Below are 111,775 nucleotides of genomic sequence, written 5' to 3' on the forward strand. Positions count from 1 at the left end.
GCTCCCGTCCTGGCGCGGTGCGCGGCCCGGCTCGCGTTTGCGCGGCCGTCGCGTAGGCGACGAAGGAGCAAGCGGCGGTCGCGCAAACGCGAGCCACAAGGGGGCCGCGAACACCCAGCGCCGCAGGCGCTGGAAAAACCAACACAGCCCGGCTCGCGTTTGCGCGGCCGTCGCGTAGGCGACGAAGGAGCAAGCGGCGGTCGCGCAAACGCGAGCCACAAAGGGGCCGCGAACACCCAGTGCCGCAGGCGCTGGAAAAACCAACACAGCCGCAGGCGCTGCCATAAATCACAGACTGAGCGTGGCCCGCAGGCGGGCGTCGAGGGATTCCGTCTCCTCCGGGGAGAGCATGCCGAGATGTTCGGTGAGCCAGGGGCGATAGGCGCGGTGCAGTTTCAGGGTGTCGGCCCAGCCGTGCTCGGTGAGAGTGGCCAGCACATGCCCGGGGTCGGCGTCGCGCAACGGGACGACCTGCAGCCAGCGATAGCGCGAGGTGATCACCGCCGAGTCGGAGACCAGCACGACCGTCATGCGCCGCGGGAAAGGGGTGCCGTCACTGAGCGTCGGGGCGTAGCGCCAGATCTCGCCGCGTCTCATGCGGCGCCGGCGGCATCGTCTTCGGCGGCCTGGGTGAGCGTCACGTCCTCGTAGGCCGCGGCCAGTTCGGCCTCATCGTCGATGGCCAGTGCGGTCAGGCTGTCGTGCACGAGCGTGGAGCGCAACGCGGCGTTGATCACCGCCGACAGGCTGCGGTTCTGGCGATCGGCGACCTCTCTGGCCCACTCGGCCACCTGTGGATCCAGCGTGACGGTCACGCGCGTCGCCTTGCTCATACCGAAATGCATACCAGAGCGATGCAACGCCGGGAACACGGCCGCGGCAAAGCTCGCGCCGGTTCGAAGTCGCGCGGGGCTTTCCTGCGCTTCGGCCACTACAGTCGATCCGTGGCCAGCAAATCCACCGGGTCGGCGATCGAGCTCGAGGTCGGCGACCATACGATCCGCGTCTCCAATCCCGACCGCGTCTACTTTCCGGAGAGCGGCGCCACCAAGCTGGATCTGGTGCAGTACTACCTGAGCGTCGGGGACGGCATCGTCAACGCGCTGCGCGACCGGCCCTGCATGCTGCACCGGTTTCCGAAAGGACTCGCGGGCGACAAGGTGCATCAGAAGCGGCTTCCCGCCGGCGCGCCGGACTGGATTCCGACTGTGCGGGTGTACTTCCCGCGCTATGGGAGGCATGCCGACGAGCTGTGCGTCGAGAAGCTCGCCGACGTCCTGTGGGCGGTGCAGATGTCCACGGTCGAGTTCCATCCGTGGAATTCGCGCGCCGCCGACACCGAGCGTCCGGACGAGTGGCGCATCGACCTCGACCCGATGCCGGATTGCCCGTGGTCACGAGTGCAACGGGTCGCCGGGGTTGTGCACGAGGTTCTCGACGAGATCGGGGCCGCCGGGTGGCCGAAGACCTCTGGCGGCAAGGGCATGCACGTGTACGTGCGGATCGCGCCGGATCAGGGATTCCAGGACGTGCGCCGCGCGGCGCTCGCGTTCGCCAGGGAAGTCGAGCGGCGGGCGCCCGACGACGTGACCACCACCTGGTGGCGGCGCGACCGCGATCCGAAGATGCTGTTCGTCGACTACAACCAGAACGCCCGCGATCACACCATCGCCGCCGCCTACTCGGTGCGCGGCGTCCCCGCCGCCACGGTCTCCACACCGGTACGCTGGGACGAAATTCCCGACATCGATCCGCGCGACTTCACCATGGCCTCCGTTCCCGCTCGCTTCGCCGAACTCGGCGATCTGCACGCGGGCATGGATGACGCGGTGTTCCACCTGGATCCTCTCCTGGAGTGGGCCGAGCGGGACAAGGTGGACGTGGAGCTCGACGAGGAGCAGAGCGAGGCCTAGCGCCGCGCCGAAGGCACACCCTGCGACCGGTCGGCGCACGCCGGGCGGTGTTACGGTCGCAACGTCTCGCTCGCGACCACGTTCCTACTGCTCCGAAGGAGGTCCGTCCATGAACCGAGCGGCAGTGACGATCGCGATCGGCCCCGCCGACCCACCTCCCACGCTGCTGGAGAAGGCCGTCGTGGGGGCGGGGGCCACCCTCTCCGATCTCGGCGAGGCGCGCGGGCTGATCTGGGCGGGCGACGCCTGCGAGTTCCCGGACGAATTACCCGCCGGTGTGGAGTGGGTGCAGCTTCCGGCCGCGGGCGTCGAGGACTGGTTCGCCGCGGGCGTCATCGCCAGGCATCCCGGTGTGCGATTCACCTCCGCCGCAGGCGCTTTCGCGGCGAGCGTGGCCGAGCACGCGCTCATGCTGCTGCTCGCGGGTGTCCGGTATCTGCCCGAGCATCTGCGCGCGTCGGACTGGCGGCAGCAGGACTTCTTTCCGCACGTCGGCACGCTGCGCGGCAAGACGGTGACGATCGTGGGCGCGGGCGGCATCGGCCGCGCGCTGATCCCGATGCTGGTTCCGCTCGGCGCGCACATCATCGCGGTGAACCGCAGCGGGCGTCCGGTCACCGGCCCCGGCATTCCCTCTTCGGTCGAGACGATTTCCGCCGACCATCTGGGCCGGGTCTGGCCGCACACCGATCACGTGGTGATCGCCGCCCCTGCCACGCCCGCCACCAGGCATCTCGTCGGCGCGGACGAACTCGCGCGGCTCAAGCCGTCCTCGTGGATCGTCAACGTCGCGCGCGGCAGCCTCGTCGACACCGACGCGCTGGTGGCCGCGCTGGCCTCCGGCGCGATCGGCGGCGCGGGCCTCGACGTCACCGACCCGGAGCCGCTCCCGGCCGGTCATCCCCTCTGGTCGCTGCCGAATGCCATTGTCACTCCTCATGATTCGAACCCGCCGCAGCTGCGGTTGGCGGCCTTCGCCGACCATGTCGAAGCGAACGTCTCGCGGTTCCTCGAAGGCCGCCAGCTGTTGGCGCCGATCGACCCCGCGCGCGGGTACTGAGAGTGTTCGCGCACAAAAGAATTCGAGCCAAGAGTGCCTCGGCATTCGGCGGTGATGGACGCGCCGGGCATGATCCGCGCGACCCCTTCCGCTGCCAGGCGCAGCGTGCCCGCCACGGCGGAAAGCGCTCAGGGGTGCCGGTCGCGCGTTGTCCGGTGACGAGTCGGGTGGCTCGCCCGCTCGGCATCAGCCGGACAGCGCCCGGCCGAGAATCTCCTCGATGACCTCGCTCTCGGCGTTCGCGTAGTGCTGCACGAACTTCCAGTCCCGCCGCGCGAGAGCTCTTTTCGTACGCTCGTAATACTGCCGGTCTTCGTCGTGCGTACGCAGCCGGTCGCGGAAGGCGAGGATCCGCTCGATCTCCGGTGCGCCCGAATCTGGTGCGAACACATGCAGATTCACGCTTCGTCGCGCACCGCTCTCCACCCGGCGGACAAGACAGCGATGCTGATACCAGTCCGGTTGCCGGACGCGCAGCGCGTACCCGGCAGCTTCGAGAGCCGGTAGATATGCGGCTTCGTCGTCGGCGTCGGGAACCAGCACCAGGATGTCGATCAGCGGCTTGGCCGCGAGACCGGGAACCGACGTGGAACCTGTGTGCTCGATCCGCAGCGCCACTTCGCCGAGTGCCGCGCGTATCACGGCTTCTTCCTCGGCATACCAGTCCGGCCACGCGGGGTTGCAATCCTCCAGAACCACCTTGACCGCATAGGGCTCCACCTCGCCGACCGTCGCCGCCGCGATCTCGTCGTCGCCCAACGTAGCCACACGTCACGGTAGCCGGGCCGGATTACCTTCCTCAAATGTGCCATTGACAACTGGCACATTCATGGCTGATTCTTAGCGCATGACAAGGTCAACGAGGACCTCGGTCCCCGGCGTTCCCACCAAGCCCTCGACCCGCGCCACCATGGCCGCGGCGGCCACCAGGCTGACGCTTCGGCCGGTGAACTGCGCGGTGCCGATGAACGCGCCGGGCGTCTGGTTCGCACGCAAGCTCATCGCCACACTGATGGCCGTCGGCGGTCCCGTGCCGCCCGGTACGTCCGTCACCCAGGTCCGGTCGGGCGCGGTGCGGGGCGAATGGGTGCGGGCGGCGGGCGTGCCGTTCGGGACACGAGCCGTCTACTACATCCACGGCAGCGGGTATGTGATCTGCTCGGCGCGCACGCATCGCGCTCTCGCGGCCCGGCTGTCGGCGAAGACCGGGCTTCCGGTCTTCCTCACCGACTATCGCCTCGCGCCCGAACACCGGTTCCCCGCCGCCGCCGACGACGTCGAGGCGGGTTACCGCTGGCTGCTCGGCCGGGGCATCGCCGCGGACGATCTGGTCATCGCCTGCGACTCCGCTGGCGGCCATCTCGCATTGGACCTACTCGTCGAGAACGGACGACACCGCCGCCCGCAGCCCGCGGCCGTCGCGATGTTCTCCCCGCTGCTGGATCTGACCCTCGGCTTGGCGGCCGAGCGGGAACGCGTCCGGACCGATCCGTTGATCTCGGCCGCCGCCGCGAGCAGGCTGCCCGCGGCCTACACCAACGGCCACCCGGCCGACGCCGCGCGCCTGCGGCTGACCATCCCGCGGGGTCTCGCGCTGCCGCCGATCCTGGTGCAGGTCGGCGGCACCGAGATGCTCGCCGCCGACGCACGGGCGCTGTGCGAGATGGTCCGGCGCGCGGGCGGCCGCTGCGAACTCGAGATCTGGCCTGGGCAACTACACGTCTTCCAGGCCCTTCCCCTGGTGGTGCCCGAGGCCGACCGAGCCCTCGCACGTGCCGCCGACTTCCTGCGCGCGGCGCTGGTCGCTACCTCCGGTACGGAAAAGGTGAGCTGAGATGTTCGGATTGGACAAGCTGGTGGCCCTGGGCCGGGCCCGGCGCACGCACGGTGCGCGAGCCGTGGTCACCGGCGCGGGCAGCGGCATCGGCCGCGCGTTCGCGCTGGAGATCGCCGCCCGCGGCGGCCGGGTGATCTGCGCCGACATCGATGAGGCGCGCGCCGACGAAACGGTCGCCCTGATCGAACGCGCCCACCCGGGTGCCGCGCACGCCTTCCGCTGCGACGTGGCGCAACGCGAGGACGTGGAGTTGCTCGCCCGCTTCGCCGAAACGCTTTTCGAGCGCCCGGCCGACCTGGTGATCAACAACGCCGGCGTCGGGATCGGCGGAAAACCCGTGGGGCACATCGGCTTCGACGACTGGCAGTGGGCACTGGGCATCAACCTGTGGGGAGTGGTGCACGGCTGCGAGGTCTTCGCCCCGCGCCTGCGGGCCGCCGGACGCGGCGGCATCATCAACGTCGCCTCGGCCGCCGGATTCGCCGCCGCGCCCTCCATGGCCGCCTACAACGTGTCCAAGGCCGGTGTGCTGTCGCTGTCGGAGACCATGGCCGCCGAATTGAGCGGCACCGGTGTCGCGGTGACGGTGCTGTGCCCGACGTTCGTCCGCACGAACGTCGCGCGGGACGGCCGGATCACCAAGGAATCGGCGCAACTGGCCGACTTCCTCATGCGCTGGACCGGCTTCTCCCCCGAGCGCGTCGCGCGCACCGCCCTGGACGCGCACGACCGCGGCCAGCTCTATGTGCTCCCCCAACTGGACGCGCACGCCGTATGGCTGCTCAAGCGGTGCTTCCCCGCGCAGTACACCTACGTCCTCGGGCTCCTGGAGCGGCTGCTGCCCCAGGACCATTCGACCACCACCGACCGCACGCCGGTCACCGACAAGACAGGAGTCTGACATGGCTGCCATCGCGATGGACTTCGACGACATGCTCCGCAAGATCAAGGACCGCCAGTGGGCGCTGGCCGACATCGATTGGGACGCGCCGGGCCGCGAGACCATCACGCCCGAACTGCACGCCAAGCTCAAGCCGTTCATGGCCGATCTGATGTGGATCGAGAACGTCGGCGCGCGCGGCTTCGCGGCGATGGCCAAGAAAGCGCCCACCGAGACGCTGCGCGAGATCTACCGCTACTTCCACGCCGAGGAGCAGAAGCACGCCAACGCGGAGCTCGCGCTGATGCGCCGGTGGGGCATGCTCGACGGCGACGAGATCCCGCAGCCGAACGTGAACGTCAAGCTGGTGATCGACTTCCTGGACAAGTACTCCGACGACATGTCGCTGTCGTTCCTCGGCACCGTGATCCCGATGCTGGAGGTCGCGCTGGACGGCGCGCTGATCAAGTTCATCATGGACGAGATCGAGGACCCGGTCTGCCAGGAGGCGTTCAAGAAGATCAATTCCGACGAATCCCGGCACCTGGCCGTCGATTTCGCCGTGATGGATCTGCTCGGGCACGCGGAGATGCGCAAGCTGTTCATCGACCTGGTCGGCGGCTGGGCCAAGCCCTCGCTGATCATCGGCGTGCTGAGCTACGTGCCGCTGCTGAACAAGATGCGCGACAACATCGTCGCGATGGGCGTGGACGAGGAGAAGCTCTACGGCGCGCTCAAGCGGTACGCGAACGTCGGCGAGCGCAGCGAATTCGCGCGCAGGCTGCCGATGTACCAGATCGTGAAGACGCACGGCGGCTGGGTGATCGACCGCGGTCACCCCTACCACCTGGTGGCCGACGCGCTGGTGAAGATCACCGGGTTGCTGCCGAGGGCACTGCTGCGCAACAACCCGACCTGGTCGAAGGAACTGACCTACGAGCCCGCGGCATGACAGGGAACCCGATGAGCACGCACACCCTCGACGTCGCCGTGATCGGCGGCGGCTTCGCCGGAATCGGCACGGCCATCCGGCTGAAGCAGAGCGGCATCCACGATTTCGCGATCTTCGAGCGCGGCGCCGCGATCGGCGGCACGTGGCGCGACAACACCTATCCCGGTGCGGCGTGCGACATTCCGTCGCGGTTGTACTCCTACAGTTTCGCGCCGAACCCGGATTGGTCGCGCACCTACTCCGGGAGCAACGAGATCCTGGGCTACATCGAGGCGATGGCCACGGAATTCCGGCTCGGTCCGCACCTCCGCTTCGGGCACAACGTCACCGGCATCGTGTTCGACGAGCAGGCCGGAGTCTGGCAGATCACGATCGAGGGCCACGCCGAGCCGATCCTCGCCCGCACCGTGGTGCTGGCGTCCGGGCCGCTGGCCAACGCGAGTCTGCCGGATATCCGCGGCATCGAGACGTACCAGGGTCACAAGATCCACAGCGCCCGCTGGGATCACGACTACGACTTCACCGGCAAGCGAGTCGCGGTCGTCGGCACCGGAGCCAGCGCGGTCCAGATCATCCCGGAGCTGGTCGGCAAGGCCGCCTCGGTCAAGGTGTTCCAGCGCACGCCCGGCTGGGTGCTGCCGCGGGTCGACCGGCAGACCAACGGCCTGACCAAGGAGCTCTACCGCCGCGTGCCGGCCGCCGAACAGCTGGCCCGGCGCGCCTGGTTCTACGGACACGAGTCGGTGGCGCTGGGCGTGGTGTGGAATACGCCGCTGACCAGGGTGGTCGAGCTGGTCGGCAAGGCACAGCTGCGCAGGCAGGTCAAGGACCCCTGGCTGCGCCGCCAGCTCACCCCGGACTTCCGGGCGGGCTGCAAACGCCTGCTGATGACCGACGACTACTACCCCGCCCTCCAGCGGGACAACTGCAAGCTGATCACCTGGCCGATCGCCCGGATCTCCGAGCACGGCATCCGCACCGCCGAAGGCATCGAGCACCAGGCGGATTGCATCGTCTTCGCGACGGGGTTCGACGTCTCCAAGACCGGGACGCCCATTCCGGTGGCCGGGCGCGACGGCCGGATTCTCGCCGACGAATGGGCGCGTGGCGCCTACGCCTTCAAGAGCGTCGCCGTCTCCGGGTATCCCAACCTGTATTTCACCTTCGGACCCAATTCCGGGCCGGGGCACAACTCGGCGCTGGTGTACATGGAAGCCCAGATCGACTACCTCGTCGGCGCGATCGGCGTCATCCTGGACCGGGACCTGCGCATGCTCGACGTGCGGCAGGATCGGCAGGACCTCTACAACGCCGCCATCCAGCGCAAGCTCTCCGCCACCACCTGGAACTCGGGATGCCGCAGCTGGTATCTGACCGAGGACGGCTTCAACGCGACGATGTATCCGGGCTTCGCCACGCAGTACGTCCACCAGCTGCGCGCGGTCGATCTCGACGACTACCTCGTGGTCGAGCAGACCGCCGACCAGCGGCGACAACGAGTGGCACCGGTTTCGTAGGTGCCGGGAGACCGGCGGCGCGGACGATAGACTCGGTCCGCAGGGAGTTCAGCGGCGCGCCGCCGGTCCATCGGCGCCTGGTCAGCGAGGGAGGTGAGGTCGACGCCGGAGTACCGGATCGATGACCTCGCGCGCGCCGCGGGCACCACCACCCGCAACGTGCGCGCTTACCAGGAACGCGGACTGCTGCCGCCGCCGGTCGGCAAGGACGGCAGGGCCAGCATCTACGACGACGCGCACCTCGAACGGCTCCGCCTGATCGACGCGCTGCTGCAGCGCGGTTTCACCACCGCGCACATCGCCGACTTCATCACCAGCTGGGAGACCGGCAAGGACCTCACCGAAGTGCTCGGCCTACAGCACGCCGTGACGGCGTCCTGGGCCAAGGACGAGACCTTCGAGGTGCCCCGCGAGCTGATCGGCACCATCCTCGGCGCCGACGCCGACGAACTGGTCGACCGGCTGCGCGAGATGAAGCTGGTCCGGCTGGAGGGCGACACGGTGGTGTTCACCGAGACCCAGCTGCTCACCTCGTTCGCCGAGTTGCACGAGTACGGCCTGGAACTGCGCACACTCATCGAGATCTACGCCAAGGTGGCCGACCGCATCGATGACATCACGCACATCATGATCACCGCGGCCAAGCAGCACATCATCGATGAGCACGGGCCCGGCTGGATGCCCGACACCAGCGGCGAAATCGCGGACACCACAACGATGCTCAACAAGATGCGCGAACTGGCGGTGGCCTCGGTGCACGCCACGCTCGCCCGCTCACTCGACGTCACGCTGCGCCGCGAACTGGGCGATTATCTCGCCACGGCGGCCGAGCGAGAGAAACAGCGCAGCGAATCCGGCCGCGACGTACCCTCCTAGACAAGCGCAGAGTGCCGACCTTCGACGGATGGAGTCGCAGTGGCGTCCGACCGACCGAGAATCCCTCCGCTGCCGCTGGTACGGGCCGTCGAGTCGGTGCGCGGCGCGTTGGCTCTGGCGTTTCGCAAGCTGGTGCCCGGGCACGTCGCACTGATGGAACTGATCGCCGCCGGGTGGATCACGCAGGCCATCCACGCCGCCGCGGTGCTCGGCGTGGCCGACGAACTCGCGGCAGGACCGCGCTCGGGTGCGGAACTCGCGGCAGCGGTGGGCGCCGACGAGGGCGCCCTGCGCCGATTGCTGCGACTGCTGATCAGTCACGGCATCTTCACCCAGCGGCGCGACGGGCGCTACGCGCTGACGCCGATGGCACGAGCCCTGCGCCGCGATGCCGACGTGTCGTTGCGCGACGCGGTGCTGTTCTTCGGTTCGCCCGGGCACCGCAATCACTGGTCGCATCTGGTCGACGCGGTGCGCACCGGGGAGCCGGTCGGCGAGAAACTCGACGGGATGCCGTTCTTCGACTACGTCCAGCACGATCGCGAACTCGGCGAACTGTTCGACCGCGCGATGACCAGCATCGGCACCTTGGCGATGGAACCGCTGTTCGCGGCCTACGATTTCGGCCGCTTCGAGACCCTGGTCGACGTAGGCGGGGGCGAAGGGACGCTGCTCACCGAGATCCTGCGCCGCGCGCCCCGATCACGCGGGATTCTGTTCGACCTGCCGGAGGTGGTGGCCGACGCGCCCGCTCGGCTCGCCGAGCTCGGTCTCGCCGATCGCTGCGCGGTGCGCGGCGGATCGTTCTTCGACAGCGTCCCCGAGGGGGGCGATGCCTACCTCCTCAAGCACATTCTGCACGACTGGGCCGACGCGGACGCCGGGCGCATTCTGCGCACGCTACGTGCGGCCATGGCCCCCGACGCCCGGTTGCTGATCGTCGAACTGGTCGTCCCCGAACACACCGCGCCGCATCCGAGCAAGTACATCGACCTGGAGATGCTGGTCAACGCGGGCGGCCGGGAACGCACCGAGGCCGAGTACCGCGAGTTCCTCGCCCGGCACGGATTCACGCTGACCAGGCGCGTGCCGACGGCCTCACCGGACAACGTGCTGGAGGCGCGGCCGAGCTGACCGCCGCGATCCCGGAACGCCGGCAGCCGAAACGTCTTCGCTGATCGTCGGCTACGGCGTCGCGGCGGGGACGAGGAACGCGAGGGTGGCGATTCCCACGGCGCCGTCGGCCACGCAGGTGACGCGCATCGGCTTGCCGACCGGCGTCTGCTGCGATTCGAAGCCGCTGTAGTAGCCGAACACCGGCCCGGACCGCCCCGACGGCTGGAAGAAGCCGAGACATTCGGCCTCCAGCACCGAGGCTCCCTCGCCGCTGTGGCACAGCGCGGCCGCGTCGGTGACGCCTCGGTCGACATAGCAACCGGCCGGTTCCGCTCCGGCGGGCCCGGCTCCGGCCCAGCCGAGGCCGCCCGCGAGGAACAGCAGAACGGTTCCCGCGCCCACTCGCCGTATCGTGGTGTGCACCGCAATCCCTCCTCGGCAGATCTCAGCCATACCCGGTTGTTGCCGTGCGGGGTAGTCGCTTCGCCCACGCGTCGCGAAACCTTTCTGATATTCCAGCAGAACCGGAGCGGACGGTCGAGCACGACACCGCCTCGAAATCGCGGTTTTTCAGGACGGATTCCGGAAGGCCGTGGCGTCCCCATGCGGTACATCTCTTGTCCCGGCGTCGGGACCGCTAGGCTACGAGCAGCATTGGCGGGTTCGGTGAGGATGTGATTCGGCCGTGGAATGGACCTTCACTCCGGACGAGTTCGCCTATATCTGGCGCGAGACCGACCTGGATCGCCACCCCTACCCGCTGCGCATCCTGGAGACGCCCCGCACCGAGGACGAGGCCGAGAAGTTGCGCATCGCCCTCGCCGAGCGGCTGCCGCTGCGCTCCGACCCCGACCTATCGGCCTGCCTGCGCATTCTGGCCGAACCGCACACCAGGATCGTGGCGATCGGCGGCTCCCATCAACCGGGCAGTGAACTACGGTTGCTCGCCGCCGCCATCTACGATCGCGCCGTGCTCGCGGTGCAGGAACCCGGCGCAGGCCCGGATTTCGGTGGCCGCGTGCGCATTTCGATCGGACACAGCACCAAACTTGGCCGACGGATCGCGGGCCTGCTGCCGAGGACGCCCGCGGGCCGCGAACCCGCTCGGGTCGCGTCCGGTGACGCGGTACGCGACCAGGAGACCGTGCGCGCGCGGCAACAAGCGGCGCCCCGAATCCGCAAGCTGCTGCTCGAACCGCATACCGCCGAGGGCCACATCAGAATCGAACCGCGACTGGATCGTCCCACTCCGCCCCCACCGATCCACTACACCTGGATCGATGTACGCGACGACGGAAGATACCTGATCAAAGCGGGCGACGAAGTGCGGATCGCCCCCGCTTCCGCTGAGCAGATCGCCCTCCAATTGCAAAAGCGCATACCGGTATAGCTCGTTTCGCGGCCGTGGCCGCCGACTAATGCTGACCCGGCACCGGGCTTCCGGTTAGTCTGAGGCGGACCGACCGATCTCAGGGGTGAGCGATGACGATCGAGACAAGCCGAGCCGAGATCGCCCGATTCAAGGAGGCCGCGCAGAGCGGGACCGTCCAGTTCGATCCGGCGGCGGCTCGGCAGTGCGCTGAAATGTACGAGCGGCAGGCCGATCGGCTGCTCCACCTACAGCAGCGCCTCCAATCCGCCGCGGATCTAGGTGGTTTCGGCGGATTCGTCTCCGCACAGCAATTGCAGGCCGGTTTCAGCCACAAGGCGCGGGACGCGGCCGCGCTGCTCGACCACTACATCGAAGCGGCCTACCGCATGAAGGAAGCGTTCTTGATCAGCGGAGGACTGTTCGAAGAGGCCGACGCCGCGAGCGCCGCCGCCCTGCGCGCGGTCCAGACGAGGTTGCCCCGATGAGCGGTTCCGATCCCACCTACATCAGCTCGATGGAGCATTTCGAATCCCTTCGGCACGAGGAGATCTACGCGAAGGCGCAGCAGATCGACGCCGCGCAGGTACTGCGCGCCTCGACGATCTGGGTCGAGGCGGCAGGGGCGCTCACCACGTCGTTCCCACTCACTCGCGGCAGTGTGGACCGCGTGATGGACACCGCCGGATGGAAAGGCGCCGCCGCCGACGCCGCGCAGGCATGCGCGCGCAGTTTCGCGGCCTCGGCCGACGAGCTGGCCGCGGTGCTCGGTCAAGTGGGCGCCCGGCTCGGCGGGGTCGCCGCGGCCGCCGAGGCGGTGAAACTCGCGGTGGTGCCGCCGGGCGCTTCCGGGCCGGTCGGCGCGATCGCGCGACTGCTGGAAGCGGCGCATGTGATCAACGCGCAGATGGCACAGGAGGCGCTGCGCCAGGAAGCCGTGCTCGCGATGAACATGGTCTACAAGCCCGCCTACTCCGCCGCGGGAACCGCCGTGCCCGCGCTGCCCGAACCACCCGCTGTCACGGCGCCGGCCGCACCACAGGCGCTCTCCCCCGGCACGCCGAGGTACTCGACACCCGAGCCGGTGCTGCCGGACGACGAATCAGCACCGGGCACAACGCAACCCGCACCTGATACCACGCAACCCACACCCGACGCTCCGGAATCGTCCGCGCCGTCCCACCCGCCGTCATCGCCGACACAACCGGCGCCGGACGCACAGCAGACTCCCTCGGCGCCACCCACCCAGCAGACGCCACCACCGCAGCAGTCCCCCTCCACCGAGACCCCGGCACCGCAGCAAGCTCCGTCCACCCAGACGCCGACGCCACAACCCACGCCGTCGCCGTCCCCCGAGCCCGCGCCGCAGACACAGCAGGCGCCCTCGACCACACCTCCACCGCCGAGTCCTGCTCCCGCACCGGACATTCCGGAGCCCGCACAACCGCCCAGCTCGTCGGCACCCCCACCGCCCGCACCGCAAACCCCGGAACCCGTGCAACCGCCGAACTCGTCGGCGCCCCCACCGGCTACCGAACCACCCGCACCGGTCCCCGAACCGGCACAACCGCCGAGCTCGTCAGCACCTCCACCGCCACCACCCGCACCGCAAACCCCGGAACCGGCGCAACCACCGAGCTCGTCGGCGCCGCCACCGCCCGCACCGCAAACCCCGGAGCCCGTGCAACCACCGAGTTCATCGGCTCCCCCACCGCCCGCACCGAGCCCACCACCGCCCCCGCAATCCCCGGCTCCGGGGCCCGGGGTTCCACTGCCCGATCCGGGTGGCCAACCCGGCGTCACCGGCCCGGTGGAAGGCAACCAGCAGCAGATACCGACGACCAACCAACCGGGCGTCGTCCCGTCCTGAGGCCGGTCCGCCGCCTCGGTCACCACACCGAGGCGGCGGGGAGTTCCCGGCAGCATCGCGCCGGGCGCTCAGCGCATCTCGGATGCGGATGGTGTCACCCACGCCGTCTGTACAGCTCCCGGCCGTCACCGCACACCCTGATGTCGACCGGTTGCGAGCCCAGAACCGCTTCGTGTCGACGCGACGGCCACCGGCGGACAGCGTTCGGCCGATCCGCGATCGACCCGCCCGTGCTCGCGAAATACTCACCTGGGGTGCACCAGCAGAAGATGAGTTTCTCAGGTTGGGCCCCGGGGCGTCAGGTCGGGGACGAAAGAGCGCATGGCTTTTCCCGACCTGCCCGCAGCCAGTGCCAAATCAGACCTTGACCAGGTCGTCGGCGTGAATCACGGGGCGTTGCATCGTGTCGGGGAGTTCGGCGGTGGAGCGGCCGAGCATGCCCGCCAGTTCGGTGCTGTCGTATTCGACGACGCCACGGGCGACGACGCGGCTGTCGGGGGCCACCAGGTCCACCACGTCACCGCCGTAGAAGCGGCCCCGCACGCCGACGATCCCGGCCGCGAGCAGCGATCGGCGCCGGTGTGCCACCGCTTGGACGGCGCCGTCGTCGATGAGCAGGGCGCCGCGGCTGTCGGCGGCGTGCCGGACCCAGAATTTGCGGGCGGACAGGCGCACCGGGCGGGCGGCGAACGCGGTGCCGACGGTGCCGGTGGTCAGAGCGGTGGCGGCCGACGAGGCGGCGGCCAGCAGCACCGGCACGCCCGCGTCCGCGGCCAGACGCGCCGCCGACAACTTCGACGCCATGCCGCCGGTGCCGAGCGCGCCGCCGCTGCCCGCGATGACGCCGTCCAGGTCGGCACTGCTGCGCACCTCGGGGATCAGCGTGGCCGCGCCCTTGCGCGGGTCGCCGTCGTAGAGGCCCGCCACGTCCGACAGCAGTACCAGCGCGTCGGCGCCGACCAGGTGGGCGACCAGCGCGGCGAGCCGGTCGTTGTCGCCGAAGCGGATCTCTTCCGTTGCCACGGTGTCGTTCTCGTTCACCACGGCCACCGCGCCGAGCGAGCGCAGGCGGTCGAGGGTGCGCTGGGCGTTGCGGTGATGCTCGCGGCGGGCGAAGTCGTCGGCGCTCAAAAGCACCTGCCCGACCGTGCGGTGGTACCGGGCGAACGACGTGCCCCAGGCGTGCGCGAGCGCCAGCTGCCCGACGCTCGCCGCGGCCTGCTTGGTCGCCAGATCACGCGGACGGCTGGTCAAGCCGAGTGGCGCGATGCCCGCGCCGATCGCACCCGAGGACACCACCACCACATCGGATCCGGCGCGCATCCGCGCCTCCACCGCGTCGGCGAGCAGATCCAGCCGCGCGGTGTCCAAGCCGCCTTTCAGACTGGTCAGCGCCGACGAACCGATCTTCACCACGACCCGGCGCGCCGCCGCGATCGCCCGCCGCGCCTCGCTCAGTTCCGACGAATCCGTCTCGGCAGTCATGGATTTCATCTGCATCGCCACCGAACTCCCTGCGCCACAATCGAATCCACGTCAGCCGGGACCGTTGCCCCGACCATACCCGGACCGCCCGCGATCGAGCCCGCCGAACGCGGCACCCGCCGCGAGCGCACGACCCGACCGTCGTCCACGTCTACTCCTCGTCTTCCCGCACCAAACCGCGGCGCACCCGGGACGCGTGCTTGCGCTCGGCCGCGCTGACCCGGTCGGTCTGCTCCAGCCGGATGTCGGTGCCGCGCCCGGTGGGCACCATGTCGATGCCCGCCGAGATCTGGGGTTCCCACTCGAATGTCACGTCGCCGATGGTCACCGGCGCTCCCGGCTCCGCGCCCAGCCGCACCAGCTCGTCTTCCACGCCGAGGCGGGCCAAACGGTCGGCCAGGTAGCCGACGGCCTCGTCGTTGTCGAACTGGGTCTGTCGCACCCAGCGCTCCGGCCGGGTGCCGCGCACGATGAAGCCACCCGGCTCCTCCGGGTCGGCGAGCACGCTGAACCCCGTGTCGTCCACCGCGATCGGGCGGATGACCGGGCGCTTGGGCGCGGCCTGCGGATGCTCCTCGCGGTACCGGCGCACCAGGTCGGCGAGGGCGAAGGTCAGGGGGCGCAGGCCCGCCCGGCTCACCGCGGAGATCTCGAACACCGGCCAGCCGCGCTCGGTGAACTCCGCGGTCACCATCTCGGCCAGTTCGGCCGCGTCGGGCACGTCGATCTTGTTCAAGATCACCACACGCGGCCGGCCCGCCAGGTCGCCGAGTTCGGCGTCCGCGCTCAGCGCGGGCTTGTAAGCGGCGAGTTCGGCCTCGAGCGCGTCGACGTCGGACACCGGGTCGCGGCCCGGCTCCAGCGTGGCGCAGTCCACCACGTGGGCGAGCACCGCGCAGCGCTCGAGGTGCCGCAGGAAGTCCAGGCCCAGACCGCGCCCCTCGCTGGCCCCGGGGATCAATCCGGGCACATCGGCGACGGTGAAGGTGGTGTCACCGCTGGCGACGACGCCGAGGTTGGGCACCAGTGTGGTGAACGGATAGTCGGCGATCTTCGGCTTGGCTGCCGACAGCACCGAAACCAGCGAGGACTTGCCTGCCGAAGGGAACCCCACGAGACCGACGTCGGCGACCGACTTCAGCTCCAGAACCAGGTCGAGTTCCTCACCGTCCTCGCCGAGCAGCGCGAAACCCGGCGCCTTGCGGGCCTTCGAAGCCAGCGCGGCATTGCCGAGCCCGCCGCGACCGCCGCGCGCGACGATGAAGCGGTTACCCGAACCGACCAGGTCGACGAGCACCTTGCCGTCGTCGTCGAGTACGACGGTGCCGTCGGGCACCTTGAGCACCAGATCGGCGCCCTGCTTGCCGTCGCGGTTGCCGCCCTCACCCGGCTTGCCGTTTCCCGCCTTCGCGTGCGGGTGGAAATGGAAGTCCAGCAGGGTGTGCACGTTGGCGTCGACCTCGAGGATGACGTCGCCGCCGTTGCCGCCGTTGCCGCCGTCCGGCCCGCCGAGCGGCTTGAACTTCTCACGGTGCACCGAGGCGCAACCGTGGCCGCCTTTACCCGCACGCACATGCAGTACGACACGGTCGATGAACTTGGACATACGCCGAATCATCCTCCTTCGGGACTGGTCGTACCGGGACTGCTCGTTCGAGAACACGAAAAACGGGCCAGGGTTTCGAGACCCTGACCCGCTCGCTGTGTATCCGGAAGTGGTTCGGCGGTCAGGCCTGAACCGGCTCCGGGGCCACGATGTTGACGGTCTTGCGTCCACGCTTGGTGCCGAACTCGACCGCGCCCGCCGACAGGGCGAACAGGGTGTCGTCACCGCCACGACCGACGTTCACGCCGGGGTGGAAGTGGGTGCCGCGCTGACGCACGAGGATCTCGCCCGCCTTGACGGTCTGGCCGCCGAAGCGCTTGACGCCGAGTCGCTGGGCGTTGGAATCACGCCCGTTGCGGGAGCTGGACGCACCCTTCTTGTGTGCCATAGCTGGTTCTCCTCGGGATGTCTTACTTGATGCCGGTGACCTTGAGGACCGTCAGCGGCTGACGGTGACCCTGGCGCTTGTGGTAGCCGGTCTTGTTCTTGAACTTGTGGATGCGGATCTTCGGGCCCTTGGTCTGCTCGACCACCTCGGCGGCCACGGAGATGTCGGCCAGCTTCGCGGCGTCGGTGGTCAGCTCGGCGCCGTCGACGACGAGGACCGGATTCAGCGCCACGGCGGTGCCCGGCGCGCCCTCGATCTTCTCGACCTTCACCAGGTCACCGACCGCGACCTTGTACTGCTTTCCGCCGGTCTTGACGATCGCGTACGTTGCCATCGGTCGGCTGCCCTTCTTCCTGTAGTGCTCGGCACTCGTTCACGCGGCGACACCTCCGGTTTGATGCCACCGGAAACCGCCACACGACTGGTCTGGTAATCGCCACCGCCTCGGCATCTGGTGGCTCTCGGTACTGAACTGTCGAGAACCGGGCCACGGAGACAAAACATGTTGTCACCGGGCAGCGACTGTCCAAGATTACAGGACGGCCACCGCCACGACCAAACCGGCGCTCACCCCCGCTGCCGGGCGATGCCACCGGTTCGCTGCCGAGACGCACGTGGCCCCCGCCGGAGATGCCGGCGAGGGCCACGGAACGTGCGCGACGACTCAGTGCGACGCGTCCGGCGCGCCCGCCGGGCGGCCGACCGCCCGCCTGCGCGGCCGTCCGCGCTGCGGCAATTCGACCGGTTCCGGCTGGGAGTAGTCGATCGCGGGCGCGGGCGCCTGCTCCCCGGTGGGCAGCACGAACACCGCTCCCGAACTGTCCGCGGCGGGCGCCGCGGCCGAACGGGCAACCTTCCGGCGACGAGACGGACGGCCCGCTCCCGGCTCGGCGACACCGTTGGCGGCGGCACCGTTCTCCGATGCCGGGACGGACTCGGCAGCCGGAACCGGCTCGACGACGGGCTCGGCCTCGGGAGCGGGCACCGGCTTCTCGACGGCGGCGGGCTCCTGCGCAGGGACCGGCTCGACCAGCTCGACTTCCTCGATGACCTCGACCACTTCGGCGGGCTCGGTCTCCGGCTCCTCGGCGGGCACCGCCACGGCGGCCTCGACGGTCTCGGCGACCACACGCTCGTCGGCGGGCTGCTCGGCGCTCGCGGCCCGCGACTCGGCGGTGGTCTGCTCGGCCTGCTCCGGCTCCTCGCCGGTCTCCTCCGAGTGGTGCGCGGCCATCGCGAGCGCGACCGGATGCGCCCGTTTGACGGCCGCATCTTCCTCGGGCTCGATCGCGGGTCCGGACCCGTTGGCGGGCTGTGCCGGTGCCTGCGCGCTCTTGTCCCGGCCACGACGCCTGCGCGAACCGCTCTCCTTGGTGCGCCCGGCGGCCTCTTCGCCGGAACCGGGCTCCACCGGGTAGGTGTGCACGAGGATGCCGCGTCCGTGGCAGTGCTCGCAGGTGGTGGAGAACGCCTCGACCAGGCCGGTGCCCAGCTTCTTGCGGGTCATCTGCACCAGGCCGAGCGAGGTGACCTCGGAGACCTGGTGGCGGGTGCGGTCCCGGCCCAGCGCCTCGGTGAGGCGGCGCAGCACCAGGTCGCGGTTGGACTCGAGCACCATGTCGATGAAGTCGACGACGATCATGCCGCCGATGTCGCGCAGCCGCATCTGGCGCACGATCTCCTCGGCCGCCTCCAGGTTGTTCCTGGTGACGGTCTCCTCCAGGTTGCTGCCGCCGGAACCGGTGAACTTGCCGGTGTTCACGTCGATCACCGTCATGGCCTCGGTGCGGTCGATCACCAGGGTGCCGCCCGAGGGCAGCCACACCTTGCGATCCAGCGCCTTGGCCAGCTGTTCATCGATCCGGTAGGTCTCGAACACGTCGACGCCGTTGTTCTCGTGCCGGTTGACCCGGGCGAGCAGGTCCGGCGCGACGGTGCCGATGTACTTCTCCACCGTGCTCCAGGCCCGGTCGCCCTCGATGACCAGCTTGGAGAAGTCCTCGTTGAACAGGTCGCGGATGACCTTGACCAGCAGGTCCGGCTCTTCGTAGAGCGTCTTGGGCGCGTTGTTGTCCTTGCCCGTCTGCTGCTGGATCGTGCGCCAGGTGGCCTGCAGCCGCTCCACGTCGCGGGCCAGCTCGGTCTCGCTGACGCCTTCGGAGGCGGTGCGGATGATCACACCGGCATCGGAGGGCACGATGTCGCGCAGGATCTCCTTCAAGCGCTTGCGCTCGGTGTCGGGCAGCTTGCGGCTGATCCCGGTGGAGGTGCCGCCGGGCACGTACACCAGGAAGCGCCCGGCCAGGCTGATCTGCGTGGTCAGACGAGCGCCCTTGTGGCCGACCGGGTCCTTGCTCACCTGGACCAGCACCTGGTCGCCCGGCTTGAGCGCCTGCTCGATCTTGCGCTCCTTGCCGCCGAGCCCGGCGGCCTCCCAGTTGACCTCACCGGCGTAGAGCACGCCGTTGCGGCCGCGGCCGATGTCGACGAACGCGGCCTCCATGCTGGGCAGGACGTTCTGCACCCTGCCGAGGTAGACGTTGCCGACCATGGACGCCGACCCTGTGCTCGTCACGAAGTGCTCGACCAGGACGTTGTCCTCGAGCACGGCCACCTGCGTCGCGGTGGGGTGGTCGGGGAAGGACTTCTCGCGCACGACCATCACGCGATCGACGGCTTCGCGCCGGGCCAGGAACTCCGACTCGGTCAGGATCGGCGGACGGCGGCGGCCCGCTTCGCGTCCGTCGCGACGGCGCTGCCGCTTGGCCTCCAACCGGGTGGAGCCGGTGATGCCCTGGACCTCGTCGGCCGCGGCGGCGCGGCTCCGGGTCTTGTTGCGCGGTTCGCGCTCGTGCACGACCGTGTTCGGCGGATCGTCGTCGGCCGATTCGCTATCGCCCGACTCACCGGCCACCTTGCGGCGACGGCGGCGACGGCGACGACGGGTGGAGCCTTCCGGCGCACCGTCCTCGTCCTCCCCCTCGCCCTCGGCGGTCTCGGCGGTCTCGGCGGACTCCGCCGCCTCGGCGGACTCGGTGGTCTCGGGAGCCGATTCGTCCTCGTTCTCGGACTCGTCGCCATCGCCATCGCCATCGCCGTCGGACTGCTGCTCCCCACGGCCGCGTCCGCGTCCGCGGCGACCACGGCGCCTGCGGCGGGGCTGTCCTTCGTCATCCTGCTGGTCGGCCGACTCGCGCTCGTCCTCGACGGGCTCGGTCTCGTCCTCGGCGGGCTCGGGCGCCCGCTCCTCGGTACGCCGAGTGTCGCGCTCGGCGCGACGCTGCTTACGCGCCTGCTCGGCCGCCGCGGCGTCCGGCGACAGGAACAGCGGCGCCTGCACTGCGGCGGCGGCCTCGAACACCGCCGGGGCCACCGGCTCGGGCTCCGGTCGCTCCGAGTGCGTGAACAGTTGCGTGTGCTGGGTAGCCGACGTGCCGGTCGGCGCGGGCGTGGCGCCCGGCACGTCCGGCGCGGAGAAGAGGACCCCGGCCCCGGTGAAGGGCGTGTCGGCGGGCGCTTCCCGCCCGGATCCAGCCGGTCCGCCGGCGACCGGGGCGTTCGCCGCATCCGCTGTGGCGTCTTCGGGAGGCTCGGCGGTCTGCGCCGGCGCAGAGGCGTCTACCTGGCCCGCGGCGGGCTGCGCGGCCGCGGCGTCCGCCTCGACCGTCACCAAGGCGTCGCGCACCGACTCCGCGACGGCCCGGTCGACGTTCGACTGGGCGCTGCGCGCGTCCGCCCCCATTTCGGTCAGCTTGGCCAGGATGCGCTTGCTCGTTACCCCCAGCAGCTTGGCGAGTGCATGAACTCGGATTCGCTCCGGCAATTGTTCGGCATCCTGTGATGTTGTTTCCAGCGGCTCTTGATCGGCCACGAAGTCTCCTCGGGCCCCCGGGCGCGTCCCTCCCGGCGGGAGTGACGCGGCCGACGCGGGGGCGCTGTCCGTTCGACCCGCACCCGGTGGGCGCGAGTTCAAGTGGTCTCGCCCCGCGTGCCCGGTTATCTCTCGGTTTTTCGTCGTTCGGGCTAACTGGTCACGCGGCGCCTGGCTGTATGGCTGAACTCCGCGGTACGAGCGCTCATCCAGCGTGCCTGCGCGGACAGCCGACCCTGTAACCAGGCCTTTTGTCCATGGCAGCGATGATCGGCATCGAACCGTGGTGTCATCCGGCTGCGCTCGTCACGTCTCGTTCGCGCACCTGCACGAACAGTCGGCATCGAAAGCAGCCGATGCCAGTATCCCACACCGCGCGCCGGGCGTTCGCCATCGGCGCTCGAACCGGTCCGGCCCGCGGCGCGAACACGCCGGTCGCGGCGGCGCGGGCACGGCGCTCGGGACTCGGTCAGGCGGGCCGGTCGGGGAACCAGAGGGCGATCTCGCGCTTGGCCGATTCGGGTGAATCCGAGCCGTGCACCAGGTTCTCCTGGGTCTCCAGAGCGAAGTCTCCGCGAATGCTGCCGGGCACGGCCTTCTCCACCGGGTCGGTGCCGCCCGCGATCTGGCGGAAGGCGGCGATGGCGCGGGGGCCTTCCAGGATGGCCGCGACGACCGGGCCCGAGGTGATGAACTCGATCAGAGACCCGAAGAACGGCTTCTCGGCGTGCTCGGCGTAGTGGCCCTCGGCCAGTTCCGCGGATACATGCTTCAGTTCGAGGGCGGCGATCTTCAGGCCCTTGCGCTCGATACGTGCCAGCACCTCGCCGACAAGGCCACGGGCCACACCGTCCGGCTTGATGAGTACCAACGTCTGTTCAGTCACGGCGCACAGCCTATCCGGCACACTTCCGGGCACCGCACCAGCGGTCGGACCGACCGGCGTACCGGCGGCGCACGGCCGCGCCCGCGTGCCCTGGGGCTACGACCGCTGGATGCGCTGGCTGGGCAGCAGGCCCTTCTCCATCCGGCCGCGCACGTCGGCGCGCAGCACCAGCAGGAAGCCCCAGACCACGGCGAACACCACGCCGATGACGCCGATGGACACGTGGATGAACGCGCCGAGCAGGACGAGCACCTGGAGCGCGAGGTTGAACGGCAGCGCCCAGGAGCGCCGCTGCACCCCCGCCCCGAGGAACATCACCACCGCGAGCACCACGAGGTAGGTGCCGGACAGCCAGGTCACCCCGCCGCCGACGTCGGCGACCACCGGCAGCGCCAGCAGCACCACGATCGCCTCGAGCACCAACGTTCCCGCCATCACCCCGCGGAAACCCTTCCACGGGTCGGTCGCGGGCGCGGGTACCGCTTGCTCGCCTGGCTCGGCCGGTTCGCTCATGCTGTGCCCTCCTCGGCATCCGCCGGGCTCTCATGGTGTCCGGCGTTCGTGCGGCGGTTTCCGACGAGCGCGGACCCGCCGTGGTCACCCAGGCCACCGGCGCTCACGCCGGGTCCTTCCCGAACAGCGCGCGGGCCGCTCCGGCCGTGACCACCGATCCCGTCACCACCACTCCCGCGCCGGAGACCATCTCGCCCGCCTCGCCCACCTCTTCGGCGATCGCGATGGCGGTCTCCAGCGCGTCGGGCAGGGTGGCGGCGGAGACCACGCGCTCGTCGCCGAACCGCTGCACCGCGAGGTCGGCGAGGGTCTCCACGTCCAGCGCGCGAGGCGAACCGTTGCTGGTGACGACGATCTCGTCGAACACCGGCTCCAGGGCGGCGAGGATGCCCTCGGCGTCCTTGTCGCCGAGCACCGCGACCACACCGACCAGCTTGCGGAAGTCGAACTCCTCGGTCAGCGTCGCGGCCAGCGCTCGCGCGCCCGCCGGATTGTGCGCGGCGTCGATGAAGATGGTGGGCGCGTTGCGCATCCGCTCCAGCCGCCCGGGGCTGGTGACGCTCGCGAAACCGGCGCGCACGGCGTCGATGTCCAGTTTGCGCTGCGCGCCCGCGCCGAAGAACGCCTCCACCGCCGCGAGCGCGAGCACCGCGTTGCGCGCTTGGTGCTCGCCGTGCAGGGGCAGGAAGATCTCGTCGTACACCCCGCCCAGGCCCTGCAATTCGAGTTGCTGGCCGCCCACCGCGATCTGCCGGGCGAGCACGCGGAACTCGGCGCCTTCGCGCGCGACCGCCGCGTCCACCGCCACGGCGCGGCGCAGCAGCACCTCCATCGCCTCGGGGTCCTGCTCCGCGATCACCGCGACGTTGTCGCGCGGTACCAGGCTCTCGGGTGCCCGCTTGATGATCCCGGCCTTCTCCCCCGCGATCGAGGTCAGATCCGGGCCGAGGTAGTCGGTGTGGTCCAAGCCGATCGGTGTGATCACCGCGACCTGCCCGTCGACGACGTTCGTGGCGTCCCAGGTGCCGCCCATCCCCGTCTCGACGACCGCGACGTCGACCGGCGCCTCGGCGAAGGCCGCGAAGGCCATGCCGGTGAGCACCTCGAACTTGCTCATCGCAGGCCCGCCCGCGGCCGCCGACTGCTTGTCGATCATCTCGACGAAAGGCAGCAGCTCGCGGTAGAGCTCCACGTAACGGGCCGGGGTGATCGGCGCGTTGTCGATGCTGATGCGCTCGGTGGCCAGCTGCAGATGCGGGCTGGTGATCCGGCCGGTGCGCCGATGCAGCGCGGTGAGCAGCGCGTCGATCATCCTGGTCACCGAGGTCTTGCCGTTGGTGCCCGCGATGTGGATCGCCGGGTAGTTCTGCTGCGGCGAACCGAGCAGGTCCATCAGCGTGGCGATCCTGGTGAGCGACGGCTCGATCTTGGTCTCCGGCCAGCGCCGGTCGAGTTCCGCCTCGACCAGCGCCATCTCGGCCAGTTCCACCGGCGACGGACCGGAGCCCAGTCGCGCTCCGCCGCCACGGCGCTCGTCGTCGCCGTATTGCGGTTCCGGCTCGTGGTTCACTTGCCGCTCAACTCCGCCAGTCGCGCCCCGATGCGTGCCACCTCGTCGGAGGCGACCTGCTGCCTGCCGCGGATCTTGTCGACCACGTGCTCGGGCGCCTTGGCCAGGAACGCCTCGTTGCCGAGCTTGGCCGCGGTGCCCTGCAATTCCTTCTGCGCGGCGGCCAGATCCTTCTCCAGCCTGCGGCGTTCGGCGTCCAGGTCGACCGCGCCCGAGGTGTCCAGCTCCACGGTGACCGTCCCCGCGCTCAGGCGGACCTCCACCGACGCGGTCGCGGCGAAGCCGGCGCCGGGCTCGGTCAGCCGCGCCAGGTTCGCCACCGACGCCGCCTGCTCGCCGAGCCCCGCCTCGTCGACGCCGATCAGCTTGGCCGCGACCTTCTGCTTGTCGGCCAGGCCTTGGTCGCTGCGGAAGCGCCGGATCTCCGTGATCAACCGCTGGGTGTCCGAGACGCGTTGTGCCGCTTCCTGATCCGCCTGCACCCCGGAGGCCTGCGGCCACGGCGCGATCACCACCGACGCACCGCCGGTCAGCGCCTGCCACAACGACTCGGTGACGAACGGGATGACCGGGTGCAGCAGGCGCAGCACCGCGTCGAGCACCGATCCGAGCACCAGCTGGGTGGCCTCGGCGCGGGCGCCGTCAGCGGCGAACTGCACCTTGGCCAGCTCCAGGTACCAGTCGCACAGCTCGTCCCAGGCGAAGTGGTAGAGCGCCTCGCAAGCCTTGCCGAACTCGTAGGCGTCGAAGGCGGCGTCGGCTTCGGCGCGCACCGCATCCAGCCGGTCCAGGATCCAGCGGTCGGCGTCGGTGAGCTGCGCCCGATCGGGCAGATCGCCCACCCGTGCGCCGTTCATCAGCGCGAACTTGGTCGCGTTGAACAGCTTCGTCACGAAGCTGCGCGAGGCGAGCACGTGCGGCTCGCCGACCGACAGGTCACCGCCGGGCTGCGCGCCGCGCGCGAGGGTGAACCGGGTGGCGTCGGCGCCGAAGGTGTTGATCCAGTCCAGCGGGTCGATGCCGTTGCCGCGCGATTTGGACATCTTCTTGCCGAACTGGTCGCGGATCAGGCCGTGCAGGAACACGTCTTTGAACGGCACCTGCCGCTCGCCGCTCTTGCCCGCGGTGAGCGCGGCGTCCTCGGCGACGTAGGTGCCGAACATCATCATCCGCGCCACCCAGAAGAACAGGATGTCGTAGCCGGTGACGAGCACGCTGGTGGGATAGAACTTCTCCAGCTCGGCGGTGGCGTGCGGCCAGCCCATCGTGGAGAACGGCCACAGGCCGGAGGAGAACCAGGTGTCGAGCACGTCCGGGTCCTGCACCCAGCCCTCCGGCGCCTGCTCGTCGGGCCCGACGCAGGCCACTTCGCCCTCGGGCCCGTACCAGATCGGGATGCGGTGGCCCCACCACAGCTGACGCGAGATGCACCAGTCGTGCATGTCGTCGACCCAGCCGAACCAGCGCGGCTCCTGGCTCTTGGGGTGGATCACGGTGTCGCCGCTGCGCACGGCGTCACCGGCCGCCTTGGCCAGCGACTCGACCTTGACCCACCACTGCATGGACAGGCGCGGCTCGATCGGCTCGCCGGTGCGCTCGGAGTGCCCGACGCTGTGCAGGTACGGCCGCTTCTCGGCGACCACCCGGCCCTCCCGCGCGAGCCGCTCACGCACCTTGACGCGCGCCTCGAACCGGTCCATGCCGTCGAATTCGGTTCCGGTGCCGGTGATCCGCCCGCGCTCGTCCATGATCGTCGGCATCGGCAGGCGGTGCCGCAGACCCATCTCGAAGTCGTTGGGGTCGTGCGCCGGTGTGATCTTCACCGCGCCCGAGCCGAACTCGGGATCGACGTAGTCGTCGGCGATGATCGGAATCTGCCGCCCGGTGATCGGATGTTCCAGGGTGGTGCCGATCAGGGCCCGGTACCGCGGGTCTTCCGGATGCACGGCCACCGCCGTGTCGCCGAGCATGGTCTCCACCCGGGTGGTGGCCACGACGACGTGCGGCCGGTCGTCGTCCAGCGACCCGTAGCGCAGCGAGACCAGCTCGCCTTCCACGTCCTCGTACTTGACCTCGATGTCGGAGATCGCGGTGCGCAGCTCCGGCGACCAGTTCACCAGCCGCTCCGCGCGGTAGATCAGGCCCGCGTCGTAGAGCCGCTTGAACATGGTCTGCACGGCGCGCGAGAGGCCCTCGTCCATGGTGAAGCGGTCCCGGCTCCAGTCCACGCCGTCGCCGAGCGCGCGCATCTGCCACTGGATGGCGCCGCCGGACTCCCGCTTCCAGTCCCAGACCTTCTGCACGAACAGTTCGCGGCCGAAGTCGTCCTTGGTCTTGCCGTCCACCGCGAGCTGCTTCTCCACCACGGTCTGGGTGGCGATGCCCGCGTGGTCCATGCCGGGCAGCCAGAGCACCTCGTAGCCCTGCATGCGCTTGCGGCGCGACAGCGTGTCCATCAGGGTGTGGTCGAGCGCGTGGCCCATGTGCAGGGTGCCGGTGACGTTCGGCGGCGGCAGCACGATCGAGTAGGCCGGCTTGCCGCTGCCCGGGTCGGCGGTGAAATAGCCCGCGTCTACCCAGCGCTCGTACATCTCGGCCTCCACCTCGCTGGGAGTCCAGCTCTTGGGGAGGGCATCGGCACGATTACGCGTGTTGTCAGGGGCTGCGCTGGTCACCCCGCGATTCTAGAGCGCTTCGATCCGCCGACTTCGGGTCGGTCGGCCCGGTCACCGCTCCCGCGGAGCCGCCGGTGGGCGTCACGCCGGAAATCGGAGGCATTTCCGCCCGCCGAGTGGCGCTCGATACGAACCGTACGGAGCGCATTATGTGACGAAGACAAAGGAAGGCGGAGTCTTCGGTGGATGAGGGACACCGAACACTCCGCCTATGTCAGTAGCTTACCGGCGATCCGAGGCCGGGCCTGGAATCCATAAGTAATTCTCAGCTTCCGCGTTTCGCACCTCGATATTCCCCCTCAACGGGCGAGCACGGCGACGTCGGCCGACACCAAGTCACCGTTGATCGCGATCGCGGCGGTGGAGCCCGCCCCGGCGGCCGAGATCACCTGGGCTGCCGGATTGGCGACGTTGCCCGCGGCCCAGACACCCGGCACGCTGGTGCGCCCCGTCGCGTCGGTCACCACCCAGCCGTCGGCGTCGAACGCGCAGCCGAGCCCGGCCAGTACGTCGTCGTTGGCCCGGAAGGTCGGCGTGACGAACATCGCCGTCCTCGGCACCGCTCGCCCGTCGGCCAGTTCCACGCCGCGCAGCCGATCGTCCACCGCGAACCGGGCCACCTCGCCCTCGATCAGCCGGACCCCGCGCGCGTCCAGGCGAGCGCGATCACTCTCGGACAGGGGCATCGTGTTCGGGAAGAAGACGATGTCGTCCGACCACTGCGGCAGCAGCAGCGCCAGATGAACCGCGCGGGACAAAGCGCCGGATTCCGCACCGCCCAGCACCCCGATCGGCTGGTCACGGACCTCGTAGCCGTGGCAGTAGGGGCAGTGCAGCACGTCACGTCCCCAGCGCTCACGCACGCCGGGCAGCTCGGGAAGTTCGTCGCGCAGCCCGGTGGCCACGAGCACGCGGCGAGCCCGCAACGCCCCGCCGCCGCGCAGCCGCAGCGTGTAGTCCGACTCCGCCGTCCGTTCCGCGCCGACGACGACGTCGTCGATCAGTTCCGCGCCGTAGCTCGTGACCTCGGCGGCCCCGGTCGCCAGCAGCTCGGCCGGTGGCATCCCGTCCCGGGACAGGAACCCGTGCATGTGCTCGGCCGGGGCGTTGCGCGGCGCACCGCCCCTGACCACCGCGACTCGCCGCCGCGCGCGGGCCAGGACCAGCGCCCCGGACAGTCCCGCCGCACCGCCGCCAACGATCACTACGTCGTATGTCTCGCTCATTCGCGATCACCTCCACGGACACCGTGCCGTCACCGTCCCGATTCAGCAACTAAAATTGCTAAATCAGGGAAATCGGAGTGCACTGGGGACATGTCCACACCACCGGCCGTCACCCAGGCCCTCGCCGACATAGGCCCACGGCTGAAAGCGCTGCGCACCCGCCGCAACGTCACGCTCACCGCGCTGGCGGAGAGCACCGGAATCTCCAAGAGCACGCTCTCCCGGCTGGAGTCCGGCCAGCGAAAAGCCAGTCTGGAACTGCTGCTGCCGATCGCGATGGCCCATCAGGTTCCGTTGGACGAACTGGTGGCCGCGCCCAAGATCGCCGACCCCCGTGTCCACTCCACGGCGCGAAAGCTGAACGGGATCACCATCCTTCCGCTCACCCGGCAGCCGGGACCGCTACAGGCGTTCAAGATCGTCATTCCGGCCGAGCGCTGCGACCCCGACCCGAAGGTGCACGAGGGTTTCGAGTGGCTCTACGTGCTTTCCGGACGACTGCGGCTGGTACTCGGCGAGCACGATCTGGTGCTCGGCCCCGGCGAGGCCGCGGAATTCGACACGCGCCAACCGCATTGGTTCGGCAGCGCGGGCCGGGGCCCGGTGGAAATGCTGAGTCTTTTCGGGTCGCAGGGTGAACGAATGCATTTGCGCGCACGGTCGGCGGGCCGCAAACCGAGGTGATCACACTGTCCGAAATGTGATTGAAAAACCAGGGTTTTCCCGGTTGCCGAACACGCGTCGGCTGCGGACGCTGGGAGAGGTGAACCCCCCGCTGGAATCCGTGCACGGGTACGCTCCCGAACCCCGGCTGCCGATCCTGGTCCCGGACGCGCTGCACGATCTGCGCGGTCGCGCGATCACGGAGATCCGGTATCCCGCCGCGGCGGCGCTGATCGTCGCGGGCGTCCCCGGCGCGGGCAAGAGCACCGCGCTGCGCAAGTTCTTCGGCGCCGATGCCGCGGCCACCGCGCCGTCGCGCAGCGCCGCCGGGGTACTGGTGCTCGACTCGATGCAGGCGCGCAATCGCTGGCGGCCCAAGCTGTGGTGGCTGCCCTACCTGTTGTGGCGCCCGCTGGTGCACGCCGCGCACTTCCTGGCCATTCGTACCGCGCTGCGCGAGGTCACCGGCCCGGTCGTCATCCACGACTGCGCCACGTTCCGTTGGGCGCGCACCCTGATCGAGCACTGGGCGGCGGATCGCGAACTGCACCTGCTCATGGTCGACGTGCCCGCGGCGGTGGCGCGCGCAGGCCAGCACAGCCGTGGCAGGCGGATCAACCACGTGGCGTTCCGGCTGCACGTGCGACGCTGGCGGCGGCTGATGCGCGCGGTGTCGACGGAGCATCGCTCGGCTGCCCGCGCCTCACGGTCGGTGGTCATCGTCGACCGCGCGACCGTGAACCACTTGCGCTGCGTAACTTTCGCCTGACCGGCGCTGGTCAGGGCACCAGGACGGTCAATGCCGCGGGGACCGCCCGGATGGTGATCGGCAGGGTGCCCGCTGGTTCGCCGTCGGCGGTGGCGGGCGCGCCCGCCGCGGTGAGCGTGACCGCGGCGGCGCGGAACTGCTTGACCTCCGGGTGATCCTGGCGTTTGCCCGCCGACAGCGCGGGCAGCAGGCGCAGCATCTCCCCGCGCGACAACGCGCCGACCACGGTCAGATCCAGCAGACCATCGTCCATGAGCGCGTCCGGGCAGATCAGCATGCCGCCGCCGTAGGTGCGGGTGTTGCCGACCGCGACCATGACCGCCTCGGTCTCCAGCACCGAGCCCGCGCCGGGGTTGGTCAGCCCGTCGGTCACCGCGTCCACCAGTTCGACCCGGTAGGGCACCGTGAAGCGCCCCGAGATCTCGGCCAGCGCGGCGGCGGTGTAGCGAAGTCTGCCTCTCGGCCAGCGCATCTCGTTGGCTCGCAGAGTGACCCGCGCGTCGAATCCGGTACCGGCCACCGTGGCGAACCACATCGGCGGCACGGACGACTCGATCCGGCCGAGATCGATCGTCCTGGTCCGCCCGCGCAACACCAGCGCGGCGGCGGCGACCGGATCGTCGGTCGGCACTCCCAGTTCCCTGGCCAGATCGTTGCCGGTGCCCGCGGGGATCATGCCGAGCGGAACCCCGGTCTCCGCGACGGCCGGAAGGGTCACGTTGATCAGCCCGTCGCCGCCGATGCAGACCACGGCGTCGGGCGCCGCGCCCGCGACCGAATCCCGCACCTGCCGAACCGTTTCGGCGGCCGAGGGAGCGCACACCTCGGTGACCTCGGCGCCGCCCGCGCGCAGGCGGGCGATGGCGGCGGTCGCCGCATCGCCTCCCTTGCCGTGCCGGGATCGAGGATTGGTCACCACCGTGACCTTGCGCACCGGTGAATAGTCGTTCACGGCACCAGCTTTCCGGGATTCAGGATGCCGGCCGGGTCGAGTTCGGCCTTCACCGCCCGCAGGACACGCACCCCGAGGTCACCCACTTCGTCCGGGACCCAGGGACGGTGATCGGTGCCCACCGCGTGGTGGTGGGTGATGGTGCCACCCGACGCGACGATGGCGTCACCCGCGGCGCGTTTGGCGGCCTGCCACTGGGCCAGCGGGTCGTCCAACTGTTTGGCCACGACGGTGAAGTACAGCGACGCGCCGGTCGGGTAGGTGTGCGAGATGTGACACATGACCAGGGGCGGCGTCCCCTGCGCCGCCAGCGACTCGGTCAGCGCCGCGGTCACCTTCGCCTTCAGCGCGCTCAGATTCGACCAGGTGGTGGCGGTCTCCAAGGTTTCACAGAGCACACCGACATCCAGGAGCGCGTCACGCAGGTACGGAGCGGCGAAACGACCGTGCTCCCACTCCCGGGCCGGCGTCTCCCCCAGGGCCGAGCCGCCCGCCGCGGCCAGCACGGCGCCCGCTTCGGCGCTGCGCGCGGTGACATGCGCCGCGCTGCCCTCATAGGTGGTGACGGCCAGGCATCCCGCCACCGGGTTGCCGCCGATATCGCCGGAGCGGGCGAGATTGATCCCGGTCTCCGCCTCGTCGGAGAGCCGGAGCACCGTCGGCGCCGCGCCCGCCTGCACCACCGCGCGCAACGCGGCGGCGCCGGTGGCGAAATCCGGGAACGACCAGGCTTGATAGGCAACGGTTTCCGGGACCGGGTGCACCCGCAGGGTGACTTCGGTGATCACACCGAGCGTTCCCTCAGATCCGACGAACAGCTCACGCAGGTCCGGCCCGGCGGCCGAAGCGGGGGCGCGCCCGAGTTCGAGCGTGCCACCCGGCGTGGCGATCTTCAGCCGCTGCACCATATCGTCGAAGCGGCCGTAGCCCGCCGAGGCCTGGCCGGACGACCGCGTCGCCGCGAAGCCGCCGATGGTGGCGAACTCGAAACTCTGCGGGAAGTGGCCGAGGGACAGTCCGTGCGCGCCGAGCAGTTCCTCCGCGCGCGGGCCGGTGAGACCGGCGCCGAGCGTGGCGGTGCCGCTGATCGGGTCGACCTCGGTGACGTGGTCGAGCCTGCGCAGATCCAGGGCGATCACGGTGTCGAAGCGACCGCGCACGGGATCGACGCCGCCGACGACGCTGGTGCCGCCGCCGAACGGAACCACCGCGACGGCGTGCCGCGCGCAGTAGGCGAGCACGGCGAGAACCTCGTCGTGGTCGGCGGGGAAGACGACGGCGTCCGGCGCGTCCTGCGGACCCTCTGCCCGGCGGCGCAGCAGATCGGGTGTGCTCTTGCCCCCGGCGTGCCGCAGCCGATCGCGGTGGTCGGCCGACACGTTCTCCGCACCGACCACCTCGACCAACCCGGCTCGCCGCGCGGGCGTCAACGCCGATTCGCGCAGTGGCACGTCGCCCTCATCGCGGCGCGCCACCGGATTGCCGGACACTCCGAACACCTGCGTCAGCAGACCACGGATCCGCTCCGAAAGTGGCTGGTGCCCAGCCGGGATACCCCAGGCATCCCAGACCATACTCGCGGCCGGCCCGGCCGGGCCGGTCTTCGCCGACGGAGCCGGATCGCCGTCGGTCTGCTGCTGCGTGTCCACCATGCGTTACAGTTTGACATAGACTGTCAAGCAGTAACGAACGCTCGGACCTCGCCGACGACTCGCCGTCGGCCGACCTACCACCGGTGGTGATTTTTTGACCGCTCCCGACCAGACCGCCCTCTCGGCGACCGACCTGGCGATTCTCGATGCCGCCCGCGCCTGTGTGGAGGAGTTCGGCGTGCGCCGCACCACGCTCACCGAGGTGGCGCGCCGGGCGGGCGTCAGCAGGCCGACCGTCTACCGCCGCTGGCCGGATACCGGTGCGCTGGTGGCCGAACTGCTGGTCCGCGAACTGCGCGGCATCGTGGCGGCCACCATGCCGTCCGCGGGCAGCGCACGCGTCAGGCTGGTCGAGGGCGTGGTCGCCGGAGCGGCGATGGTCCGGTCGAATCCGTTGTTCGGCAAGATCTTCCGCACCGACACCGATCTGATGCTCACCTACGTCTTCGGCAGGCTGGGGCGCAACCAGCGCGCGTTGATCGAGCTGTTCGCGGCGGGCATCCGCGACGGGCAGCGGGACGGTTCCATCCGCGCGGGCGATCCGGAGCGGATGGCCACGATGCTGCTGCTGATCGCGCAGTCCGCGGTGCAGTCGGCGGGCACCGTCGCGCCGCTGCTGGCGGGTGAGCACCTCGACACCGAACTCCGTCGCGCGATCGACGGGTATCTCGACGACCACGCCCGTGAAGGGGTCGAAGACTCCGCCCGAAAGCGGCCGTGATGAGTACGCGTAAGACCGGTTCCGCCGCATCCGAAAGGCATTGTGATGACTGTTGATTCGGGTCGAACCGGAGATTCCGCGTTGAACGCCGCGCGCCGCGCCGCGGATCTGTCCCGGCTCGGTGACGGCGCCGAGATCGACGTCCTGGTGATCGGCGGAGGCGTCACCGGCGCGGGCGCCGCCTTGGACGCCGCCGCACGCGGACTGCGCACCGTGCTGGTCGAGCGCCACGACCTGGCCTTCGGCACCAGCCGCTGGAGTTCCAAGCTGGTGCACGGCGGCCTGCGCTATCTGGCGAGCGGCCGGGTCGGCATCGCCCACGAGAGCGCGGTGGAACGCGGCATCCTCATGCGCACCACGGCGCCGCATCTGGTGCGCCCGCTGCCCCAACTGGTGCCGCTGCTGCCGAATGTCGGTGCGGCGCAAGCGTCGCTGGTGCGCGCCGGTTTCCTGGCCGGTGATCTGCTGCGGCGGGGCGCGGGCACTCCCGCGGCGATCCTGCCCCGTTCCCGGCGCGTCGCCGCGGCGGAGGCCGTGCGGCTGGCGCCCACCGTGCGTCGCGCGGACCTGCGCGGCGGCCTCCAGGCCTGGGACGGGCAACTGGTCGACGACGCGCGCCTGGTCGTCGCGCTGGCCCGCACCGCGGCGGCCCACGGCGCGCGGATCCTGACCCGCGTCGAAGCGAGCGAGGTGACCGGGAATTCGGCGACCCTACGCGACACCCGCACCGGCGAGACCCTCATGGTGCGGCCGCGCACCGTGGTGAACGCCACCGGCGTCTGGGCGGATCAGGTGGATCCGAGCATCCGGTTGCGCCCGAGCCGTGGCACCCATCTGGTGTTCTCCGCCGCGGCGTTCGGCGGCCTCACCGCGGCGCTGACCGTGCCGGTGCCCGGCAGCGTCGGCCGCTTCGTCTTCGCCTTTCCCGCCGCGCACGGCCGGGTGTATCTGGGCTTGACCGACGAGGACGCGCCGGGCCCGGTACCCGACGAGCCGAAGCCCACCGACGACGAGATCGGTTTCCTGCTCGACACCATCAATCCCGCCCTGCGTGAGCCGTTGACCCGCGACGATATTCGCGGCTCGTACGCCGGATTGCGTCCCCTGTTGCAGACCGCCGACGACAGCACAGCCGACATCTCCCGCAAGCACGCCGTGCTGCGTTCCCCGACCGGGATCATCACCATCGTCGGGGGCAAACTCACCACCTACCGGAAGATGGCCGAGGACGTGATCGACGCGGCGGTCGCGCACGGCGACCTCGCCGCGGGACCGTGCCGCACCCGGCGACTGCCGCTGGTGGGTGCGGTCTCCGGCGCGGCGCGCGACCGCATCGACGCCCCGCCGGTGCTGATCGAGCGCTACGGCAGTGAGGCGGCCACCGTGCTGGCCGCGGCGCGCCGCGATCCGTCGCTCGCCGAGCCGGTGGCGGCCGGCATCGACGTGCTCGGCGCCGAATTCGCGTTCGCGGTCTCCCACGAGGGGGCCCTCGAGGCCGGGGATCTGCTGGATCGGCGCACGCGCGTCGGCCTGATCGACGAGGACCGGGCCGCCGCGGCGGCCGCGGCCGTGCGCGCCGTCGCCTGACGGCCCAGCGGGCTCAGTCCATCGACCAGTCGCACAGTTCCGCGCGCATGCACGCGCGCGGCCAGCGGTCGAGGCCGTGCGCCTGTTCGGCGGCACGCACGGCGACCAACCCCGGGGTCTCCTCGTCCGCCGACAGGTACCGGAAGCCGAGCCGCCGGTAGTACGGGCCGTTCCACGGCACCTCGGTGAACGTCGTCAACGTCATCGCGGGCAGCGCCGCGGCGGCGGCCCATCGGGCTGCCCGGTCGATCAACCGCTTGCCGATCCGGCGTCCCGCGTGGTCCGGGTGCACCGAAACCTGCTCGATATGCGCGTTTCCATCGATCACGCCCGCGACCAGGTAGCCGATCGGCAGGTCGTCGTCCTCGGTCCATACCCAGGCCCGCCCGGCTCGCTGGAACTCGCGCAACGTGGCCGTCGAAGGAGGTTCGTCGTCGGCCACGGCCGTCATCCCGATCTCCGCGAACGGTGCGCCCGCCGCGCGTTCGATGTCTTGCAGCACGGTGAGGTCTTCGATTGTCGAGGGCCGGATCATCGGCCCATTGTGATCCGACAACGGCGGTGCGGACCAGCGAATTTCACTCCGTCCGCGTGGCGAGGATGCCGTTGATCAGCACTTGCACGGCCCAAGCCGCACGCGCGTCCCCGTCGCCCGACAGCAAGGCGTCCCGCATGGCCACGACGGTCGGATATCGGTCGGCGGGCAACTCGGCGAAGCGCCGCTCGATCGCCGCGAGGTACTCCTGCTCGGTGCCGCCGCCGGTATTGTGCGCGCTCTGTTCGGCCGCCGACGCGGTGATGTGCAGAAAGAGCAGGTCCACCGCCCATGACGCGGTCCGATCGTCCAGTCCCGCCTCGATGAGCGAGCCGAGCATCAGTTCCATCAGCCGTAACGCGTTCGGGCTGCTCGGAATCACCCCGAGCGCGACCAGCGCCAGCCCTTCGTGCCTGCTCATCGCCGCCACCATGGCGTCGGCCAGCGCGGTGAGCCGTTCCCGCCAGCCCGCCCCGGCGGGTTCCGGCACCGAACCGAGGACGTGGTCGAGCATGGCGGCCATCAGATCGTCGCGATTGGCGACGTACACGTACAGCGAGGCGGCGCCGGTGTCCAGTTCCTGCGCCACCCGGCGCATGGTGAGCGCCGCCGCGCCATCCCGGTCCAGGACACGCAGGCCCGTCTCGACGATCACCTCGCGACTCAGCGGAGCTTTGGCCGGGCGGGCCCGGCGGCTGACGGCTGCTGCGCTCATCAGCCGAGCATAACCAGGGACGAACGCCGTTCGGGTGACCGGCGCAGGTCCGCCACGGCCAACCATGTCCCGGACACCGGGTCAGGTGCGTCACGGCGGCACGATCAGGCCACCAGGAACCTCGACACGCTGCTGCGCGGCGCGACGACGCCCCACAACAGCTTCGGCGACGACTCGAACCGCGGACGCGCGGCGAACCCTGGTGGCGTTTCGAGCATCTTCACGTTGTGACTCACGACATAGTCGTGATTCTCCGGGTATGAACCGCCGCCGACTGCGGAAAAGACCACAACGCGCAGCTCACAGCCCCCGCGACGGCGGCAGGGACCGCGCGCGAGAACGCACGCGACAGAATACGATTCGGCCGCCGGGCGGCGCGGCGGACCATATCCGCATTCCACTTCGCGATGCTCGCAGACCCCGGTTCGGCCGTCGCCGACGCTCTATGCTGGCTTCGGTATGCCGGTAGTGCGCCGGGAAGGAGGGCGCGGGTGCGCAGTAAACCGTCCACCGTGGGAGTCGCACCGGGCGACGGGCTCGTCGCCCGCTTCGGCGCGGTCGTCGCCTACCTCGGGCCCGAAACGACTTCCACGGACCGAATACTCGGCACCATCGAAGCCGTGGCCGAAGGGGAGCATCCCGGCGCCGCACTGGCGCAACGCTTGGCCGCGGTGATCTTCGGCAGCACAGTGCGGCCGCCGCCGTTCGGGGTGGTCGCGCCGACCGGCGACGGCATGCTCATCCTGTTGCGCGGATCGGTGACCGCCGAAATCCAAGGCGCCGAGGGCACCCGCCTGCTCCACGGCGGCCGTGCGTTCACCTGGGTGGACGAGATCGTGCGCGAACCGGTGCGCCGCATCACGATCGGCGCGGACACCGGCACGCCGCCGACCGCGCTGCCGCGCACCGACCTGCGTGCCGGCGTGGTTCCCGGCGGCGGCTTCGTCTTACAGGCAGCGGTGCGACGCGCCGGGAAGACCGGCGAGCCGCGCACGTCCGCGCCCTCAGCGCGGGCCGAGCCCGAGCCGACGGCGGCGGCCGGTTTCGCGGCGACACCCGAACCCACCGGTGCCGCCGACGCCGTCGCGCAGGCGGCGCCGACCGGTATGGACGTGGCCTCGACCGTCCGTCCGGCCGAGTCGGCCAGGCCCCTCGCCAAACCACGACCGCCACGGCCCGCCACGGATCGACCGCTCGCGTGGTCCCAGATGCAGCCCGGGCACGAATCGGTCGCCCTGCGCAATCCGCTCGAGCACAGCGGAACGCGAACTCCGCACCCGGCCACGTTGTCCGGCGAGGCCGCCGTCGGCGCGCTGGTCACCGAGGAGGGCGCGGCCTACCCGCTGAACCGCGCCTACGTGATCGGGCGCGGACCGCAGGTGGACGAATCGGTCCGCGCCGCCACCGCCACCCCGATCGTCATCCAGCGCGACCGCCACGTCTCTCGCGTGCACGCCTACGTATCGGTCGACGGCGGCAAGGTGTACGTCCGGGACGCTGCCGCGACCTCCGGCACCTTCATCGCCGGTCCCGGCACCGACCAGTGGACCCGGATCAGCACCGCCCCGACCGAACTCCCGCCTGGCTGGCGCGTCCGCATCAGCGAACGAGTCCTCACCTACCGCGGCGACGAGCAGCGCACGGGCGCGACCGATACCGCCGGGGCACGCCGCCGCTCCTGACCGCCGAATCCCTCGACCGCCCGGTTCCGACAACGGCCAGTGGATCCGGATCAGCACCCCCACTCGACCCCGCCGGGCTGAGCGTCCGCATCAGCGAACAACTTCTCACCGGCGCCGAACAGCGCATAGGAGCGACGGATCGCCGGAGCGCGCCGCCGCTCTTGACCGCCGAATCCGGCACCGGCAGGCAGACCCCGATCAGTACCGCCCCGGCCGAACTCCCGCCGGGCTGACGCGTCCGCGTCAGCGAACGAGTCCTCACCCACCCCGGCGACGAGCAGCGCACAGGCGCGAGGAACAGCCCTCCGGCATGCGCCGAGCACGGCCACGGCACGACCGACCCATCGGGCCACGGCGATGCCTGTTCACCGGGGTCGACAAGTGTCAGGGCGGCAACGGCACCACCCACATCTCGCCGCCCGGCGCGGCAGGCGGCGTCGCGGTATGCCACGGCTCGGGTGTGGTGACGGCCGGTCGGGCGGCCCCCGCCCGGTTCGGGCCGCGCGGAGAGGACAATGGCGGCATGCACCGAAACGGACCGAAGCGGGACATCGACGAGTCCGAGCTGACGGTGACCCCGCCCGAAGAGCAGGCCGCGGGTGTCACCGCCGTGGCGGTGGCGCTGAAGCGCTCGGTCGAGGAGATGGGTGTCATCCGGACCGCCCGCACCCTGGCGCGGGTCAATCAGGTGCACGGCTTCGACTGCCCCGGCTGCGCGTGGCCGGAGCCGAACGGGCACCGCAGGCCCGCCGAGTTCTGCGAGAACGGCGCGAAGGCAGTCGCGGAGGAAGCCACGCTGCGCACGGTGACCCCGGAGTTCTTCGCGACCCACTCCCTCGCCGAACTGAGCGAGAAGTCCGGTTACTGGCTCGGGCAGCAGGGCAGGCTGACCCACCCGATGGTGCTGCGGCCCGGCGACACCCACTACTCCCCCATCGCGTGGGACGAGGCCTACCGGTTGATCGCGGACACCCTGCGCGGCCTGGACTCGCCCGACGAGGCGGTGTTCTACACTTCCGGCCGCACCAGCAACGAGACCGCGTTCCTCTATCAGCTGCTGGTGCGCAGTTACGGCACCAACAACCTGCCGGACTGCTCCAACATGTGCCACGAGTCCTCCGGCGCGGCGCTGATCGGCTCGATCGGGATCGGGAAGGGCTCGGTCTCCATCGACGACTTCGCCAAGGCCGATCTGATCGTCGTCGCGGGACAGAATCCGGGCACCAACCATCCGCGCATGCTCAGCGCGCTCGCCGCCGCCAAGGCCGAGGGCGCCCGGGTCATCGCGGTGAACCCGCTGCCGGAGACCGGGCTGCTCGGTTTCCGGGACCCGCAGACGGTCAAGGGCGTCACCACCGGCGTACCGATCGCCGACGACTTCCTGCAGATCCGCCTCGGCGGCGATATGGCCCTGTTCCAGGCGCTAGGCCGCCTGCTGCTGGAAGCCGAGGATCGCGCGCCGGGCACGGTCGTCGACCGTGAGTTCGTAGACGCCCACTGCGCGGGCCACGCCGAGTACGAAAAGCACGTGCGCGCGGTCGATCTTGCCACCGTGCTGGAGGCCACCGGCCTCAGCAGGGCCGAACTCGAGCGCACCGCCGAGGCGTTCGCTCGCTCCCGCAACATCATCCTGTGCTGGGCGATGGGCCTGACCCAGCAGACCCACGCCGTGGCCACCATCGAGGAGGCCACCAACCTGCTGCTGCTGCGCGGCATGATCGGCAAGCCGGGGGCGGGCGTGTGCCCCGTGCGCGGCCACTCCAACGTGCAAGGCGACCGCACCATGGGTATCTGGGAGAAGATGCCGGCGGCCTTCCTCGACGCCCTCGACCGTGAGTTCGGCATCACCAGCCCGCGCGAGCACGGCCTCGACACCGTCGCGGCCATCCGCGCCATGCGCGACGGACGCGCGAAGGTCTTCTTCGGCATGGGCGGCAACTTCGTCTCCGCCACCCCGGACACCGCCGTGACCGAGGCCGCGCTGCGCGGCTGCGCCCTCACCGTGCAGGTGTCCACCAAACTCAACCGCAGCCATATCGTGCACGGCCGCACCGCCCTCATCCTGCCCACTCTCGGCCGCACCGATCTCGACCTCGCCCCGGACGGCACCAAACGGCAGGTCTCGGTGGAGGATTCGATGTCGATGGTGCACCTGTCCACCGGACGGCTGAAGCCGGTCGGCGAGCAACTGCGCAGCGAAGTCGCCATCGTCTGCGAACTCGCCCAAGCGCTTTTCGGCGCCGATCACACGGTGCCGTGGGCGCGCTTCGCCCGCGACTACGACAGCGTCCGCGACGCCATCGCCCGTGTGGTTCCCGGCTGCTCCGACTACAACTCGAAAGTTCGCGAGCGCAACGGATTCCAGCTCCCCCATCCGCCGCGCGACGCCCGCGAATTCCGCACTGCAACCGGTAAGGCGAACTTCGCCGTCAACGAACTGACCTGGCTGCCGGTCCCCGCGGGCAGGCTGATCCTGCAAACCCTGCGCAGCCACGACCAGTACAACACCACCATCTACGGCCTGGACGACCGCTACCGCGGCATCCACCACGGCCGCAAGGTGGTGCTGGTGCACCCCGACGACATCGCCGCGTTCGGTTTCAGCGACGGCGATCCGGTCGACATCGTCTCCGAATGGACCGACGGCACCGAACGCCGTGTCGAGAACTTCCGCCTCGTCTCCTACCCGACGCCGCGCGGCAACGCCGCCGCCTACTATCCCGAAACCAATCCCCTGGTGCCGCTGGACCACGTCGCGAAACGGTCGAACACACCCGTCTCCAAAGCGGTCACCATCCGACTCGAAGCCCACCCGGCATGAGCGGTCAGGCCCGGAGGCGGCAGCGCAGCGTAACCACGCAGGGCCCCGCTCATGCCGACAACAAGCACAGCATGAGCGGTCAGGCCCGCAGGCGGCAGCGCAGCGTCACCACGCAGGGCGAGAGGCACACCGCATGAGTCGCGTCACCGCCCGCCGCCGGATGCGTCGGATCACTCCGGACGCGGACATCCAACGTCCGGACACCCTCGCTGTCGAAGAGCCGCTGGAAATCCGCATCGGCGGCCAGTCGCTGACGGTCACCATGCGCACCCCCGGCGATGACATCGACCTCGTACACGGCTTCCTGATGAGCGAGGACATCATCCGCTCCGCCGAGGACATCGTGGCGGCCCGTTATTGCGCGGGCACCGATGACCAGGGCCGCAACACCTACAACGTCCTCGACGTCACCCTGCGCACCCCGGTCCGTGCGCCGGCCCGCTCCTTCCTCACCACGGGAGCCTGCGGGCTGTGCGGCAAGACCGCCCTGGACGAGGTCCGCACCCGCACCCGGTTTCCCTTGCCGCCCGGTGTGCCCGGGGTGGACACCCGCGCACTGGCCGCCATGCCCGGCATGCTGCGTGACCGGCAGTCGGTGTTCGACGCCACCGGCGGCCTGCACGCGGCGGGCCTGTTCACCGCCGAAGGCCGGCCGCTGGCGGTGCGCGAGGACATCGGCAGGCACAACGCGGTTGACAAGGTGATCGGCTGGGCACTGCGCGAATCCCGGGTCCCCGCCCACGATCTGGTGCTCATCGTGAGCGGGCGCGCCTCGTTCGAACTGGTGCAGAAAGCCGTCATGGCCGGGATCCCGATGCTCGGCGCGGTCTCCGCACCCAGCTCGCTCGCGGTCGACCTGGCCATCGATGCCGGACTCTGCCTGGTGGGCTTCCTCCGCGGCGACACCATGAACGTCTACAGCGTCCCCGAGCGAATTCGGGTCGAGCCGGGCGCCGACTCGTTGTTGGCCTGACTCACTATTGCCCGCGCCGGATACCCGTTTTACCGTGACTGCACGGAGCCGAAACGGGTTCGGCGAGAACGGAGCGGCCGATGCGGATCTCGGTGCAGGGGAACTCCGAGGGCCTGCGGATGCGGATGCGGTTCGAGCAGCACCGCCGCCTGCTGCTCACGCGGATCGTGCTGGCCGTCCTGGCGGCGCAAGGAGCCGTTGTCGGCCTCTGGGCCACCCTGGCGCCGCATTCCTGGTACACCAGTTTTCCTGGGTTCGGCATTCGGTGGGTGGCGGCGGACGGCCCGTACAACCATCATTTGGCGGCCGACGTCGGGTCCTTCTTCCTGGCGCTGACCGCGGTGACGATCGCCGCGCTGGTCCTCGACCGGACGACGGCGGCCCGGATGGCGGGCATCGGGTGGCTGACCTTCGGTGTCCCCCATTTTCTGTACCACGTCCTGCACAAGCCCGCCGAAATGGGCGCGTCGAGCTTCGCGGCCAGCCTGATCGCGGCGTTCCTACTCGTGGCCGGTGGAGCGGTCTGCGTCTTCGCCCCGCCGCGAGGCGACCTTCCCTTGTCGGATCCGCAGCCGGTCACGGTGCGTTTCCCGCGCCGCCGTACGCGGCCGTCCCGTTGACCGGCCGGGTCGGCCGGCGAGTGCGGGACGCCCGTGGGAGATCACCACGGGCGTGATCCGGTGCGTCCGCAGAGGATGCGCCGCCGAATTCCCCGCCCGTCAGTCCTTCAGCGCTTCGAGCAGTGCCGCGCGCTGACGCGCGCCGAGACCACCGATGCGGCGATCCTCGGGGATCTCCGCCTGGTCCATCAACTTGGCGGCCTTCACCGGCCCGACACCGGGCAGGGCCTTGATCACCGCGGCCACCTTGGTCTTCTTGACCAGCTCGTCGGAATCGGCCTTCTTCAGCAGGTCCGCGACCGAGACCTTGCCCTCTTTCACCTTGCCGATCAGTTCGGAGCGTGCCTTGCGGACCGCAGCCGCCTTGGCCAACGCCTCGGTGCGCTGCTCTGCGGTCATGGTAGGCAGTGCCATGTCTCCTCCGCTTCCACTCGTCACTCGAACATCTGGTTGACCGGACCGAGTAAACAGCACGCCACCGAGAGCGCAAGCTCGACACACCGGGGCACGAACAGCGGAAATAGCGATGAATTTCCCTGGTTCGCGCCGTCGGAACCGGTGAACGGCCGACGCTCGACGGGCGAAAAGGACGAAAGGAACAGCGGCGGTAACACGGGCGGCGGCTTCCCCGACAGACTCAGCGAACACCGAGCACGGAGACGGTTCAACGTCGAACCAGGGGGATCAACGGCGATCCCCCGTACCCGCCGCGGTGAACACAACCGAACACGGTCACCCCCGCACAGCCGTGCCAGCATGGCGGTATGCCGAACGCCCCGCACACATTGCCCGCGATGCTCTGGCTGTGGGCCGGGCGGGCGATCTATCGCGGACCGTCACTGCGCCTGGACTCGCATTCGACCGCGGTCGACTGCCTGGCGGTCGGGATCGATGCCCCGTTCACCCTCGCGGCCGATGGCATCGCACGTTCCGCGCGCAGCGCCCTCGTACCGCCGCGCCGGGTTCACCGGGTGATCACCGACGGTGACCACATGATGTTCTGCTACTCGGATCCCGGTTCGCCTGCCGCTCGCGCCTGCCGCGAGCGAATGACGCGGTGGGACAACGAGTTCGGGCTGTGCCACGCGGCGGAGGACGCACTGGTCACGGCCTCGGGCAGCGTTCGCCCCGACCCGGGCTCGCTGGCGGATCTCGCCGGCGCGGCGCCGATTCCCCCGCTGGACGCCCGCATCGCGGGGGCGCTCGCCGACCTCGACGCGCATCCCGCCGCCACGTTCCCCGCCGCGCGGTTCGCCGCGGCGGCACATCTGTCGGAGTCGCGCTTCTTGCACCTGTTCGCCGCCCAGACGGGGACCTCGTTCCGGCGCTACCGCCTCTGGGCCAGGATGCTCGCCGTGGGGCGCGCCATCGCCGGAGGCGCGAACCTCACCACGGCCTCGGCCCAGGCCGGATTCGCCAGCCCCTCGCACTTCAGCGACACGTTCCGCACCCTGTTCGGCCTGTCCGCTTCCGATCTACTCGACACCGGCGTCCAGATCGTCGTGCTGGACGGGCCCGAGGGGATCGAATCGGGCAGGAGAACTTGCTAGGCTGAAAAAACTAGAACACGTTTCACTTCGGAGGAGACTCGATGGCCAAGCAGATCCGCGACGTGGTCGAGCAGTACGTCAAGCTGGTCGGCTCCGGCCCGACCGAGGACATCGTGGCGCTGTACGCGCCCGACGCGATCGTGGAGGATCCGGTCGGCACCCCGCCCAAGCGCGGCCACGCCGCCATTCGCGAGTTCTACGAAGTGATCGCCGCGCTGGATCGGGAGACCGAATTGCGGCCCGAGAACATCAGGATCGCGGGCAATCAGGCCGCGTTCCCGTTCACCATCGTCACCAAGGTCGGCGAACAGCGCTTCGTCCTGTCGCCGATCGACGTGATGGAGTTCGACGAGGAAGGCCGGATCACCGGGATGCGCGCCTACTGGAGTCAGGAGGACATGCGGGTCGAACCCGAGTAGTCGCGCGGCGGCCGGGTGCGCCACGTCACATCGCGGCCCCATCACATTCCGGCGCGGTCTCTCGTCCGAGAAGTAGGAACCACATCCGCTGATCGAAGGAGATCGACATGGGCGCCACCCGTATAGCCGCCGTCACCCCGCAGCAGGCCGGCCCGCTGACCAAGTTGCTGTACCGGCTGGCCAAGCGCCGCTTCCGCGAAGTGCCGGAGCCGTTCGCCGTCACCGCCAACCACCCGAAACTGCTCACCGCCAACGCCGTCCACGAAACCATGGTCGGCAAGGCCAGCACCGCCCTGCCCGCCGTCATCCGGGAGATCGCCGTCTACCGCACGGCGTGGACGATCGGTTGTTCGTGGTGCGTCGACTTCGGCGCCATGCTCATGCGCCTGGGCGAACTGGACGTCGCGCGGCTGGAGCACATCGCCGACTACGCGACCTCGTCGCTGTACTCCGACGACGAGCGCGCCGCCATCGCCTACGCCGACGCGATGACCGCCACTCCGACCGCGGCCACCGACGAGCAGGTCGCCGACCTGGAGCGGCGCTTCGGCCGAGCGGGCGTGGTCGAACTCAGCTATCACATCGCGCTGGAAAACTCGCGCGCCCGGTTCAATTCGGCGCTCGGGATCACCGCACAGGGTTTCAGCACGGATTCCTGCCGGGTGCCCTGGGCGTGAAAGCGGCCGTGGCGCTGCGGAAACGCGCGGGGCGACCTGGCACTTCGGCGCCGCGGACACTCCGGACTGTCGTTAAAGCCCGGAATGCACTAAGAATAGGAGGTGTTGACGTCGCCTGGCCGTGCCGCGGTCGACGAGCTGCCGTCGCGAATTTCGCGCAACGGCAGGCCGTGTCGGCGTCTTCGGTTTCTCGAGTTCCCCTCCGCTCAACCCTTTGGAGCCGCATGCTCGACGAACAGACCTCGGACGACGACGTCGTACGGCTGGCGAGACGGGTCGAGAAGGCCCGCGGCCGTCTCGCCTACCAGTTCGACCCGGCGCTGACCGGCGCGCTGTCGGAAGAGGAACTGCTCGCGGAACGCGAACTGGCCGAACGCATCCGGACGCAGGATCGCGACCAGCGCTGGAAGCAGGCCGAGGCGTCCGCCGCGGCGTCCGACCGGGCGCGCAACACCTCGGAGGCCATCGAGAAGGCCGAGATCAGAGACCTGTTGCTGGCCCGCAAGGCCATCGCCGCGCAGCGGCGCGCGTCCAGCCCGCATGCCAGGCTGGCGTCGCTGTACCGGCACCGTTCGTGGTCGCTCGGCTCGCTGGCGGGCGTGGTCGCCGCCGGAATGCTGTGGTCGGCGGTCAACGTCCAGCACAACATCGCGCCGGGTGGCCCGACCGACCCGCTGTACTGGTTCAGCTACCTGCTCGAGGCGATGATCAGCGTGTCGCTGATCATCATCATGATCGGCACGAACAAGGTCACCGAGTGGGGCGTGCTGGACAACCGCAGCCAGGTGGCGGCGGCCGAAGTCGCCCTGCTGACACTCACCGTGGGACTCAACACCTACCCGTATGTGAGCGAGGGGCGGTGGTTCGACGCCGCCGTGCACGGGGTGGCCCCGGTGATGATCGGCGTCGCGCTGCTCATCCACGACGCCGCGAGCGCCCGATACGGACGCGCGATCAGCTACGCCACCGAGCAGGTGCGGAACCTGCCCGACCCCACCGGGCACGACCCCTTGCCGGAACCCTCTTCGGAGGACATCCGGTCCGGCGCGGACGCGGAGTTCCCGATGAATCTGCACGCGCCGTTGGTTCAGGGCGCCCACAGCTAGATCTATCGCTCAGCGGCGCAACAGAAGTCGTCACCGAGCACGGCGTCCGGCGGGTGCGAACGACAGCCGGGGCCGATGTGGTGGACGTGAGCCGTCGAGCGGAGACCGGCCCTCGTCCATCACACCGGTGTTCAGTACGGGTACCGGCTTTCCACCGCGTCCTTGGCCTCTTTGAGCCCGCACCCGGTGAGTTCCCGGTACCGCTTGATCGCGTGAATCTTCTTGCCCTGCGCCAGTAATCCGTCGATCTCCGCCATGCCGTCACCCCGCGGGACCGACGGAACGGCGCGCGGTGGTGCGGCCGCCGCCGGCGCTTCGATGCCGAGCTGGGTCATGATCAGATCGAGTTTGACATGCAACGCGTCGACCTTGCGCTCCAAGCGCCGGTTGGCAAACATGACCCATCGTAACGATCGGCGCCGCTCCTCACGCCGCGTCGAGCACGGCGTCGGCGAGACTCGTCCGGGTTTCGAAACGCCCGAGGTCCTCGGCCAGTTGCAGCAGCCGGTCGACGCACCACGCACCGGTGACCAGCCGTAGCCTGCGACCGGTCTGCGTCAGCATGCTCCGCGCGTCGACCAGGACATACAGCCCGGCGACGCCGAAGAACGTGACCTTGGAGAGATCGACGACCACCAGGGGCGCCGCCGTACCCAGTGAACCGATCAGTCTGCGACGGAACACCTCGACGGTGTAATAGTCGACTTCGCCCGCAAGGGCGCATAGCGTGACCTGGTCGCTCGGGGCCGTGACGGAGATCTTGAGCCGCTCCGCGGGGTGATCGGCATTGCGAGCGGCGGTGAGAACGTACGTGGGATTGGCCAAGCTTGCCGACATGAGGACCTCGGTCCTGTCGCCCGCAACAATCTCCCGAGGAGGTGCGTGCGGGGTGCTGATGCGCTCCGGAAGACCGGGCCGCCGGAACTAGGCTGTTTGCTCAACCCTCACGAAGGTGTACCCCCGGGAGGGGGCCGCCACACCCGTAATTACGCCGACTTCTCCCGGCGCTCCGGCCGCTGCGCCTTGCGCGGCACGATGGTGGGCAGCACGTTGTCGTTGACCGTATCCGCGTTCACGACCACCTTGGCGACATCGTCGCGGCTGGGGATGTCGTACATCGCCGGCTGCAGGACCTCCTCCATGATCGCCCGCAGACCACGCGCGCCGGTGCCGCGCAGGATCGCCTGATCGGCGACCGCCTCCAGCGCGTCGTCGGTGAACTCGAGGTCGACCCCGTCCATCTCGAACAACCGGACGTACTGCTTGACCAGCGCGTTCTTCGGCTCGGAGAGGATCTTGACCAGCGATTCCTTATCCAGGTTGGTCACCGAGGCGACCACCGGCAGACGGCCGATGAACTCGGGGATCAGGCCGAACTTGATCAGATCCTCGGGCATGACGTCCGCGAAGTGATCGGTCGTGTCGATCTCGGCCTTGGACCGCACCTCGGCGCCGAAGCCGATACCGCGGTGGCCGGTGCGGTCGGAGATGATCTTCTCCAGGCCCGCGAAAGCGCCCGCGACGATGAACAGCACGTTGGTGGTGTCGATCTGGATGAACTCCTGGTGCGGGTGCTTGCGCCCACCCTGGGGCGGCACGCTCGCCTGGGTGCCCTCCAAGATCTTCAGCAGGGCCTGCTGCACGCCCTCGCCGGACACATCGCGCGTGATCGAGGGGTTCTCGCTCTTGCGGGCGATCTTGTCGACCTCGTCGATGTAGATGATGCCGGTCTCGGCGCGCTTGACGTCGTAGTCGGCGGCCTGGATCAGCTTCAGCAGGATGTTCTCGACGTCCTCGCCGACGTACCCGGCCTCGGTCAGCGCGGTGGCGTCGGCGATGGCGAACGGTACGTTCAGCATCTTCGCCAACGTCTGGGCCAGATAGGTCTTGCCGCAGCCGGTGGGGCCGAGCATCAGGATGTTGGACTTGGCCAGCTCGACGGTCTCGCCGCGGCTGTCACGACCCTTGTCACCGGCCTGGATGCGCTTGTAATGGTTGTAGACGGCCACCGCGAGAGTGCGCTTGGCGGTGTCCTGGCCGATGACGTAGTTCTCCAGGAAGTCCCGGATCTCGGCAGGCTTGGGCAGCTCATCGAGCTTGACCTCGCTCGATTCGGCGAGTTCCTCCTCGATGATCTCGTTGCAGAGATCGATGCACTCGTCGCAGATGTACACCCCTGGTCCCGCAATGAGCTTCTTGACCTGCTTCTGGCTCTTTCCACAGAACGAGCACTTCAGCAGATCGCCGCCATCTCCGATGCGCGCCATCTCGTGGGTCCCTACTTCCTTGTCCGCGTGCAACCGTCCGTCCAGGTTGCCAGCTGTCCACCACTTTCGCAGCCGCAAACGCATCGACTGAATCGTGGCCGGTGGGCAGTGCTGTCAACCGGGAGCAAAGGTCCCTAGGTCGACCGTACCCGGTGTTCGGGACGGAGGTCGACAACTCGCGCATGTTTCTCGCGCGGGTTGTGCGAGTTGTCACGACGCCGAAAGGCGGACCGCCCGCTTGATCGGCATTCGAACACTCCGGACCGCACCTCGCGCCGCGGCGGGGTTCGAACACATTCTCGAACCGTGGCGGCGCGACAAGCGGTCCGGCCGGGCGGCATACCCATGGCATGCTTCCCGGCCGGAATTCCCTGTCATAGAACGATTTCCGAGCTTACCGCCGCCGGGATCGGCGATTCGCCCAAGTCGTCCCGGCCGGGCCGGGAACGACTGTTCACGCGTTTATTTCTGCGCGCTGAGCTTGCGGTAGTCGAACACCGTGTCGATGATCCCGTATTCCTTGGCGTCCTCGGCCGTCAGAATCTTGTCACGGTCGGTGTCCTTGCGGATGGTGTCGGCGTCCTTGCCGGTGTGCCGCGCGAGCGTGGTCTCCATCAGGCGACGCATACGCTCGATCTCGGCGGCCTGGATCTCCAGGTCCGACACCTGCCCCTGGATGCCACCCTCCAGCGACGGCTGGTGGATCAGCACGCGGGCGTTGGGCAGGCAGGCCCGCTTGCCGGGGGTGCCCGCGGCGAGCAGCACCGCTGCGGCCGAGGCGGCCTGGCCCAGGCAGACCGTGGCGACGTCGGCGCGCACGTACTGCATGGTGTCGTAGATGGCCATCAGCGAGGTGAACGAGCCACCCGGCGAGTTGATGTACATGGTGATGTCGCGGTCGGGGTCCAGCGACTCCAGCACCAGCAGCTGCGCCATGATGTCGTTGGCCGAGGCGTCGTCCACCTGCACGCCGAGGAAGATGATGCGCTCCTCGAACAGCTTGTTGTACGGGTTGGACTCCTTGACGCCGAAGCTCGAGTGCTCGATGAACGACGGCAGGATGTAGCGAGCCTGCGGGCTCTGCGGCGCGATGCCGGACAGGCCGGCGCGCGGGTCGATCGAATTGGCCATCTTCGTCTCCAAAGTCGGTGCGGCGGCCGGACGTTCGAGGTGTCCGGGGGCCTGTGGGTGATCCGGTGCGTTACTTCTTGGCGCCGTTGGCCTGGTTCGCGTGGCTGATCACGTGGTCGATGAAGCCGTACTCCAGGGCTTCGGACGCGGTGAACCAGCGGTCGCGGTCGGCGTCGGTGGTGACCTGCTCGACCGACTTGCCGGTGTGCAGCGCCTGCAGCTCGTTCAGCTCACGCTTGGTGTGCGCGAACTGCTCGGCCATGATCGCGATGTCGGCCGCGGAGCCGCCGATCCCCGCGGACGGCTGGTGCATCATGATGCGCGCGTGCGGCAGCGCGTAGCGCTTGCCCTTGGTGCCCGCGGTGAGCAGGAACTGCCCCATCGACGCGGCAAGGCCCATGCCATAGGTGGCGATGTCGCACTCGGCGAACTGCATCGTGTCGTAGATGGCCATGCCCGCCGTCACCGAGCCGCCCGGCGAGTTGATGTAGAGCGAGATGTCCTTGGTGGGATCCTCCGCCGAGAGCAACAGGATCTGCGCGCACAGCTTGTTCGCGATGTCGTCGTCCACCTGCGTGCCCAGGAAGATGATGCGCTCACGCAGCAGGCGCTCGTACACCGAATCACTGAGGTTGAGACCAGCAGTCGCGGTTGTCATGACCCCTGCCTGGTTGATTGTCACGGATACCTGCCTTCTCTCGCCGGCTCGTTGCGGAGTGCCACATAGCCATCACTGGTCGGATATGCCACACCCCATCGGGCGGGCTATCCGACTTGTCGTCACAAACATTAACGAAGCAGGGCGGCACCGAACTCCCGGTACCGCCCTTTCTTCGCTCACAGCGCAATCAGCGCACCTCTCGGGCGTCGAGCACGCCGACATTCCATGAAATTATTCGGCGTCCGCCGCGGCCGTCTCGACGGCCTGGTCCTCATCCGCGGAATCGGCGGGAGCGCCGAACATTTCGGCGGTGTCCACCGTGTTGCCCTCGGAGTCGGTGACGGTCACCTTGCCGACCACGCCCGCCAGCGCCTTGCCGCGGCGCACGTCCGCGAACACCGCGCCGAGCTGGCCCGCCTGCTGCACCTGCTGGATGAACTGCTCCGGCGCCATGCCGTAGCGCTGCGCCTGGAACAGGATCCGCTCGGTGAGCTCGTCCTGGCCGACCTGGGTGCCCTCCGCCTCGGCGATCGCGTCCAGCAGCAGCTGGGTCTTGACCGACTTCTCGGCGGCCTCCTTGGTCTCGGTGTCGAACTCCTCGCGGGTGCTGCCCTGCGCCTCGAGCGCCTCGGCGAACTTGGCCTCGTCGTGATCGAAGCCGTGCACCGCGTCGTGGGTCACGGCGTCGATCTCGGCCTTCACCACGGCGTCGGGCAACGGCACCTCGACCTGCTCGAGCAGGGTGTCCAGCACCTTGTCGCGGATCTCGCCCGCCTGCTGCACCTTCTTGACCCGCTCGACTCGGCTGCGCAGATCGGCCTTCAGCTCTTCCAGCGTGTCGAATTCACTGGCCAGCTGGGCGAACTCGTCGTCGGCCTCGGGCAGCTCGCGCTCCTTGACGGACTGCACGGTGACGGTGATGACCGCCTCCTTGCCCGCGTGCTCGCCCGCGACCAGCGTGGAGGTGAACTCCTTCGACTCGCCCGCCGACAATCCGACCAGCGCCTCGTCCAGGCCCTCGATGAGCTGACCGGATCCGACCTCGTGGGACAGGCCGGTCGTGGCGGCCTCGGCCACCTCCTGGCCGTCCACGGTCGCCGAGAGATCGATGGAGACGAAGTCGCCGTCCTGCACCGGACGCTCGACACCGGTCAGGGTGCCGAAGCGCTGGCGCAGCGACTGCAACTGCTCCTCGATGTCCTCGTCGCCGACGGTGAACGCGTCGACGGTGACCGCGATGCTCTCGTAGTCCGGCAGGGTGATCTCCGGACGCACGTCGACCTCGGCGGTGAAGGCGAGCTCCTGACCGTCCTCGATCTTGGTGATCTCGATCTCCGGCTGGCCGATGACCTTCACCTCGGAGGTGGTGACGGCCTCGCTGTAGCGACCCGGCAGCGCGTCGTTGACCACCTGCTCCAGGATCGCGCCGCGACCGAGGCGGGCCTCGAGCAGCTTCGCGGGCGCCTTACCGGGACGGAAGCCGGGGATACGGACCTGCTTGGCCAGTGCCTTGTACGCGCGGTCGAAATCGGGCTTCAGCTCCTCGAAGGGCACCTCGACATTGATCCGGACCCGGGTCGGGCTCAGCTGCTCGACGGTGCTCTTCACGGACATGCTCCTTGTTCGTTGTTCGTACTGGTTGACGTTCGGTGTGCGGTGCCTCCCCGGCACTCCGAAGTCGGAACGGCGGATGAGGCGGCCCTACGCTGGCTGCCGCACTCCCCCAACCGGCGCAGATCCGGACCGGAGTCCCGGCCTCGGCCGAGACGACGAGGAATGCGGCGTACGCCACGCATCCCGACCAGGTTAGTTGACCGGCCGAGCGGACCTGCATCCGGCGGTGGCTCCGCGGGCCGCGAGCGCCGCGGTCACTTCCCCACCGACACCGCGTCGGTGACGAAGACCAGCGTCTCGTACGGCGCGATGCCCCGCCCGCCCGCGCCGTAACCCAGCTCCGGCGGCACGATCAACAACCTGCGCGAGCCTTCCCGGACGCCGACGAGACCCTGGTCCCAGCCGTCGATGACCTGGCCCGCGCCGAGCTCGAGCTGGAACGGCTTGCCGCGACCGAACGAACTGTCCAGCGTCTTCTTGTCCGACCAGGTGACCAGCGCGTAGTTCATGGTGAGCTGCTGCCCCGCCGCGGCGCCGGGCCCGCTGCCCTCGATGAGGTCCTTGACGATCAACTGCTTCGGCGGGTCGCAGTCGTCCGGGATGGTGACGGTGGGCGCGGCGCCGAAGCCACCGGTGACGCCGATGTCCTCGGCGGTGCACTCCCGGCCTTTGCTCTGCGTGGCCGGGCGCTGCGCGGGGGAAGACCCCGCCGCGGTGGTCCTCGTCGCGGAGACGGTCGTGGCGGTCGGCTCGTCGTCCGAGCCGCAAGCCGCCAGCGCGATGGTCGTCGCGGCGAGGGCGCCGATACCGATGATCCTTCCGAGAATGTGCATGCCGCGGACCCTAGACCACGAACGGGCGACGGGCGGGGCGAGCTTCCCGCGACACGCGCGGACCTCGCTCCGGCTAGGCTGGCGATGAATCTCCATCCGGCGTTGTCGATTCCGATCGGCAACCGTTGCAGGACCGGGACGGCGGCCACTCGTGGCGGCGCTGTCCTCGACACCCGAACGTGAGGAGAGTCGGCGTATGACCCACATGGCGAGTGCAGGTGGCGACACCTCGGCGGACAACGTCGGCAGCACCGGCGGCCGGACCGTCGCCCCGCGTCCCTACCGGCTCACGGACGTGCCGGGCCCGTTGGAACGCGACGAACTGGCATCGATCGACGCGTGGTGGCGGGCCGCCAACTATCTCGCGGTCGGCCAGATCTATCTGATGGCCAATCCGTTGCTGCGCGAGCCGCTCCAAGCCGAGCACATCAAGCCCAGGTTGCTCGGGCATTTCGGCACGGTGCCCGGCCTGAATCTGGTCTGGGCGCACGCCAATCGCGCGATCCGGCAACGCGGGCTCAACGCCGTCTTCGTCGCGGGCCCCGGGCACGGCGGTCCCGGCCCGAACGCGTGCGCCTGGCTGGAGGGCACATACTCCGAGCTCTACAGCCACATCTCGCAGGACGCGGCGGGCATGGGCGCGCTGTTCGGCCAATTCTCCTTTCCCGGCGGGGTGCCGAGTCACTGCGCGCCGGAGACTCCGGGCTCCTTCCACGAGGGCGGCGAACTCGGCTATTCGCTGCTGCACGCGTTCGGCGCCGCCTTGGACAATCCCGATCTCACCGTGTTCTGCGTGGTGGGCGACGGCGAGGCGGAGACGGGACCGCTGGCCACGAGCTGGCACGCGAACAAGTTCCTCAGCCCGGCGCGCGACGGCGCGGTGCTGCCGATCCTGGCGCTGAACGAGTACAAGATCGCCAATCCGACCATCCTGGCGCGCATCCCGGAATCGGAACTGCTCGCCCTGCTGCGCGGATACGGCTACGAACCGATCGTCGTCGCGGGTGACGATCCCGCGGCGGTGCACCAGGCGATGGCCGCGGCGGTGGACACGAGCATGGAACGCATCGACCGGATCCAGCGCGCCGCGCGCGGCGGCGGGGACGGGGCGCGGCCCACCTGGCCGATGATCGTGCTGCGCACCCCCAAGGGCTGGACCTGTCCGCCGGTGGTGGACGGCGACCAGGTCGAGGGCACCTTCCGGGCGCACCAGGTGCCGTTGCCCGGCGCGCGCACCGATGCCGGGCACCGCGCGGTCCTGGAGCAGTGGCTGCGCTCCTACCGTCCGGAGGAGCTGTTCGACGACAGCGGCGCACCGGCGCCGGAACTGATCGCCCAGGTACCGGGCGGCGATCGGCGGATGAGCGCCAACCCGGTCGCCAACGGCGGCGCGCTGCTGCGCGACCTGCGCCTGCCGGACTGGCGCGACTTCGGCGTCGATGTACCCGCGCCGGGCGCTACCGAGCACGAAGCCACCAGGGTGCTCGGCGGCTGGCTGCGGGAGGTCACCAGGCGCAATCCGGACAACTTCCTCACCTTCGCGCCGGACGAACTGGCCAGCAACCGGTTACAGGACATCCTCGAGGTCACCGGCCGCGCCTGGCAAGCCGAGATCGACCCCCGCGATCAGAAACTCGACCGCACCGGCCGGGTCATCGAAGTGCTGTCCGAGCACATGTGCCAGGGTTTGCTGGAGGGCTACCTGCTGACCGGCAGGCACGGCGTGTTCACCTGTTACGAGGCCTTCATCCACATCGTCGACGCGATGTTCAATCAGCACGCCAAATGGCTCGACGCCAGCTCGGCGGTGCCGTGGCGACGCCCGATTCCCAGCCTGAACTATCTGTTGTCCTCGCACGTCTGGCGCCAGGACCACAACGGCTTCACCCACCAGGACCCCGGTTTCCTGGACGTGGTGCTGAACAAGAAGGCCTCCATCGTGCGGGTGTACCTGCCGCCGGACGCCAACACGCTGCTGTCCACCTATGACCACTGTCTGCGCTCCCGGCACTACGTGAACGTGGTGGTCGCGGGCAAGCAGCCCCAGGCCGACTGGCTGTCGGTCTCCGAAGCCGCCGAGCATTGCGCGCGCGGGATCGGCATCTGGCCGTGGGCGGGCCACCGGGACGAGCCGGGCACCACGCCGGACGTGGTGCTCGCCTGCGCGGGCGACGTACCGACGCTGGAGACCCTCGCCGCGGCCGCGATCCTGCGCGAGCGGCTGCCGGAGCTGCGCGTCCGGGTGGTCAACGTGGTCGACCTGATGCGGCTGCAACCGCGGGACGAGCATCCGCACGGCCTGCCCGACCGCGAGTTCGACACGCTGTTCACCCGGGACCGGCCGGTGATCTTCGCCTTCCACGGCTATCCGTGGCTGGTGCACCGGCTGACCTATCGGCGCACCAACCACGGCGAACTGCATGTCCGTGGTTATAAGGAGCGGGGCACGACAACGACGCCGTTCGACATGGTGATGCTCAACGACCTGGACCGATACCACCTCGTCATGGACGTGATCGATCGGGTGCCCAGCCTGCGTGAGCGCGCCGCCGGGCTGCGGCAGGAGATGGTCGACGCGCGCTGGACGGCTCGCGCGTGGACCAGGGAACACGGTGCGGACATCCCCGAGGTAGCCGAATGGAGCTGGCCTTACCGGAGCGGCCACGAGTAAGTACGATCGACCGTATGGAAAGTGGCCCGGACGCCGCCGAGATCACCGACAAGCGACTACTGCGCGGCGCGCGAACTCGCGCCACGGTGCTGCGGCAGGCGGTGGACATCGCCTCACTGGACGGATTGGACGGCCTCAGCTTCGGCAGGCTGGCCGCCGACACCGGACTGAGCAAGGCGGGAATCCAGACCCTGTTCCGCACCAAGGAAGCACTGCAACTGGCCGCCGTCGACCACGCGCGCGACCGGTTCGTGGAAGCGGTCGTCGAACCGGCCCGTTCCGCGCCGCACGGCGTCGCCCGGCTGCGAGCCTTGCTCGACCACTGGATGGTCTACGCCGAGACGCCGCTGTTCCCCGGCGGCTGCTTCCGCGTCGCGACCATGGCCGAATGCGACAGCAAGCCGGGCCCGGTGCGCGATGCCCTCTTCCGCGATCAGCGAGCGTGGATAGGGCTGCTGGCACGGGAGCTGCGCTCGGCGGCGTCTGCCGGTGAGATCGCCGAACTGGACGCGGATCTGGTCGCTTTCCAGATCGATGCGGTACTGTGCGCCACCAATACCGCGCTGCGACTCGGCGATCCGGAGGCCGCCGACCGCGCCCATCGCATCGTCGAAGGCCTTCTGCGACCGCTCTGAGCAAGCCTCATACGTTTCGGGTATGACACGGACCAATTGGTCGCTACTGCAGCGCATTCGGAAATCTCGGACAGACCGCGCCGCCACCTTGTATCTTGCGGACAACGCGTTCCACGCGTTTCCGTAGCAGTCCCCTATCCGTCGCCGTTGCCGGAGGGCGCGCAGAAGGGCGGTTCTCATGAACCACACAGCCGAAGCGACCGGGTTCGAAATCCTAGGTGCGATCTTGATGGTGGCCTGGATGGTCGTCATGTGGGCGGCCGTCGGCGTACTCGTCGTCGCGTTGCGTAAACCCCTGCGACCATGGATGTTCCGTACCGCACTCGGTGTCATCGCACTGGGCGTGGTGGCCCAGATAGGACACTTCCAGGAGCACGTGGCACAGGTCGGGTACTGGATCCAGCACCCGAACTCACCGGCGTGGATGACCCCGTGGGGCACCGGCCTGGCCAACGGATTCGGTCAGGTCGACCACATGAAGCCGGCACTCGGCATGGAACTTCTGCACTTGGTGGGCAATTTCCATTTCCTCGCCGGACTGGTCGGCATCGCCCTGGTCACCCACCACGCCCTGGAGAGCAAGGCACGCAAGTGGGGTCGCATGGGCGTGCTGATGCAAGGCATCCACGGGCTCGAGCATCTCGCGCTCACCCTGACGGTCGCCTTCGGCACCAAGGCGATCGGGCTGTCGACCATCTTCGGCCTGCTCGACCCCGGCCCCGGCGCGGCGACGTACCGCATCTGGTGGCACTTCCTGGCCAACGTGATCGGCACGACCATCTTCGCCGTCGCGCTGTATCACCTGTGGCGCGAACGCGCGGTGATCGAAGCCCCGTTCCACGACCCCGCCGCCGCGAAGCCGAAGCGCGCCTCGGCGGCGGCCGAGGGTTCGGGTGCTCCGGCATTCGCGGCGGTGACCGAAGCCTGATCGATCGACCGATCTCGCACGCCTCGCCGCGGCGCACCAGCGGCGTAGCGGCATTCCGATACTGAAGCAAAGGGCGTCCGCCATACCGGCGGACGCCCTTTTTCGCGCATAGCGCAGCCCTCGGGACACACTGCCGACCGAAGCGAGGAGTGCGGCCCCGAAGGCCGGCACGGCCGATCGAAAGCTCGTCATGCGGCCTACCGGATCCTGCGACGCCAGTCGATCTCCAGCCCCACGACGGGCCCATCGCTCACAGTCGACCACCAACGTGTCGCCGGCATCGCCGTGCGCAGAGCTACCGCGACGGAATCATCCCGCTCACAGCGGCAACCGAGGCGGACGAGCACTGCGGCCCATCCTCTGTTCGGCCGTCCCGATCCTGCGCACGTCCTGAAGCCAGCTCTTCGGTAATCGCCGACCCCGAAAAATCTCGGCCTGAAATTCTCCGCGGACCGAGCGGTGCGCATCGGCGCCGCTGGTCAGGGCGCTTGCTCCCACCTAGGGCGACGACAACTCTTCCCATCTATGGGAAACCCCTCGACAAGGTATCGACCCGTCGATTAATGTGACGTTATCCAACGGCACGATAGATAGGGACCCGCGGATCGGACCACACCGGACCGATTCCCGATCCCGAGGTGGCGAGATGAACGGACGCGAACGATGACCGGCATCACGCCGCACCAGCGACGGACACAGACCTGGCTCGTCCGCCCGCTGATCGTGAGCGCGATAGCGGCCACGCCGGAAACCCCGGCGTCGACCGAAGCGCTGGCCGGGCCCGACACGACCGTCGCCCCGCGCCCCGCAGCAGACCCGGGCCGCCACGGATACGACAGGCCGGGCTCTCCCCATTCCGACGACCGGGACCGAGCCGATCGGCACCGCCCCGCGGACGACATGTCCGCGACGGATGCCACCCCGATCCCCTCCCCGCCCCCACCTCGCGCGGCAACCCCGACCACCGACGTTCGCCGCACCGCCGCAGCTCGCGCCGTACCGCCGTGCGCAGCGCGAAATCCGAACGGAGACTTACGATGACCGCCAACACCACCCATCTCGCCGCCAGACTGCTCGCTTGTGCCGCGATCGTCGGCACGCTCACCGCGGGCGCCGCGGGCATCGCGGGAGCGGAGTCGCATTCGGGTCCGTCCAACCCGCGCAACGGCACGGGTGACACCACCGGTTGGCACCACATCGACCCCATGGGCTACCACCATCGCGACAGCGACCGGCTGGACGCCGATGAGGCCGACCAGGCCATCCGCGACTACCGCCAGCGGCAGAACCAGGCCCCGGCCGACGTCCCCACCGGCGACGAGTCCGACGGCTCGAGCTGGTCGCGGGTGGCCCGCCCGGACGGCACCGGCTACACCGTCTGCCGGGCGCAGGCCACCTGGTGCCGGTAACCGCAGGACCGGCACACCCTCTCGCACTCGAAACCTTCCGTGACGTCCCTCTGGACTGATCGTCCCGCTATCTAGCGGCACATTACTTGAAGTATCACCATTCCCGGAAATCCACTCCGACCGGGATATCGCACGAAAGAGAAACACTCATGATCAAGATTAGCGGGCTTCGCCGGCCGACCGCGCGTGACGACAAGCGCGGCGGCACGGTACGGACGCTCACCCTGCTGGCGGCGGCAGCGGTGGCGGCGGGCGGCCTGAGCCTCGGCGCGGGCACCGCCGAGGCTCAGGGCGCTGCCTGCCTCTGGGCGGGGGGCGCCTACGGCCAGGGCACCACTGTCGTGGCAGGGGGGTGGACCTTCGCCTGCGGAACCGACGGACTGGGCGCGCCGTACTGGCATCGGGGAGCCCCCGCGCGGCAGGCCAGCACCGTGCCGAACCCGGGCGCCTACGCCCACCCCGCAGGCCTGTTCAGCCCCGGCGCCCGGCAGTACGGCACGGAGTACAACGACTACTGCGTCGGCAGCCAGCTCATCGAGGGTTCCGAGGACGTCTACCAGGTGGTCTCGGACGGACGCGGATCGCTGTGGTGGAAGGCCGCCGGCTCGATCGACCAGTGGGCCTTCGATCCCGGTAGCGGCCCGCAGCGGTCCTGGCGGTCGTCGAGCCTGTGCTACGACGGCTCGCTGACCTGACCTGACCTGACCTGACCTGACCTGCCCGAACCCGGCTACCGCACGCCCGTGACCGTCACGACGGTCACGGGCGTGCTCGCGTTCGCGCGGGCCGCCGCTCCGATTCCAGCCGGATCCGCTCGGCGAGGTGATCCGGCACGTGCCAGCTGATGTCGGCCCTGGTGGCCGCCATCAGCTTCCTGCGCACGGACGCCACCTGGGCATCGACCGTCCGGATCGAACTGCCCCGGCGCGCGGCGATGGCACTGTTGGCCCAGCCCGCGGCGGCCAGCACCGCCACCTCGCGTTCCGCCGGCGTCAACTCCTCCCAGCGCGAGGCGGTGGACCTGGCCTGCGGACGGGGGTTCGGCAGCTTGTCGACCGGCAATCTGCCCAGCAACAGCAGTTGCAGCTCGTCGCGTTCGGGACGCAACCTGGCGCCGCGCTGGACCGCCGCCGCGTGGGCCTCGGCGCCGAGGACCGCGGTGACCGCCGCGACGGCTCGAGCGGTGCCGCGAGCCACCAGCGTCACCCGGTCGGCGACGATGCCCATCGAGCGGTGCAGGGTGGCGATTCCGCCTTGCAGATGGGCGATCTCGGTGGCGGCGGCGATCGCTTCGGCGCTGCCGGTGTCGCCCGCCTCGATCCGGGCGGACAGCAGATAGGTCAGCGCCATCATGCTGAAGTGCGCCACCCAGCCCGCCGTCCAGGTGTCCCCGGTGGTCAGCAGGCGCTCCAGGGTGGACTGCCCGAGTTTCACCGCCTCGCGCGGATCGCCGTGCCGGGATACCGCGATCATCCAGGCCAGCTCCGCCCAAGAGGTCGCCCAGCCCGCGTCGGAAGCTACGGCCCGGTCCAGATGCCTGCGCGCGGCCCCGAGCGCGACGTCCGCGCCGCCCAGGTTCGCGTAGGTGAGGGCCTCGAACAGTTCGCTGCGCTGCTCCCCCGCCCGGTCGCCCAGAACGGCGAACTTCCGGCGCGCCCTGGCCAAGACGTCCACCGCTCGCAGGTCGAGGTGGATCAGCAGGAGTTCGAGGCCCCAGGTGAATTCCACCGCGGCGGGCAGGCCGAGGTCGGTCGCCGTCGTCGCACGCCAGCCCGCCCGCTGTTCCGACGGCAGGCACTCCGCGGCGCATTCGTCCAGCAGTTGCGCGGTGTAGGCGTGCCTGCCCTGCCAGATGGCGATCCAGCCCACCAGCGCGGTCGCATTGATGCGCAGCCGGGTCGGCGGCGGCTCGACCTGCGCGGTGACCTCCAGGGCCTGCTCGGTGAGACTGGTGATGGCCCGATTCGAGCCGGTGATGAACGGCACGCGCAGCGCCATCAGCGTCGCGGCGGTCTCCAATCCGACCACCGCCTCCTCCGGGTCGGTGAGGCTGGTCTCGACGGCGATGAGAATGTTGTCCCACGCCGCTCGCGCCCACGTGATCCACTCCTGCTCTCGGGGGCCGTACCAGGTGGCGGGCCCCGCGGCGACACGGTCGCGGTAGTGCCGTCGATGCCGGGCGAGCAGTCGCGCTTCGTCCAGGTGGTCGCCGCGGGTGGACAGCCGGTCGCGCACGAAGACCCGGACGCTCTCCAACAGGTAGTAGCGCACCGTCGCCGCGGTGATGTGGGCCGACAGCAGCGAGCGTTCGACCAGGCGCTCGAGCAGCCCCTCGATCCGCTCGGGGGGTAGCGCCGGGTCCGCGCACACCGCCACGATCGCGTCCACTTCGGCCCCGCCGGACTGCGTCTCGTCGTTCTCGGCGTCGCAACCGGTGGCGAAAACCGACAAGCGCTCCAACAGCAACTGTTCGGCTGCGGTGCACAGCCCGTAGGACCAGGCGATCACGTCGCGCACGCTGCGGTGCCGTTCGCCGACACCACCTCTGGCGCCGTGCGTCCACTGCAGGCGGCGATCGTCGGTGTCGCCGGACAACTCCCGCAACACGATCGCGGGCGGCCGGTGCATCAGCCGCGCGGCGGCCAAGCGGATGAACAGCGGGTTGTTGTCGACGTGCCCGCAGATCCGGGTGGCGATGGCCAGTTGTCCGGGGTCCTCGGGAATCGGCCGCCCGGTACGCTCGGCTCGCCGCCGGAACAGTTCCAGGGCGTGCACGCTGGACAGCGGCGGCACGGTCACCAACTGCTCGTCGATCCAGCCGACCGGCTCCCGGCTGGTCGCGACGATGGTCAAGCCGGGGATTTCCTGCAGCAGGCCGACGACGAGCGGACCGACGCCGCCCAGCACGTGTTCGCAGTTGTCCAGCACCAGGATGGTCCGGTGCGTCTCGTCTTCGGCGCCGGCATCGGTGAGGGTCTCCAGCAAGCCGTCCCATGCGGAGCGGCCCACTATCCCGTTCTTCGCGACGGACAAGAGCACTTCCTCGGCGACCGCTCCCGTCTCCGCGCCGGGCGCGAGGCGGGCCAAGCGCGTCCAGTACACCGTGTGCCGTGCCCCGCCGCGGTATCTGCGCACGGCTTCCACCGCCAGCGTCGTCTTGCCGATGCCACCGGGCCCGACCAGGGTGATCAGCCGGGCGCTCGACGAGTTCAGCAAGGCGTCGATCCGCCGCAATTCGGCATGCCTGCCAACGAACTCCGCGGGCGCGGCGGGGCCGTTGCCGCCGCCGCTGCTCACCTCCGACATGCCGACGCACCTACCGATCCGGAAAACCACTGCTCGAGCAGCCTAATGGGCGCGTCCCGTCCCGCCTTTGCGGCTACGGCTGGGCCGCCGCTCGGATTCGTACCTGACCCGGTCGGCGAGCTCGTCGGGAATGTGGGCCGCGATGTCGGCGCGGGAGGCGATCATCAGCTTCTGCCGGATGGCGGCCACCTGCGCGTCGACCGTCCGGATGGAGCTGCGCCTGCGGCTTGCGATGGCGCTGTTGGGCCAGCCCGCCGCCGCGAAGACGGCGACGTCGCGTTCGGCCTCCGAGAGGTCGCTCCAGCGCGTGGCGGGCCGCCGCGACACCGGCCGGGAAGCGGCCTGCCGGCCCGGCCGCCGGGCGGGCGTCGCCGGATCCGGGGCCGGCGACCACAGCGCGTCGAGCTCGGGGCGCAGCCGCGTCCTGCGTTCGGCTGAGGCGTAAGCGCGGTCGCCGAGCACCGCGCGGGAGACCTCCGCGGCGCGGCGCATCTCGGCGGCGATCAGCGGGACCCGGTCGACCGATATGCCCATCGATCGCTGACGCGTCTTGAATCCGCCTATCAGGTATCCGATCTCCCGCGCGGTGTCGGCGGCCGCAGCGGGATCACCACCCTCGGCCCGCTGCTCGACGAGGACCTGGGCCAGCGCGACGATGTGCGCGCCCACCGCCCAGCTCGCCGTCCAGGTGTCCGGTTCGCCGCGGTAGCGGGTGAGCACCCCGTGGGTCAGCGTCAACGCCTCGGTGGCGGACCCGTGTTTGGCCAGCGCCACCGCGCGCGCGATCTCGGCCCAGGCGCGCGACAATGTCGAGCCGGACGACACCGATCGCTCCAGGAATCGCGCCGTGTTCTCCAGCGCCTGCCGCCGGTCACCGACGAGGGCGGAACAGAACGCCGCGAACACGTCGCTGCGTTCGGCGCCGATGCGATCGCCCTGTTCGGCGAATTTACGGCGGGCCCGAGCAAGGACGGTGACGGCGCGCGGGTCACCGCGCACGAGCATCAGCTCGAGCCCCCACAGCCACTCGACCGGGGCGGGCAGCCCGAAATCGATATCGGTGTAGCGCGGCCCGGCTCCCGGTGGAAGGGCGGCGCAGTCCGCGAGCAGCTGCGGGATGTGATCGGTCCGCCCCTGCCACAGCGAGATCCAGCCGAGCAGCGCGGTCGCCAGGTCGGCCAGCCCGGAAGGGCCCAGCCCGGAGGCGCGGGTGGCCTCCAGCGCGCGTTCGGTCAACCGGGTCAGCGCGCCCGCACCGGACTTGACGTACGGCACCTTCATCGAGAGCAGGACGGTGGCGATCTCCAGTGCGACCACGGCCTCCGCCGGGTCGGCCAGACCGGATTCGATGCCGAGCAGGATGTCGTTCCACGCCGAGCGCGCCCACGCCAGCCAGGCCTGATCCTGCGGTCCGAGCCACATGGCCTGCCCGGCGACCACCTTGTCCCGGAAATACCGGCGGTGGCGCCCGGCGAGCCGGTCGAACTCCCCGCGATCCCGGCGGCGCAGCCGCTCCCGGGCGAACACGCGGACGCTTTCCACCAGATACCAGCTGACCGTGGTCGCGGTGAGATGCGCCGACAGCAGCGACTGTTCGGTGAGCCGCTCCAGCAGGTGTTCGATCGCACTCGCGGGCAGGGCGTCGTCGGCGCACACCGCGATCGCGGCGTCGAGCTCGATGCCCCCGCGCAGCGACTCGTCGTCGGTCTCGTACCCGGCGGCGAAGACCGACAGCCGCTCGAGCAGCAACTGCTCGGAGGCGCCGCAGAGCGCGAACGACCAGGCGATCACGTCGTAGACGCCGCGGTGGCGCTGCTCGGCGCCCGCCCGTGCGCCGTGGGTCCAGTGCAGGCGTTTGTCGTCCGCGTCGCCGGTGAGTTCGCGCAGCACCATGACCGGCGGCTGGTGCCGCAGACGCGCCGCGGCCAGGCGGATGAACAGCGGATTGTGGTCGACCCGGCGGCAGATCCGGGCGGCGACGGCCACCGCCTCGCGGTCGTCGGGGATCGCCCGCCCGATGAGTTCGGCGCGCTGCCGGAACAATTCGAGCGACTGCCGCGGCGACAGCGGCGGCACCGGCAGGATGTACTCGTCGGCCCAGCCGATCGGTTCGCGGCTGGTGGCCAGGACGGTCAGGCCGGGTGCGGATTCCAGCAACTCGGCGATCATCGCCGCGACCACGCCGAGCAGGTGTTCGCAGTTGTCCAGGACGAGCACAGCGCGCTCGGTGGAACGGTCTCCGCTGGTGAACGTGCGTACCAGCGTGTCACGGGTCGGTGGCGAACCGAGGTCGGTGCGCACGGCCGACTGCATCACGTCCTGCGCGGTGGCGGTGCTGTCGGCCTCCAGCCCGGCCAGCCGCGCCCAGTACACCGGCCTGCGCCGGGCGTGGGCGCCGCGGCACAACGCTTCCGCGGCCAACCGCGTCTTGCCGATCCCGCCCGGGCCGACCAGGGTGATCAGGCGGGCGTCGCTGTCCAGCAGCGCGCCCAGCCGGTCCAATTCCGTTTCCCGGCCGCAGAATTCACTGGTGGATGCAGGCAGCACGTCGCCACGTGCCTGAACCAGGGACATAGAACGAAAGTTAGCCGACGACGCGGCGGCGCGCTCGACAATCAGAGGTTACGCAAAGGTCAAGCCCCTGTTTACCAGGGCATCGGACCCTGTTTCCGCGCCGATTGCTACCTCGCGGAGGCCATCTGCTGGTAGTGCATCTGGACCACCGCGCTGTCGAAGGTCATCACGTCGACGAGTTGCAACCCCGATACCACGGCGGGCGTCGGGAACAGCGGAATCCCGCCACCGAGCAGGATCGGGTGCACGAACAACCGGTACTCATCGATCAGGTCGTGCTTCATGAACTCCGACGCCGTCTCCGCGCCGCCGAACAGGACCATGTCGCATCCCGGCTGCGCGCGCAACGCGGTGATCTCCTCGACGAGGTCGTCCCGGACCACGCGGGTGTTCCAGCCCGCGGAGGACAGGGTGCGGGAGAAGACCACCTTGGGCGTCTGTTTCCAGCACCGCGCGAAATCCACGTAGAACTCCGAGATCGCGGGATCCACGTCGGCGGTCGGCCAGAACGACGCCATGATCTCGTATGTCTTGCGGCCGTAGAGGAACAGGTCGGCCGAGCGTAATTCGTCCAGGAACGACTCGCACAGTTCCTCGTCCACCACCGGCCAGTGGATCTCCTGATCCGGCCCCTCCGCGAAGCCGTCGAGCGACATCTGCATCCACAGCGTCACGCTTCCCATGTGCCCACACCCATCTGCTGCCCTTGTGCGACTTCCAGATTGTCGGGGAGAGCGACACTTCGGCGCATCGGTAGGTCGCCGGAACACATACTTAAGTAGACGAGCATAGGTAGCTCCGCGGCGCGCGAACGTGCGCCGGATGACACCAATATACCGTTGATCAACGGCACGTTACTGCTACGTATCGCCAATGATGGGAATCTGAAACGGAAATATTTCGCCCCAGCGGGGTGCGCGCCGCCGGTCAGCTCTCCGGCAGCGTCTCCGCCAGCTCGGCCTCCTGGTCGAGATACCTTGCGATGAGCCGGTTCACGAGTTCGGCGGTGGTCTCCGCCGGGACCGCCCTGGTCGACTCCAGCCGCTGCGCGAGTTCGGCAACCCGCGCCGGGCCGCGATCGGAATCCTGGAACGACGCCCACGCGGTCCGCCGGAACAGATCCACGTAGCGCCGGGCGATCCGCTCGGCGTCGGCGCGCAGCTTCTCCAGTTCGCCGAGCACCTCGTCGGCCGGGATGCCCACCGCCGCCATCTGCTCGAGGCTGTGCGCCAGACGGCGATCCGCGATGCGGTAGGTCGCCGCGTCGACGGGTTCGTACAGACCCGCCGCGACGACCCGGGCCAGACCGTTGGGCACGTCGCGATAGCGCTCGGCCAATTCGGTCGCCGCGATCGTTTCGCCCGCCTCGACGGCGGCCGCCTCGGGCGAGCCGGGCTCGGCGACACCGAGGATGTCCCCCAGATCGTCACCGCGATCCCAGGCGTTGAGCAATTCCCTGATGCCGTTGAGTTTGATCCCGCGGTCGAGCAACCTGCTGATGGTCCGCACCCGGTTGAGGTGGTCGGCGCCGTAGAAACCGGTACGCCCCTTGACCTGCGGGGGCGGCAGCACGCCCCGTTCGTGGTAAACGCGCAGGCTGCGCACGGTCGTACCGGCCTCCCGCGCCAGCTCGTCGATCGTGTACTCCACACCCGCAGTCATACCTCAAGGAAACCACATCGCAACACGGGACGGCCGCCGGTGCGCGGCCATTGTCGGGGCGACCGACCGGTCCATAGCGACATTTCAGCAAACATCATCCGCGCAGGGCGCCGCCGCCTTCCGGGCGCCCGCCACCGGTCTTCCCGCCTCTGGAAATCCCGTCGATGCCGGGTCCCGCCGCCGCGCCTATCCTTCCGGCATGGGTGAATCCGCGGGCCTTCCGGCCAGTCTCGCCGACCGCGAGCGCGCGATGCGCGAGCTGACCCACCACCTGGGCACGGGCCGGCTGAGCCTGACCGAATTCGACGAACTCAGCGCGGCCGTCGCTGCCGCGACCACGCGGAGTCAACTGGCCGAGTTGTTCGCCGACCTGCCGGGCAGCACACCTCCCCCGGCCGAGGTGACGCCGACCAACCCGCTGCCGCGCCTGGTCGTCCTGGCCGGCGCGGCCGTGGTCTTCTCGGTGGTGCTGGCGGTGACCACCGGCAACTGGCTGTGGCTGCTGGTGATCCTGGCTGCGCCCGCGCTTTTCATGCTCACCGCGCGCACCACCTGAGACCGGTTCACCACCTCGACTTCGGCCGCACGTAGTTGGCCAGGTCGACCAGGCGGTAGCGGTGCAGACGATGCGGCGCGATGCGCGCCAGCGACCGCAGGCTGGACTCCAGCCCGCGTTGCAGACCGAGCAGGGTGAACGGGAAGCCGAGCAGGGTCGCGTCCGGATCGGCCGACCGGCCGCCGCCGCGCACCCATTCCAGCGCCGCACCCACCACGATCACCTGCAACTGCAACGCCCGCGGTTCGTCCGGCGCGGCGTCCAGCCGCGCGGCCGCCTCGAGCAGGTCGGCCTCGGTGGTCTCCGGGATCGGCTGGGAGACCAGCAGCAGGCATCCGGTCATGCGCGCCACGCTCTGATACCGCGAGGCCTCCGGCACCTGATCGAGGACCTCCACGGCCTCCAGCAAGCCGCCGTCGGCGGCGAGTCTGCGGGCCAGTCCGAACGCCGCGCTCACCACGCCGTGATTGGTCCGCCACACCGTGCGGTAGTACTCCTCGGCGAGCCGATGCCAGCGGTCGTCGGCGCGGTCGCCCAGATGCTGGAGGGTGAGTTCGGCGGTCGCCGCCAGCGCCAGCGCGGGGGCGATCTCGCCGGGGAGCATGCCGTGCACCAGGTCGAAATACTCGTAGGCGCGCTCGTACTGGCCGTCCAGCAGAGCGGCGACCGCCGAATACCACTCCAGGCGCCAGTCCGTGCCGTAATCGGGCCGCAGATCGGCGAGCCGATCGCACGCGGGCACCACCTCACCCAGGTCCAGATGCGCGCGCACCGCCGTCAGCGTGCCCTCCAGCTCGAACGTCTCCGGCTCCGGGATGGTCCCGGAGACGATCCGGTCGGCGGTGCGGCGCAGGGCGTCCAGGGCATGCCGGGGATCGCCGTGCAGCAACGTGGACAGCAGGTCGGCGCTGGGGTCCTCGCCGTCGATCATCGGCACCGGCAGCGCCGCGACGACACTCGGCGCATCCAGCGCGGGCAGGCGATGGCGCCCGTCGGTCATGCCGTCGGTCTGCCCGATCAACGTCTCGATGCCGAAATCGCCACGCATGGCGCCGAATTCCAGCGACGCCTGCGGATGTTCCTTACCGGTGTCGTAGGCGAGCACCATGCGCAGGACGCCCGCGAGCTGGCCGTACATCGCGTAAGCGGTGGGGAAGCGGCGGCGCGGCTCCGGATGGGTCGCGCGGCACAGCAGCCGGTGCAACGCCGGATAGTCCCGCAGCAGCGGCTCGTCCTCGGGCGAGGGAATGCCGGGCAGCTGGTGTCCGTCGGCGTTCTTGGGCATGTCCAGCACCAGAGCGGCCAGCGTCCGCCCCACGGTGTAGATGTCCGAGGCGACCGTCGGGCCGGTCTCGGTGATCTCGGGCGCCTGATAGCCCGGAGTGCCGTAGATACTGCCGTAGGACTCCATCGCGGCGACCGCGCCGAGATCGATCAGTTTGACCTCGTCCTCGCTGACCATGATGTTGTCCGGCTTGAGGTCGTTGTAGGCCAGCCCGAACGAGTGCAGGTAGTCCAGCGCGGGCAGGATCTCCATCATGAAGGCGATCGCCTCGGAGACCGGAATGCGTTCGGGCGCACGCAGATCCAGCATCCTCTTCAGCGAGCGCCCGCCGACGTACTCCATGACGATGTAGCCGTCGGCCACGTCGCGCCCGGAACGGTGCTTGACGAAGTTGTGGATCTTGACGATGCCGGGATAGGCCACCTCGGAGAGGAATTGGCGTTCGGCGAGGGCGACCACGTGCGCTTCGAAGTCGAGCGGGTTCTGCAACCCCTTCAGCACCACCCAGCGATCGCTCACATTGCGATCGACCGCCAGGTAGATCCATCCGAGTCCGCCGTGGGCCAGACAGCCCTGGACTTCGTACTGGTCGGCGACCATCTCCCCCGGCTGGAGCAGGGGCCGGAAGTTGAACGGCGAGGCGCAGCGGCCGCACTCGCCCTCCACGGCGCCCGACCCGGCCGCACTGGTGCGGCCGACCGGCTGCTGGCATTTCCAGCAGAACCGTTTGTGCTCGGGCACTTCCGGGTTCTGCATCACCGCGGTGCGCGGATCGAGCGGGCTCACCTTGGGCATGGACACCAGCCCGCCGCCCAATCGTCGCGCGCTCGGCCGCGAGCGCGCGCTGCGCCCGGAACCGGGTTCGGACTCGGCCTCGAGTGCGCCGAGCAGCAGTCGCTCGGCGGTGCCGATGGTCTCCTCACCCACGACGGCGGGGCCGGTCGGCGGTCCGCCGTCGTTCGGGTCGACGGCGCCGGCACGTGGTTTCTCGACGTACCGCGGCGTAGACCACGGATTGGGTAGTCGTGGGGCCACCTCGGTTTTGAGCAGATGCCGAGTGGCCCAAGGGTGGGAAGTTCGCCGAGGCACCTCGGTGCCGCGCATGCGCCGATTCGCCCACGGATGCGCAAGTGGACGGTCGGATGCGCTGGGGTGCTCCGGCATACGAACCTCTCAGACCCGCCGTTGAATCGCGGTTTCATTCTGGTCCGCCGCCTGTCGATGCGCGCGTGTATTGTTCCCGACATTGGGAATATATCCGCCCCGGGCGAACGGCCCGGGGCGGATACTGCCTCACTCTTCGTCGGGCTTGTCGAGGATCACCACCGGGTCACCCGATTCGCGGCGCGGCCGCTCGGCCAGGACCGGGAACTGTCCGGTGATGCCCTGGCGGATCTCGGCGATCTGCAGCACCCGCTTGCGGGCGAGGAACCAGCCGCCCACCAGCGCGGGAACCATGATGACGACCATCGCGAGCACCGCACCGCGCTGCACATGGTCATCGCTGCACGCCATCAGCACGACCACGGTCGCGAGGAACACCAGCGTCGCGAAGCTCGTGTACGGCGCGCCGATCAGGCGGAAGGACGGACGCTCCGCACGGCCGGTGCGCGACCAGCGCCACAGCTGCAGCTGGCAGACCACGATCGCGGTCCAGGCGAAGATGGTGCCCAGCGCCGACATGTTCAGCACGATCTCGAAGGCCTGCTCCGGCACCACCGCGTTCAGCCCGACGCCGATCAGCGCCACCGCGCCGGTGGCGAGAATGCCGACGTATGGCACGCCGCCGCGGGACATCCGCGCCGCGATGGTCGGCGCGCTGCCGTTCATCGACATCGAGCGCAGGATGCGGCCGGTCGAGTAGAGACCGGCGTTCAGGCTGGAGAACGCCGCGGTCAGCACCACGAGGTTCATCACAGAACCGGCGCCGTCCACCCCGAGCCGCGAGAAGAACGTCACGAACGGGCTCTCACCGTTCTTGAACGCGGTGTAGGGCAGCAGCAGGGCGAGCAGCACCAGCGAACCGACGTAGAACAGCGCGATCCGGGCGATCACCGAGTTGATCGCGCGCGGCATGATCTTCTCGGGGTTCTCCGCTTCACCGGCTGCCGTACCGACCAATTCCACTGCCGCGTAGGCGAACACGACTCCGGTGGTGACCAGGACCAGCGGAAGCAATCCGGTCGGGAACAGCCCGCCGTGATCGGCGATGACGCTCGGGCCGGTGACCTGGCCGTCGATCTTGAAGCGGCCCGCGAGGAACACCGTGCCGACGATCAGGAAGGTGACCAGGGCGATCACCTTGATCAGCGCGGCCCAGAACTCGAGCTCGCCGAACCACTTCACCGAGACGAGGTTGATGCTCACCACGACCGCGAGGGAGACCAGGGCGATCAACCACTGCGGGATGGCCTCGAACGCTCCCCAGTAATGGACATACGTCGCGATGGCGGTGATGTCTACGATCCCGGTCATGCACCAGTGGAAGAAGTACATCCACCCCACCGCGAACGCCAGTTTCTCGCCGTAGAACTCGCGGGCGTAGGAGACGAACGATCCCGAGGAGGGGCGATGCAGCACCAGCTCGCCGAGCGCCCGCAGGATGAAGAACACGAACACGCCGCAGATGGCGTACACGATGAACAGGCCAGGGCCCGCGCTGGCCAGCCGGCCACCCGCGCCCAGGAACAACCCGGTGCCGATCGCCCCACCGATCGCGATCATCTGCAGCTGACGCGGGCGCAGCGACTTGTGATAGCCCGAGTCCTCGTCTTCGAGCGCGGCAGCCTGCGCGGGCGCATCCGCTGGTGGTCGAACTGTGGTCATGGCGATGGCCTTTCAGGTGACGGCGATCATAACTTCGCTCAATGTACCGTTACATAGCGGCACGTTCAATAGCGATCGGCATGTTGTAACACGCTGGACATCAGGAACTTTGAGAAAAGGGCATCCGAGCAGCGGCGATCGCGACGAGATTCGTTGATCGTGCCACCAGATATCGGTACGCTCAGTGGGACAAACAGGACGAGGAGCGCAGATGGCCTGGTTCGAACGGGAATTCATCGCGGTCCCCGAGGATCGCAAGAATCAGCTGGTCTACAAGTGGCCGGACGTCAACATCCGGCGCTACAGCCGCGCGATGGTCAACGCCGATCAGCTCGCCCTCTTCGTCAAGTCCGGGCGGGTCGTGGCCGCGATGGGCCCGGGACGCCACCGCATCGACGCCGACGAGCTCCCGGTGCTCGGTGCGCTCGTCGACACCCTCACCGGCGGCAACTACTACCGGGCCGAACTGTATTTCGTTTCCACGAGGGAGTTTCCGGGGATTCGCTTCGGCGGTCGGCTGGACGACATCCTCGATCCGGTCAGCGAGCAGGTGGTGACGCTGCGCGTCTTCGGCGAGTTCGCCCTGACCGTTCGCGACCCGGCCGAGCTGCTGACCGCGCTGGCGGGCACCGCCGATCTCACCGACCCGGACCGGGTGCAGAGTTGGTGCGCCGACCTACTGCTCAAGTCCATGAAGATGGCGGTGACCCAAGGGGTCGCACGCCGCGACTGGCCGGTGCTCGGGCTATCGGCACAGCTGCAGCCGATCGAGCAGGCGGTGCTGCGCCAGACCAACACCGCGCTCTACGAATACGGGCTGCGCATCCCGCGGATGGGTAACTTCGACATCAGTCTGGCGCCGGAGGACGCCGACCGGCTGAAGCGACTCGCCAAGGACGTCAAGTACATCAGCCTCACCGGGGATTTCCAGCGCTACGCCGCGGGCGAGCTCGCGCTCGGCGCGAGTCAGGGTTTCGCGCGCGGACACCACGGCATGGAAGGCGGATTCCTCGGCGCGGCACTGAGTCTGAACGCCATCGGCCACCAGGTCGGTAACCACTCCCCCGCGCCGCAGCTTCCCGCCGCGGCGCCGGAGCCGGCTCAGACGTCCTGCGCCGCTTGCCAGGGCGCGAATCCGGCGGGCGCGAAGTTCTGCATGAACTGCGGGGCGCGCCTGGTGACGCAACCGAGGCACTGCACGAGCTGTGGCGCGGAGTCCAGCCCCGGCGCCAAGTTCTGCGGCGAGTGCGGAACGCCGATGCCCGGAGGCTGACGCCGAGCGCCTGCCTCCGGGCATCGTGTGGTCGATCAGCCCGCGACCGTCGGTGCGACGGCCGTCGCGTCACCGCCGCTCACCATGCCGCGGACCTGCCGCGCCGCCACCGAGAGCGCGGCGAGATCGTGCGTTTCGGCGGCGAAGATCTGCGCCAGCGACGCACCCGCACGGGCCAGCCGCGAACGGTTGGTCGACTCCCAGTACGCGATCTTCTCGACCGTGCTGTCCTGCGGCTCGGTGGCGGTCAGCACGTCGAGGGTCAGCGACCGCAGCGAATCGTAGAGATCCTCGCGGACCGCGAGCCGGGCCAGCGCCCGCCAGCGCCCGCCACGCTCGAGCTTGCCGACCGCGGTCAGCAGCCGCTCGATCTGGAAGTGCTCGTTGAGCGCGTAGTACAGCACCGCGACCTCCGCGGCGTCGCGGTCGGCGATGTCGGCCAGGTCGAGCACGTCCAGCAGCGGGAAGCGGTGGATCAGCCCGAACACCTCCTCGGCCAGCTCCTGGGGCGCGCCACGGCCGATCGACCGCCGCGAACGCTCCGCGAGATCCTCGGTGAGGTAGCCGGTGAGCCACGTGGGCACTCGGCCCGCCAGGGCGCGCACGCCGTCGCGGTACCTGGCGATGTCGGCGCCGATCGCGATGGGCTGCGGCCGGTTGGACAGCAGCCAGCGTGCGGCCCGGTCCAGGGTGCGCTTGGTCTCCAGTTCCAGTTCGTTGCGCGCCGCGGTGGACATCGGTGTCTGCCTGATCCGCTGCCAGAGGTCGTGCAGGTCGAAGATCTCCACCGCCGCCCGGTACGCGCGCACCGCGTCGTCGGTGGTCGCCCCGGCCTCTTCCGCGAGCCGGAACGCGTAGGTGATGCCTCCGTAGTCCACCATCTCGTTGACCACGACGGTGGCCACGATCTCGCGCCGCAGCGGGTGCCTACCGATCGCCTGCGCGAACCGCTCCCGCAGCGGCGCGGGGAAGTAGGCGGGCAGCACCGACGCGAACGCCGGGCCGTCGAGCAGATCACCGGCCAGCAAATCGGCCTTCAGCGAAAGCTTCACGTGCGCCATGAGATTCGCCAGCTCGGGCGAGGTGAGACCGGTCCCTTCGGCGGCGCGGCGGGCCAGTTCCGCTTCCGTCGGCAGTGCCTCCAGCTCACGGTCGAGACCGCGACGCTGTTCGAGGTCGTTGATCATCCTGCCGTGCACTCCCGACATGCCCGCCGCGTCGGCCCGCGACATCCCGAGCCGGAAGTTCTGCGAGATGTTGTCCCGCAGCACCAGTTCGGAAACCTCGTCGGTCATCGAGGCCAGCAGCGGATTGCGCTCGGCGACGGCGAGTTCACCGCTGGAGACGACGGCATCGAGCAGGATCTTGATGTTGACCTCGTGGTCGGAGCAGTCCACGCCCGCCGAGTTGTCCAGCGCGTCGGTGTTCATCCGTCCGCCGTTGCGGCAGAACTCGATGCGGCCCAGCGCCGTCGCACCGAGGTTGCCGCCCTCGCCGATCACCTTGACCCGCAATCGGTCGGCGTTCACCCGGACCGCGTCGTTGGACTTGTCGCCCACCTCCGCGTTGGTCTCGGTGCTCGCTTTGACGTAGGTGCCGATCCCGCCGTTCCACAGCAGATCGACCGGGGCCTGCAGAATGGCCTTCATCATCTCCGGCGGCGACAGGGTGGTCACGCTCGCGGGCAGGTCGAGTGCCGCGCGCACCTCCGGAGTCACCGGGATCGCCTTGGCGGAGCGGTCGTAGACACCGCCGCCGGGGCTGATCAGCGACGTGTCGTAATCCGCCCACGACGACCTCGGCAATGCGAACATCCGCTGCCGCTCGCGGTAGGAACGCGCCGCGTCGGGAATCGGGTCGAGGAAGATGTGCCGGTGGTCGAAGGCGGCCACCAAGCGGATGTGCTCGGACAGCAGCATGCCGTTGCCGAAGACGTCGCCGCTCATATCGCCGACGCCCACCACGGTGAAGTCCTGGGTCTGGGTGTCGAGTTCCATCTCGCGGAAGTGGCGTTTGACGCTCTCCCACGCGCCCTTGGCGGTGATGCCCATGGCCTTGTGGTCGTAGCCGGCCGAACCGCCGGAGGCGAACGCATCACCGAGCCAGAAGCCATAGCTCTGCGCGACGTCGTTGGCGATGTCGGAGAACGTCGCGGTGCCCTTGTCGGCCGCCACCACCAGGTAGGTGTCGTCACCGTCGCGGCGCACCACCTGCGCGGGCGGAAGCACCTCTCCGGTCGCGCGGTCCACGTTGTCGGTGACATCGAGCAGGCCGGAGATGAAGGTGCGGTAGCACGAGATGCCTTCCGCGCCGAGCGCCTGCCGGTCGGCGACCGGATCGCCTGTGGCCGCGGGCGGTTGCTTCACCACGAAGCCGCCCTTCGCGCCGACCGGCACGATCACCGCGTTCTTCACCGCCTGTGCCTTGACCAGACCGAGGATCTCGGTGCGGAAGTCCTCCAGGCGGTCCGACCAGCGCAGACCGCCACGGGCCACGGAACCGAACCGCAGGTGCACGCCCTCGACTCGCGGCGAGTACACGAAGATCTCGAACTGCGGCTTCGGTTTCGGCAGTTCGGCGATCGCGTGCGGATTCAGTTTGACCGACAGGTAGTCCAGCGCGTCGCCCGCCTCGTCGCGCCGGTAGTAGTTGGTCCGCAGGGTCGCCTCGATCAGGCCGAACAGGGCGCGCAGGATGCGGTCGGTGTCCAGGCTGACCACCGCGTCGATCTCGGCCTGCAGCCGTTCGGCGATCTCCGCCGCCCGGTCCGCGGCCTGCGCGCCGACGCCGTCCGGGTCGAAGTACGCGGCGAACAGGTCGGTGCACGACCGCGCCGTCGCCGGATGGGTGAGCAGGACGCGGGTGATGTTCCCGAAGGTGTAGGCGAAGCCGGCCTGCTGCAAGTACTTCGCGTAGGCGCGCAGCAGGGCCACCTCACGCCAGTGCAAGCCGGCGCGCAACACCAGTTCGTTCAGGCCGTCGACTTCGGCGCGGCCGAACCACATCGCCGTCACCGCATCCGGAAAACGCCGCCGCACACTGGTTTCCGGCAGCGACGCCGCGTCCATCGAGTGTCCCAGCTGCGCGGCGGGCTCGCTGTCGAGCGCTTCCCGCAGCGGCGCGGCGGTCACCCGAAGCCCGAAGTCGTAGATCCAGCGGTCCGGCCGGTCGGCCAGCGTGATGCGATAGGGCCGCTCGTCGACCACCTCGACGCCGAGGCTGTGCAGCACGGGCAGCACCCGGCTCAGCGAGACGCCCTCACCCGCGACGTAGAGCGTGAATCGCCATTCGGCGGAGCCCGGGTCGCCCTGCCGGTAGAGGTCGGTGTCGATCGCGCCGTCGGACAGCCGTTCGAGGCGGCGCAGATCACTGAGCGCGTGCGCGGGCTCGTGCTCCTGCTGGTAGCTCGCCGGGAAGGCCGTCGCGTACTCGGTGACCAGCGCCTGCGGCATGTCGGAGGCGCCCGCCGCCTCGGCGACCAGACGGTCGCTCCAGGTCCAGGTCGTCGCCAGCAGCAACTCCTGGATCCGCTCGCGATTCTCCTCGGAGATGTCGGCCGCCTCGGCGCCCGGCTTGCGGTGCACCGTGAAGTAGACGACGGCCAGTTCCGATTCGGTGGCCCGCGCCGAGTACGCGATCTGCTCGGCATCGAACTGCTCGCGCAGGATGTCGCCCATGCGCACGCGGACCTCGGTGGAATAGCGGTCACGCGGCATGTAGACCAGGCAGTAGATGGTGTCGCTGCGCGAATCGCGCCGGATGAACAGCCGCACCTGGCGCCGCAGGCCCAGATTCATGACCGCGGAGACGGTTTCGAACAGCCTGCGCGCGTCGGTGGAGAACAGCTCCACCCGCGGGAACGACTGCATCATCTCCAGCATGGCCTGGCCGGAGAACGAGTCGAGGCCGAAGCCCGCCCATTCGATGACCTGCAGCACGCGCCGCGAGATGACCGGGATGTCGAGGATGTTCTCGTGCAGGCCCGCGACGGTGAAGGTGCCGACGAAGACGTGTTCGCCCTTGACCATCTTGACGGTGTCGCCCCAGGCCGCGCGGCCGCTCGGGTCGCTCGCGCCGTAGTCGGCCACGCTGATGAAGTACAGGTCCCGAGACCCGGGCAGCAGCGAGTCCACCGACCCGTTGGCCATCCGCAGGACCGTGCGCTTCGCGCCGACCACGGGCACGCTGATGTCGGCGTCGGCGCCGTTGCCGAGGACACCGAGCCCGGTGCCCGGCAGCTGCCACGGTTCGAAGTCGGCGTTCGCGCTCGGCGCGGAGCGGCGGAAGTGGTAGTACCCGTACCCGAGCGGCGTGAAGTGCCCGTCGGACAGCCAGCGCAGCAGTCCGGCGGTCTGCGGGATCTCCGCGTCACCGGCCCACTGCGCGGCCTGATCCAGCTGGTCGGCAACGGTATTGAGCACCTCGACCATGGTCGGCGTGTCGTCGGCGACCCGGCGCAGGTCGGCCAGCAGCGGCGGCAGCGCCTGTTCGATCCGGTCCACCAGTTCGTCGGACAGGCCCGCGCCCAGCTGCACGTGGATCCACGACTCACGCAGCGTTTGTCCGTCCGCCTCCGCGGCCGGCTCGGCCACGCCGTCGCGCGGCGCGATGGACAACACCCGGCCGTCGGCGTCGCGCGAGACGTCGAACACGGGATGCACGACTTCGGTGACCGTCGCGCCCAAGCGCCGCAGCGCGGCGGTCACCGAGTCGACCAGCAACGGCATGTCGTCGTTGACGATCTGGATCGCGGCGCCGACTCCCGCGCTGTCGTCCGGACGGTAGACCATGGTGGTCGCCGAACCGGGCGCGCGGGTGGCCGCCAGCTCCAGATGCTGACGGAAGATCCGCTCGGCCCGGTCCGTGATCGCCGACGCCGAGGGACCCGGCTGGATCCACCGGAAATAGGCCGCCTCCAGGTCGGTCGGATCATCGCGGAACCGCTTCGGTGAAATCGTCTGCTGGGTGGTTGCCACCATCGATCCGTTGCCTTCCCGAGAACTGCGCTCGTACGTGTTTCGTACTTCACATAACGTACCGCTGGATAACGGCACAATCAACAGTGTAACAATAATTCGCCTGGACGGACATGGGTAACGCCGTCCGGATCAGGGATTTTCTGGAGTCCGGCGGAAGAGGCGCGATCAGGTCAGCGGACCAGTCCCGCCCGCGACATGAAGGTCTGGGCGCCGGCTCGACCGGCGAAGGTACCCGTTTCCAATCGCAGACCCGTCCGGGTATCCGCGTACCAGACGGTTGCCGAAGGACCGATCGCGGCGTAGACGGGTCCGTCGACGAGGGCGGAACCGCCCGCGCCGCGCCATCGAGAAATGCTGTCGGCCAAACGATCCTGCGCAACCATTTCGGCGTAGAAGGTCACGTCCCGTCCGCCCGCGATACCACCGAAGAGCATCGGGTCCGTGGCGGCGATGACGCACTTCTCCCGCTGGCCGCCGGAATCCAGCGGCTGACAGGTCGCCGCCGTGCGCAGCAGATCCGGCATGGCTCGAACCGGCGCGGTGCCCTGGAGATTCGAGGGCAGCGACAGCGAACAGGACCGAACCGCCAGAACCGCGGCGACCACCATCACCAGCGCGATCGCCCCGACCGTGTACCACTGCCAGCGCGGATAGGCCTTGTGCACAAGGCTTTTCGCCTCACCGCCGACCTTCTCCGCGATCTCGGCGACCTGCGTGGGCAGCTTCTCCGCGACGGTTCGCGCCGTGTCCACGGCACTGCGCAGCGGCGCTCCGCAGTGCGCGCAGCGGGAATCCGCGCCGGTGTTGCGATGCGAGCAGTACTGGCAGACCAGTTCGGGCAGCGTGGACACGTCAGCGCCCCGTGATGACGATGGAGGAGATCGCGGTGGTGTTGATCGACGGATCGCCCTTGGACTCCAGGACGGTCAGCACGATCTTCGAGGCGCTCACCGCGGGCTCGGTCTTGGTCACCACCAAAGTCCGTTGATCGAGGGTCGGCTGCGTGTAGACGGTCTTGGTACCGTCGTCGAACTGGTACGAAACCCGGCTCACCGTGCGGTATTTCGCCCACTGGTCGCTGCCGTCCGCACCGATGTGATCCCAGCCGGGCACGATGCCGATCGAGTCGATCTGATAGGTCTTGCCCAGATCGATGGTGATGACCTGGCCGTCGACCTTGTAGGCGCGCACGCACGACCACGCCTTGCCCGTCTGGCTACCGAAAGCGTCCATCGCCGATGTGCTGCCGGGCGGGCATTTCGACGTCGCGGACTTCGGCTGGATGATCGAACTCGCGGGCGGCGCGGCCGAGGTCGAGGGCGCCGCCGAGGTCGGCGGCGGCGTGACGACCAGAAGCTGATCGTTCGCCGTGTTCTTCTCCTTGCCGCCGGTGGTGACCAGCAGCAGCACCAGCAGTACGGCGACCACGGCGGCGACGATCAGCGCGACCCTGGGTTTGCGCAGCTGGACGAGCACGTCCTTGGCCATCTGCTGCACGGGCGCGAGCCGCTCGGACGGTGCGGCGGATGCGCGCGAGGGTTCCGGTTCCGGTTCGGCCTGCACGTTCGATCGGGCGGCGACCGAGGAGTAGTCGTTCCCCAGTTCCATCGCCGGAGCCGATTCCTGTGCCTGCCCGTTCAGCAGCGCGAGGATTCGCTCGCTCGCCTTCGGGCCGTCACCGGTCCGACGCCGCGGTGCGACCTGCTGCGGCTCCGAGTCGAGGTCGGGCAACCCGAGCGACGCGGTGGCGAAGTCGACGCTGTCGCTGTGCTCGCTGCTGCCGCTGAGCTCCATGCCACCGGTCGACGGCGCGGCGGAAGACCCGAACGAAGAATCGGAGAGCAGTGCGTCGAGGACCGCACCTCGATGACGGAGAAAAACATCTCCCGGGTCCTCGGCGGGCATGGTCCGGATCGTATCCGGACCGAGCCGGCCGCCGAGCCGGTGCTATTCCCGCTGGAGAGAACAGCCCACCGGCCGGGTCAGCGCTTCTTCTCCTCGGTCACGAAGTACTCCGGCGGCACGTCGAACACCCGGGCCAGCGCGATGACCAGATCCAGCCGCGGGATCGCGTCACCGTGGATCAGCCGGTACAGGCCGGACTGTGACACCGGCACGTCCGGGTAGGCCAACTCCAAGTGCTGCGCCAGCGAGTACAGCGTCAGCGACCGCGTCGACCCGTCCTCGGTCGAGACCACGGATTCGGCGATCAGCTCCGACAACCGGCTGGAGAAGATCGCCGCCGCGGCCTGTCTGGGGGTTAGCGCGTCCCCGGCGTCCTGATGAGTCAGGTCGCCGCCATCGGAATGGGTGTCCGCTACCACGGTGATAGACATTAACCGACCGCTCCCATCAGCTCACGCGACGGCCACCGGGTTGCGGAGGTGCAACCACGGGTCCCGATGCTCCCGCGTTGTGCGCGGGCGGTCCGTCGACGGTTTCGAAATATCGTGTTTCGCCTCTCGGCTCGATCAGCTCGACACGCACCGTGCGCATCGGAATGCTCACGTCCACCGCGGTCGCGCTGACCTGGTTGATCGCGAGATCGACCGCACGCCTGCGCGGACCGCCGGGCTCGCTGATGGTGACCGTCGTGTGCGCGCTCGACGCACGCGGCGGCAGGTGATCGAAGACCGCGATGGTGGCCGGTGTCTCCGCCTCGGTGGTTTGCGCGCCGGCATGCCCGTCACCCTGATCGGCCAGGCGCATGGACCGCGGATCGCCGACCGCGCTCACCAGTTGGCGCCAGCTGTCCGGACGCGCCGAATGGATCTCCACGTCCGCGCCGACCACCATCGCCCGCAGGATGATCTGCTGGGCGACGGGCAACCTGGCGTGCACATCGATGGTGCGCCTGCGCGGGTTGAACCGGGCCGGATCGAACAGTGGCAGCGCGAGAGTGTGGCGCGGCTGGCCGCTGATCGCGCCGAGGATCTGGCCGTTCGGCCCGATCGCGATGGCCAGATCGGCGACCAGTTCCTCCGGTGCGATGTCGGCGCCGGACTCGAAGCCGCGCAGCGCTCGGATGGAGGAGCCGGTCGGCAACGACGCCAGCAGGGCGTCGGACTGGTCGCCGCGCAGTAGCCGCAGGTAGTCCGGCGGCTCGGTGGTGACGGCGGGGCCGATGAACCGGACGATCGCGCGCGGCCCCCCGGTGTCGTCGGTCAAGCTCACCACGAGAGTGGTGCGGCCGCGGTTCCAGGTCCAGCAGTCGTCGAGGCTCTCCCCGCCCAGCCGGGTCCAGTCGATCAGGAAGCTCGTCACACACCGGCCCGGCACCGACGACTCCAGATTGCTCCAGGTTTCCCGGAGATCGGACAGCTCGACGCCGGCGTGCAGCAGGCGCGTCGCGTCCCGCAAGGCGGCGGCGGGCAGCGCGTGCGCGGCGATACCACGCTCGCGCAGGCGGCTCGCGATCCGATGCGTGGCGCTGGCCAGCGCTTTGGGGGCGACCACCGCGCACGGACCGCGCTTGCTCAGCGCCGCCAGGTTGCGTTCCTGATCCAGCCGGACCACCAGCCAGGTGAGCCGGTCCCCGACCACCGGGTGGGTCCCGATCAGCTGGTCGTAGAGCATGCTGTAGCTGCCGGTGGAGCGGACCCGCTGACCGGTGGTGACGATGTCGATGTCCACCGCGATGCCGAACTGATCCAGCATCGGGAACAGCACGTCGACCGAGATGGTGTCCTCGGTGTACAGGGTTCGCTCGGCGATGACGGTGGGCAGGTCGAGATTCGGCGCGAGCTGGATCATCGCGATCAGCGTGCTGCCCGCCTCGTTGATGCCGCACACGCCGGCGGCCACCTGCACGTCGCGGATCCCGGCGACCTGCGTGCGTTCACGCGCCCGGACGGTCCGGCCTTTCCGGTAGGCCGCCCAGTCGAGCAGCCAGCGAACAGGAGTCCGTTCGTTGACCCGGACGGTCACCGTCACGACCAGGACCGAGACCACCACCGCGCTCACCCACCACGGCGTCTTGGCCGACAGCCCCACCAGGAGCGGGCTGCCGACGACGACGAAGGCGGCGAACGGACCACGCTCGACGCCGGCGACCCGTACGCTCGGAAAACTCACCGGCGCCTCCGCATCACGGAGTTCATGTGACTGCCGACGAGGCCGAGCAGCACCGCGGCGAGGATGACCACGCTCGCGGTGATCGCGGGCCGCAGATCCTTCGGGCGCGGTGGAGGGGGCACGGGCAGTTCCGCGGACCGGAACAGGCCCGTGGGCTGCTGTGGCGGAGTGCGGTAGCTCAGGGCGGCGAGCGGGTCGATCACGCCCGCGCCCACCACGTTGTCGATGCCGCGCGCGGGCGCGTGCGCGCTGGCCTGCAGGCGGGCGGCGATCTCACGCGGAGTCTCGTTCGGGAAGCGCGACCGCAGCAGCGCGGCCACACCGCTGACGTAGGCCGCGGCGAACGACGCGCCGCCGACCGGGACGAGTTTGTCCGGTTCACCGACGCCGTTGATCAGGCCACCGCCACTGGGGCCGAGCGATTCGATGCCGGTGCCTGGGGCGGCGACCGAAACCCACGGCCCGGTGAGCGAATCCTGCATCGGGGCGCCGGTCGCGGTGGTGAATCCCACGGTGAGCACGTCGGCGCCGAACCAGCCGGGTGTGGAAATGGTCTTCACGTCGCGCCAGTTCCGCGGGTCCGCGGGCCGCGTCGGGTCGATATCCGGATTCTGCGCGCAACTGGCGCCCCCTCCGGCGTTGCCAGCGCCCGCCACGATGAGCGCGCCGCGCACATGGACCGCATAGCCGATGGCCGCCGAGAGCATGGACTGGTCCACTTGAGCGTCCACCGGGAGGCAGACGGGCAGCGACACGGTGATCACACCGGCGCCTTGATTCGCGGCGCGCGTGATCGCCCGGGCCAGTGTGCGGATCTCGATGGCGGTCCGCTGGCTCTGATCAGAACTCGGCCGTTCGGGACTGAACGCACCGGAGCGGGTGCGGATGGAGATGATCCGGGCTTCCGGCGCCACCCCGGTGAATCCATCCGCCGGATCGGGAGTGGCTCCGATGATCCCGGCGACCAGCGTGCCGTGCGCGTCGCAGTCGGACAGTCCGTCGCCACCCGCGGCGAGATAATCGCCCCCGCCGACCAGGTTGGGCAGGCGCGGGTGCGGCTGCACTCCCGTGTCGATGACGGCGACGGTCACTCCCGCGCCCCGGCTCAGCGCCTTGGCGCGGCGCAGGTCCAGCGCGAGTTCCGCGGGTGGAGTGCGGGTGAGGTCGCTGTCGGGCAGCGCACCCGCGGCCAGGCAGCCCTTGTCCTGCTTCATCGGCTGCTCGGGCCCCGGCGGGTCGTCCGCGGGCGGTGCGCCGACCACGACCTGGGGCGGCTCCAGCGCCACCGCGGGAGCGGCGGGGACGGCCAGCATCACCCCGGCGAGAACCGCCACAGCGGCACTGCCGACCTTCATCAGATCCCTCGCATCGCGGTGTAGACGCCCATGATCCAGAAGGCGATCACCGGAACCACCAGGATCAGCGCGTATTCCACCAGGTCGATGACACGGCGGGTGACCGGCGACAGCCGTGTGCCCGGCAGCCGCAGCGCCGCGACGCAGGCGAGACAAGCCGCCGACGCCACCGCGAGGCCGACCACGAGACGCGCGGCCGGGCTCTCGTACGCGCCCACCAGGACGAAGCCGACGCCGCAGACGGTGACCACGGATCCGGCGACCAGCGCGATCGCCTGGACCCGATCCGGGTGCCAGCGGGCGCGCATCGCGAGCAGGCCGCCGATCGCGGCGGCCATGACGATCTCCCGGATGCCGCCCGGACTGACCGCGGCCGCGATCACCGCGGCGACCGCGAGCACGGTGGAGATCGCGGCCATCAGACCGCGCAGGCTGGTCACCGCCAGTCGGGCGCGGCCCTCGATACCGGCCTCGGCGGCGTTGCGCTGCTGCTCACCGACCGCGGTGTGCTCGTCGCCTTCGCGCACCGTCTCCGCGTCGAAGATATCGGTCAGCGTGGTCGGCGAGACCTCGTTGCCCGGGTCCGGCAGATCCGGCGGCCGGATGCGGGCGATGACCACGGCCAAGCGCGGCGCCGCGGTCAGCAGCACGATCGCGACGAACACCGTGCCGCCCGCGACCTGCCCGACGGACAGATCCGCGTAGGTCACCGGCAACGCCGCGACGGTGAGCATGATGCCGAGCACCGTCACCGCCATCAGGGTGGCGATGCCCATCTTGCTCAACCGCATCATGGTGGCGGCGGCTACCGCCGCGACCACGGCTCCGGCCGCCAGATTGGCCGCGGTGAGCGGGCCGGGCTGGTCGTAGGGGGGCGGCACCAGCATCGCGCCCCCGGCGAACAGCAGCGGCGTCGCGGTCAACGTCAAGCCGAGGGAGAGCTTCGCCGCGGCATTGCGCCGATGGGCCTGCGCGGCGGCCGCCCAGCAAAGCCCGCCGAGCAGCAGGGCGGGCAGTCCGCACCACAAGGTCGAACCGGTCATCGTCCACGACCAGGTCAGCATGGCGGCCACCGCCGAGGCGCCGATGCCGAGGACGGTCAGCCCGACGATGGCGGCGGTGTTCGCGTCGAACTCGGCGAACTCGCGCTCGTTGATCAGGGCGAGCGCGTCGGTGATGTCCTCGACCACCGGCGTGAAGACCTCCGCCGATTCGACAACCGACAGCATCAGCACGGTGCCGTCGGTGACGTCGTGGTCGTCGAGACTGCGCCAGCGCGGAATCGGCGCCTCGCCAGGGCGGGCCAGGCTCCACTGGCCCTGCGGCGGGGTGAAATCGACGCTCTCGTCATCGATGGCCGAGGCCAGTACGACCAGCAGGTCGTCGATGAACGTCTCGATGGTGAACTTGGTCGGCACCACCACATCGACCTGATACGTCGAGACCATTACGGCGATCCGCGCCCGGGCGACCTCCGCCGACGGCTGCGTCCCGGCAGGCGCGGGCGCGACGGCAGTGCTCATGCCTCCGCCTCGCCGACGCTCGGCTCCGGCATGACCACCGAGGTGGCTGCACCGATTGCTCGCTCGCTACGCTCGCTCATCGCCACCCTCCGCGGTCACCGTGGTTATCGGCGCCACTGGAGAGGTATCCGGGGAATCCATCGGCCAGCCAAGCGGCCAGCTCCTCGAACGCGAGCACGGTCTCCTTCTCCAACAGCCGCAGGTCGATCTCGCCGCCTTCGGCCAGATGCGCGTCGTACGGCAGCACGCAGGTGGGGCGCTGCGCGGTTTCGAACAGCTTCTCGATCGCGTCCACGTCGACGGTCGGCTTCAACGGCTGGTGATGCACGATGCCGACGATCGACTTCGCGATCAGATGTTGCAAGCCGTGCGAACTGAGCCAGTTCAAGGTGGCCACCGCGCCGGTCACGCCGCCGACGGTGGCCGGGGTGACGACCACGACGGCGTCGCTGGTTTGCAGCACCGTCGCCGTCGCCGAATCGAGTACGCCGGTCCCGCAGTCCACCACCAACAGATTGAAGTGCTTGCGCAGGGTTTCCACGGCGGTGCCGTATTCCCGGCCGGACAGCGCCTCGGTGGCCTCGGTGGACCACGGTGAAGCGATCACGGCGAGGTCCGACGAATTGATCGAGGTGAACGACTGCACCGCGGAGAACGCGTCCAGGTTCTGTGCCTGCGCCAGATCGCGCAGGGTCAGGCCGTACGGATGCCTGCAGGTGCGGGTGGAGAGATCCCCGAAGTCCGGGTTGGCATCGATCGCGACCACCCGGTCCGGGCGCAGGCCCGCGAAGGTCGAGCCGAGCGTCGCCGCGGTGGTGGTGCGCCCGACGCCGCCCTTCACGCTGATCACCGCGATCTGATAGGTCGTGGTGAGCTGGCGCCGGATGCGCGTCTTACGGTCCTCGGCGCGCTGCTCAGCCGGCGAAAGCCCCAGATTGAAACCGACTTTGTTGAGCGCGCCGCGCATGCCGGAGCTGGAACGCAGCTGCGCCCGCTTCGCTGCGGAGATGTCGGCGAGCAGGTCGATCGAGCTGAGCGCGGCGGGCAGCACCTCGATCCGCGGGGTCGGCTCGTACACCGAATGGTCGACGCGTTCGGGGACCCAGGGCGTCGCGGATCCGGACTGCCACTCCTCGTTCGCGGATGCGGCATTGGTCCGCGCGATCGCCTGAGACACCCGGGCGGCGGCCTGCTCCGCGCGGTACTGCTCGGCGGATTGCTCGTGTGCCGAGGGATTCTGCGCCGCTTGCGGTGCCGCAGGAGGCGCTACGGAGTAGTCCGGCGGAGGCGTGCTCGCGGGCGGTGGAGGCGCGCTCGGCTGCGGTGGGGGCACATTCGCCTGCGGCGGCATGCTCGGCTGCGCCATCTGCGCATTCGCCTGCCGTGGCGGCGTACTCGCGCTCGGTGGCGGCGTCACCGCCGCATGCTGGGTGGAATGGGGTTCGGATTCCCCGGCGGACGCCTGCGGCTCACGCGGCGCACCGATCACGGGGTCGGCGTGGGAGAACTTCTCGGCGTCCTGCCGGGCCTCTGGGGCGGGACCCGGCGCGACGGCCGCGTCGGTCAGCTCGTTCGTCGGTGCGAAGTACGCGTCATAACCGCCGCGAGCGCGCGCGGATTCGGCCGAATGACCGTTGATGCTCGGTGCTCGGTTCATCTCCGTCGTCCTCTCCACAACCACGGTCCGACGTTCAGTTCAGTCTGCTTGTGTCGAACCAGCTTCGACCGGGCAACAGGTCGATGAGCGCCCCGATGCCCGACCGCAAGGCCGCATCGTCGCCGGGGGCGAACGTGGACCATATCTCTCCATCCATCGCCCTGCTCGGGGTGACGATCAGCCGCCCCGACAGCGTGTCGAGCACGGTCACCGACACATCGGTCTCGGGCGGGCTGCCGTCCCGGTGCTCGATCACCAGGATCTCGGCCCGGCGCTCCACCTCGTCCAGCGCCCTGGTGAGCACCGTCGCGGTGTGCGGCTGGGCGCCCAACTCCAGCAACGCCTGTCGTCGCTCGTCCGGTTCCGACGGTACCTCGCGCAGCTGCTCGACCGTGGTGGTCATCGGCGTGAACCGCAATGGCTCCGCGGGACCGAGCGCGGCGGTCAGCGCGGCCGTCACCGTGTCCAGATTCTGACCGTCCTGATACATCGTCTGGATGACCACGTTGTCGTCGCAGCGCAGGGCGAGTACGTGCGTGTCGCCACTGCGCACCAGCGAAAACCGCAGCATTGCTTGCGGTTCCCCGTCCACTCCGGTGGCCAGGATCCTGGCCACCAGTTCCATGTCCGGCCGGTACAGGCACCGCAGCCAGTGCTCGACCACCGGGTGCACCCTGTCACCGTCGATGATGCCCACCTCGGTGAGTTCCTGCGCGACGACGGCGTGTACCCGTTCTCGATCCTCGAGCCGATAGATATTCGGCAGCAGCGCCAGCACCGGAGGATACGAGTCGATGCCGACCAATTCTTTCAACAGAAGAGCGGCATCGACATTGAGATCGATCGCTACCGGATCCGCTTCCAGGGGACGAGCCTCCTCTCCTTGGACTGGAACTCGACCACGGTGGACCTCACCGCGCGGGTTCGGGGTCTACGGTCGCCGACTCGTCGACGTCGCTTCCGATGACACCGACCAGGAGCAACTGCTCGTTGTCCGACTCCTCGAGCTCTTCGAGTTCGTCTCGGCGGTCCGCGTCGCCGTACTCGATGACGCCGATGACCGGAGGTTGCTCGAGGACAGGGACATCTTGCGCTTCGCCGGGTACGAACACCTTCGACTTCTCGCGGTCCTCGTCGCGCCTGCGCCGGCGCATCTGCGCCTTCGGCGCGGTCGCTCCACGCGGTGCCGCCGGACGCGAACCCGGCCCGCCCCCGGTCGGATTCGCCGAGGCACCGAACGCGGTGCCGCGGCCAAGGGACCAATTGGACGGCATCCGGAAACCGCTCGCGGCGCCGGGCAGGGCACTCAGCCCGCCGCGAGCCATGCTCAGCGCGACCATGCTGCCCGACCCGCCGTACAGCCCGGCCAGCGTCGTCGAATCCTGCGATGCTCCGATCAAGCCCTGCTGGTCCATCGAACCGGTGCCGGAGCCGTCCAGCGCGGAATTGCCGAGCGAATCCGACAGCGACGATGGGTTGTCCATGTCGGGCAACTGCTCGGTCGGTTGGGTGGTGTCCACCGGCTGCGTGGTGTCCGCCGGTTGTGTGGGATCCGTGGTTTGTGTGGGATCAGTCGGTTTGGGATCGGTCGGATCCGGGTTCGTCTTGGCCGGATCACCGCCCGGATCACCGGTCTGATGGTTCCCCACGTCGTTTTGAATCGTGTGGGTGTCGTTGTCCAGCGGGTTCTTGATCTCCGGCGCAACGAAGTTGTACGTCGTTCCATCGGGGATCGGACCACCACCGTTGACGATCGGCATGGGCACTTCCGGCGTCGGCAAGCCGGCCAGCACGGCGGTGGCCGCCCCGTCGTAGCCGACCATCACCGCTGCTGCCGCCGCCGTGATGGCCAGATACTCGAGTTCACTCAGCGCCATCGCCGCCAGCGTGAGCGGAGCCAGTTGCGTCGTGCTGGCGGCGGCGAGAGCGGCTTGCTTCGCATACCATTCCGCGAGCCACGCCTCCACCCCGGTCATGGCTTCCGCCGCGCTGCCGAAAATCGCTCCCAGTTCCGCTACGGACTTCGCGGCATCCGCCGCCACCGCGGCCTGTCTGTGCAACCAGCCGGCGTGCTGACGGAACGCCGCTTGAGCGCGATCGGACGACGGCCCTTGCCATGCCCCACCCATCATGGTGGTCGAGCCGTCCGTCCCGCTCGCAGCGGCGGCCAGCGCCGTAGCCAACTCCGCGTAGGCGGACGCGGCAGTTTCCAGCGCGAACACGCCGGGCCCCGACAGCAGCCGGGCGATATTCACTTCCGGTGGCAACGCAAGGTAATCGACCATGGCATCGGCCTTCGCTCGACCGGCTCCGACTACTCGCCGAACGCTACACGTTTGGCGGAAATCTGACTGTCACCAGCGGCATCCGCCGCGCAGTAGCAGGCGTCCACCTCGGGCAGGTGCGGCTCGGCGTTGATGCGATGCCCCACTCCCTGCGTCGTCTTGTCGAAGAGGTTGGTGGCGAAGCCGAAGAATGTCTCGGTGATGCGCCTGCTCACGTCGTCGCAGCCCGGCGGAAGCGGCACGCTACCCGCAGCGGACGCGACCATCGTCCCGGCTAGGTCCGTGGTTCCGGTGCTCATTTGCGCGGCGATAGCGGGGAGTTGCCCTGGAGTGAGACTGAAGTACATGGAGAGCTCCTAACGAAGGGCGCCGTGCTCGCATCGAGCGGTGCAATCAGAACGTTAAGCTATTCCCAAAGATGGGGACATGGAGCTGGATTCGCATTCACCGCGCCGGCCGCCCAGTCGCCGCTCACAGCGAAGCACGCATGTGGAACGTCACGTGACACGAATTCACCCACGTCCCAACGCGAACCCTTGCCGGAGGACATCCCAGACATGCGATCGCCCTCGACGAAGTCGGTGTGAGCGACCTCGCCGAGGGCGACAGCGGACTTTTGATCGGTATCATCTGCACCGCTCGGCAGCAACCGAGCGCCGAGACCGCGTTCGATCGACCGTCACCGGACCCGCTCATGCGGCTCTCGACCGGCAGGGCGACGAACCACGGAGTCGCTAGATGATCTGGGAGAACCGCATGGCCTGACCCTGATCCACCACGCGGAACTGGCCGTCGATGCCCGACACTTCCTTGGTGGCCGCCTTGAGCTTCACCAGCGCATCGTTGTACTCGGTGATCAGCTTATCGATGCGATCCTGCAACTGTCCATTCTCGGAACCGGCGTCACCTTGGAAATTCTGCTTGAGCAGATTCGCCAACGTATTCCGCTCCTCCTTGCTGACAGTCATGTCGCTGAGCACCTTGTCGGTGCGGACGACCAGACCCTCGACGGCATCGTAATCGTTCTTCATTCTCCGAAACCTTTCCCGTTTGTTCTCTGGTGCAGATCAGGCATCAGAAATTGAGGTTGTATTTGTTGACCTGCGCCGCGTTATCTTGGTCGTGACTGTCGAAGGTCGCGCCGGCGATGTTCAGAGCGTCGACGATGTCCATGAACTTCTTGTGCAGCTGCCCCCCTTTGTCGAGGGCTCCCTGCATCGCCTGCTGAATCGCGGTTCCCGTCGCGCCTTCGACGGCGGGCGCATATTCCATCTTGATGCCCTCGAGAATACCCATGTGGTTCTTGAAGGTGTCCGCGTGCATGAAGAACTTATTGGCGACGTTGTCGATGTCCGCTTTGTCGCCGGTGAAGCCGATGGCCATATCTGTTCCTATCCTAGAAGGCGTTTACCATGCCTCGGACGGATTCGCCGAGGACGTTGACAGCGTGTGCGGCGGAAGCGTCGATACGCGGCTCGGGCCATCGACGTCCTCGACCACACCGATTGCAGCGGGGTTTCTCCAGTACCGGCACCTCCTGGGTTCCTCCGGGAACGAACAGCGCCGCCGGACAGAGGATTTCCAGTCGTTCCGGTGGCGTCTCGCCTGCGGGGTGATCGCACCATCCGCCTGGGCTCGGTCACGGCCCCGCACATCCGGCGGCGCGATGCCTTGATCCGGGAGTGCCATGGTGAGACTCCAATCGAGCGTGACTACCAGCTCAGATCGAGCGGCTGCTAAGGAAAACGGTAATTTATTCCCAACCTTGGGACGGACGCCCAGGTCAGATCTGCTGGGGCACCCAGGCCACCTGGACGAGATCTCGGCGAGAACTCATGGGCTCCACGTAGATTCCCCGGCCAGGCGGCTGCTTGGTGGGTCGCACGTCGCCGACCAGGATGCCGTCGAGCTTCGAGCCGTCCATGATGAGACCCGACGAATTGAGGTTCTTCATCTGACCGATCACGTTGTCGTACAAGGCCGTGTCCGCTTGTGCGATGTTGCGCGCCGCGATGACGTGCAAGCCTGTATCCCGACCGTCGACAATGATCTCCTTCAACGGTTCCAGCGGATTCAGCGCGCCACGCTGCGCGACCATGTGGTAATCGTCGATCACGACGAATACCTCGGGCCCGGACCACCAAGAGCGCTCCGCGAGTTGCCGCGGGGTCACGTTCTCCGGGGGGCGGCGCGAGCGCATTTTCTCCACCAGTGGCGGCAGCGCCTCGCGCACATCCCGCTCGTTGGTCACATGCCCGATCAGCATCTCCTGCGGCACCGTCTCCAAATGCCTACGCCGGTAGTCGATCAGCAGCACACGCGCCTGCGACGGGTCGTACTGGCGCCGAATGGATTCCAGCAGCGCGGCCAGAGTGGTGGACTTGCCCGATCCGGTCGAGCCGAGCACGATGAAATGGGTCGACACATTCAAATCGATTGTCGCCGGGCTGAGATCGGATTCCCGTACGCCGAAGGGGACGACCAGACGCTGAGCGAGCGTCTGCGGCACCGGCCATCCCGCACGCACTTCGTCGATGCCCACCTGCGGCGGCAGCAGCTTCACCTGCGGCGCGCGCCTGCCGGGATAGCGTTGGGTGACCTCGGCGGCCGCGGCGACAAGGCCCTCGGCCGCCGAGTTCGCTTCGCCCACACCATCTATGCGCGGCAACGCGGTCAGCATGTGCAGGCCATCGGTCGAGATGCAGCGACCCGGTCGATTGGCCGGAATCGCCGCGACAACCGCGCGGTGGTTGTTGAAGGTCGTATCGGCCAAGTCGCCCAGTCGCATTTCGACGCGTGTCTGCATCAAGTCCTTGATCGCAGGGCGAATGGCGATCCAGCGCGAACTGCTGACCACCAGGTGGATGCCGTAGTTCAAGCCCTGAAGGGCGAGAGACTCCATCACTGGGGTGTATTCGTCGTAGTACGGGCCGTTCATGCTGAATCCGACATCCCACCCATCGATGACCAGAAAGACGTCACCGTAGGGATCGCGGTCCAGCCACGGCGGTACGCCACCACCGTCGCGCAGCGTACGGAACTTCCGAATCGAGTCGATGCCGAACTCGGTGAACATCGATTGCCTGCTCTCGAGCAGGTTCGTAACCAACGCGATCGTGCGCCGGATACGGTCGACGTCCCGGGCCGCCGCGACCGATCCCACATGCGGCAGGTTCGCCAATGTCGCCAACCCGCCGCCGGAGAAGTCCAGGCAGTAGAACTGCACTTGTTCGGGGGTGTGGGTCAGCGCCGCGGACAGGATGAACGACTGCAGCGCCGTCGATTTGCCGGACTGTGTGCCTCCGACGATGGCCATATGCCCACCCCCGCCGGACATGTCGACCGACCACACGTCCTGACGCTGCTGACGCGGCTTGTCCACCAGCGCCAACGGCATCTGCAACGCTCCCTGTGGCACCGCGCGGATCATCCGCTCCAGCGTCGGCGGCGTGATCAGCGGGGGGAGCCACATCTTATGAGCAGGGTTGCCGTGCCGGGCCAGCTGCTGCAACACCACTTCCATGATCGTGATCGACTCGCCGTCGGCGGCCTCGGTCGCCTCCTGGACGACCACCGGCTCCACCACCGCGGGCCGAGTGTCGGCGATATGCCCGGCGGTGAAGCGTTGCGGCGGCCGGTATCCGCCACCGGGCCGTCGTGCGCGTTGCGCGGAGGCCGCCGACACCTGCGCGGGAGGAGAGTATTTCTCACCCACGTACGCGGCCTGGAACCGCTGGAGGTCGCCGGAGCCGACCCGCAGATAACCCGCACCCGGCTTCTTCGGCAGGTGATAGGCATCCGCGGTGCCGATCGCGTCGCGGGAGTCACTGGTCTGGTTGGTGCGCAGCGCGATGCGGTAGGAGAGGTGCGCTTCCAGTTCACCCATCCGGTTGGCCGGCACTTTCTGCGACGCGAGCAGCAGGTGGATGCGCAGCGATCGGCCCAGTCGGCCGATGGCTACGAAGAGCTTCGAGAAGGTCGGGTACTGCTCGAGCAATTCGGCGAATTCGTCGAGGATGATCAACAGGGTCGGCAACGGCCGCAGATCCGCGCCCTGCTCCCTGGCGCGCTCGTAGTCGGCGACGCTGGCGAAATTGCCCGCGTCACGCAGAATGCGTTGCCGCCGCGCCATTTCGCCGTTGATCACGTCTTCCATACGGGTGACGAGGTCGGCTTCTTCTTCCATGTTCGTCACCACGGCCGTCACGTGCGACAGCCGGTCGAATCCGAGGAAGGTCGCGCCGCCTTTGAAGTCGACGAGAAGCAGGTTCAAGACATCCGGGGAATGTGTCGCCACCGCCGAAAGCACCAGCGTACGGAGGAATTCGGACTTACCCGATCCGGTCGCGCCGATGCACATGCCGTGCGGGCCCATGCCTTCTTCGGCCGATTCCTTGATATCGAGATAGACGACACCGCCGGCCGGGTCGTGACCGAACGGAATGTTGAGACGGGCCCGGTCCTCGTCGCGACGCCGGATCCACACCTGCTCGACGCGAATAGCGCCGGGGTCGGCGACGCCGACCATCTCCTCCCAAGACGTGCCGCCGCTGGCCTGCTCGGCGGCAACCGCCTCCACCACGGTGGACAACCGGAACGGCGAAAGACTGCGCGCCATCGACGTCATGGCCGCCACGGACAGCGAATCGGCCACTCCGACGCGCCGCACCCCGCGCGGGGACACCTCGTTCAGCGAGCGGTCCTCGGTGACGGTGAAGCGCAGCGCGCGCGGGAGATTCTGCTCCGAGGTCCCCAGCCGCAGCCACGTGCACCCATCGATGCCGGAGATGTCGCGGTCGCTCGCGGGTCCGGCGACGTCGACGATCAGCAGGTAGTGCGTGCGATCCAGAGTGGGTTGCGAATTCGCCGAGAACGGACCGCGATTGAGCCCCGCGAGCACCTTGGTGCGCAGCTCCGCGACGGTGCGGTACACCATCCGGCTGGAGCCGATGGCGTCGGTCTCGTTCGGATGCTGGGCGTGCGGCAGCCATTTCAGCCACGCCCATTCCGGCGCGTCCGGATCCGACAGCACTGCTGCGACGGCCACCTGGTCCGGACCGTGCAGCACCGCGACCTCGGCGATCATCGCGCGGATCAAGCCGGTCACCTGCTGCGGGTCACCGTCGATGCCGACCTGCGGCGCGGACAGCAGATTGATCGCGACGGGCATGCCGCCGACCGTGGAGTACGCCTTGGCGAAACGGGTCAGTTCGACGACGCCGACCGGGTCGAGATCGGAGGTGGGCGCGGCTTCGGGAACGATGACGCGCACCTGGTTGGCGATGCGCCCACGGCCGACTCGCACCCGCAGGAACTGCGGACTCGCGACCTGCACCTCCCACATCCGCTTGCCGCCGATCAGCCGGGCGATCTCGTCGGGACCGGGATGGGTGTAGCGCAGGAAGGCATACAGTTCGGCTTCCGCCGCGTGCACCGTCTTACGGTTGTCGGTGAGGCTGCGCAGGTAGTCCTTGCGTTCCTCGTTGAGGCTCGCCGCGCCACCGGCGTTGCCCCCGAGCGCGCCGCCCATCATGCCGAACATCGACACCAGCATCATGGCCGGGAACATCAGCATCATCGGGTTCATGGTTCCGCCGCCGCGGAACATCATGACCATCATCCCGCACATGGCCGCCACCATGACCACGGGCATGATCATCCGAAGCCGCGATGCCGGAACCGGTTTGGGCAGCTCGGTGGGCGGCTGCAGCCGCAACTCGGTCACGGCGGGGGCCTTCGGACCGCGCACCGTCCGGGCGGGCCGGACGAATCGGCGAGTGCTGGTCACTACGAACCACCCAACCCGGCAACGATCTTGTTGTTCGGAATTCCGTCGTGTTGAATGCGAGCTTCCTTCTGGGACAGAGCGGGTCCGACCGCGAACAGGGAGATGACGCTCCACGGCGCCGGGACCGGAGCCCGCAGTCCGAGGGCGATCAGGGAGGGATCGTTGCCGCCGCTGCTGCTCGGATCGGCGATGATGCCGTAGCGGACGCCGCTGTCGGAGACCCAGTAGAGCGATTCCCGCAGTGGAGACCCCGCTTCGGCGCCGGTCACCTGCACGAAGCGGCCGGTGTCTCTCGGCAGGTACGCCGCGTCGGCGGTGGTGCCGCGCGACGCGGCGGAGGTCACCAGGTCCACCGCGCGGCCCTGCTCGTCTTTCGTGAGCGGCAATTGCCTGCCCACCAACAGTTGGGTGGTCGCGTTCGGATCGCTTCCGGTGCGCGCCCAGTGCAAGCAGGTCACGCCGGACCGTTCCGGATCGACCAGGCGAATCGGACGGACCGGGTAGGACGCGGTGCCCGGCCATTGTCCGGGGCGCAGATTCGCCGCGATCACGTCGGGCCCTACCGCGCGAGTGGACACCGAACCTTGCGAGTCCGCGTTCCGCACCATCGCCGCCAACACGGTGCTGATCCGCACCAGCCCGGTCTGCGAGACGAGATAGTACGAAGCCCCCTGATCCGGCGCCGACACGGTGAGTACCGACCCGACCGGCGTGGTGAATCCGTTGTTCAGCGTGATCGACTCGCCCTTACCCGGCACGTCGGGCACGCGCAGCGGAGGGGCCTCCGGAATGGCGTTGACCAGGCCCTTGGAAGCCGCCATCACCGGAGCGGTCGAGTCGATGCCGAGCGCCATGGCCACCGCGGTGCTCGCGAGGTCGATCGCGGCGCGCACCACACCCTTCTCGGCATCGCCGTAGACCAGCCAGGTGGTGGTGTCGTCGCGCAGCAGACGGGCCTCACCGTCACCCAGCGGGCGGTTGGCGTCGCCGTCCACGGTCAGCGGGCCGCCGATCGCCGTTGTCCGCACCGCGGAGCGGCTCAAGGTCGGCAGGCCGGTCGAAGGGTTGACCGGCGCGGCCGCACCGGTTCGCGCCGTGTCACAGACCGTCCACGACGAATCCCTCTCGTCGGTGTCGACGATGCTGCCGGGGGCACCGGGAATGCCGACCCAAGGCCCGCGCGGGTACTTCGACAGCTCGTCCCGGGAGACCTGCACGGGCTTGTCGGGAGAACCGACGATCAGCCGCGCCGAGGTGAGATTCAGTGCCGGGAACAGCCGGTTGTTCAACCGCACGAACAGCGCGCCGGTGTCCTTCTCCGCCACGATCTTCGAGTCCCCGACCTTCTTCGCGGGTTTGAAGAAGGCCAGCACGGCGGCGCCCGCGATGAGCACGCACGCGAGCGCGATGCCGATGGACAAGGCGGTCGAGCGACCGCGTTGCGGATCATCGATCATCGACGCGTCTCGACGGACCAGCGCGTGCTCTATCCGGCGCAGCAGAAAACGCCAGCCGGAAATCTGGTGTTTCGTCACAACCCGGAAGCGCGCCACCGGTTCTCGTTCCTTCCGCCGCCCTGCCAACCACACCGTAACCAGCGGTCACAGCATGAATACGACCCCTATTCCCAACTCTGGGAATCGGATCAGCGGACGCCTCACACTCGCGTGCTCGGCGCCAAACCCTCCAGCGCCGCGCTGACGTCGAACGCGTCGATCGTCATGAGCTCTTCGTCGGTCATCGCGGCGATGTCGGCGTTCTCCCTGGTGAAGCGGTAGTCACGCTCGGCTTCGGCGGCCTCGACCACGTTGCGCACGAACCGGCCGTTACCGGCCAGATCGATCAGCCGCCGTCCGTTCTTGGTCTGCCCAGCCAACTCCTCGCAACGCAGGCGCAGCACCTCGCGTGCCTGCTCGGACAGGATGGAGTCCTTGTTCCGCGCGATGTGCTCGGCGATCTGCACCAACTCGTCGGCGCCGTAGCTGGCGAATCGGATGCGCTTGGTGAATCGCGAGGCGAGGCCGTCGTTGGACGCGAGGAACCGATCGATCTGGTCCTCGTATCCGGCGATGATCACCACGAGCTTGTCCCGATCGTTCTCCATCCGCGCCAGCAGCGTGTCCACCGCTTCCTTACCGAACGCGTCGCCGCCGGAAAGACCTTCCTGGATCAGCGTGTACGCCTCGTCGATGAAGAGCACACCGCCGAGCGCCGAGTCGATCAGCGCGTTGGTCTTGGGCGCCGTATGGCCGAGGTGGGTGCCGACCATGTCGTTGCGGGACACCTCGATCACGTCGGCGTTCTCCACGACACCCAGGCCTGCGAAGATCTTGGCGATCACGCGGGCGATGGTCGTCTTGCCGGTGCCGGGCGGACCCGAGAAGATCAGGTGCTGCGACTTCGAATCCACGGCGAGCCCGCGCTTGGCGCGCACCTGGTCCATCAGCACGCCGGACTTGAGCCGGTCGACCTGTTCCTTGACCGAATCCATGCCGATTTGCGCCTGCAACAGGTCCGAGGCCTCCGTGAGGAGACTCTCGCGCTCCGCCCGCGCCGCCGTGGCGGCCGCCTCGCGCGGATCGTCACCCGTCTTCGGGTCCCACCTGTTGGTCCGGGACGCGATGAGTTCTGCGGTGGCGACCTCGAATCGGTACGACTTGTCCCGCACCGCGCGCTGCCATTCCTCGCGCTCGGGCCACAGCGCCGAACCCTGGAGCCCCTTGAGGACCTTCTCGGCGGCGTCGTGATCACCGTTGTGCCGCATCAGCATGCCGAGCAGGAAGTGCGCGTCGGCCCAGATGTAGGACAGACTGCCCGAGGAACTGTCCTCCACGATCCGCTGCGCGCGCGGCATGGCCTCGCCGAAGCGGCCCAGGTGCGCCAGCGACTGGGCGGTCATCAATTCGGCGGCGATGTCGAGGAGGCCGTCCTCCAGCGACGGTCGCGCGGTGCGCAGGGCGAGCACCTCCGGCCATTGCTTGGTCCGGAAGTACAGCGACATGCGCACGAAGTCGGAGACGTCGTCGCGGGGGACCTCGTCGAGAATCGCCGCGGCTTCCTGCCATTCACCGCCTTCGGCATACGAGCACGCCTGCGCGATGGCGATCTGATCGCGGTCGGCCATGGCGACGCGCAGTCCGTACATGCCGATCTCGACCTGGCACCACAGCGCGCGATCGACCAGCCCGGCCCGCTGCTGGTCTCGGTAGAGATTGTGCACCGAGCGGTAGGCGCCGTAGATCACCTCCGAGGTGACCTCCCCCGCCATGGCGCGCCCCAGCCAGGCGTCGCACATGTCCGGGTCGAGATCGGTGGCGGCCCGAAACGCCGCCGCCGCATGCTGCTCGTTGCGCACGCCACCGGCGACCAACCCAAGATTCTGAACACCCGTGTAGAACGCGTCCTCGGCCGCTGACACTCGGACTTCCCTTCCGCCGATCTAGCCTGCTCGAACGATAGATTCCGGCGGTCACGCTCCGGACTCGGCAACTTCCCAATGATGGGAAGCATGACAGCGTCGATCGCCGCGGCCTCCACATGCCAATTTTGAACGTGCCATCAGTTAACGGTATGTTTACCTCGGGGTCGGCAATCATCCGCCTGCAGACGACCCCTTCGGCGGCGGCTGGCCAGCCGCGATCCGGTCCCCCAGCCGCCGCGCAGCAGGTCACAGGGCTTCCGCAAAATTCTTGCCGCTATTTAGGTGCACGCTATTGAACGTTCCGACAGAAGAGGGTACTGTCTGAACACAGATCGCCGGTCCCTCATCCCGACGATCTGAACCCAAAAGCAACGGCCGGTGGCACCGGCAGGCCACCGGCCGTTGTGGGGGTTGGACACCAGAGCCGCAGCCTCGACGGTCTACGTCTACCACTGCCAACCTTCGGACCCAGCAACCCATTCCCGCATCTGGGAATGGGTTTTCCTGCGTCATGGGCGCTTTCGGTCAGGGAGGGGGCGGGTCGATGCGATCGGACGCCGGAGCCGTTACCCGCGAGGGCGCCGGGGGCGCGTCGGCGACACCGGCGCTCACGGCGCCGTTTCCTTCGGAACCCTTTTCCGGCACCGAACGCAGCGGCGGCCTCGTGGCCGGCGCGTGCACCACGGCTGGAGCCTCCCGCGCCCGGCGTTTCTTGGTCCACGGAGTGGCCACGGGCCGACGTACTTTCGGCGGAACCTTCGCGGGTTGCGCCGGCTTCGGAGCAGGATCCGACGCGACCGGCGGTTGCCCCGCACGACCCCAAGGAGTGGCCGCGCCGGTCAGCGGACCTCCCATCTCGGCACTGTCGGGGGCGCGCGTGTCGACCGGGGGCACGTCGACGGCGGCTGCGGCGACGGCCGATTCAGTGCCCGCCGGGCGAACCTCGAAATCGAACGCTCCCCGGCCCGGAACCTCGGGCGCCACGTCGTGGGCGGCCACCCTCGCGACCTCCGCTCCGTCCCGCGCGGATACGGCACTGGGGCTCGCGACTTCTGCCGACCGGTCCGCGTTCGGGTTCGCGTCGTTCGGCGCGACGCCGGCGACCGGCGACATCTTCGCCGGATCCGATGCCGGATCACGAGGACCGGTCCCGGCGGGCGCTGCCGACCGGTTGCCGGTCCGGTCCGGCGCACCCGCGCCGCCCCCGTTTCGATCGGCCGCTCGCTGCCCGGGCGCTGCGGGGTTCGCGGCGTCGCGCACGGCGGCAGGGACGCGCGCATCACCGGTTCCGTGTCTGTCGAGGACGGTCGGCGCCGCCGCAGCGGCGGGGCCGACGCGTGCCTCGGGCTGTTCGCCGTGCCGCCGAATCAATTGCTCCGGAGTCGGTGCGGGTCCGGGGGGAGAGCCACCGGCCGTCGCGGTGGGCGGCACCGCGTCGTCGAATGGCGTCGATGTCGTGAAGTCGAGTGTGGCGACATTCTCCGCGAACGTCGCCGCGTGCCGCATGATGTCGTCGGCGTGATCGTCGAGCACTTTCGCGAAATGCTGCACCGCGTCCGGGTCGATGCGCAGCGGAGGGGGTTTGCCCGACGACGGGATGTCGAGCGCGTCGCGGGTGGCGTCGTAGACGATCCCCTTGACCATGTCATCGATGGCCTGCTCGAGCGGTTCGATCGCCTTGCCGATGACTTCGGCGACGATGTAGCCGATCAGGTACTGCGCCATCTGCTCGCACAGCTTGCGCGCCGCGGCGGCGACCAGCGGCGCGGAGGGAGCGAGCGGCGGTGTGATCATGATCGAGGCGTAGGTCGCGGCCAGGGCGGCGAGTTCGGCCAGTACGGCCACCTTCACCGCGGTGATCACCGTCGCCGCCACCTCGAGTGCCTGCCCCACGAGCTTGCACGCACTCTCGAGTTGCCGCATGTGGGTCGAGCTCATGTTCGCCCACGTGGCGACGAGCTGCTGGTAGGACTCCCCCGAGTAGAACGCCCCCATCTGGTTTATCACACCGGTCGCCGAGTCGTGCGTGCCCTGCACCTGCTCGGCGAAGGTGCGCACATGCCCGGCGAGGGCGCGTACGTCGTCCTCGTTGATGTCCGGGTACGGGACGCCGCAGATGTTGAGGAAGAGCGCGACCTCGCTGGGGATGTCTATAGCCACGCTGCGCCCTCCTCCCCGATCATCGGCTCACAGCACGCGCACGACGACGGCTTCGCTCGGCATACGCGACCACTTCACCGTCGAGCCGGTGTAGGGCGCTTCGATGACCATGCCGTTGCCGGCGGCCAGCTGCACATGCTCGGGCCCGCGCGTGCTGAATGATCCGGCGGGGAACACCAGGTCGCCTGGGCGCACATCCTCGGGGTGCACGCGGACGCCGCTGTAGATCTGCTCGTACGTCGTTCGGGGCAGCACCACTTCGCCGTGACTGGCCTGGGCGATGGCGTACTGCGTCAGACCCGAGCAGTCGAATCCGCCGCCGCTGGGTCCGCCCGCGCCACCCCCACCCCAGACGTAGGGCGTACCGAGCCAGTCGCTGGCGGCCAGCACCGCGTTGCTGCCCTTGGTCCCGTCCGAGCGGACCCTGCTGTTGCGGCGCAGCCGGGAAGCGGACCTGGACCTCGAGCGCGTCCGTCGCCGCCTGCGCGGCGCACCGCCGTGCCGGGCCTGCCGGGTCGCCGGCGTCGCGGGCGGCATGATCTGCGCGGCCTGTTGCCGTGCGGCGGCGACATCGGCGTCGACCTGCTTGGTGGCGTTGGAAATGGTGGACTGCGCGGCATCCAGCAGCGCGGGACCGCTGAAGCGGGTATCGCCCACCGAGGCGATCGCCTGCATCCGGCTCTGGAAATCCGCGATGTGATTGGTCAGGCGGCCGCGGCCGTTGACCGTCCCGTCACCGGACTCGCCGACGGTCTTGCCGACGATGCTGTCCTTGCCAGCATGCGATTCCGCGATCGACAGCTGCATGCCCTGCGCCTCGCCGTAGCGTACGGCCACCGCCCCGGACGCGACCCGCAGATCGGCGGCGAGCGCTTGGGTCGCACTCGCCGCTTGGCCGGCGGGTTGGCCGTCGCCGTACAGCTCGAGCAGCGATCGGAGCACTCCGTCCAGGTCGTTCGTCAGTGCCTGCGCCATTCGACCGACTCGCCATCGCTCATCACCGACCGCCTCTCACACTCTTCTCGTTATTGTGTCGCCCGGACCGACCCGGCCGTATTCCCATTCCTGGGTGGGTAATCGAACTATGAACCACTTCCCAGAATCGGGAAGCGGAGACAATGGGAGGACTTCTGAGAGGCGGTGGCGGCGGCATGGTGACGACGGCGACGAATACCGAAGCCAAAAAGGCGGCGGTGTCGGCATCCTCCCCCCTGGCGAGCTACGCCTCCGAGGCCAAGCACTTCTGGCTGGTCGATTTGCACTGCCCGGCCGGTGCGTCGGAAGGACTGCGCGCCTTCATCGCATTGGCCGACACCGCCATTCAGACCGCCGTGGACCTGCTCGGCCGTGGCATGACCACTCCCCCGCCGAAAGTCGACGACCTGCTCAAGCCCGCGGTCTACGAAACCCTCGGCAAGGGCGAGGCGGACGACGAATACCGCAAGACCGTCGACAAGGTCGAGGCCAGGCAGCTGAAATTGCTGCAGATGGACGATCAGGTGGTCAAGACCTCCGTCACGGTCGCCGCCGAACAGGTGCAGGCGCTGCGGTCCATCAAAACCATCGTGACCGAACTGAATACGAAGCTGAAGGCCGCGGGCAGCGCCAAACTCAAGCCCGCTCAGGAGCTTCCCTTGCTCAAGGCGGTCGCCGCCGCCGTAGAGGCGGTCTACGACAAGGTCACCGCGATCGCCGACCTCAACGAGGACATGGCCAACGGCAAGGGCAAGGGCAACTCGAACGGCGGCGGTCAGAACAGCGGCGGGGGCACATCCGCGGGCAGCAGCGGAAGCGGCGGAGGTGGTGACGGAGGACTGTCGTCGCTGCTGCCGATGCTCGCGATGCTGCCGATGGCGGCGATGCCGCTGATCTCGCAGATACCCGAGATGATGCATAAAGCCGACGAGGACAAGGCGAAGAAGGCCGAGGAGAACGAGCACAAGGGCGCTCCGGGACAGCCGGGACAGGCACCGCCGCCCGGCAATCAGGCCGCGCCCGCTGCCGCGCCGCCCCCGGGCGATCCGAACGCGCAACCGCCCGCCGCACAACCGGCCACCGCGGAGCCCGGCGGCGTCACCGCCGCCCCGGCGGCGAATACCGCACCGGCCGACGATCCGAACGTCACGCCGACGACGACCACGGCACCCGGCGTGATACCGGTTAGCCGGACCAGGGACCGCGCCGCGTCCGACCGGCCCAGCGGAGCGCCCACGCAGGATGCGGCGGTCGTCGACGATCAGGAAGCGGAAGCCGCCCCCGTCATCGAGGCGTAGCCCGATCCAGCGCATATCCGGTCCGGCAAAGGCTGCGCCTGTTCGCCGATTCGGTACCGAAGGAAGCGGACTGCGCGCTGCCGTCGGTACCGCTCGCGCAACTCGCGTGGACACAGCTCAGCACCAGCGGGAACCCGTCCCATAGGCGGCGCGGCTCGAGCACCCTACCGACGATCGATGTCCGCACGCCCTCGGCACTGTGAGCGGGGCGCTTGCGCCCGGTCGATTCCGGTCGATCCATCGACACCGATCGCCGCAGGCACAGCGCGGCGGCGGGTCTGCCGGAAGCGGTGCGCGCAGGGTTTACACAGCCGTCAGCGGAGCCGGTCACCCATTGCCGCTGTGCCTCGGTAACCGAATGTCCGCGAGCTACCGGGACTCGTGCCGTCACCGGCCACGCGGCCGCATCGCCTCGTAAACGTGCCTCCGAGCTAGGAGCGGTTCGGCGTCGAATCGGGAAGAGCAGCTATCCGGGTCGCGTCAGGACGAGGCCTGCCGCCACCCGGATGCCGCCTGTTCACCTATCGGGAAGCGTCGTTCACGACCGTTCCGGAGGCGCCACCGCGGGCGGTGGCGTCGAGGGCGCGGCCACGACGGTAGGAGGCGGCCCTCCGGCGACTTCCGGCGCGGTGACCGACGGAACCGAGGCGGGCCGGGCGACGCGCTCGGGCTGCACGGCGGTGGAGACGGGCGCCGGGGTCGAGACGAACTGCGGGTGCAGCGTGATCTGTTCATGGGCATAGACGGCGTCGCGCAGCGTCTGCCTGCTCGGCTCGTTCGCCAGCAGCAGCACCAGTTCGTTGCAGCGCCGCTCGAAGACCATGCCGCGCAACGGCGAAACCCCGGCGTCCAGTCGCAGCTGCCCGATCTCCACCCGGCCCACGTCGACCCGCTGCCCGAGCATCGACGCCGCCAGCAGGTCGTCGGCGTCGCGCAGCTCGTCCCACAGCTCGCGCGACACCGGCCTTCCGGCTTGCAGGTCGGCCAGGATCCGTTCCCGGACCCGGCGCGACGCGGCGGCTTCGGCGGGTACCGATCCGGACCGGCCGACCTGTCCGTGGGCATCCACGGCCAGTTCCACACAGCGCGACCGCACCTGGGTGTCCGGTACCGACGAGACGTGTTCCAGGCCCGCGATCGAACCGGTCAAGCCGAGACGGTCGGCCGTGTCCGGGGTGAACTCGCGCAGGTCGACGTCGTAGGACGGGCTGACGAGCCCCTCCATCGCCGCTTCTCCGAATCGTGAGCGCAAGCCCGGATCGATCGGCCCGGACGAGACGAGGGCCGACAGATTCGCGTTCGCCTTCGCGCCCCAGGCGAGGCCGAATTCGGCCAACACCCGGGCCGGGTCGGTGACGCCCTCCCACGGCGATCCCGCGCCGTCGTCGGCGGCGAGCAACTCCTCCCAGTTCCACGGAGTGGAGACCTCACGCGGCAGGAACAACCCGGCGGGCAACCAGCCGCGGCCTTCGTTCGAGGTGATGAAGACGCCCGTTCCCCCGGGACCCCGCATCACCGCGACAGCCCAGGCCATGCCCACCGGCGAGTCGACGGCGGCGAGAACGCTGCCGAGCAGCGTCTTGGCCAGCACGAGGTCGTCGTTCACCTGGCCGCCGACCACGTACGCGGGTTCGGCCTCCTTGTCCTTCGCCGAGGCGACGGCGGCGGCGAACGGGCTCGCGACCGGCACCGGCATGGGCGGCATGTCCGTTCGGCCCGTCGCGCCGCTGGGCGGCTGCGTGGCGGCTCGATCGTCCGGGGTCGCGTTGAGCGGGCCGACTCCCGCGGGCGGCACGCCCGCCGTCGCAGGCGCGGTCACGCCGGTGCTGGTCGGCCCACCGGGTGTCGACGTTCCGGTTCCGGTCGCGTTCGGCGTGCCCGCGCCATTGGTGCTCGCCGGGTCTGCCGACGCGGCGGTCGCGCCGGGCACACCCGTACCCGTCGGCGATGCCCCGTTGGGTCCGCCCGGCGAAGTCGCGAGCGGGTTGTCTCCGGCGGTGCCGGGGCCCGCCGCAGTGGGACTGGTGGACACCGGACCCGCCGAAGTGGGATCGGCCGTCACCGGGCCATCGCCGGGCGCGGAACCAGGCGGCGTGATCGGGCGGTTCGAAGCGAAGGGATCGGTCGAGGTTCCAGGGGGCGCCGTCGTCGGGGCCGGTGTATCGGTCAGTCCGGCTGTCTGCCGGATGTGGCTGGCGAAATCCTCGTCGGATTGTTCGTAGGCGTTCGCGGACGCGCGCAGCGAGTCAGCGGTGCGATCGTGTTCGCTGGCCAGCGCCTCACCCGCCCGCTGCCGGGCGTCGTAGTACCGTTCCAGCGCTTCGTAGACCGGATAGGCGATCTTGCCGTAGGTGGGCAGGAAGTTCGCGAGCCATTCCGTGGGCGGTTTGGCCCATTCCCTGGTGTCGTGCGCGACCCGGTCGTGCTGGTCGGCCAGCTGACGCAAAACGGCAGGGTCGATTTCCATGCTGTTGGGCATGCTCGATCAAATCCTTTCCCACCACACGTCCCCCTATTGTCGATTCTTCCCAGAGGTGGGGAGTGCGAGACGGTTGCCCGGTGCGCGGTCGCTCCAGGGTCGGTATGCGGCGACGCGTTACTCGACGCGGCATTTCGGCTTCCGCTCAGCGGCCCGGCCCCGCGGTGATGGTCGGTCGCCGAGCGGGCGCGACGGGTGCGGGATCCGGTGCGACGAAACCCGGGTGACTCACGATCTGCGCGTGCGCGTACACCGCGTCGCGCAGAGTCTGCCGGGTCGCCGCCTCGGCGAGCAGCAGCACGAGTTCGTCGCACCGCCGCTCGAAGACCATGGCGCGCAGCGCGCTCATCTCCGATGTGTGCCTGCCGTCGGCCTGGTCGGCGCGCAGCTCACCCAGCGCCACTCTGGACACATCGGCGCGGTGCGAAAGCATTGTCGCCGTGAGCAGGTCGTCGGCATCCCGAAGCTCCTCCCACAATTCCTGCGACACCTCGCGGCGCTGCCGAAGTGCGCCGAGGATCCGCTCGCGTGCCGCGGGCGCGCCCAGCGCGGCAGGCGAGCCGAGACCGGCCTTGTGGACGCGAGCGTGCGCGTCCGAGGCCAACTCCCAGCATCGCACTCCGATCTCCGACTCCGGTGTGGCCGCCGCCCGCCGCACCAGGGCGGCGGCCCCGACCAATTCGAGGCGGTCGGCCAGACTCGGCTTCGGTGCGCTGAAGTCCATCGCCGACGAGGCGGCCACTTCGCCCTCGATCGGCACCTCACCCAGCTGCCGTCGAAGATCGGCATCGACGTCCGCCGAGGCGGCGATAGCGGTCAGCCGGGCGCCGGACCTGCGTCCCCAGGCGATCCCGAACTCCGCCAGCACGCGTGCGGGATCGGCGACGCCCTCCCACGCGTTCTCGGCCACCTCCCACACCCACGGAGTGGAGAGCTCACGCGGCAGGTACAGCCCGGCCGGTATCCAGCCGCGGCCCTCGTTCGAGGTGACGAACGCGCTGATGCCGCTGGGATGGCGCATCACCGAAACCGCCCAGCCGAGCCCGAGGACGGCATCGCCGCCCGCCGCCAGCACCCCGCTCAACAGCGTGCGGGCCAGCACCAGATCGCCATCCACTCGCTCGCCGAGGACGAATGCCGGGGCGGCCGCCGACGTCATGGCCGCACCGACCACAGTGCGCATCGACTCGTCGCCGTCGTCCGCGCCGTCCTTACCCGCGTCGGTGCGCTGCTCGGTCCGTTCCGGTGACTGCGCTTTCGCGCCGCCGCCCGCACCCGGCGGCGGTCCCGCGCTCGCCGCCGTGATCTTGGGAGTGGCGACCGGCCCACGCGATTCGCCGGGCGGAGGAGCGGTCTGCTTCGCCTGTACTTGCGGCGGGGGGACGGAGCCGGCCTGTGCCGCCGGCGCGGAGACCGCCGGTCCAGCGGGTGCGGCCGAGGCAGCCGGCGCGAACGGTGCGAACGGTGCGGTGGAAGCAGGCGCCGCGACCGGTGGCGGAAGGATCAGCGGCGGCGGCACCGACGTACCGGGGTCGGCCGCGGACGCGGAGGAACCGGTGAACTGCTCGGGCGCTGCCGTGTCGTGCGATTCCGCCGCCGAAACGGTGCCGGAGCGGTCCGGGGTCGCGGACTCGGCCGCCTCGGCCTTCTCGGCCGGGACATCGGGATCGCTCCGATGGGAATCCCGCGCGTCCGGACCGGCCGAATCCTGAGTATCGCTGTCCACCGGGGCATCTCGGCCCGGTGCCATGTGCTCGATGCCGGTGACCTGTCCGCGCGGTGGAACGCCCGCAGCGGGCAGACCGTGCCCGTCCTCCAGGCCACCGCCCGGCGCGGTGTTCACCGGGACGGTCGTCGGGCCACTGGGGATGTACTGATCCGGCGCCGGGCCGGTCGACGGCGGACCGGAGCTGTCCTCGGTGGCAATGGGATCGGGTCGCTCGCCGAGCGGGTCACCGGGCAGCAGCGGGCCGAACGGATCGGTGGTCACCGGTCGGTCGTCGACGTCGTGCGGGGGCATCGCAACCGGGAAATCGTCTTTCGGCCGATTCGTCCGCGGCGAGCCGTCGTGCCGTGGATTGCCGGAGTGGTCCTTCGCGGGCCGGTGCTGGTGATGGACGTCCCCGCTGTGGTCGTCCGCACTGCGGTGGCCCGGTTCCCAAGGCCCCGGCTGCCCCAGCGCGTCGGCGATCAAGCCCAAACTGGGCAGGCCCTGCGGGCTGATCGAACCGAGTGCCGCGCGCACGACATCCTCCACGTCGTCCCTGGCGGCGGCGATCATGCCGGGGATCCGGTTACGGAGGGCCTGAGCATCGGATTCGTCCTCTTCAGCCGCGGCCGCGCGTCTCGTCGCGTTGATCCGCGAGGTGGTCTCCTCGACGATGTCCAAGATCTTGTTGCGGGTCCGGTACACCAGGTCGGAGAAATCCCGGAAGGTGTCCGCCGCGGCCTCGAGCGCGTCGGCGAACGCCTGCGGGTTCATCCGCTGGCGCAGCATGTCGTCCTTGATCGGTTGCAGACCGGCACTGGAGCGGGCATGTTCGTCGAAGCCGCGGCGTTTGCTCTCGGCGTCGAGCAAGTCCAACGCCCCCGCACCGTCTCGCGCGAGACGTTCCAGCGCACTCCAGTCCCCCGGCGAGATCGCCGGCCAGTTGTCGCCGACGATGGCGTCCCAGTACGGACTGTGGCGCTCCGGTTCCATCAGCGAGTCAGATGTATTCGGTGCGGCGCCGCACCGCGGCGGCGCCTGCGCGATCGGCGTCGGCGTGGGTGTAGGACACTTGGGCGGTGACCTGAGTCGTCGCGTCCACGCGGCGGCCGTTGGCCCGAACCGCGCGCTCGAACGTCGTCTTGATCCACTGCGTGTGCGCCACCAGTCGCCGGTCGATCTCCGATTCCGGTCGCCGTGGCGCGACGAAACCATCACTGATCTGCCCGACCTGGCCGCCGATCGTGGCGATCGCGGTCCGGAACTTGTGCGCGGCGGCGACCACCTCGTGCGGGTCGTCGGTATCGAATGCGTCGGTCATGTCGCTGTCCTGTCTCGCCGTTGCGGCGGTCGGCAACTCAGGTGTCGCGTCGGAACTCGGATTCCTCCATGGCGCGATACGACGCCTCGGTCGGAAGATCGAACGAGTCGATCGTGTAGGAACGGGTCCCCTTGTACTCCATCTCGGCCCGCAGCCCCACGCGCGATTTCGCGTGCGCCAGCCGTGCGAGCTTCACGATTTGGGACGCCAACCACTCGTCGCCGTTGTCGCGGGCGTCATCGGTGATGTACAGGCCGATGATCTCTCCGTCCCGGTCGCATCCGACGCCGACGGTGTGGTCGGGGTTGAACACCTCGTAGGTCATGTTCCGCCAGTCCGGTGCCCCGGCCTCCGGCTGGTCGTCGTCATCGAAGTCGTAGTCGTCCACCTGGATCGGGTGCATGTCGGTCATCGGCTGGTCTCCGAGAATCGTTCGCCGGGGCGGGGATCGGTCAGGTAATCGGAATCGTCGGTGACCGATTCCAGGCGCGCCGCCAGCGCGGACCAGGCGGCGTCCTCGATGCGCATGATCTGGCGCAACTGCCAGAACCGGGCACCGAGATACAGCTCCCCCGTGCCGTCCGGGGCCACGTCCAGATGGTCGGGACCTTCGGTAGCCGGGTTCAACGTCACCGCCGTCACCGGCGGGCGGGTGTCGTCGACGTTGACCAGGGTCGCGCCGCCGCCCGGAATGAAACTCTGCCGCAACCGGGCGCTGCTGCCGATGGCGACGTCGGCGCTGTTGGTGGTGATCGTGACCTCCGGGTTCAACAGCAGTTGCAGCACCCAGGACCGGGCCGTCCGCTCCGGGTGGTCGGCGTTGATCGCGATCGTCAGGGTCGCCGCCAAGTCGACCACCAGTACCGCGTCCGTGGTCGTGACGCCGGCGATCACCAGACGCCGGGCAGTGCCGACCGGGTACGGCAGGTCGTCGGCGGCCAGCGACACCACGTCCGCGCCGACACCGCCGCCGGTGGCGGGATGCGCGGAGACGGTTCCGGTGGCGACGTCGATCGTGTAGGCGACGATCGTCTCCGAGATGCCCTCCGCCACCCCGGCCAGCCGGACCAGCCCCTCGTCGTGCAGCCACCGGACGGTGTCGGCGACGGTGACGTCCGGGGCGGGCTCGGTCATCCGGACTGCCCCGAAGCGGTGGCGACCGGCTCAGTTCCCTCGATGGGCGTCTCCATGACGCTTTGGTACTGCCGCGCCGCATCGGCAGTACTCTCCCGGATGGCGGCCATGATCTCGGCTACCAGTTCCGGGCCGGTGAGGCGCGCGGCGGTCCCCGGAGCGAGGTAGAGATCGGTCAACTTGCCCATCGCGTCGACCTCCGGGATGACCGCGCCGCTCGGCGACGGCCTGCGGGCCCGGATGTTGTCGATCTTTTCCCGCATCTCGGCGATCCGGTGCCGGAGATCGCGGGCGGCGTCCAAAGCCGCCTGCACGTCCGGGTGGATGGAACTCACGACTCCACCTCGCTGTGCTCACTCATGCGTTACCTCCGGATTGGGAAGGGGTCTGGTTGCTCGGTGTGGGCGTCGGGGGGGTGACGGTCGGGGCGATGGTCGGCCGTTCGCCGATCACCGCTTCGGTGTGCGGCGTGTCGTCGACATACATCAAGCGGTCGGGATGCCACGCCACGACCCGGTTGCGGTCGTTGTTGCTGCCCGAGTTGCCCATGCCCGGCGACATCGGCATGTACGGCATCATCGGCGAACCACCGCGCGCCGCAGCGGCGTTGGCAGCCGAGGGGGTACCGAGGGGTTCGATGACCGATGCGCGCGGCATGCCCGACCCGAGGGTGGCCGCAGCAGCCACCGGCAGGGCGCTCGCCGCGACGGTTTCCGCCTCGATATCCGGGATGCCGAGGCCAGGGCTGCCTGAGGGCATCCCGCTCGGGCTGCCCGTACCGAGCCCACTCGGGATGCCGAGATCGTCGTAGCCGTACTCGTCGAGACCGTAATCGTCGGTGACGTCCGAGGCGTCCGACTGCCCGAGCTGACTCAACGGCATTCCGGCCGAGGCCATCGCGCTCATCAGGGCGGGCAGCATCTGGGTCAACGCGCTGGAATCGCCGCTGCCCTCACCCTTTCCAGTGCCCTTTCCAGTGCCCTCAGCGGTGCCTTCACTCGCTCCGACCTTGGAGCCGACTTCGGTGGAGTAACCGGTGATCGTCTCCGCCGAACGAGCGTTCTGCTCGTTGAATTTCGCCAGAGCGGCCTGGATGCCGAGTTCGTTCTTGGAGCGCATCGCCGTGATCAGCTCCTTACGCGCGGCGATGATCTCCTCCGGTGTGGGATGTTTGGCCTTCGCGGTGCGGAACGCGTCACTGTAGGTGTCGATTCCGTCGGCCAGCATTCCCAGACCGGTGCCGAGCTGGTCGAGCCACCCGCGGCGCTGGCCGAGTTCCGTCGCCGCCGCGGTGCCGACAGGCTCCCAGTGCTGCATCGACTTCGCCGCCGAGTTCACTCCCTCGATGGCCGCCAGATGCGGGCCCCCGGCAAATTTGCGCAGCGCGTCGGCGAATCCCTTTGCCGCACCGGGCCCGGGGCCCGAGTGCAGCTGCTGAGCGAACGTCAACGGGTCGACCGCGCCGCCCGCGACAGGGAACCGCAGCGCGGGCGGTCGCCGCTGGCCGATCTCCTGTACATCGCCGACCGGGTTGGCGAGGAGATCACCACCACTGCCGTTGATGGTCCGGGCGCCGCGGTCGTCGGCCGCGGTGTAGTCCGCGGCCGCCGCCCCGATGTTGTACGCGGTGCGCTGGATATCGGTGAGAACACCGGCCATTCCGTTGAGCAGCGATGCTGCCTGCGCGTTGAGCTGCGGCACCGCGGCAGCCGAGATCGGGTCAGCGCCCGCGGGCACGACCCATCCGCCGGGGATCGCGGCCCCGGTGTCGCGCGCCATCGCGGCGAGTTTCGATGCCGCAGCGACGAGTTCCTGCGGATCCACATTCAGCGCCATCGCGACCTCCTCTCCTCATCCGCCGCTGTCACATTGCTCGCACGATCAGCCCGCCGCGACAACCGGCATTGCCGCGGCCGCGGACTGATCGGCCGAGCCGGGCGTCGTCGGGGGCGCGCCCCCGTCTGCCGGCGCGGTCATCTCGATGCCCTTCGGATGCACGAACCCGGTGAAGCTACCGAATTCTCCTGCCTTATCGGTCATCTCCGGCGGGTTGCACGGCTTCAGCTCGCCGTCGATGACGGCCTCCAGCGTGCCAGCACCATCCTCGGAGGGGAATACCACGAGGATCGCAGTCCGCTTCTCCCATACCGCGACGTCTCCGGTCATCAGCTGGAACGGGTCGACGGGTGTACCGATCTGCTTCTTGTCCGACCACTTGGCCGACGTCTTCTCGTACGCCTTCTGCGCGTCGGTGGCGGCGCGGTTGCCGAACGCCGCGTCCAGGGCTTGGGCGACCATCGCGGAGACCTTCTGTGTGCGTCCGTCGGGGAAGGTGTATTCCACGCTGCCGTCGGCGCCCGGGGTCCGGCCCGGCGCCACCGTGGGTTGCGTGGAAGACGTCGTGGCGGCGGGCGTTCCGGTGTGCTGCGTCGCCGGAGCAGTCGTGGACGGCTGCGCGACCGCGGGCTGGGCCGTGACCGGCGGAGCGACCGGCGGCGGAGCCACCGCATCGAGCTCGTCGTCGTAGCGGCTCGGATCCAGGTCCCTGCGACGACTGTTCAAGTCCTGGTCGGCCATGTTCCGCATCATCGCCTGCTGCATCATCATCGGCAGCATGGAACTCATCATGTCCATGCCGGAGCCCATCGGCGACGTGGCGGGAGTCTGCGGCACGTTCGGCGTGGTGGGGGTCGTCACGCCCGGCGTGGTCCCGCTGGGGTCGAGGCTGCTCGGCGTCTGACCGGTCGAGCCGGGGCTACCGGGGGTGTCCAGATCGGGCAGCGTCGTGCTGGGACTGGTCGGGTCGTCGAGATTGTCCAGGCCAGGGGGGAAGTCACTGTTGTCCACGGCCGGCGGGATCGTCGGGTCGGGGGTGCCGGGCGTGCCAGGGGCCGTCGGCCAGTTCGACCCGTCGACGGGAGGTGGAGTGCCCGCCGGGTTGTTCGCCGCCGCCTCCAGTTTCTTGATCTGATCTTGCAGGTCCTTGATCATCTTCGTCTGATCGTCGATATCCTTGGCTACGCCGTTCTGACCCTGCTTGATGGCATCGATCTCGCTCGCCAGGGAATCGTTGGCAGCGCTGACCCAGGTCAGGATATGGCTGTCGATCTGTATGCCCTGCGGTGGAGCGACAGGGGCCATCGCGACGACTTTTTCGTCGATTACCTTGTTGGTCGCGTCCTGCCCCGCCTCGGACCATTTCCCGGATTCGCGTATCGAGTTCACGAGCTTGGTGACGTTGCCGTTCAGATCGATATACGACCGCTTCAGTTGCACCGCTACTTCCCCATAGTTCGTGAAACTGCCGATATTCGCAGGCGGGACCTGCGGCACGTCGGGAGCTTTGGGGGGATCGCTCTTGGAATCTTTGCCGAGAGTCTTCCAGATCCCATCGAAGTTTTGATACAAGGTCTTGAAGCAGGAATCGGTGAAGACCGAGAAGACCCATTCAGCTGGATAGTTGCCCTCCTGAATCTTTTTTCGATCGGGCATGATCATCGGGTGTGGATCGGCCATAGCTCCACCCCTCAGTTGGTGCTAAATTTCGTCGATGCGTCGAGTGGCTTGGTCGGCAGCGTCGCAGGGTACGACTGCCCTTGTCCCGGAGCCGAGCCCGGCCCCCCCGAATGCGAGACACCCGAAAAACCGGCACCCACGCCGGCACCGGTCAACCAACCGCGAGCCGCATTCAACGACACGCCGCGCGCGGTCCACGCGGCTCCGATGTTCGCGGCCGGGTTCTGGACGCCTGGGCGAATCGCACCTGTAAGCAATCGCCCCGCGAGGTTTCGTCCACCCATACCCGCGAATGCAGCCCGGGCGGCACCACCGGCCCCGCCTCCGAGCAGTGCCAAGGCGCCGGTTTCGGCGCCATTACTGAGAGACTCCCCCCAGCTTTTGTTCTCGACCACTTTGTCGTAGAGCGTCTCTGTTGCGAAGCCTGCCAGCGCGCTGCCCGCCGCGACGCCGAACGCCGTGCCGACACCCGGGACGACCGACCCGAGCGCGCCACCGGCAACGGTGAGGCCGGTGGTCAGCGCGAACTTACCGACGCTCGACCATGGAATGCCGAAGAAGCCCATGAGATCACCTCCCGGATGCTAGGCGGAACGCCGGTGCACGGCGGTCGACCGGTCTTCACTTGCGTCCATTGCGGCCGACACCACCTGGGTCAGAGGCTCGCAAGGCTGGTGCCTCACCACGGCAAAGTCCGCCTTTCGATCGAACTACCCATCGTCGATCGAAGCGGCGTACGCCAGGATCGACCATGAGTGAGACCTACTTTCGACGTCTCCATTGTCGAGGCTTCCCAACTGCGGGAAGCGCAGCGCTGGCAGAACCGGAGAGGCCGGTTCGAATCCATCTACACTGACGTGCGCGAATTGTCCAGGCCGCCAGATAGTTCACAGCGACTTGTGAGGAAGGTTGGATGAACTCCCGCGACCCGCTGCTCGAATCAACCGCTCGAGCGTCCTCCACCTGCTGATGGCACCGACAACCGGGGGAAGATCATGACCTCTGCTGAAATCTGGCCCGCCGGGGTCGAGGTAGAAGCAAAAGAACCGGGAACGGCGGAAGATCAGCAGGCCGGGCCGGTGACGCCGTGGTCGAGCCGACCGGATCAGCAGCGATCACGGCCGGGCACAGCAGTGCCGGGACATCCGAGCATTCCCCCTGCGCCGGGTCGATCGGGTGCTCCCGCACCCGGTCCGGCCGGTGACGCCGGGCAGCCGGGTCGGTCTGGGTCGCCGGGTGTTTCGGGTCCGTCTGCGTCGCCGGGCGTGCCGGGTGGGTCTGGAGTTCCTGGTCAGCCTGGTCAGCCGGGGGTTCCGGGTCAGCCGGGTGTGGCGGGTGGTGTGGTGGCTCCGCGGGTGGAGCAGGCGCCGGGTGCGGGGCGGGGTGGGGAGGAGGAGTTGGAGCCGGAGCCGTTGGTGG

91 protein-coding genes are annotated in these 111,775 nt (G+C 69.2%); 31 read left to right on the top strand and 60 right to left on the bottom strand.

The genetic code is table 11. The annotated features are described in order from the left end of the window. Positions 1–288 precede the first annotated feature (288 nt). Together ABZ803_RS32355 and ABZ803_RS32360 are read right to left on the bottom strand one after the other, a co-directional pair. Entirely contained in the window at positions 289–597 is a 309-nt protein-coding gene (locus ABZ803_RS32355) for a hypothetical protein (protein WP_040865510.1), read from the bottom strand. Further along, positions 594–932 carry a hypothetical protein gene (locus ABZ803_RS32360; protein WP_357045183.1) on the bottom strand — a complete coding sequence of 113 codons (339 nt, stop codon included), beginning with the start codon at positions 930–932 and terminating at the stop codon, positions 594–596. Before ABZ803_RS32360 ends, ABZ803_RS32355 begins: the two co-directional genes overlap by 4 nt. A 12-nt stretch (positions 933–944) precedes the next feature. Between ABZ803_RS32360 and ligD the strand changes: the two genes are divergently transcribed. Together ligD and ABZ803_RS32370 are read left to right on the top strand one after the other, a co-directional pair. Continuing rightward, entirely contained in the window at positions 945–1,913 is a 969-nt protein-coding gene (ligD, locus tag ABZ803_RS32365; protein WP_357045185.1) for a non-homologous end-joining DNA ligase, read from the top strand. A gap of 109 nt (positions 1,914–2,022) precedes the next feature. Then, on the top strand, positions 2,023–2,973 hold the full coding sequence (locus ABZ803_RS32370) for a D-isomer specific 2-hydroxyacid dehydrogenase family protein (protein WP_357045187.1): 951 nt from the start codon (positions 2,023–2,025) through the stop codon (positions 2,971–2,973). Positions 2,974–3,159: 186 nt separating this feature from the next. On the opposite strand, the gene ABZ803_RS32375 is transcribed toward ABZ803_RS32370, so the two are convergent. Beyond that, positions 3,160–3,741 carry a GrpB family protein gene (locus ABZ803_RS32375; RefSeq protein WP_357045189.1) on the bottom strand — a complete coding sequence of 194 codons (582 nt, stop codon included), beginning with the start codon at positions 3,739–3,741 and terminating at the stop codon, positions 3,160–3,162. 79 nt (positions 3,742–3,820) lie between these two features. On the opposite strand from ABZ803_RS32375, the gene ABZ803_RS32380 reads away from it, so the two are divergent. The 6 genes from ABZ803_RS32380 to ABZ803_RS32405 all read left to right on the top strand — a co-directional run bounded on the left by ABZ803_RS32380 (position 3,821) and on the right by ABZ803_RS32405 (position 10,169). Next, on the top strand, positions 3,821–4,807 hold the full coding sequence (locus ABZ803_RS32380) for an alpha/beta hydrolase (protein WP_357045191.1): 987 nt from the start codon (positions 3,821–3,823) through the stop codon (positions 4,805–4,807). A gap of 1 nt (position 4,808) precedes the next feature. Beyond that, positions 4,809–5,711 (top strand): SDR family NAD(P)-dependent oxidoreductase, encoded by a 903-nt coding sequence (locus ABZ803_RS32385; RefSeq protein ID WP_357045193.1) that lies wholly within the window; start codon positions 4,809–4,811, stop codon positions 5,709–5,711. Between the two features lie 10 nt (positions 5,712–5,721). Then, positions 5,722–6,642, top strand: a complete 921-nt coding sequence (locus ABZ803_RS32390; protein WP_062977520.1) for a hypothetical protein — start codon at positions 5,722–5,724, stop codon at positions 6,640–6,642. An 11-nt stretch (positions 6,643–6,653) separates the two neighbouring features. After that, positions 6,654–8,159 carry an NAD(P)/FAD-dependent oxidoreductase gene (locus tag ABZ803_RS32395; RefSeq protein WP_357045195.1) on the top strand — a complete coding sequence of 502 codons (1,506 nt, stop codon included), beginning with the start codon at positions 6,654–6,656 and terminating at the stop codon, positions 8,157–8,159. A gap of 93 nt (positions 8,160–8,252) precedes the next feature. Further along, a complete protein-coding gene (locus ABZ803_RS32400; RefSeq protein WP_357045197.1) occupies positions 8,253–9,035 on the top strand; it encodes a MerR family transcriptional regulator in 783 nt (260 codons plus the stop codon). A 39-nt stretch (positions 9,036–9,074) separates the two neighbouring features. Then, complete coding sequence (locus tag ABZ803_RS32405; RefSeq protein WP_357045199.1) at positions 9,075–10,169, top strand: methyltransferase; 1,095 nt, start codon at positions 9,075–9,077, stop codon at positions 10,167–10,169. Between the two features lie 51 nt (positions 10,170–10,220). On the opposite strand, the gene ABZ803_RS32410 is transcribed toward ABZ803_RS32405, so the two are convergent. Continuing rightward, positions 10,221–10,574 carry a hypothetical protein gene (locus ABZ803_RS32410; RefSeq protein WP_357045201.1) on the bottom strand — a complete coding sequence of 118 codons (354 nt, stop codon included), beginning with the start codon at positions 10,572–10,574 and terminating at the stop codon, positions 10,221–10,223. A 262-nt stretch (positions 10,575–10,836) separates the two neighbouring features. On the opposite strand from ABZ803_RS32410, the gene ABZ803_RS32415 reads away from it, so the two are divergent. The 3 genes from ABZ803_RS32415 (at position 10,837) to ABZ803_RS32425 (ending at position 13,390) form a co-directional block, all read left to right on the top strand. Next, positions 10,837–11,541: an ESX secretion-associated protein EspG gene (locus ABZ803_RS32415; protein ID WP_357045203.1), complete on the top strand. Its 705-nt coding sequence runs from the start codon at positions 10,837–10,839 to the stop codon at positions 11,539–11,541. A 92-nt stretch (positions 11,542–11,633) separates the two neighbouring features. Beyond that, positions 11,634–12,008 (top strand): hypothetical protein, encoded by a 375-nt coding sequence (locus ABZ803_RS32420; protein WP_357045205.1) that lies wholly within the window; start codon positions 11,634–11,636, stop codon positions 12,006–12,008. After that, positions 12,005–13,390, top strand: a complete 1,386-nt coding sequence (locus tag ABZ803_RS32425; protein WP_357045207.1) for a hypothetical protein — start codon at positions 12,005–12,007, stop codon at positions 13,388–13,390. The genes ABZ803_RS32420 and ABZ803_RS32425 overlap by 4 nt, the downstream gene beginning before the upstream one ends. A gap of 357 nt (positions 13,391–13,747) precedes the next feature. On the opposite strand, the gene proB is transcribed toward ABZ803_RS32425, so the two are convergent. The 10 genes from proB to ABZ803_RS32475 form a co-directional block, all read right to left on the bottom strand. Continuing rightward, positions 13,748–14,848: a glutamate 5-kinase gene (proB, locus tag ABZ803_RS32430; protein ID WP_357045326.1), complete on the bottom strand. Its 1,101-nt coding sequence runs from the start codon at positions 14,846–14,848 to the stop codon at positions 13,748–13,750. Positions 14,849–15,026: 178 nt separating this feature from the next. After that, complete coding sequence (gene obgE / locus ABZ803_RS32435; protein WP_040865499.1) at positions 15,027–16,481, bottom strand: GTPase ObgE; 1,455 nt, start codon at positions 16,479–16,481, stop codon at positions 15,027–15,029. A 121-nt stretch (positions 16,482–16,602) separates the two neighbouring features. Continuing rightward, complete coding sequence (gene rpmA / locus ABZ803_RS32440) at positions 16,603–16,869, bottom strand: 50S ribosomal protein L27 (protein WP_043688634.1); 267 nt, start codon at positions 16,867–16,869, stop codon at positions 16,603–16,605. Positions 16,870–16,891: 22 nt separating this feature from the next. Beyond that, entirely contained in the window at positions 16,892–17,203 is a 312-nt protein-coding gene (rplU, locus tag ABZ803_RS32445) for a 50S ribosomal protein L21 (protein WP_062977502.1), read from the bottom strand. A 330-nt stretch (positions 17,204–17,533) separates the two neighbouring features. After that, a complete protein-coding gene (locus ABZ803_RS32450; protein ID WP_357045210.1) occupies positions 17,534–20,740 on the bottom strand; it encodes a translation initiation factor IF-2 N-terminal domain-containing protein in 3,207 nt (1,068 codons plus the stop codon). Between the two features lie 469 nt (positions 20,741–21,209). Continuing rightward, positions 21,210–21,626, bottom strand: a complete 417-nt coding sequence (gene ndk, locus ABZ803_RS32455) for a nucleoside-diphosphate kinase (RefSeq protein WP_062977506.1) — start codon at positions 21,624–21,626, stop codon at positions 21,210–21,212. 96 nt (positions 21,627–21,722) lie between these two features. Continuing rightward, entirely contained in the window at positions 21,723–22,139 is a 417-nt protein-coding gene (locus ABZ803_RS32460; RefSeq protein ID WP_357045212.1) for a DUF4233 domain-containing protein, read from the bottom strand. Positions 22,140–22,242: 103 nt separating this feature from the next. Further along, positions 22,243–23,613, bottom strand: coding sequence for a folylpolyglutamate synthase/dihydrofolate synthase family protein (locus tag ABZ803_RS32465; RefSeq protein ID WP_357045328.1), 1,371 nt, complete (start codon positions 23,611–23,613; stop codon positions 22,243–22,245). Positions 23,614–23,705: 92 nt separating this feature from the next. Further along, positions 23,706–26,384, bottom strand: coding sequence for a valine--tRNA ligase (locus ABZ803_RS32470; protein ID WP_357045214.1), 2,679 nt, complete (start codon positions 26,382–26,384; stop codon positions 23,706–23,708). Between the two features lie 299 nt (positions 26,385–26,683). Then, positions 26,684–27,610, bottom strand: coding sequence for an NAD(P)/FAD-dependent oxidoreductase (locus ABZ803_RS32475; protein WP_357045216.1), 927 nt, complete (start codon positions 27,608–27,610; stop codon positions 26,684–26,686). 90 nt (positions 27,611–27,700) lie between these two features. Between ABZ803_RS32475 and ABZ803_RS32480 the strand changes: the two genes are divergently transcribed. Both ABZ803_RS32480 and ABZ803_RS32485 read left to right on the top strand, forming a co-directional pair. Further along, positions 27,701–28,294: an XRE family transcriptional regulator gene (locus ABZ803_RS32480; RefSeq protein ID WP_357045218.1), complete on the top strand. Its 594-nt coding sequence runs from the start codon at positions 27,701–27,703 to the stop codon at positions 28,292–28,294. A gap of 79 nt (positions 28,295–28,373) precedes the next feature. Continuing rightward, positions 28,374–29,042, top strand: a complete 669-nt coding sequence (locus ABZ803_RS32485; protein ID WP_357045220.1) for an AAA family ATPase — start codon at positions 28,374–28,376, stop codon at positions 29,040–29,042. Positions 29,043–29,052: 10 nt separating this feature from the next. Here the strand turns inward: ABZ803_RS32485 and ABZ803_RS32490 are convergent, their stop codons facing one another. Together ABZ803_RS32490 and ABZ803_RS32495 are read right to left on the bottom strand one after the other, a co-directional pair. Then, positions 29,053–29,976: a YegS/Rv2252/BmrU family lipid kinase gene (locus ABZ803_RS32490; protein ID WP_357045330.1), complete on the bottom strand. Its 924-nt coding sequence runs from the start codon at positions 29,974–29,976 to the stop codon at positions 29,053–29,055. A gap of 14 nt (positions 29,977–29,990) precedes the next feature. Then, positions 29,991–31,568: an FAD-binding oxidoreductase gene (locus ABZ803_RS32495; RefSeq protein WP_357045332.1), complete on the bottom strand. Its 1,578-nt coding sequence runs from the start codon at positions 31,566–31,568 to the stop codon at positions 29,991–29,993. Between the two features lie 172 nt (positions 31,569–31,740). Between ABZ803_RS32495 and ABZ803_RS32500 the strand changes: the two genes are divergently transcribed. After that, positions 31,741–32,367, top strand: coding sequence for a helix-turn-helix domain-containing protein (locus ABZ803_RS32500; protein WP_357045222.1), 627 nt, complete (start codon positions 31,741–31,743; stop codon positions 32,365–32,367). A gap of 45 nt (positions 32,368–32,412) precedes the next feature. Then, a complete protein-coding gene (locus tag ABZ803_RS32505; RefSeq protein WP_357045224.1) occupies positions 32,413–33,954 on the top strand; it encodes a glycerol-3-phosphate dehydrogenase/oxidase in 1,542 nt (513 codons plus the stop codon). 13 nt (positions 33,955–33,967) lie between these two features. Here the strand turns inward: ABZ803_RS32505 and ABZ803_RS32510 are convergent, their stop codons facing one another. From ABZ803_RS32510 to ABZ803_RS32520, 3 genes are all read right to left on the bottom strand, one after another. Next, positions 33,968–34,489, bottom strand: a complete 522-nt coding sequence (locus tag ABZ803_RS32510) for a GNAT family N-acetyltransferase (RefSeq protein WP_357045226.1) — start codon at positions 34,487–34,489, stop codon at positions 33,968–33,970. 43 nt (positions 34,490–34,532) lie between these two features. Beyond that, a complete protein-coding gene (locus ABZ803_RS32515; RefSeq protein WP_357045228.1) occupies positions 34,533–35,204 on the bottom strand; it encodes a TetR/AcrR family transcriptional regulator in 672 nt (223 codons plus the stop codon). A gap of 104 nt (positions 35,205–35,308) precedes the next feature. Then, positions 35,309–35,440, bottom strand: coding sequence for a hypothetical protein (locus ABZ803_RS32520; RefSeq protein WP_357045230.1), 132 nt, complete (start codon positions 35,438–35,440; stop codon positions 35,309–35,311). A 255-nt stretch (positions 35,441–35,695) separates the two neighbouring features. Here ABZ803_RS32520 and ABZ803_RS32525 point away from each other — a divergent pair, with 255 nt between their 5' ends. The 4 genes from ABZ803_RS32525 (at position 35,696) to ABZ803_RS32540 (ending at position 41,300) form a co-directional block, all read left to right on the top strand. Further along, positions 35,696–36,886 carry an FHA domain-containing protein gene (locus ABZ803_RS32525; RefSeq protein WP_357045232.1) on the top strand — a complete coding sequence of 397 codons (1,191 nt, stop codon included), beginning with the start codon at positions 35,696–35,698 and terminating at the stop codon, positions 36,884–36,886. Between the two features lie 523 nt (positions 36,887–37,409). Next, positions 37,410–39,707, top strand: coding sequence for an FdhF/YdeP family oxidoreductase (locus ABZ803_RS32530; RefSeq protein WP_357045234.1), 2,298 nt, complete (start codon positions 37,410–37,412; stop codon positions 39,705–39,707). Positions 39,708–39,840: 133 nt separating this feature from the next. After that, positions 39,841–40,680, top strand: a complete 840-nt coding sequence (gene fdhD / locus ABZ803_RS32535; protein WP_357045236.1) for a formate dehydrogenase accessory sulfurtransferase FdhD — start codon at positions 39,841–39,843, stop codon at positions 40,678–40,680. Between the two features lie 80 nt (positions 40,681–40,760). Further along, positions 40,761–41,300 (top strand): hypothetical protein, encoded by a 540-nt coding sequence (locus ABZ803_RS32540; RefSeq protein WP_357045238.1) that lies wholly within the window; start codon positions 40,761–40,763, stop codon positions 41,298–41,300. A 99-nt stretch (positions 41,301–41,399) separates the two neighbouring features. Here the strand turns inward: ABZ803_RS32540 and mihF are convergent, their stop codons facing one another. After that, positions 41,400–41,714 carry an integration host factor, actinobacterial type gene (mihF, locus tag ABZ803_RS32545; protein ID WP_040865486.1) on the bottom strand — a complete coding sequence of 105 codons (315 nt, stop codon included), beginning with the start codon at positions 41,712–41,714 and terminating at the stop codon, positions 41,400–41,402. Positions 41,715–42,064: 350 nt separating this feature from the next. Between mihF and ABZ803_RS32550 the strand changes: the two genes are divergently transcribed. The 4 genes from ABZ803_RS32550 (at position 42,065) to ABZ803_RS32565 (ending at position 45,052) form a co-directional block, all read left to right on the top strand. Beyond that, entirely contained in the window at positions 42,065–42,850 is a 786-nt protein-coding gene (locus ABZ803_RS32550; RefSeq protein WP_357045240.1) for an AraC family transcriptional regulator, read from the top strand. 41 nt (positions 42,851–42,891) lie between these two features. After that, a complete protein-coding gene (locus ABZ803_RS32555) occupies positions 42,892–43,269 on the top strand; it encodes a nuclear transport factor 2 family protein (protein ID WP_357045242.1) in 378 nt (125 codons plus the stop codon). A 107-nt stretch (positions 43,270–43,376) separates the two neighbouring features. Then, positions 43,377–43,946 (top strand): carboxymuconolactone decarboxylase family protein, encoded by a 570-nt coding sequence (locus tag ABZ803_RS32560; protein WP_357045244.1) that lies wholly within the window; start codon positions 43,377–43,379, stop codon positions 43,944–43,946. A gap of 224 nt (positions 43,947–44,170) precedes the next feature. After that, positions 44,171–45,052, top strand: coding sequence for a hypothetical protein (locus ABZ803_RS32565; protein WP_357045246.1), 882 nt, complete (start codon positions 44,171–44,173; stop codon positions 45,050–45,052). 131 nt (positions 45,053–45,183) lie between these two features. Here ABZ803_RS32565 and ABZ803_RS32570 read toward each other — a convergent pair whose 3' ends face one another. The 7 genes from ABZ803_RS32570 to ABZ803_RS32600 all read right to left on the bottom strand — a co-directional run bounded on the left by ABZ803_RS32570 (position 45,184) and on the right by ABZ803_RS32600 (position 51,558). Then, the gene (locus ABZ803_RS32570; RefSeq protein ID WP_357045248.1) at positions 45,184–45,450 is read right to left on the bottom strand and encodes a 50S ribosomal protein L7/L12; all 267 of its coding nucleotides are present in this window, start codon (positions 45,448–45,450) and stop codon (positions 45,184–45,186) included. Between the two features lie 28 nt (positions 45,451–45,478). Further along, positions 45,479–45,889, bottom strand: coding sequence for an STAS domain-containing protein (locus ABZ803_RS32575; RefSeq protein ID WP_357045250.1), 411 nt, complete (start codon positions 45,887–45,889; stop codon positions 45,479–45,481). 149 nt (positions 45,890–46,038) lie between these two features. Then, positions 46,039–47,319: an ATP-dependent Clp protease ATP-binding subunit ClpX gene (gene clpX / locus ABZ803_RS32580; RefSeq protein ID WP_040865558.1), complete on the bottom strand. Its 1,281-nt coding sequence runs from the start codon at positions 47,317–47,319 to the stop codon at positions 46,039–46,041. Between the two features lie 462 nt (positions 47,320–47,781). Next, positions 47,782–48,450 (bottom strand): ATP-dependent Clp protease proteolytic subunit, encoded by a 669-nt coding sequence (locus ABZ803_RS32585; RefSeq protein ID WP_040865481.1) that lies wholly within the window; start codon positions 48,448–48,450, stop codon positions 47,782–47,784. Between the two features lie 70 nt (positions 48,451–48,520). Then, complete coding sequence (locus ABZ803_RS32590) at positions 48,521–49,108, bottom strand: ATP-dependent Clp protease proteolytic subunit (protein ID WP_040865480.1); 588 nt, start codon at positions 49,106–49,108, stop codon at positions 48,521–48,523. A 234-nt stretch (positions 49,109–49,342) separates the two neighbouring features. Beyond that, positions 49,343–50,719 carry a trigger factor gene (tig, locus tag ABZ803_RS32595; protein ID WP_357045252.1) on the bottom strand — a complete coding sequence of 459 codons (1,377 nt, stop codon included), beginning with the start codon at positions 50,717–50,719 and terminating at the stop codon, positions 49,343–49,345. A 260-nt stretch (positions 50,720–50,979) separates the two neighbouring features. Then, the gene (locus ABZ803_RS32600; RefSeq protein ID WP_357045253.1) at positions 50,980–51,558 is read right to left on the bottom strand and encodes an FKBP-type peptidyl-prolyl cis-trans isomerase; all 579 of its coding nucleotides are present in this window, start codon (positions 51,556–51,558) and stop codon (positions 50,980–50,982) included. A gap of 196 nt (positions 51,559–51,754) precedes the next feature. On the opposite strand from ABZ803_RS32600, the gene ABZ803_RS32605 reads away from it, so the two are divergent. The 5 genes from ABZ803_RS32605 (at position 51,755) to ABZ803_RS32625 (ending at position 57,896) form a co-directional block, all read left to right on the top strand. Next, positions 51,755–54,229, top strand: coding sequence for a phosphoketolase family protein (locus ABZ803_RS32605; RefSeq protein ID WP_357045255.1), 2,475 nt, complete (start codon positions 51,755–51,757; stop codon positions 54,227–54,229). Between the two features lie 14 nt (positions 54,230–54,243). Next, on the top strand, positions 54,244–54,864 hold the full coding sequence (locus ABZ803_RS32610) for a TetR/AcrR family transcriptional regulator (protein ID WP_357045257.1): 621 nt from the start codon (positions 54,244–54,246) through the stop codon (positions 54,862–54,864). 178 nt (positions 54,865–55,042) lie between these two features. Beyond that, a complete protein-coding gene (locus ABZ803_RS32615; RefSeq protein WP_357045259.1) occupies positions 55,043–55,792 on the top strand; it encodes a DUF6008 family protein in 750 nt (249 codons plus the stop codon). Between the two features lie 1,037 nt (positions 55,793–56,829). Beyond that, positions 56,830–57,201 (top strand): hypothetical protein, encoded by a 372-nt coding sequence (locus ABZ803_RS32620; protein ID WP_357045261.1) that lies wholly within the window; start codon positions 56,830–56,832, stop codon positions 57,199–57,201. 149 nt (positions 57,202–57,350) lie between these two features. Continuing rightward, positions 57,351–57,896 carry a hypothetical protein gene (locus ABZ803_RS32625; RefSeq protein ID WP_357045263.1) on the top strand — a complete coding sequence of 182 codons (546 nt, stop codon included), beginning with the start codon at positions 57,351–57,353 and terminating at the stop codon, positions 57,894–57,896. Positions 57,897–57,960: 64 nt separating this feature from the next. Here the strand turns inward: ABZ803_RS32625 and ABZ803_RS32630 are convergent, their stop codons facing one another. From ABZ803_RS32630 to ABZ803_RS32645, 4 genes are all read right to left on the bottom strand, one after another. Then, positions 57,961–60,507: a hypothetical protein gene (locus ABZ803_RS32630; protein WP_357045265.1), complete on the bottom strand. Its 2,547-nt coding sequence runs from the start codon at positions 60,505–60,507 to the stop codon at positions 57,961–57,963. Positions 60,508–60,549: 42 nt separating this feature from the next. After that, positions 60,550–63,081 carry a hypothetical protein gene (locus tag ABZ803_RS32635; protein ID WP_357045267.1) on the bottom strand — a complete coding sequence of 844 codons (2,532 nt, stop codon included), beginning with the start codon at positions 63,079–63,081 and terminating at the stop codon, positions 60,550–60,552. Between the two features lie 107 nt (positions 63,082–63,188). Next, positions 63,189–63,764: a dihydrofolate reductase family protein gene (locus ABZ803_RS32640; protein WP_040865472.1), complete on the bottom strand. Its 576-nt coding sequence runs from the start codon at positions 63,762–63,764 to the stop codon at positions 63,189–63,191. Positions 63,765–64,008: 244 nt separating this feature from the next. Next, positions 64,009–64,743: a MerR family transcriptional regulator gene (locus ABZ803_RS32645; RefSeq protein ID WP_357045269.1), complete on the bottom strand. Its 735-nt coding sequence runs from the start codon at positions 64,741–64,743 to the stop codon at positions 64,009–64,011. Positions 64,744–64,942: 199 nt separating this feature from the next. Between ABZ803_RS32645 and ABZ803_RS32650 the strand changes: the two genes are divergently transcribed. Next, the gene (locus ABZ803_RS32650; protein ID WP_357045271.1) at positions 64,943–65,299 is read left to right on the top strand and encodes a DUF1707 domain-containing protein; all 357 of its coding nucleotides are present in this window, start codon (positions 64,943–64,945) and stop codon (positions 65,297–65,299) included. Between the two features lie 7 nt (positions 65,300–65,306). On the opposite strand, the gene ABZ803_RS32655 is transcribed toward ABZ803_RS32650, so the two are convergent. Together ABZ803_RS32655 and ABZ803_RS32660 are read right to left on the bottom strand one after the other, a co-directional pair. Then, on the bottom strand, positions 65,307–67,688 hold the full coding sequence (locus ABZ803_RS32655) for a tetratricopeptide repeat protein (RefSeq protein WP_357045273.1): 2,382 nt from the start codon (positions 67,686–67,688) through the stop codon (positions 65,307–65,309). Between the two features lie 189 nt (positions 67,689–67,877). Beyond that, a complete protein-coding gene (locus ABZ803_RS32660; protein WP_357045275.1) occupies positions 67,878–69,410 on the bottom strand; it encodes an amino acid permease in 1,533 nt (510 codons plus the stop codon). A gap of 211 nt (positions 69,411–69,621) precedes the next feature. Between ABZ803_RS32660 and ABZ803_RS32665 the strand changes: the two genes are divergently transcribed. Then, positions 69,622–70,683, top strand: a complete 1,062-nt coding sequence (locus ABZ803_RS32665; protein ID WP_357045276.1) for an SPFH domain-containing protein — start codon at positions 69,622–69,624, stop codon at positions 70,681–70,683. A gap of 35 nt (positions 70,684–70,718) precedes the next feature. On the opposite strand, the gene ABZ803_RS32670 is transcribed toward ABZ803_RS32665, so the two are convergent. The 18 genes from ABZ803_RS32670 to ABZ803_RS32755 form a co-directional block, all read right to left on the bottom strand. After that, entirely contained in the window at positions 70,719–75,737 is a 5,019-nt protein-coding gene (locus ABZ803_RS32670) for an NAD-glutamate dehydrogenase (RefSeq protein WP_357045335.1), read from the bottom strand. Positions 75,738–75,832: 95 nt separating this feature from the next. Continuing rightward, the gene (locus ABZ803_RS32675) at positions 75,833–76,513 is read right to left on the bottom strand and encodes a hypothetical protein (RefSeq protein WP_357045278.1); all 681 of its coding nucleotides are present in this window, start codon (positions 76,511–76,513) and stop codon (positions 75,833–75,835) included. Position 76,514: 1 nt separating this feature from the next. Next, a complete protein-coding gene (locus tag ABZ803_RS32680) occupies positions 76,515–77,567 on the bottom strand; it encodes a discoidin domain-containing protein (RefSeq protein ID WP_357045280.1) in 1,053 nt (350 codons plus the stop codon). A 77-nt stretch (positions 77,568–77,644) separates the two neighbouring features. Then, a complete protein-coding gene (locus ABZ803_RS32685; RefSeq protein ID WP_040865466.1) occupies positions 77,645–77,998 on the bottom strand; it encodes a helix-turn-helix transcriptional regulator in 354 nt (117 codons plus the stop codon). 16 nt (positions 77,999–78,014) lie between these two features. After that, positions 78,015–79,736 (bottom strand): type VII secretion protein EccE, encoded by a 1,722-nt coding sequence (eccE, locus tag ABZ803_RS32690; protein WP_357045282.1) that lies wholly within the window; start codon positions 79,734–79,736, stop codon positions 78,015–78,017. Then, positions 79,733–81,091, bottom strand: a complete 1,359-nt coding sequence (gene mycP, locus ABZ803_RS32695; RefSeq protein ID WP_357045284.1) for a type VII secretion-associated serine protease mycosin — start codon at positions 81,089–81,091, stop codon at positions 79,733–79,735. Before mycP ends, eccE begins: the two co-directional genes overlap by 4 nt. Then, positions 81,091–82,614, bottom strand: a complete 1,524-nt coding sequence (gene eccD, locus ABZ803_RS32700) for a type VII secretion integral membrane protein EccD (protein ID WP_357045286.1) — start codon at positions 82,612–82,614, stop codon at positions 81,091–81,093. Before eccD ends, mycP begins: the two co-directional genes overlap by 1 nt. A 76-nt stretch (positions 82,615–82,690) precedes the next feature. Further along, complete coding sequence (locus ABZ803_RS32705; RefSeq protein WP_357045288.1) at positions 82,691–84,271, bottom strand: MinD/ParA family protein; 1,581 nt, start codon at positions 84,269–84,271, stop codon at positions 82,691–82,693. 34 nt (positions 84,272–84,305) lie between these two features. Further along, positions 84,306–85,136, bottom strand: a complete 831-nt coding sequence (locus ABZ803_RS32710) for an ESX secretion-associated protein EspG (RefSeq protein ID WP_357045337.1) — start codon at positions 85,134–85,136, stop codon at positions 84,306–84,308. A 46-nt stretch (positions 85,137–85,182) separates the two neighbouring features. Then, positions 85,183–86,556, bottom strand: coding sequence for a PPE domain-containing protein (locus tag ABZ803_RS32715; protein ID WP_357045290.1), 1,374 nt, complete (start codon positions 86,554–86,556; stop codon positions 85,183–85,185). Between the two features lie 29 nt (positions 86,557–86,585). Beyond that, entirely contained in the window at positions 86,586–86,855 is a 270-nt protein-coding gene (locus tag ABZ803_RS32720; RefSeq protein ID WP_357045292.1) for a hypothetical protein, read from the bottom strand. A gap of 435 nt (positions 86,856–87,290) precedes the next feature. After that, positions 87,291–87,587, bottom strand: a complete 297-nt coding sequence (locus tag ABZ803_RS32725; protein ID WP_357045294.1) for a hypothetical protein — start codon at positions 87,585–87,587, stop codon at positions 87,291–87,293. A gap of 43 nt (positions 87,588–87,630) precedes the next feature. Beyond that, positions 87,631–87,939, bottom strand: coding sequence for a hypothetical protein (locus tag ABZ803_RS32730; protein WP_357045296.1), 309 nt, complete (start codon positions 87,937–87,939; stop codon positions 87,631–87,633). A 400-nt stretch (positions 87,940–88,339) separates the two neighbouring features. Next, on the bottom strand, positions 88,340–92,344 hold the full coding sequence (gene eccCa / locus ABZ803_RS32735) for a type VII secretion protein EccCa (protein WP_357045298.1): 4,005 nt from the start codon (positions 92,342–92,344) through the stop codon (positions 88,340–88,342). Continuing rightward, positions 92,344–93,897, bottom strand: a complete 1,554-nt coding sequence (gene eccB / locus ABZ803_RS32740; protein ID WP_357045300.1) for a type VII secretion protein EccB — start codon at positions 93,895–93,897, stop codon at positions 92,344–92,346. The genes eccCa and eccB overlap by 1 nt, the downstream gene beginning before the upstream one ends. 104 nt (positions 93,898–94,001) lie before the next feature. Beyond that, positions 94,002–95,762, bottom strand: coding sequence for a type VII secretion AAA-ATPase EccA (eccA, locus tag ABZ803_RS32745; RefSeq protein ID WP_357045302.1), 1,761 nt, complete (start codon positions 95,760–95,762; stop codon positions 94,002–94,004). Between the two features lie 528 nt (positions 95,763–96,290). Then, entirely contained in the window at positions 96,291–97,925 is a 1,635-nt protein-coding gene (locus tag ABZ803_RS32750; protein ID WP_357045304.1) for a WXG100 family type VII secretion target, read from the bottom strand. Positions 97,926–97,952: 27 nt separating this feature from the next. Continuing rightward, entirely contained in the window at positions 97,953–98,900 is a 948-nt protein-coding gene (locus ABZ803_RS32755; protein WP_357045306.1) for a C40 family peptidase, read from the bottom strand. A 143-nt stretch (positions 98,901–99,043) separates the two neighbouring features. On the opposite strand from ABZ803_RS32755, the gene ABZ803_RS32760 reads away from it, so the two are divergent. Beyond that, entirely contained in the window at positions 99,044–100,198 is a 1,155-nt protein-coding gene (locus ABZ803_RS32760) for a hypothetical protein (RefSeq protein WP_357045308.1), read from the top strand. A 538-nt stretch (positions 100,199–100,736) separates the two neighbouring features. Here ABZ803_RS32760 and ABZ803_RS32765 read toward each other — a convergent pair. The 9 genes from ABZ803_RS32765 to ABZ803_RS32805 all read right to left on the bottom strand — a co-directional run bounded on the left by ABZ803_RS32765 (position 100,737) and on the right by ABZ803_RS32805 (position 110,922). After that, complete coding sequence (locus ABZ803_RS32765) at positions 100,737–102,677, bottom strand: type VII secretion target (protein ID WP_357045310.1); 1,941 nt, start codon at positions 102,675–102,677, stop codon at positions 100,737–100,739. A 145-nt stretch (positions 102,678–102,822) separates the two neighbouring features. Then, positions 102,823–105,378, bottom strand: a complete 2,556-nt coding sequence (locus ABZ803_RS32770) for a hypothetical protein (RefSeq protein ID WP_357045312.1) — start codon at positions 105,376–105,378, stop codon at positions 102,823–102,825. A gap of 7 nt (positions 105,379–105,385) precedes the next feature. After that, complete coding sequence (locus tag ABZ803_RS32775; RefSeq protein ID WP_357045314.1) at positions 105,386–105,706, bottom strand: hypothetical protein; 321 nt, start codon at positions 105,704–105,706, stop codon at positions 105,386–105,388. A gap of 37 nt (positions 105,707–105,743) precedes the next feature. After that, entirely contained in the window at positions 105,744–106,118 is a 375-nt protein-coding gene (locus tag ABZ803_RS32780; protein WP_357045316.1) for a hypothetical protein, read from the bottom strand. Beyond that, positions 106,115–106,840 carry a hypothetical protein gene (locus ABZ803_RS32785; protein ID WP_357045318.1) on the bottom strand — a complete coding sequence of 242 codons (726 nt, stop codon included), beginning with the start codon at positions 106,838–106,840 and terminating at the stop codon, positions 106,115–106,117. The genes ABZ803_RS32780 and ABZ803_RS32785 overlap by 4 nt, the downstream gene beginning before the upstream one ends. After that, positions 106,837–107,175 carry a YbaB/EbfC family nucleoid-associated protein gene (locus ABZ803_RS32790; protein WP_040865450.1) on the bottom strand — a complete coding sequence of 113 codons (339 nt, stop codon included), beginning with the start codon at positions 107,173–107,175 and terminating at the stop codon, positions 106,837–106,839. Before ABZ803_RS32790 ends, ABZ803_RS32785 begins: the two co-directional genes overlap by 4 nt. A gap of 22 nt (positions 107,176–107,197) precedes the next feature. Continuing rightward, positions 107,198–108,676 carry a PPE domain-containing protein gene (locus tag ABZ803_RS32795; RefSeq protein ID WP_357045320.1) on the bottom strand — a complete coding sequence of 493 codons (1,479 nt, stop codon included), beginning with the start codon at positions 108,674–108,676 and terminating at the stop codon, positions 107,198–107,200. 45 nt (positions 108,677–108,721) lie between these two features. Further along, positions 108,722–110,356 carry a hypothetical protein gene (locus ABZ803_RS32800; RefSeq protein WP_357045322.1) on the bottom strand — a complete coding sequence of 545 codons (1,635 nt, stop codon included), beginning with the start codon at positions 110,354–110,356 and terminating at the stop codon, positions 108,722–108,724. An 11-nt stretch (positions 110,357–110,367) separates the two neighbouring features. Beyond that, on the bottom strand, positions 110,368–110,922 hold the full coding sequence (locus tag ABZ803_RS32805) for a hypothetical protein (protein ID WP_357045324.1): 555 nt from the start codon (positions 110,920–110,922) through the stop codon (positions 110,368–110,370). Positions 110,923–111,775 lie beyond the last annotated feature (853 nt).

The organism is Nocardia sp. NPDC047648 (assembly GCF_040642815.1).
GTDB classification, from domain to species: Bacteria; Actinomycetota; Actinomycetes; order Mycobacteriales; family Mycobacteriaceae; genus Nocardia; species Nocardia gamkensis.

Bases quoted from the DNA above. Each gene is read 5' to 3' on its own strand.
- ABZ803_RS32510 (WP_357045226.1), bottom strand. From the start codon at position 34,489: ATGATCCGGCCCTCGACAATCGAAGACCTCACCGTGCTGCAAGACATC.
- ABZ803_RS32555 (WP_357045242.1), top strand. From the start codon at position 42,892: ATGGCCAAGCAGATCCGCGACGTGGTCGAGCAGTACGTCAAGCTGGTC.
- ABZ803_RS32680 (WP_357045280.1), bottom strand. From the start codon at position 77,567: ATGCCCGCCGAGGACCCGGGAGATGTTTTTCTCCGTCATCGAGGTGCG.
- ABZ803_RS32775 (WP_357045314.1), bottom strand. From the start codon at position 105,706: ATGACCGACGCATTCGATACCGACGACCCGCACGAGGTGGTCGCCGCC.
- ABZ803_RS32575 (WP_357045250.1), bottom strand. From the start codon at position 45,889: ATGTCGGCAAGCTTGGCCAATCCCACGTACGTTCTCACCGCCGCTCGC.
- ABZ803_RS32565 (WP_357045246.1), top strand. From the start codon at position 44,171: ATGCTCGACGAACAGACCTCGGACGACGACGTCGTACGGCTGGCGAGA.
- ABZ803_RS32420 (WP_357045205.1), top strand. From the start codon at position 11,634: ATGACGATCGAGACAAGCCGAGCCGAGATCGCCCGATTCAAGGAGGCC.
- ABZ803_RS32800 (WP_357045322.1), bottom strand. From the start codon at position 110,356: ATGGCCGATCCACACCCGATGATCATGCCCGATCGAAAAAAGATTCAG.
- ABZ803_RS32605 (WP_357045255.1), top strand. From the start codon at position 51,755: ATGACCCACATGGCGAGTGCAGGTGGCGACACCTCGGCGGACAACGTC.
- ABZ803_RS32355 (WP_040865510.1), bottom strand. From the start codon at position 597: ATGAGACGCGGCGAGATCTGGCGCTACGCCCCGACGCTCAGTGACGGC.
- ABZ803_RS32570 (WP_357045248.1), bottom strand. From the start codon at position 45,450: ATGTTTGCCAACCGGCGCTTGGAGCGCAAGGTCGACGCGTTGCATGTC.
- ABZ803_RS32540 (WP_357045238.1), top strand. From the start codon at position 40,761: ATGCGGATCTCGGTGCAGGGGAACTCCGAGGGCCTGCGGATGCGGATG.
- ABZ803_RS32395 (WP_357045195.1), top strand. From the start codon at position 6,654: ATGAGCACGCACACCCTCGACGTCGCCGTGATCGGCGGCGGCTTCGCC.
- ABZ803_RS32725 (WP_357045294.1), bottom strand. From the start codon at position 87,587: ATGAAGAACGATTACGATGCCGTCGAGGGTCTGGTCGTCCGCACCGAC.
- ABZ803_RS32465 (WP_357045328.1), bottom strand. From the start codon at position 23,613: ATGGCGCTGGTCGAGGCGGAACTCGACCGGCGCTGGCCGGAGACCAAG.
- ABZ803_RS32620 (WP_357045261.1), top strand. From the start codon at position 56,830: ATGACCGCCAACACCACCCATCTCGCCGCCAGACTGCTCGCTTGTGCC.
- ABZ803_RS32650 (WP_357045271.1), top strand. From the start codon at position 64,943: ATGGGTGAATCCGCGGGCCTTCCGGCCAGTCTCGCCGACCGCGAGCGC.
- ABZ803_RS32720 (WP_357045292.1), bottom strand. From the start codon at position 86,855: ATGAGCACCGGAACCACGGACCTAGCCGGGACGATGGTCGCGTCCGCT.
- ABZ803_RS32380 (WP_357045191.1), top strand. From the start codon at position 3,821: ATGACAAGGTCAACGAGGACCTCGGTCCCCGGCGTTCCCACCAAGCCC.
- ABZ803_RS32480 (WP_357045218.1), top strand. From the start codon at position 27,701: ATGTCCACACCACCGGCCGTCACCCAGGCCCTCGCCGACATAGGCCCA.
- rplU (WP_062977502.1), bottom strand. From the start codon at position 17,203: ATGGCAACGTACGCGATCGTCAAGACCGGCGGAAAGCAGTACAAGGTC.
- mycP (WP_357045284.1), bottom strand. From the start codon at position 81,091: ATGAAGGTCGGCAGTGCCGCTGTGGCGGTTCTCGCCGGGGTGATGCTG.
- ABZ803_RS32495 (WP_357045332.1), bottom strand. From the start codon at position 31,568: ATGGTCTGGGATGCCTGGGGTATCCCGGCTGGGCACCAGCCACTTTCG.
- ABZ803_RS32600 (WP_357045253.1), bottom strand. From the start codon at position 51,558: ATGCACATTCTCGGAAGGATCATCGGTATCGGCGCCCTCGCCGCGACG.
- obgE (WP_040865499.1), bottom strand. From the start codon at position 16,481: ATGTCCAAGTTCATCGACCGTGTCGTACTGCATGTGCGTGCGGGTAAA.
- rpmA (WP_043688634.1), bottom strand. From the start codon at position 16,869: ATGGCACACAAGAAGGGTGCGTCCAGCTCCCGCAACGGGCGTGATTCC.
- ABZ803_RS32685 (WP_040865466.1), bottom strand. From the start codon at position 77,998: ATGTCTATCACCGTGGTAGCGGACACCCATTCCGATGGCGGCGACCTG.
- eccD (WP_357045286.1), bottom strand. From the start codon at position 82,614: ATGAGCACTGCCGTCGCGCCCGCGCCTGCCGGGACGCAGCCGTCGGCG.
- ABZ803_RS32425 (WP_357045207.1), top strand. From the start codon at position 12,005: ATGAGCGGTTCCGATCCCACCTACATCAGCTCGATGGAGCATTTCGAA.
- ABZ803_RS32665 (WP_357045276.1), top strand. From the start codon at position 69,622: ATGGCCTGGTTCGAACGGGAATTCATCGCGGTCCCCGAGGATCGCAAG.
- ABZ803_RS32370 (WP_357045187.1), top strand. From the start codon at position 2,023: ATGAACCGAGCGGCAGTGACGATCGCGATCGGCCCCGCCGACCCACCT.
- ABZ803_RS32630 (WP_357045265.1), bottom strand. From the start codon at position 60,507: ATGTCGGAGGTGAGCAGCGGCGGCGGCAACGGCCCCGCCGCGCCCGCG.
- ABZ803_RS32645 (WP_357045269.1), bottom strand. From the start codon at position 64,743: ATGACTGCGGGTGTGGAGTACACGATCGACGAGCTGGCGCGGGAGGCC.
- ABZ803_RS32560 (WP_357045244.1), top strand. From the start codon at position 43,377: ATGGGCGCCACCCGTATAGCCGCCGTCACCCCGCAGCAGGCCGGCCCG.
- ABZ803_RS32705 (WP_357045288.1), bottom strand. From the start codon at position 84,271: ATGAACCGAGCACCGAGCATCAACGGTCATTCGGCCGAATCCGCGCGC.
- ABZ803_RS32530 (WP_357045234.1), top strand. From the start codon at position 37,410: ATGCACCGAAACGGACCGAAGCGGGACATCGACGAGTCCGAGCTGACG.
- ABZ803_RS32590 (WP_040865480.1), bottom strand. From the start codon at position 49,108: ATGACAACCGCGACTGCTGGTCTCAACCTCAGTGATTCGGTGTACGAG.
- ABZ803_RS32615 (WP_357045259.1), top strand. From the start codon at position 55,043: ATGAACCACACAGCCGAAGCGACCGGGTTCGAAATCCTAGGTGCGATC.
- ABZ803_RS32760 (WP_357045308.1), top strand. From the start codon at position 99,044: ATGGGAGGACTTCTGAGAGGCGGTGGCGGCGGCATGGTGACGACGGCG.
- ABZ803_RS32770 (WP_357045312.1), bottom strand. From the start codon at position 105,378: ATGGAACCGGAGCGCCACAGTCCGTACTGGGACGCCATCGTCGGCGAC.
- fdhD (WP_357045236.1), top strand. From the start codon at position 39,841: ATGAGTCGCGTCACCGCCCGCCGCCGGATGCGTCGGATCACTCCGGAC.
- ABZ803_RS32755 (WP_357045306.1), bottom strand. From the start codon at position 98,900: ATGGCGCAGGCACTGACGAACGACCTGGACGGAGTGCTCCGATCGCTG.
- ABZ803_RS32585 (WP_040865481.1), bottom strand. From the start codon at position 48,450: ATGGCCAATTCGATCGACCCGCGCGCCGGCCTGTCCGGCATCGCGCCG.
- ABZ803_RS32550 (WP_357045240.1), top strand. From the start codon at position 42,065: ATGCCGAACGCCCCGCACACATTGCCCGCGATGCTCTGGCTGTGGGCC.
- mihF (WP_040865486.1), bottom strand. From the start codon at position 41,714: ATGGCACTGCCTACCATGACCGCAGAGCAGCGCACCGAGGCGTTGGCC.
- ABZ803_RS32460 (WP_357045212.1), bottom strand. From the start codon at position 22,139: ATGAGCGAACCGGCCGAGCCAGGCGAGCAAGCGGTACCCGCGCCCGCG.
- ABZ803_RS32785 (WP_357045318.1), bottom strand. From the start codon at position 106,840: ATGACCGAGCCCGCCCCGGACGTCACCGTCGCCGACACCGTCCGGTGG.
- ABZ803_RS32805 (WP_357045324.1), bottom strand. From the start codon at position 110,922: ATGGGCTTCTTCGGCATTCCATGGTCGAGCGTCGGTAAGTTCGCGCTG.
- ABZ803_RS32505 (WP_357045224.1), top strand. From the start codon at position 32,413: ATGACTGTTGATTCGGGTCGAACCGGAGATTCCGCGTTGAACGCCGCG.
- ABZ803_RS32730 (WP_357045296.1), bottom strand. From the start codon at position 87,939: ATGGCCATCGGCTTCACCGGCGACAAAGCGGACATCGACAACGTCGCC.
- ABZ803_RS32655 (WP_357045273.1), bottom strand. From the start codon at position 67,688: ATGCGCGGCACCGAGGTGCCTCGGCGAACTTCCCACCCTTGGGCCACT.
- ABZ803_RS32765 (WP_357045310.1), bottom strand. From the start codon at position 102,677: ATGCCCAACAGCATGGAAATCGACCCTGCCGTTTTGCGTCAGCTGGCC.
- clpX (WP_040865558.1), bottom strand. From the start codon at position 47,319: ATGGCGCGCATCGGAGATGGCGGCGATCTGCTGAAGTGCTCGTTCTGT.
- ABZ803_RS32385 (WP_357045193.1), top strand. From the start codon at position 4,809: ATGTTCGGATTGGACAAGCTGGTGGCCCTGGGCCGGGCCCGGCGCACG.
- ABZ803_RS32795 (WP_357045320.1), bottom strand. From the start codon at position 108,676: ATGGCGCTGAATGTGGATCCGCAGGAACTCGTCGCTGCGGCATCGAAA.
- ABZ803_RS32660 (WP_357045275.1), bottom strand. From the start codon at position 69,410: ATGACCACAGTTCGACCACCAGCGGATGCGCCCGCGCAGGCTGCCGCG.
- ABZ803_RS32625 (WP_357045263.1), top strand. From the start codon at position 57,351: ATGATCAAGATTAGCGGGCTTCGCCGGCCGACCGCGCGTGACGACAAG.
- ABZ803_RS32610 (WP_357045257.1), top strand. From the start codon at position 54,244: ATGGAAAGTGGCCCGGACGCCGCCGAGATCACCGACAAGCGACTACTG.
- ABZ803_RS32780 (WP_357045316.1), bottom strand. From the start codon at position 106,118: ATGACCGACATGCACCCGATCCAGGTGGACGACTACGACTTCGATGAC.
- ABZ803_RS32635 (WP_357045267.1), bottom strand. From the start codon at position 63,081: ATGTCCCTGGTTCAGGCACGTGGCGACGTGCTGCCTGCATCCACCAGT.
- ABZ803_RS32475 (WP_357045216.1), bottom strand. From the start codon at position 27,610: ATGAGCGAGACATACGACGTAGTGATCGTTGGCGGCGGTGCGGCGGGA.
- ABZ803_RS32515 (WP_357045228.1), bottom strand. From the start codon at position 35,204: ATGAGCGCAGCAGCCGTCAGCCGCCGGGCCCGCCCGGCCAAAGCTCCG.
- ABZ803_RS32640 (WP_040865472.1), bottom strand. From the start codon at position 63,764: ATGGGAAGCGTGACGCTGTGGATGCAGATGTCGCTCGACGGCTTCGCG.
- ABZ803_RS32715 (WP_357045290.1), bottom strand. From the start codon at position 86,556: ATGGTCGATTACCTTGCGTTGCCACCGGAAGTGAATATCGCCCGGCTG.